At 64.8% G+C, this 111746-nt stretch carries 116 protein-coding genes and 1 tRNA gene (1 of these 117 cut by a window edge); 62 read left to right on the top strand and 55 right to left on the bottom strand.

The genetic code is table 11. The features are described from left to right. Positions 1-51: 51 nt before the first annotated feature. Positions 52-125: transfer RNA gene (locus ACFWCF_RS02330), tRNA-Gly, on the bottom strand. Between the two features lie 85 nt (positions 126-210). Further along, entirely contained in the window at positions 211-1032 is an 822-nt protein-coding gene (locus ACFWCF_RS02325) for an oxygenase MpaB family protein (RefSeq protein WP_378491088.1), read from the bottom strand. A gap of 88 nt (positions 1033-1120) precedes the next feature. Between ACFWCF_RS02325 and ACFWCF_RS02320 the strand changes: the two genes are divergently transcribed. From ACFWCF_RS02320 to ACFWCF_RS02310, 3 genes are read left to right on the top strand one after another with little or no spacing between them, the layout of a single operon-like run. Next, positions 1121-1744 (top strand): TetR/AcrR family transcriptional regulator, encoded by a 624-nt coding sequence (locus ACFWCF_RS02320; RefSeq protein WP_378491087.1) that lies wholly within the window; start codon positions 1121-1123, stop codon positions 1742-1744. 32 nt (positions 1745-1776) lie between these two features. Further along, positions 1777-2367: a dCTP deaminase gene (gene dcd, locus ACFWCF_RS02315; protein WP_378491086.1), complete on the top strand. Its 591-nt coding sequence runs from the start codon at positions 1777-1779 to the stop codon at positions 2365-2367. A 40-nt stretch (positions 2368-2407) separates the two neighbouring features. Then, positions 2408-3469, top strand: coding sequence for a beta-mannosidase (locus ACFWCF_RS02310; protein WP_378491085.1), 1062 nt, complete (start codon positions 2408-2410; stop codon positions 3467-3469). A 7-nt stretch (positions 3470-3476) separates the two neighbouring features. Here the strand turns inward: ACFWCF_RS02310 and ACFWCF_RS02305 are convergent, their stop codons facing one another. From ACFWCF_RS02305 to ACFWCF_RS02290, 4 genes are read right to left on the bottom strand one after another with little or no spacing between them, the layout of a single operon-like run. Then, positions 3477-5108: an ArnT family glycosyltransferase gene (locus tag ACFWCF_RS02305; protein WP_378491084.1), complete on the bottom strand. Its 1632-nt coding sequence runs from the start codon at positions 5106-5108 to the stop codon at positions 3477-3479. After that, positions 5105-6574, bottom strand: coding sequence for a glycosyltransferase (locus ACFWCF_RS02300; protein ID WP_378491083.1), 1470 nt, complete (start codon positions 6572-6574; stop codon positions 5105-5107). The genes ACFWCF_RS02305 and ACFWCF_RS02300 overlap by 4 nt, the downstream gene beginning before the upstream one ends. Continuing rightward, a complete protein-coding gene (locus ACFWCF_RS02295) occupies positions 6559-8037 on the bottom strand; it encodes an archaeosortase/exosortase family protein (RefSeq protein WP_378491082.1) in 1479 nt (492 codons plus the stop codon). The genes ACFWCF_RS02300 and ACFWCF_RS02295 overlap by 16 nt, the downstream gene beginning before the upstream one ends. Then, the gene (locus ACFWCF_RS02290; RefSeq protein ID WP_378491081.1) at positions 8034-9863 is read right to left on the bottom strand and encodes a hypothetical protein; all 1830 of its coding nucleotides are present in this window, start codon (positions 9861-9863) and stop codon (positions 8034-8036) included. The genes ACFWCF_RS02295 and ACFWCF_RS02290 overlap by 4 nt, the downstream gene beginning before the upstream one ends. 417 nt (positions 9864-10280) lie before the next feature. On the opposite strand from ACFWCF_RS02290, the gene ACFWCF_RS02285 reads away from it, so the two are divergent. The 13 genes from ACFWCF_RS02285 (at position 10281) to ACFWCF_RS02225 (ending at position 22535) form a co-directional block, all read left to right on the top strand. Beyond that, positions 10281-10565 (top strand): SelT/SelW/SelH family protein, encoded by a 285-nt coding sequence (locus tag ACFWCF_RS02285; protein WP_378491080.1) that lies wholly within the window; start codon positions 10281-10283, stop codon positions 10563-10565. A gap of 30 nt (positions 10566-10595) precedes the next feature. Beyond that, complete coding sequence (locus ACFWCF_RS02280) at positions 10596-10811, top strand: hypothetical protein (protein ID WP_378491079.1); 216 nt, start codon at positions 10596-10598, stop codon at positions 10809-10811. A gap of 421 nt (positions 10812-11232) precedes the next feature. Then, positions 11233-11976, top strand: coding sequence for a GntR family transcriptional regulator (locus ACFWCF_RS02275; protein ID WP_378491078.1), 744 nt, complete (start codon positions 11233-11235; stop codon positions 11974-11976). Further along, positions 11976-12413, top strand: a complete 438-nt coding sequence (locus tag ACFWCF_RS02270) for a phosphonate C-P lyase system protein PhnG (RefSeq protein WP_378491077.1) — start codon at positions 11976-11978, stop codon at positions 12411-12413. Before ACFWCF_RS02275 ends, ACFWCF_RS02270 begins: the two co-directional genes overlap by 1 nt. Next, on the top strand, positions 12410-12997 hold the full coding sequence (phnH, locus tag ACFWCF_RS02265) for a phosphonate C-P lyase system protein PhnH (protein WP_378491076.1): 588 nt from the start codon (positions 12410-12412) through the stop codon (positions 12995-12997). The genes ACFWCF_RS02270 and phnH overlap by 4 nt, the downstream gene beginning before the upstream one ends. A gap of 1 nt (position 12998) precedes the next feature. After that, on the top strand, positions 12999-14108 hold the full coding sequence (locus tag ACFWCF_RS02260) for a carbon-phosphorus lyase complex subunit PhnI (protein ID WP_378491075.1): 1110 nt from the start codon (positions 12999-13001) through the stop codon (positions 14106-14108). Further along, the gene (locus ACFWCF_RS02255) at positions 14108-15961 is read left to right on the top strand and encodes an alpha-D-ribose 1-methylphosphonate 5-phosphate C-P-lyase PhnJ (protein ID WP_378491074.1); all 1854 of its coding nucleotides are present in this window, start codon (positions 14108-14110) and stop codon (positions 15959-15961) included. The genes ACFWCF_RS02260 and ACFWCF_RS02255 overlap by 1 nt, the downstream gene beginning before the upstream one ends. Before the next feature lie 2 nt (positions 15962-15963). Next, positions 15964-16719, top strand: coding sequence for an ATP-binding cassette domain-containing protein (locus ACFWCF_RS02250; RefSeq protein WP_378491073.1), 756 nt, complete (start codon positions 15964-15966; stop codon positions 16717-16719). Continuing rightward, positions 16716-17957: an alpha-D-ribose 1-methylphosphonate 5-triphosphate diphosphatase gene (locus ACFWCF_RS02245; protein WP_378556622.1), complete on the top strand. Its 1242-nt coding sequence runs from the start codon at positions 16716-16718 to the stop codon at positions 17955-17957. Before ACFWCF_RS02250 ends, ACFWCF_RS02245 begins: the two co-directional genes overlap by 4 nt. A 211-nt stretch (positions 17958-18168) precedes the next feature. Then, positions 18169-19131, top strand: coding sequence for a phosphate/phosphite/phosphonate ABC transporter substrate-binding protein (locus ACFWCF_RS02240; RefSeq protein ID WP_378556619.1), 963 nt, complete (start codon positions 18169-18171; stop codon positions 19129-19131). 30 nt (positions 19132-19161) lie between these two features. Next, positions 19162-19992, top strand: coding sequence for a phosphonate ABC transporter ATP-binding protein (phnC, locus tag ACFWCF_RS02235; protein WP_378556616.1), 831 nt, complete (start codon positions 19162-19164; stop codon positions 19990-19992). Further along, the gene (gene phnE / locus ACFWCF_RS02230; protein WP_378556613.1) at positions 19989-21707 is read left to right on the top strand and encodes a phosphonate ABC transporter, permease protein PhnE; all 1719 of its coding nucleotides are present in this window, start codon (positions 19989-19991) and stop codon (positions 21705-21707) included. Before phnC ends, phnE begins: the two co-directional genes overlap by 4 nt. Before the next feature lie 33 nt (positions 21708-21740). After that, on the top strand, positions 21741-22535 hold the full coding sequence (locus ACFWCF_RS02225; protein WP_378556610.1) for an inositol monophosphatase family protein: 795 nt from the start codon (positions 21741-21743) through the stop codon (positions 22533-22535). A 3-nt stretch (positions 22536-22538) separates the two neighbouring features. Here the strand turns inward: ACFWCF_RS02225 and ACFWCF_RS02220 are convergent, their stop codons facing one another. Then, positions 22539-24632: a copper-transporting P-type ATPase gene (locus ACFWCF_RS02220; RefSeq protein ID WP_378556691.1), complete on the bottom strand. Its 2094-nt coding sequence runs from the start codon at positions 24630-24632 to the stop codon at positions 22539-22541. 333 nt (positions 24633-24965) lie between these two features. On the opposite strand from ACFWCF_RS02220, the gene ACFWCF_RS02215 reads away from it, so the two are divergent. Next, positions 24966-25619, top strand: coding sequence for a GAF and ANTAR domain-containing protein (locus ACFWCF_RS02215; protein WP_378556688.1), 654 nt, complete (start codon positions 24966-24968; stop codon positions 25617-25619). Between the two features lie 20 nt (positions 25620-25639). On the opposite strand, the gene ACFWCF_RS02210 is transcribed toward ACFWCF_RS02215, so the two are convergent. From ACFWCF_RS02210 to ACFWCF_RS02200, 3 genes are all read right to left on the bottom strand, one after another. Further along, complete coding sequence (locus ACFWCF_RS02210) at positions 25640-25993, bottom strand: PLDc N-terminal domain-containing protein (protein WP_378491067.1); 354 nt, start codon at positions 25991-25993, stop codon at positions 25640-25642. Between the two features lie 170 nt (positions 25994-26163). Continuing rightward, positions 26164-26562, bottom strand: coding sequence for a hypothetical protein (locus ACFWCF_RS02205; RefSeq protein WP_378491066.1), 399 nt, complete (start codon positions 26560-26562; stop codon positions 26164-26166). An 11-nt stretch (positions 26563-26573) separates the two neighbouring features. After that, positions 26574-27209 (bottom strand): NAD(P)-dependent oxidoreductase, encoded by a 636-nt coding sequence (locus ACFWCF_RS02200; RefSeq protein WP_378491065.1) that lies wholly within the window; start codon positions 27207-27209, stop codon positions 26574-26576. A gap of 120 nt (positions 27210-27329) precedes the next feature. Between ACFWCF_RS02200 and ACFWCF_RS02195 the strand changes: the two genes are divergently transcribed. Together ACFWCF_RS02195 and ACFWCF_RS02190 are read left to right on the top strand one after the other, a co-directional pair. After that, positions 27330-27893 (top strand): PadR family transcriptional regulator, encoded by a 564-nt coding sequence (locus ACFWCF_RS02195; protein WP_378556607.1) that lies wholly within the window; start codon positions 27330-27332, stop codon positions 27891-27893. Positions 27894-28038: 145 nt separating this feature from the next. Then, on the top strand, positions 28039-28785 hold the full coding sequence (locus tag ACFWCF_RS02190) for a class I SAM-dependent methyltransferase (RefSeq protein WP_378556604.1): 747 nt from the start codon (positions 28039-28041) through the stop codon (positions 28783-28785). 89 nt (positions 28786-28874) lie between these two features. Here the strand turns inward: ACFWCF_RS02190 and ACFWCF_RS02185 are convergent, their stop codons facing one another. Continuing rightward, on the bottom strand, positions 28875-30248 hold the full coding sequence (locus tag ACFWCF_RS02185) for a cytochrome P450 (protein WP_378491062.1): 1374 nt from the start codon (positions 30246-30248) through the stop codon (positions 28875-28877). 237 nt (positions 30249-30485) lie between these two features. Between ACFWCF_RS02185 and ACFWCF_RS02180 the strand changes: the two genes are divergently transcribed. Beyond that, a complete protein-coding gene (locus ACFWCF_RS02180) occupies positions 30486-31523 on the top strand; it encodes a beta-ketoacyl-ACP synthase III (protein ID WP_378491061.1) in 1038 nt (345 codons plus the stop codon). On the opposite strand, the gene ACFWCF_RS02175 is transcribed toward ACFWCF_RS02180, so the two are convergent. Continuing rightward, a complete protein-coding gene (locus tag ACFWCF_RS02175; protein WP_378491060.1) occupies positions 31455-32273 on the bottom strand; it encodes an MHYT domain-containing protein in 819 nt (272 codons plus the stop codon). The two genes, ACFWCF_RS02180 and ACFWCF_RS02175, sit on opposite strands and share 69 nt — an antisense overlap. 18 nt (positions 32274-32291) lie before the next feature. Further along, the gene (locus tag ACFWCF_RS02170) at positions 32292-32453 is read right to left on the bottom strand and encodes a hypothetical protein (RefSeq protein ID WP_378491059.1); all 162 of its coding nucleotides are present in this window, start codon (positions 32451-32453) and stop codon (positions 32292-32294) included. Between the two features lie 46 nt (positions 32454-32499). On the opposite strand from ACFWCF_RS02170, the gene ACFWCF_RS02165 reads away from it, so the two are divergent. Both ACFWCF_RS02165 and ACFWCF_RS02160 read left to right on the top strand, forming a co-directional pair. Further along, complete coding sequence (locus ACFWCF_RS02165) at positions 32500-32796, top strand: hypothetical protein (RefSeq protein ID WP_378556599.1); 297 nt, start codon at positions 32500-32502, stop codon at positions 32794-32796. 36 nt (positions 32797-32832) lie between these two features. After that, the gene (locus tag ACFWCF_RS02160; RefSeq protein ID WP_378491057.1) at positions 32833-33966 is read left to right on the top strand and encodes a Rieske 2Fe-2S domain-containing protein; all 1134 of its coding nucleotides are present in this window, start codon (positions 32833-32835) and stop codon (positions 33964-33966) included. A 40-nt stretch (positions 33967-34006) separates the two neighbouring features. On the opposite strand, the gene ACFWCF_RS02155 is transcribed toward ACFWCF_RS02160, so the two are convergent. Beyond that, entirely contained in the window at positions 34007-34594 is a 588-nt protein-coding gene (locus ACFWCF_RS02155; RefSeq protein ID WP_378491056.1) for a TetR/AcrR family transcriptional regulator, read from the bottom strand. A gap of 102 nt (positions 34595-34696) precedes the next feature. On the opposite strand from ACFWCF_RS02155, the gene ACFWCF_RS02150 reads away from it, so the two are divergent. Beyond that, positions 34697-35473 (top strand): SDR family NAD(P)-dependent oxidoreductase, encoded by a 777-nt coding sequence (locus tag ACFWCF_RS02150; protein ID WP_378556596.1) that lies wholly within the window; start codon positions 34697-34699, stop codon positions 35471-35473. Here the strand turns inward: ACFWCF_RS02150 and ACFWCF_RS02145 are convergent. From ACFWCF_RS02145 to ACFWCF_RS02130, 4 genes are all read right to left on the bottom strand, one after another. Beyond that, positions 35455-36216 (bottom strand): IclR family transcriptional regulator, encoded by a 762-nt coding sequence (locus ACFWCF_RS02145; protein WP_378491054.1) that lies wholly within the window; start codon positions 36214-36216, stop codon positions 35455-35457. The two genes, ACFWCF_RS02150 and ACFWCF_RS02145, sit on opposite strands and share 19 nt — an antisense overlap. 86 nt (positions 36217-36302) lie before the next feature. After that, positions 36303-36935, bottom strand: coding sequence for an IclR family transcriptional regulator (locus ACFWCF_RS02140; protein ID WP_378556592.1), 633 nt, complete (start codon positions 36933-36935; stop codon positions 36303-36305). Between the two features lie 183 nt (positions 36936-37118). Further along, positions 37119-38027 (bottom strand): biphenyl-2,3-diol 1,2-dioxygenase, encoded by a 909-nt coding sequence (gene bphC / locus ACFWCF_RS02135; RefSeq protein WP_378556589.1) that lies wholly within the window; start codon positions 38025-38027, stop codon positions 37119-37121. A gap of 28 nt (positions 38028-38055) precedes the next feature. Beyond that, the gene (locus ACFWCF_RS02130; RefSeq protein WP_378556586.1) at positions 38056-39228 is read right to left on the bottom strand and encodes an acyl-CoA dehydrogenase family protein; all 1173 of its coding nucleotides are present in this window, start codon (positions 39226-39228) and stop codon (positions 38056-38058) included. 207 nt (positions 39229-39435) lie between these two features. Between ACFWCF_RS02130 and ACFWCF_RS02125 the strand changes: the two genes are divergently transcribed. From ACFWCF_RS02125 to ACFWCF_RS02115, 3 genes are all read left to right on the top strand, one after another. After that, positions 39436-39921, top strand: coding sequence for a nuclear transport factor 2 family protein (locus tag ACFWCF_RS02125; protein WP_378556583.1), 486 nt, complete (start codon positions 39436-39438; stop codon positions 39919-39921). A 117-nt stretch (positions 39922-40038) separates the two neighbouring features. Next, the gene (locus ACFWCF_RS02120; RefSeq protein ID WP_378556580.1) at positions 40039-40890 is read left to right on the top strand and encodes an alpha/beta fold hydrolase; all 852 of its coding nucleotides are present in this window, start codon (positions 40039-40041) and stop codon (positions 40888-40890) included. A gap of 117 nt (positions 40891-41007) precedes the next feature. Continuing rightward, positions 41008-41154 (top strand): hypothetical protein, encoded by a 147-nt coding sequence (locus tag ACFWCF_RS02115; RefSeq protein WP_378556577.1) that lies wholly within the window; start codon positions 41008-41010, stop codon positions 41152-41154. A gap of 4 nt (positions 41155-41158) precedes the next feature. Here ACFWCF_RS02115 and ACFWCF_RS02110 read toward each other — a convergent pair whose 3' ends face one another. Together ACFWCF_RS02110 and ACFWCF_RS02105 are read right to left on the bottom strand one after the other, a co-directional pair. Next, positions 41159-42304, bottom strand: a complete 1146-nt coding sequence (locus ACFWCF_RS02110) for a sensor histidine kinase (protein WP_378556574.1) — start codon at positions 42302-42304, stop codon at positions 41159-41161. After that, the gene (locus tag ACFWCF_RS02105) at positions 42301-42978 is read right to left on the bottom strand and encodes a response regulator (protein WP_378556685.1); all 678 of its coding nucleotides are present in this window, start codon (positions 42976-42978) and stop codon (positions 42301-42303) included. Before ACFWCF_RS02105 ends, ACFWCF_RS02110 begins: the two co-directional genes overlap by 4 nt. A gap of 189 nt (positions 42979-43167) precedes the next feature. On the opposite strand from ACFWCF_RS02105, the gene ACFWCF_RS02100 reads away from it, so the two are divergent. After that, entirely contained in the window at positions 43168-43806 is a 639-nt protein-coding gene (locus ACFWCF_RS02100) for a DUF305 domain-containing protein (RefSeq protein ID WP_378556571.1), read from the top strand. Here the strand turns inward: ACFWCF_RS02100 and ACFWCF_RS02095 are convergent. Then, the gene (locus tag ACFWCF_RS02095; RefSeq protein ID WP_378556568.1) at positions 43758-44030 is read right to left on the bottom strand and encodes a hypothetical protein; all 273 of its coding nucleotides are present in this window, start codon (positions 44028-44030) and stop codon (positions 43758-43760) included. The two genes, ACFWCF_RS02100 and ACFWCF_RS02095, sit on opposite strands and share 49 nt — an antisense overlap. A gap of 244 nt (positions 44031-44274) precedes the next feature. Here ACFWCF_RS02095 and ACFWCF_RS02090 point away from each other — a divergent pair, with 244 nt between their 5' ends. Together ACFWCF_RS02090 and ACFWCF_RS02085 are read left to right on the top strand one after the other, a co-directional pair. Then, entirely contained in the window at positions 44275-44484 is a 210-nt protein-coding gene (locus ACFWCF_RS02090; protein WP_378491045.1) for a DUF2945 domain-containing protein, read from the top strand. A gap of 10 nt (positions 44485-44494) precedes the next feature. Continuing rightward, positions 44495-45019 (top strand): DUF488 family protein, encoded by a 525-nt coding sequence (locus ACFWCF_RS02085; RefSeq protein ID WP_378556565.1) that lies wholly within the window; start codon positions 44495-44497, stop codon positions 45017-45019. Between the two features lie 93 nt (positions 45020-45112). Here ACFWCF_RS02085 and ACFWCF_RS02080 read toward each other — a convergent pair whose 3' ends face one another. Continuing rightward, positions 45113-45835, bottom strand: a complete 723-nt coding sequence (locus ACFWCF_RS02080; RefSeq protein WP_378556562.1) for a lysophospholipid acyltransferase family protein — start codon at positions 45833-45835, stop codon at positions 45113-45115. Positions 45836-45872: 37 nt separating this feature from the next. Here ACFWCF_RS02080 and ACFWCF_RS02075 point away from each other — a divergent pair, with 37 nt between their 5' ends. Both ACFWCF_RS02075 and ACFWCF_RS02070 read left to right on the top strand, forming a co-directional pair. Then, positions 45873-46418 carry a TetR/AcrR family transcriptional regulator gene (locus ACFWCF_RS02075; protein WP_378556559.1) on the top strand — a complete coding sequence of 182 codons (546 nt, stop codon included), beginning with the start codon at positions 45873-45875 and terminating at the stop codon, positions 46416-46418. Between the two features lie 37 nt (positions 46419-46455). Continuing rightward, complete coding sequence (locus ACFWCF_RS02070) at positions 46456-46896, top strand: hypothetical protein (RefSeq protein WP_378556556.1); 441 nt, start codon at positions 46456-46458, stop codon at positions 46894-46896. Positions 46897-46994: 98 nt separating this feature from the next. Here the strand turns inward: ACFWCF_RS02070 and ACFWCF_RS02065 are convergent, their stop codons facing one another. Next, entirely contained in the window at positions 46995-48194 is a 1200-nt protein-coding gene (locus ACFWCF_RS02065; protein WP_378556553.1) for a flavin reductase family protein, read from the bottom strand. A 22-nt stretch (positions 48195-48216) separates the two neighbouring features. Next, on the bottom strand, positions 48217-49626 hold the full coding sequence (locus ACFWCF_RS02060) for an MFS transporter (protein WP_378556550.1): 1410 nt from the start codon (positions 49624-49626) through the stop codon (positions 48217-48219). A 198-nt stretch (positions 49627-49824) separates the two neighbouring features. Between ACFWCF_RS02060 and ACFWCF_RS02055 the strand changes: the two genes are divergently transcribed. The 3 genes from ACFWCF_RS02055 to ACFWCF_RS02045 all read left to right on the top strand — a co-directional run bounded on the left by ACFWCF_RS02055 (position 49825) and on the right by ACFWCF_RS02045 (position 52093). Continuing rightward, a complete protein-coding gene (locus ACFWCF_RS02055) occupies positions 49825-51117 on the top strand; it encodes an amidase (protein ID WP_378556547.1) in 1293 nt (430 codons plus the stop codon). A 71-nt stretch (positions 51118-51188) separates the two neighbouring features. After that, positions 51189-51443 carry a hypothetical protein gene (locus ACFWCF_RS02050; protein WP_378556682.1) on the top strand — a complete coding sequence of 85 codons (255 nt, stop codon included), beginning with the start codon at positions 51189-51191 and terminating at the stop codon, positions 51441-51443. Beyond that, positions 51440-52093: a response regulator transcription factor gene (locus tag ACFWCF_RS02045; protein WP_378556544.1), complete on the top strand. Its 654-nt coding sequence runs from the start codon at positions 51440-51442 to the stop codon at positions 52091-52093. The genes ACFWCF_RS02050 and ACFWCF_RS02045 overlap by 4 nt, the downstream gene beginning before the upstream one ends. Before the next feature lie 6 nt (positions 52094-52099). Here the strand turns inward: ACFWCF_RS02045 and ACFWCF_RS02040 are convergent, their stop codons facing one another. Genes ACFWCF_RS02040 through ACFWCF_RS02010 form a run of 7 tightly spaced genes read right to left on the bottom strand, consistent with a single transcriptional unit; the run spans position 52100 to position 57737 of the window. Next, on the bottom strand, positions 52100-53050 hold the full coding sequence (locus tag ACFWCF_RS02040) for a PDR/VanB family oxidoreductase (RefSeq protein ID WP_378556541.1): 951 nt from the start codon (positions 53048-53050) through the stop codon (positions 52100-52102). Between the two features lie 43 nt (positions 53051-53093). Continuing rightward, on the bottom strand, positions 53094-53849 hold the full coding sequence (locus tag ACFWCF_RS02035; protein WP_378556538.1) for an SDR family NAD(P)-dependent oxidoreductase: 756 nt from the start codon (positions 53847-53849) through the stop codon (positions 53094-53096). A 9-nt stretch (positions 53850-53858) separates the two neighbouring features. Beyond that, complete coding sequence (locus tag ACFWCF_RS02030) at positions 53859-54353, bottom strand: aromatic-ring-hydroxylating dioxygenase subunit beta (protein WP_378556535.1); 495 nt, start codon at positions 54351-54353, stop codon at positions 53859-53861. Continuing rightward, positions 54346-55626, bottom strand: a complete 1281-nt coding sequence (locus ACFWCF_RS02025; protein ID WP_378556531.1) for a Rieske 2Fe-2S domain-containing protein — start codon at positions 55624-55626, stop codon at positions 54346-54348. The genes ACFWCF_RS02030 and ACFWCF_RS02025 overlap by 8 nt, the downstream gene beginning before the upstream one ends. 43 nt (positions 55627-55669) lie before the next feature. Next, the gene (locus tag ACFWCF_RS02020; RefSeq protein ID WP_378556526.1) at positions 55670-56167 is read right to left on the bottom strand and encodes a nuclear transport factor 2 family protein; all 498 of its coding nucleotides are present in this window, start codon (positions 56165-56167) and stop codon (positions 55670-55672) included. Positions 56168-56171: 4 nt separating this feature from the next. Next, positions 56172-56531 carry a hypothetical protein gene (locus ACFWCF_RS02015; RefSeq protein ID WP_378556523.1) on the bottom strand — a complete coding sequence of 120 codons (360 nt, stop codon included), beginning with the start codon at positions 56529-56531 and terminating at the stop codon, positions 56172-56174. Between the two features lie 33 nt (positions 56532-56564). Beyond that, positions 56565-57737: an acyl-CoA dehydrogenase family protein gene (locus ACFWCF_RS02010; RefSeq protein ID WP_378556520.1), complete on the bottom strand. Its 1173-nt coding sequence runs from the start codon at positions 57735-57737 to the stop codon at positions 56565-56567. Between the two features lie 163 nt (positions 57738-57900). Here ACFWCF_RS02010 and ACFWCF_RS02005 point away from each other — a divergent pair, with 163 nt between their 5' ends. Next, on the top strand, positions 57901-59379 hold the full coding sequence (locus ACFWCF_RS02005) for an ATP-binding protein (RefSeq protein ID WP_378556517.1): 1479 nt from the start codon (positions 57901-57903) through the stop codon (positions 59377-59379). 42 nt (positions 59380-59421) lie between these two features. On the opposite strand, the gene ACFWCF_RS02000 is transcribed toward ACFWCF_RS02005, so the two are convergent. Continuing rightward, complete coding sequence (locus ACFWCF_RS02000) at positions 59422-59943, bottom strand: DUF421 domain-containing protein (protein ID WP_378556514.1); 522 nt, start codon at positions 59941-59943, stop codon at positions 59422-59424. A 283-nt stretch (positions 59944-60226) separates the two neighbouring features. Between ACFWCF_RS02000 and ACFWCF_RS01995 the strand changes: the two genes are divergently transcribed. The 6 genes from ACFWCF_RS01995 to ACFWCF_RS01970 all read left to right on the top strand — a co-directional run bounded on the left by ACFWCF_RS01995 (position 60227) and on the right by ACFWCF_RS01970 (position 66119). Next, positions 60227-60826, top strand: coding sequence for a hypothetical protein (locus tag ACFWCF_RS01995; RefSeq protein ID WP_378556511.1), 600 nt, complete (start codon positions 60227-60229; stop codon positions 60824-60826). 202 nt (positions 60827-61028) lie between these two features. After that, positions 61029-61265, top strand: a complete 237-nt coding sequence (locus ACFWCF_RS01990) for a zinc-binding dehydrogenase (protein ID WP_378556508.1) — start codon at positions 61029-61031, stop codon at positions 61263-61265. Positions 61266-61395: 130 nt separating this feature from the next. Beyond that, complete coding sequence (locus ACFWCF_RS01985; protein ID WP_378556505.1) at positions 61396-63315, top strand: S9 family peptidase; 1920 nt, start codon at positions 61396-61398, stop codon at positions 63313-63315. 56 nt (positions 63316-63371) lie between these two features. Beyond that, entirely contained in the window at positions 63372-64103 is a 732-nt protein-coding gene (locus ACFWCF_RS01980; RefSeq protein ID WP_378556502.1) for a MerR family transcriptional regulator, read from the top strand. A gap of 181 nt (positions 64104-64284) precedes the next feature. After that, positions 64285-65274: a 3-carboxyethylcatechol 2,3-dioxygenase gene (locus ACFWCF_RS01975; protein WP_378556499.1), complete on the top strand. Its 990-nt coding sequence runs from the start codon at positions 64285-64287 to the stop codon at positions 65272-65274. After that, a complete protein-coding gene (locus ACFWCF_RS01970) occupies positions 65271-66119 on the top strand; it encodes an alpha/beta fold hydrolase (protein WP_378556496.1) in 849 nt (282 codons plus the stop codon). Before ACFWCF_RS01975 ends, ACFWCF_RS01970 begins: the two co-directional genes overlap by 4 nt. A 4-nt stretch (positions 66120-66123) precedes the next feature. On the opposite strand, the gene ACFWCF_RS01965 is transcribed toward ACFWCF_RS01970, so the two are convergent. Beyond that, positions 66124-66825 (bottom strand): IclR family transcriptional regulator, encoded by a 702-nt coding sequence (locus tag ACFWCF_RS01965; RefSeq protein WP_378556493.1) that lies wholly within the window; start codon positions 66823-66825, stop codon positions 66124-66126. A gap of 162 nt (positions 66826-66987) precedes the next feature. On the opposite strand from ACFWCF_RS01965, the gene ACFWCF_RS01960 reads away from it, so the two are divergent. The 4 genes from ACFWCF_RS01960 to ACFWCF_RS01945 all read left to right on the top strand — a co-directional run bounded on the left by ACFWCF_RS01960 (position 66988) and on the right by ACFWCF_RS01945 (position 72754). Then, positions 66988-68637: a bifunctional 3-(3-hydroxy-phenyl)propionate/3-hydroxycinnamic acid hydroxylase gene (locus ACFWCF_RS01960; protein WP_378556490.1), complete on the top strand. Its 1650-nt coding sequence runs from the start codon at positions 66988-66990 to the stop codon at positions 68635-68637. Positions 68638-68763: 126 nt separating this feature from the next. Next, on the top strand, positions 68764-71172 hold the full coding sequence (locus ACFWCF_RS01955; RefSeq protein WP_378556487.1) for a CoA transferase: 2409 nt from the start codon (positions 68764-68766) through the stop codon (positions 71170-71172). Between the two features lie 27 nt (positions 71173-71199). Beyond that, positions 71200-72159 carry an enoyl-CoA hydratase/isomerase family protein gene (locus ACFWCF_RS01950; RefSeq protein ID WP_378556484.1) on the top strand — a complete coding sequence of 320 codons (960 nt, stop codon included), beginning with the start codon at positions 71200-71202 and terminating at the stop codon, positions 72157-72159. A gap of 16 nt (positions 72160-72175) precedes the next feature. After that, positions 72176-72754, top strand: a complete 579-nt coding sequence (locus ACFWCF_RS01945; protein WP_378556481.1) for a TetR/AcrR family transcriptional regulator — start codon at positions 72176-72178, stop codon at positions 72752-72754. Between the two features lie 2 nt (positions 72755-72756). On the opposite strand, the gene ACFWCF_RS01940 is transcribed toward ACFWCF_RS01945, so the two are convergent. After that, positions 72757-74148, bottom strand: a complete 1392-nt coding sequence (locus tag ACFWCF_RS01940; RefSeq protein ID WP_378556478.1) for an alpha/beta hydrolase — start codon at positions 74146-74148, stop codon at positions 72757-72759. A gap of 208 nt (positions 74149-74356) precedes the next feature. Here ACFWCF_RS01940 and ACFWCF_RS01935 point away from each other — a divergent pair, with 208 nt between their 5' ends. Further along, positions 74357-76171 (top strand): NAD(P)-binding domain-containing protein, encoded by a 1815-nt coding sequence (locus ACFWCF_RS01935; RefSeq protein ID WP_378556475.1) that lies wholly within the window; start codon positions 74357-74359, stop codon positions 76169-76171. A 67-nt stretch (positions 76172-76238) separates the two neighbouring features. On the opposite strand, the gene ACFWCF_RS01930 is transcribed toward ACFWCF_RS01935, so the two are convergent. Further along, complete coding sequence (locus ACFWCF_RS01930; protein WP_378556472.1) at positions 76239-77864, bottom strand: FAD-dependent oxidoreductase; 1626 nt, start codon at positions 77862-77864, stop codon at positions 76239-76241. 138 nt (positions 77865-78002) lie between these two features. On the opposite strand from ACFWCF_RS01930, the gene ACFWCF_RS01925 reads away from it, so the two are divergent. The 4 genes from ACFWCF_RS01925 (at position 78003) to ACFWCF_RS01910 (ending at position 84211) form a co-directional block, all read left to right on the top strand. Further along, on the top strand, positions 78003-79637 hold the full coding sequence (locus ACFWCF_RS01925; protein ID WP_378556469.1) for an FAD-dependent oxidoreductase: 1635 nt from the start codon (positions 78003-78005) through the stop codon (positions 79635-79637). Positions 79638-79771: 134 nt separating this feature from the next. Continuing rightward, positions 79772-81082: an NtaA/DmoA family FMN-dependent monooxygenase gene (locus tag ACFWCF_RS01920; protein WP_378556466.1), complete on the top strand. Its 1311-nt coding sequence runs from the start codon at positions 79772-79774 to the stop codon at positions 81080-81082. A 34-nt stretch (positions 81083-81116) separates the two neighbouring features. Beyond that, positions 81117-82976 carry a flavin-containing monooxygenase gene (locus ACFWCF_RS01915; RefSeq protein WP_378556463.1) on the top strand — a complete coding sequence of 620 codons (1860 nt, stop codon included), beginning with the start codon at positions 81117-81119 and terminating at the stop codon, positions 82974-82976. Further along, positions 82973-84211 (top strand): cytochrome P450, encoded by a 1239-nt coding sequence (locus ACFWCF_RS01910; protein ID WP_378556460.1) that lies wholly within the window; start codon positions 82973-82975, stop codon positions 84209-84211. Before ACFWCF_RS01915 ends, ACFWCF_RS01910 begins: the two co-directional genes overlap by 4 nt. Before the next feature lie 18 nt (positions 84212-84229). On the opposite strand, the gene ACFWCF_RS01905 is transcribed toward ACFWCF_RS01910, so the two are convergent. Then, entirely contained in the window at positions 84230-85039 is an 810-nt protein-coding gene (locus ACFWCF_RS01905) for an SDR family NAD(P)-dependent oxidoreductase (protein WP_378556456.1), read from the bottom strand. A 175-nt stretch (positions 85040-85214) separates the two neighbouring features. On the opposite strand from ACFWCF_RS01905, the gene ACFWCF_RS01900 reads away from it, so the two are divergent. Then, on the top strand, positions 85215-85715 hold the full coding sequence (locus ACFWCF_RS01900) for a polyketide cyclase (RefSeq protein WP_378556453.1): 501 nt from the start codon (positions 85215-85217) through the stop codon (positions 85713-85715). A 68-nt stretch (positions 85716-85783) separates the two neighbouring features. On the opposite strand, the gene ACFWCF_RS01895 is transcribed toward ACFWCF_RS01900, so the two are convergent. Beyond that, positions 85784-85948: a hypothetical protein gene (locus tag ACFWCF_RS01895; protein ID WP_378556450.1), complete on the bottom strand. Its 165-nt coding sequence runs from the start codon at positions 85946-85948 to the stop codon at positions 85784-85786. On the opposite strand from ACFWCF_RS01895, the gene ACFWCF_RS01890 reads away from it, so the two are divergent. Continuing rightward, positions 85904-86113, top strand: a complete 210-nt coding sequence (locus tag ACFWCF_RS01890) for a carboxymuconolactone decarboxylase family protein (protein ID WP_378556679.1) — start codon at positions 85904-85906, stop codon at positions 86111-86113. The genes ACFWCF_RS01895 and ACFWCF_RS01890 overlap by 45 nt on opposite strands. A gap of 10 nt (positions 86114-86123) precedes the next feature. Here the strand turns inward: ACFWCF_RS01890 and ACFWCF_RS01885 are convergent, their stop codons facing one another. Then, positions 86124-86960, bottom strand: a complete 837-nt coding sequence (locus tag ACFWCF_RS01885) for a class I SAM-dependent methyltransferase (RefSeq protein WP_378556447.1) — start codon at positions 86958-86960, stop codon at positions 86124-86126. Positions 86961-87254: 294 nt separating this feature from the next. Between ACFWCF_RS01885 and ACFWCF_RS01880 the strand changes: the two genes are divergently transcribed. From ACFWCF_RS01880 to ACFWCF_RS01870, 3 genes are all read left to right on the top strand, one after another. Continuing rightward, on the top strand, positions 87255-87524 hold the full coding sequence (locus ACFWCF_RS01880) for a TetR family transcriptional regulator C-terminal domain-containing protein (RefSeq protein WP_378556444.1): 270 nt from the start codon (positions 87255-87257) through the stop codon (positions 87522-87524). Between the two features lie 232 nt (positions 87525-87756). Beyond that, on the top strand, positions 87757-88002 hold the full coding sequence (locus ACFWCF_RS01875) for a hypothetical protein (RefSeq protein ID WP_378556441.1): 246 nt from the start codon (positions 87757-87759) through the stop codon (positions 88000-88002). Between the two features lie 125 nt (positions 88003-88127). Next, the gene (locus tag ACFWCF_RS01870; RefSeq protein WP_378556438.1) at positions 88128-88436 is read left to right on the top strand and encodes a monooxygenase; all 309 of its coding nucleotides are present in this window, start codon (positions 88128-88130) and stop codon (positions 88434-88436) included. Here ACFWCF_RS01870 and ACFWCF_RS01865 read toward each other — a convergent pair. Further along, positions 88402-88539, bottom strand: coding sequence for a hypothetical protein (locus tag ACFWCF_RS01865; protein ID WP_378556435.1), 138 nt, complete (start codon positions 88537-88539; stop codon positions 88402-88404). The genes ACFWCF_RS01870 and ACFWCF_RS01865 overlap by 35 nt on opposite strands. 87 nt (positions 88540-88626) lie before the next feature. On the opposite strand from ACFWCF_RS01865, the gene ACFWCF_RS01860 reads away from it, so the two are divergent. Both ACFWCF_RS01860 and fdxA read left to right on the top strand, forming a co-directional pair. Further along, positions 88627-89073 (top strand): LuxR family transcriptional regulator, encoded by a 447-nt coding sequence (locus tag ACFWCF_RS01860; RefSeq protein ID WP_378556432.1) that lies wholly within the window; start codon positions 88627-88629, stop codon positions 89071-89073. Between the two features lie 107 nt (positions 89074-89180). Further along, positions 89181-89501 (top strand): ferredoxin, encoded by a 321-nt coding sequence (fdxA, locus tag ACFWCF_RS01855; protein ID WP_378556429.1) that lies wholly within the window; start codon positions 89181-89183, stop codon positions 89499-89501. A 146-nt stretch (positions 89502-89647) separates the two neighbouring features. Here the strand turns inward: fdxA and narI are convergent, their stop codons facing one another. The 5 genes from narI to ACFWCF_RS01830 form a co-directional block, all read right to left on the bottom strand. Then, entirely contained in the window at positions 89648-90397 is a 750-nt protein-coding gene (narI, locus tag ACFWCF_RS01850) for a respiratory nitrate reductase subunit gamma (protein WP_378556676.1), read from the bottom strand. Next, positions 90397-91053 (bottom strand): nitrate reductase molybdenum cofactor assembly chaperone, encoded by a 657-nt coding sequence (narJ, locus tag ACFWCF_RS01845; RefSeq protein WP_378556426.1) that lies wholly within the window; start codon positions 91051-91053, stop codon positions 90397-90399. The genes narI and narJ overlap by 1 nt, the downstream gene beginning before the upstream one ends. Beyond that, the gene (narH, locus tag ACFWCF_RS01840; RefSeq protein WP_378556423.1) at positions 91050-92651 is read right to left on the bottom strand and encodes a nitrate reductase subunit beta; all 1602 of its coding nucleotides are present in this window, start codon (positions 92649-92651) and stop codon (positions 91050-91052) included. Before narH ends, narJ begins: the two co-directional genes overlap by 4 nt. Next, positions 92651-96355, bottom strand: coding sequence for a nitrate reductase subunit alpha (locus ACFWCF_RS01835; RefSeq protein ID WP_378556420.1), 3705 nt, complete (start codon positions 96353-96355; stop codon positions 92651-92653). Before ACFWCF_RS01835 ends, narH begins: the two co-directional genes overlap by 1 nt. Before the next feature lie 260 nt (positions 96356-96615). Continuing rightward, a complete protein-coding gene (locus ACFWCF_RS01830) occupies positions 96616-97383 on the bottom strand; it encodes a succinate dehydrogenase iron-sulfur subunit (protein ID WP_378556418.1) in 768 nt (255 codons plus the stop codon). Between the two features lie 344 nt (positions 97384-97727). On the opposite strand from ACFWCF_RS01830, the gene ACFWCF_RS01825 reads away from it, so the two are divergent. After that, the gene (locus ACFWCF_RS01825; protein WP_378556416.1) at positions 97728-99335 is read left to right on the top strand and encodes an AMP-binding protein; all 1608 of its coding nucleotides are present in this window, start codon (positions 97728-97730) and stop codon (positions 99333-99335) included. Positions 99336-99421: 86 nt separating this feature from the next. On the opposite strand, the gene ACFWCF_RS01820 is transcribed toward ACFWCF_RS01825, so the two are convergent. Continuing rightward, positions 99422-99748 (bottom strand): hypothetical protein, encoded by a 327-nt coding sequence (locus ACFWCF_RS01820; protein ID WP_378556414.1) that lies wholly within the window; start codon positions 99746-99748, stop codon positions 99422-99424. Between the two features lie 227 nt (positions 99749-99975). Here ACFWCF_RS01820 and ACFWCF_RS01815 point away from each other — a divergent pair, with 227 nt between their 5' ends. After that, positions 99976-101409 (top strand): MFS transporter, encoded by a 1434-nt coding sequence (locus ACFWCF_RS01815; protein ID WP_378556411.1) that lies wholly within the window; start codon positions 99976-99978, stop codon positions 101407-101409. 64 nt (positions 101410-101473) lie between these two features. Beyond that, complete coding sequence (locus tag ACFWCF_RS01810; protein ID WP_378556408.1) at positions 101474-102160, top strand: GntR family transcriptional regulator; 687 nt, start codon at positions 101474-101476, stop codon at positions 102158-102160. Here the strand turns inward: ACFWCF_RS01810 and ACFWCF_RS01805 are convergent. Further along, the gene (locus tag ACFWCF_RS01805; protein WP_378556405.1) at positions 102146-102559 is read right to left on the bottom strand and encodes a DUF2510 domain-containing protein; all 414 of its coding nucleotides are present in this window, start codon (positions 102557-102559) and stop codon (positions 102146-102148) included. The genes ACFWCF_RS01810 and ACFWCF_RS01805 overlap by 15 nt on opposite strands. Before the next feature lie 261 nt (positions 102560-102820). On the opposite strand from ACFWCF_RS01805, the gene ACFWCF_RS01800 reads away from it, so the two are divergent. Further along, on the top strand, positions 102821-103258 hold the full coding sequence (locus tag ACFWCF_RS01800) for a DUF4383 domain-containing protein (RefSeq protein ID WP_378556673.1): 438 nt from the start codon (positions 102821-102823) through the stop codon (positions 103256-103258). A 6-nt stretch (positions 103259-103264) separates the two neighbouring features. Here ACFWCF_RS01800 and ACFWCF_RS01795 read toward each other — a convergent pair whose 3' ends face one another. The 9 genes from ACFWCF_RS01795 to ACFWCF_RS01755 all read right to left on the bottom strand — a co-directional run bounded on the left by ACFWCF_RS01795 (position 103265) and on the right by ACFWCF_RS01755 (position 111340). Further along, positions 103265-104317 carry a glucose 1-dehydrogenase gene (locus ACFWCF_RS01795; protein ID WP_378556402.1) on the bottom strand — a complete coding sequence of 351 codons (1053 nt, stop codon included), beginning with the start codon at positions 104315-104317 and terminating at the stop codon, positions 103265-103267. A 202-nt stretch (positions 104318-104519) separates the two neighbouring features. Further along, a complete protein-coding gene (locus ACFWCF_RS01790) occupies positions 104520-104945 on the bottom strand; it encodes a RidA family protein (RefSeq protein WP_378556399.1) in 426 nt (141 codons plus the stop codon). After that, positions 104935-106524 carry a gamma-glutamyltransferase family protein gene (locus ACFWCF_RS01785; protein WP_378556396.1) on the bottom strand — a complete coding sequence of 530 codons (1590 nt, stop codon included), beginning with the start codon at positions 106522-106524 and terminating at the stop codon, positions 104935-104937. The genes ACFWCF_RS01790 and ACFWCF_RS01785 overlap by 11 nt, the downstream gene beginning before the upstream one ends. After that, positions 106521-106877 (bottom strand): Rieske (2Fe-2S) protein, encoded by a 357-nt coding sequence (locus ACFWCF_RS01780; RefSeq protein ID WP_378556393.1) that lies wholly within the window; start codon positions 106875-106877, stop codon positions 106521-106523. Before ACFWCF_RS01780 ends, ACFWCF_RS01785 begins: the two co-directional genes overlap by 4 nt. Positions 106878-106906: 29 nt before the next feature. Beyond that, a complete protein-coding gene (locus ACFWCF_RS01775) occupies positions 106907-108340 on the bottom strand; it encodes an aldehyde dehydrogenase family protein (RefSeq protein ID WP_378556390.1) in 1434 nt (477 codons plus the stop codon). Next, positions 108337-109563: an NAD(P)/FAD-dependent oxidoreductase gene (locus ACFWCF_RS01770; RefSeq protein ID WP_378556387.1), complete on the bottom strand. Its 1227-nt coding sequence runs from the start codon at positions 109561-109563 to the stop codon at positions 108337-108339. Before ACFWCF_RS01770 ends, ACFWCF_RS01775 begins: the two co-directional genes overlap by 4 nt. After that, entirely contained in the window at positions 109560-109907 is a 348-nt protein-coding gene (locus tag ACFWCF_RS01765; protein ID WP_378556384.1) for a Rieske (2Fe-2S) protein, read from the bottom strand. The genes ACFWCF_RS01770 and ACFWCF_RS01765 overlap by 4 nt, the downstream gene beginning before the upstream one ends. A 63-nt stretch (positions 109908-109970) precedes the next feature. After that, complete coding sequence (locus ACFWCF_RS01760) at positions 109971-110690, bottom strand: TenA family transcriptional regulator (protein WP_378556381.1); 720 nt, start codon at positions 110688-110690, stop codon at positions 109971-109973. A 200-nt stretch (positions 110691-110890) separates the two neighbouring features. Next, entirely contained in the window at positions 110891-111340 is a 450-nt protein-coding gene (locus ACFWCF_RS01755) for a heme-binding protein (protein ID WP_378556378.1), read from the bottom strand. A 253-nt stretch (positions 111341-111593) separates the two neighbouring features. On the opposite strand from ACFWCF_RS01755, the gene ACFWCF_RS01750 reads away from it, so the two are divergent. Continuing rightward, positions 111594-111746, top strand: partial view of a PucR family transcriptional regulator gene (locus ACFWCF_RS01750; RefSeq protein WP_378556670.1) — the start only. It continues 1449 nt past the right edge of the window; the window shows 153 of its 1602 coding nt (coding positions 1-153); the start codon lies at positions 111594-111596; its stop codon lies off the right edge, out of view.

Raw genomic sequence — 111746 nt, 5'->3', positions numbered from 1 at the left:
AGTAAAGGCCCTAGTCCGTCCGAATTCAATCGGTGACCAGGGCCTTTTGTGTGGAGCCGATGACGGGAATCGAACCCGCGTATTCAGCTTGGGAAGCTGATGTTCTACCATTGAACTACATCGGCACGCTGGGCTTTTGCCGATTCTCACCGGCTCCGGCCTACGCTCGGAGCAAACTTTAGCAGACTCTCCGATGACTATCGCAGACCCCTACACCAGTGTGCGTCCGGTCTTGATCCGCCACCGCATGTCGGCCAGGAGCAGTCGGTACGGCGCTTCGCGGACCGCGAGCGGAAGTCGCTTGTTGACCTTGCCGATGGCGCGCATGACGCGATCGAATCGACGTTGGTCGCGAGGCGTCCACGACAGCAGCATCTCGTCGCGGAACCGCTGCGGTAGGAAACCTGCGGTGAAGAACATGTTGATCGGGCCCGCCATCAGCGACACGGGCTTGGGTAGGAACTCCATCCGTGCGATGGAGAGCAGATGTTCGCGGATGACGTCGTCGATCCGAACCTTGTCGAGGCTCTCGTTCCAGTACTCCTCGAACAGTTCGCGGTCGGCAGGCCACATGTCGGGCTTGACCTGAAGTGTGGTGCCGAAGGTCGCGCCGCGCTGGTAGAAGTAGTCGACGGCGTGTTCGGGGATCGGCCCGTACAGCGCGCGGTGAACGTCCTCGAAGCCGCGGTAGATGCACGCGGCGACCCAGAGTTGGAGTTCGGGATCGAACGCGTTGTATTTGACGGGGCTTGCCCCTGTCGAGCGCACCTGTGCGTGCGCCTTGTTCACGCCGTTGCGGAAGAGTCGCTTCTCGTCGTCGGTGCCTTTCGCGGCGACGGCGAGGTAGCCGAGCGTGGTGCGGCTGCGTTTGTACGGGTGATCGAAGAGGCGGCCCGACTCGACGCGGCTTTCGTGGACTCCGTAGCCGACACCCGGCCACGACAATTGCATGATGATGTTCGCGGCGCCCGCGGCGAGACCGATGCCGTCCATCGCGTCGTCGAGACCTGCGGGTTTTTCGATCGTGGTCATCTCGGGTGCCCTCCCTGGCGCTAATTGATTACGACTGTACTCAGATGAAAGTCGGGCGTAAAGGACTGTTGCTGAGATGATGGGCAGCATGGCGACAGGACGGATCTACGGTGGACGCGCGGGCGACGAACGATTGGCCGATCGAAGGGCCAAGCTGATCGACGCCGGTCTGGACCTGCTCGGCGCCACCGACGGCGACCCGACTCTGTCTGTCCGCGGCGTCTGCAAACGCGCCGGCCTCGCGTCGCGCTACTTCTACGAGAGCTTCGCCGACCGCGACGAACTCACCGGCGCGGTGTACGACTACGTGGTCCAGCGCATCGCCGAGAGCACACTCGCGGCGATCGCCGAGGCGCCACGCGAAGATCGTGCGGTCGTCCGAGCATGCGTCGAGAACATCGTGCACGAGATCGCCGAGGATCCCCGACTCGGCCGCATGCTGTTCTCCGTGAGTCAGGCCAACCCTCAGCTCGCGAAGCGTCGACTCGACTCGACCCGCATGTTCGCGGGTCTGGTGATGGTGCAGGCAGAGGACTTCTACGAGGTCAAACCCAGCCCGCGCCTTGATCTCGCCGCCCACTACGTCGTCGGCGGTCTCGCGCAGGCGCTGACCTCGTGGCTCGACGAAACCGTACCGTTGAGCCAGGAGGAGGTCGTCGAGGAATGCACCGAACTGCTCGTCGCGATGGCCGCCCATCTGAACAGGAGCTGAGGCCGCACGAGCGAGGTTGTTAACCTCTATCCGTGCTGCTCTCCGATCGCGACATCCGCGCCCAGATCACCTCCGGACATCTGGGGATCGACCCTTACGACCCGGAGCTGGTGCAGCCGTCGAGCGTCGATGTGCGTCTGGACAGTTTGTTCCGTGTCTTCAACAACACCCGCTACACACACATCGATCCCGCGAAACAGCAGGACGAGCTGACCTCGCTGGTGGAGGTGCCTCGGAACGAGTCGTTCGTGCTGCATCCGGGGGAGTTCGTCCTCGGTTCGACGATGGAACGCTGCTCGCTGCCGTCCGACCTGGCGGGCAGGCTCGAGGGTAAGTCGTCGCTCGGACGTCTCGGTCTGCTCACGCACTCGACGGCCGGCTTCATCGACCCGGGCTTCGATGGGCACATCACCCTGGAGCTGTCGAACGTCGCGAACCTGCCGATCACGTTGTGGCCGGGGATGAAGATCGGTCAGCTGTGCCTGTTCCGGCTGACGAGCCCGGCCGAGCATCCGTACGGCAGCGCGAAGGTCGGATCGAAGTACCAGGGGCAGCGCGGACCGACGCCGTCGAAGGCGTACCTGAACTTCGTGCACGAACATCCTGACGCGCGTCCCAGCTGAATCGGGCAGCGACGCCGTTCCCGTCGGTTACCGTCGGTGAATGCGCCTCGCCGCCCTCGTCGCGTGCCTGCTGATCATGACGTCATGCGCGCAGGACACCTCCCCGCGACCGTCACCTCCGGAACAGCCGGGCCAGGTCTCGGTCGTCGGCGACCGACTCCTGCTCGATGGTCGAGAGTGGTGGCCGACGGGCATGAACGCCTATCAGCTGGCCACCGACTGGTCGCTCAACGTGGGATGTGGCGCGCAGGTCGACCTGGACGCCTTCTTCGGCTCGCTCCCGCCCAATTCGCTGACCCGTTTCGACGCGTTCCAATCGCACGCTATCCATCGCGACACGGGGACGGTCGACTTCACAGGGATCGACGCAGTGTTCGATGCGGCTGCGCGCCATGAACAGCTGGTCGTTCCGGTCCTCGCACCGCAGGACAGCGACTGCGACGCGGGCGGCTACAAGGAGCGCGGCTGGTATGTGGACGGCTGGCGACAGGTCCAGGACGGGCACTCGCTGAGTTACGAGGAGTGGGTGGCGAAGTCGGTCGAACGCTGGCGTGATTCACCGGCACTCGCGATGTGGGAGCTGCTCGGGGAACCGGAGGCGGCGACGTGCCCAGGTGGTGACTGCTCCCTCGAGCGTCGGCAGTGCCCGCCGGACGCGGCCATCGTTCTGAGGAAATGGACCGACGAGGCGGGGCGCATCGTGCGCGATCGCGACCGAGAGCACCCGATCACGTTGGGAACGATCGGGGGTGATCAATGTGGCACTGCAGGAGACGGATTCGTGATCGTGGTAGGTTCTCCATCCGTCGACGTCGCCCAGTACCACGACTACGACGACGGCCGGTTCCTCGCGCTACGCCTGGCCGAAACCGAGAAGCCACTCCTCGTCGGTGAGCTCGGAATCGAGGCAGGAAGCTGTCTCGCGCTGAACGAGCGCGCCGAGATCGTCGACGAAAGGCTCACTCACTACCGCGAACTCGGAGCTGCGGGGGCGCTCATGTGGGCGTCCGTACCCGACCCTCGTCACACCGACTGCAGTTACGATATCGGCCCGGGAGATCCGCTGCATTCGGTCCTCGCGCGACACATCACCGTCGGGTGAGCCACAGTCAGTTGTCGATCCGCCACAGACGCCACGTCGGCTGGTTGTCCCCGTCGTTGGGCACCTCGAGTTCGAGAGTGGAGATCTCGCTTCCGTTCTCGAAGATCGTCGGGTAGCGCCGGTTGACGGCGTCGGACGTTCCTCGCCCCTCGTTGGGCACCGTGAGGATGTACTGCACTCCGTACCGGTTGGGTGCGTTCAGTATCTCGGTGAAGTCGGTGTCGGACGGGACGACGTAGGTGTCCGGCCGGTCGGTCGCGGTGAGCACGGCGAATCCGTAGACGGTATCCATGAGTACCGAGCCAGGTGGCAGATTCTGTTCGTCGAGGTACTGCGCGAGACGCCGTTCGGTCGAGAACGACGCGATGATCCGCTCCTGCTGTTCCCTCAGGTCGGACGGGTCGTCGGGATCGGGGAACAGGACGGTGCGCAGTGCGTGCTGCTCCTGCGACAGTTCAGGATCGAGCATCGCGATGAAAGTGATCGGCAGGCCGCACGCGAGCAACAGTGCGCCGAGTGGAGCGAGACCACCGTGATCGGTGGGACGCGGAACCTCGTATGTGCCCGGTCTCCGCGACACGAACTGTCCGCGACGTGGCGCCAACTGGATCACCCACACTGTGAGCACGGGCACCGCGCACAGGTAGAAACGTAGGAAGGGGAACGTCGCGCCCCGCATGTACGACAGCATCGCGAAGCCGAGCACCGCACCGAACACAAGGAACGGGACGAGTGGTTCGAGGTCGCGGCGGCGCCATGCCACCACGATGATGACGGGAATCAACAGCGGAAGTGCCGGGCCCAGCACCACGATTTCCGCGACGGAGAACGCGAGCGCGGGCAGACCACCGGCAGAGCCGCCGCCGCTCTGCTCGATGATCGCCGCGTTGCCGTACGACGACGAGAACTGTGCGAACGCGTCGCCCGTGATCAGCCAGCTGATCGCAGCGAAGGCGCCGAACGACAACGCGATCGGCGACGCGAACAGGATGCCGTCGAGAATGGCGGGGTGCCAGGTGCGTGGCGTCGACCCGCGGGTCCGCCATCGCGCGAGGATGACGACGAACATGGTGGCAGCGCCGCCTGCCGCGAGCGCGTCGTACCGCGCCAGATAGGCGATGCCGAGCGCGACCCCGGCGATCCCGAGGTCGTGGATGTCGTCGGTACTGCACCAGCGGATCAGACGTCGGGTCGCCCAGCACAACAGCATCAGGAACGGCGCCTCGCTCATGCCGTTCGCGCCGTAGTAGACGATCATGGGGTTCAGTGCGAACAGCGCTGTCACCGTCCAGACGAGCCACGGTGCGCACCCGCGATCGCAGGCGATCTTGTGGATCTGAACGGCGGCGCCCGCCATGAACGGTGCGGACATCACGACGGCGGTGATCGCGAAGCGTGTGAGATCGGGAAACCAGCCCGACAGCGCGACCACGGGTAACTGCGCAATGGCCGTCAGGGGCGTGAACACGAATCCGATGGCGGCGAGGTGTGGGTCGCGGGAGAACAGCACCGTCCGGGCGGCTGATACTCGGCTGAGTGAATCACCCTGAAAATACTGGACGTCGAGAGCCAGCCACAGGCCGACGGCTACGTAGAGTGCGCACGTCGCCCAGAACACCCGAGATGAACGGTGCGTCATGAGTCTAGTCCGTGGAAGGTCTTCTCCCAGTAGGAGGGATTGCGGATGAGCTGATATGTGCCTTTGAGTGCGGCGATCGACATGAGCAACCAGTAGATCGGCACGGTGAGGCACGGCCACCACAGTGCCGAGTTCGACGTTTCCCGGCACGCCACCAGATTCATGTAGAGCACAGCAGAATTGCCGAACACCAGCGATATCAGGGCCGGAAAATACACGTACGCGGGGAAGATCTCTTCGATGACGTGCGGCTGTCCGAGGAGCCACATGATGGTAATCAGCCAGAACGCCATGTTCAAACACGCGATGATCGGTGTGCCGGCGAGCAGTGTGGTGAAGCGCCACATTCCGACGGTACCGATCGCCCGCCGAAGCTGCTGTGGTCGACGCATGTGCACGAGCCAGGTCTGGAGGTAGCCCTTGTACCAGCGGGAGCGTTGCCGAACCCAATTGATGGGATCGCTGTTGGCCTCTTCGAGGGTCGTCGAATCGAGAACGGCGGTGCGGTAGCCGGACTCTGCGATGCGCACACCCAGGTCGGCGTCCTCGGTGACGTTGTACGGATCCCACGCTCCGATGTCGTCGAACACGCTGCGCCGGATGTGATTGGATGTCCCGCCCAGCGGGATCGGCGAATTCGACGCCATGAGGCCCGGCAGGATGAAGTTGAACCACAGCGCGTAGTCGGCCGTGAACCATCCGGTGAGCATGTTCTGGGAACCGTTGTGGAAGGCCAGTTTTGCCTGTACGCACGCGACGTCGTCGCCCACGCGGTCGAACGCGACGATCACGCGCCGCAGCTGCAGTGGGTCCGGGCGATCTTCGGCATCGAAGATCGTGACGATCTCCCCGGTGCTGAAGTGCAGTCCGTAGTTGCACGCCTTGGGTTTGGTACGCGGATCTGCGGCGGGAACCTTCAGGATCTCGACGCTCACCCCGAGTCCGGCGGCTTCGGCCGCGTCGATCGTGACAGCGTCGTCTTCTTCGAGCAGCAAGAGCACCTGAAGCTTTGCGGCCGGGTAGTCGATCGCGTGCATCGCGGCCACGAGATCTCCGACGACTTCGGGTTCGTTGTACGCGGGCACCAGCACGGTGTAGGAGGGAAGCTGGTCGTCGGCCGGAGCGAGTGCCTCCTCGTCGCTGACGCGCACGATGGCGTCGCGGTTCAGACCACGCGAGAACAACAACAGTCGGTCGGCGAGCGTCGCGATGTAACCGAGCGTGCACATCGCGGTCAACGCGATCAGTGCCGGCTGTGTAACGACGACGAGGGCCACCACGAGGATGGCCAGCAACGACAGGGCGGTCCACTTCTGGATGGGTGTGAACGCAACCGACGCAGACGACACAGCACTGCGCTCACGTAACCCGAATACCGCGTCGTGCAGTGCCGCGCGTGTGTATTCGTCGTACGCCGTCGTGCCTTCCGGTGGTATGTCGGGTCTGGTGCTCAACTTTCTTGCCACTGTGCCTCCACGACTGCGCGCCCGACTTCGGTGAGCATCTCCCGGTCCTTGTATTCGGGATCGGTGTCGGACACCGATGCATTGCCGCGGAGAAGTATCTGAAGGAGGACTCTGATGTTGGCGACCGAGTTCGGTTCGGGTTGAGGGAATACGGCGTCGAACTCGTGGTTGTCGACGGTCAGCAGGGTGACGCGTTGGGCGTCGTCGCCGCGAGTCCAGATGAAGTTGAGCAGACTCCACGTGAGCAGCAGATCGTCGTCCACCACCGTGAAGTACTCGGCGGTGACGTCGTGTCCGAGATCGATATAGCTCTTCGGGCTGACCCGAGCTCCGCGAAGGTTGTACATCGATTCCGTGGGGTAGACCTCGAACGCGCCGACTCTGCGGATCTGCAGAGTCTGTACGGCTATCGTGCGTGGCCGCAGGAGTTGATCCCAGTCGGCGCGGGCCTCGTCTGCACGAATCATCTGGCGTCGGAGTGCCGAGGGGTCCCGGAAATAGCTGCGCGGCCAGTCGTAGTCGACAGAGCTGATCTGTTGCCAGCCCGCGGGGACCACCTGTGTGACCGTGCCGGCGGGAGGTGGCCCGGCCGCGACGGGAGTGAGCCGCTGGTCGGGGGGCGCGATGAAGGCCAGCACCACCGCGACCGGCACGATGTAGAGGGCGGTACGGCCGGCCTGGGAGGGAGTCACCGGGCTGGGCGGAAGCCTCCGAGGGGCAAGTCCGCGAAATCGGGCCAGATACGCACCGCCGCCGACAAGGAATGCTGCCACCGTGGGAATGTACTGGTACACACCGATCGCCGCGTCGGGCCACTGCACCGTGACCACTGCCAGAACACCGAGCCCGAGGACGAAGGTGATGGCGCCGACGGCCATCCCCCTGGAGTGTGAGGTGCGCGTCGCGATACCGACAGCCGCACACGCGAGAAACAGAGTCAGCACACCGGCGGCCACCTTCGTGCCACCCATCTGAACCAGGATCGCGCGGTACATGATCGGCGACGTGAGGAGCAACATCAGCCACGCAAACCAGTACCTCGAGGTGGCACGCAGCCCGAACATCGCCACGCACGCGCCGCACACGAATACCCACGCGGCCAGTACGTCTATGTGCATGAGCTGGTAGGTGGCCGCGTACCGGGGCATCAGAAGAGCCTTCAGCGCGACCGACACTGCCAGCAGTATGACGGCGACGATCGCATCGGTCTGCCGGTCGTGGATCGGCAACTCGTGTCTGCGCCGGTGGGTGATTCCGACGGCCACGAGCGCGGCCAGTGGGGGAATGATCAGCACGTAGCCACCTGTCGTGCCGGTGCGCACTTCGTCGAACAGTTCACTCCACGTGGAGTGGAACGCGACGAGCGTGGCCGCGACGATCACAGCCCACCGCACCCAGGTGTGTGCGAACGGATGTGGCGCCTTCTGCGCAGCCGTCGCTCGCGCGGTCGTCGAGATTGTCACCGCGGCCTCGGACGAGTGCGGCGTAGCGCCACGAGCACCACGGCCGCGACGATTCCGGCGGCGACGAGTGCACCGGTGCCGATCAGAATCCAGCGGACGGTGGTGGACACACCTTCTTCGGTCGGAACGAGGACATCGCCGCGTGGATCGACGAGCGCGACGGGATCACGCCCTTCCGCGGTGAACAGAACATGCCCGGCCAACTCCGGCCACCTGTCGGGCTCGGCTGCCAGCCAGCTCAAGGTTCGATCGAGTTCCGCGGGTGCGTCGGTGGATGTGGCAACGAGAAGGGTGCGGCCGTGGTCTCGGATCACCTGCAGTGACGCGTAGGTGACGTTGGTTCCGAAGGTCAGGCTCGTGGAGACGCCCCCGGCCCCGACCACCTCGAACCGTCGATCCTCGGTTTCGGTGAGCCGCAGCGGTAGGTCGTCGGGAAGGGATCCGTCTGCGGAGACGATCAGCGCGGGGGACGGCGATGCGAGCGCGTCGTCCACCGTCACCCATTCGGTGTCGAGCAGTATCGGCGTGAGCGACTGCAGCCCGGAGACGATATCGACGGCGCGCGCGGTATCGGCGATGCCAGTGCCCGTGGCGGCGATGTCGAACCGCGGCATGAGGGTCTGGGGAAGCGACGCGAACCCGTCCGGCACCGGCGGATCGGCGGTCGTACTGGAGATATGGGAATCACCGTCGATCATCACCGTCGCCGGTTGCGTGGTACCGCAGTATCGTTCACCGCCGGTGGCACGCAGCGTCACTGTCAGTTCGGTCGAGCGTTGCATTGCCTCCGCTGGGATGGTGATGGCACGGTCGATGATCCCGCTGGGCTCCGCAGCCCATGAGTCGAGGACGGTGTCGCCTGTCTCGATGGTGAGGAGCCCGCCCTCGGTGTCGGGCAGCGGTGTGTACGAGCCCTTCAGGTCGAGGTGGAGGTCGCCGACCGGTCGTCCGAAGCGTGCCTGATCGAGATACATCTCGACCTGGACGACGCCCACCGCCGTCGCGCTCTGGTCGCCGATACCGAGGTCGTTCAGCGTGGTGATATCGGGACTCTGCTGGGGCGGGATGATCCTCGGGTTGGCGTAGACCTCCGACGAGACCGCCAGCCCAGACCATGTCGAGGTCGCGATCCTGGCTTGGGTCGCGAGACTGTCGGTGTTGCCCTTCAGGTAGAGCGCCGGTGGCCCACCGGGTATCTGCGCAACTTCGGCACCGCTGTCGGCGCCGTCGGTCTCGGTCACGACGATCTGCCGCACGAACGGGCTTTCCGCAGCCGGTGGGATGCCGTTCGGAGGGGTTTCTCGGACGTCGACGGCCAGCGGTCGCCCCGTGTGGTACGTGGTGATGGCCGCGGCGAGACCGACCGCGGTGTCGGATTCGAGCGGACTCGGCTCAGCGGGCAGGTACACGTCGAGGCGCTCGAGGATGGGCGGCAGGAAATCGGCGACGACAGTGGGATTGGTGGCGGTACCTGTGTAGCGGACCACTCCGTCTCTCATCGCGATCGACCGAGTGGTCCAGTCCTCGGGGCAGATGTTGTCCCCTGCAAAGAGGTTCAGCCGGAGTGTGACGGCCGCCGCCTGGTTCTCGACGGTGGCTCCGGTCAGGGGGATGGAGAGGGGGACGGTAGCGCTGTCAGGTGGGAGATCCAGCCGCGACAGGAGACGGCCGTCGGACTCGACATCGATCGACCCCCGCGCAACGTTCGACGGCAGCTCCACGGTGGTGTCGAGCGCTTCCGGCGCCAGTCCGTCGGGGACGGGCACCGTGAGAGTGACGGAGTCCGAGTGCCCGCGGAAGTCGATGACCTCGCCGAAGCCGAGCATCTCGGTGTCGAAGCCGAGGGGCTGGGTGTCGTCGGGCGTAGGAGGCGCTGGATCCTGAGCGAACGCAACAGGGGTCGTAGCGCACAGGACTGTGACAGCTCCTACCGTTGCGAGTGCTGAGCGAAGAGTAAACCCGCTTCTCCGGTGCCGAATCACATGTGTCACGAAACCAGACTTGTCGTCGGTTTGCTCAGGAAGAGGATGATCTTGTCGCAGGACCTGACCAATCGGACAGTTTTTCGCCAATACTCGCGAGTAACAAAAAGCTGTGGATAGACTCGAAATGCGTCGTCCTCCTGTCCCCCCTGCGAGGACGACCGCGCGGGCCGGTACCCCCCATCTCCGGCCTGCGTCGAAGCCCCGCCGATCTCCACCACGATCGGCGGGGCTTCCTTCATTCGCGATAATCTCGTCCCCATGACAGCCACGGAACCCCGCGTCACCTTCGCCTACTGCACTCAATGTCAGTGGCTACTGCGAGCGGGGTGGATGGCGCAGGAACTGCTCAACACTTTCGGCACCGACCTCGCCGAGGTGGCTCTCGTACCCGGAACCGGTGGGATCTTCCGCGTCGCGGTGGGCGATGTCACGGTGTGGGATCGCAAGGTGGACGGCGGTTTTCCCGACATCGTCACCTTGAAGCGGCGCGTGCGCGACATCGTCGACCCCGCGCGCGACCTCGGGCACTCCGATCGTAAGTAGCGTTCCGGAGTTCGAACGTATGATCGAGTAGTGAAACTGTACCGAGTCGCGTCGGGATGGGCCGAGCCCGCGCCCTCGCATTGTCCGAACGGGCACCGGCTCGGCGCGAATCAGGTGCTCGTGGGTTCGCGGGTGTGCGACTGCGGCGACAGGCACCGCACGCACGCCTGCCGCGTGTGCGACGCCGTCGTCTATACCCCGCCGATGGGTCCGAAGTGTCGCCTCCGGGCATTCGACGAGCGGTGACGCAATTCAGTGCACGCGAGTGAGCAGATTGTTTTATGGTCGAACGGCAGCCGTTGCGCGAGGCCCGGTCGGAGTCGGGGAGGTTCTGGGCCGGGCCATCGTGCGGGTCTTCGGGGAGGCCGGACGGCTGGCAGGGGAGCCCCGCCGGCGAATCGAGGGGAGGAGCCGGCGGGGCCCTGAACTGCATCTCCTGTGTCGGGGAGGACTTCCAGGAAGAAGCGTCGCGTCAAGGCGACGGCCGCCACTGTATGGGAGCGTGGCCGACCCCGTCCACTCCCGATGCCGAAATGATATGTAGCACCAGAACTATTCGCGCCTGCATCATCGCCCCGAACAACTGACCCAGTCGTTCAGCTGCGTTTCCCTTCCGGTTACCTTCGGTGAAGTTGCCCGTACAACTCGGTGGACCATTGTCTACGGCGTGACGGAGCGCAACGGTTACCACAAGATCGCCGGCGAGCTGGCCGACGAGATCGCCCAGCTGGACCCGGGCACCAAACTCGCGAGCGAACACGAGCTGATGGCACGGTTCGGCGTGGGACGGGCAGCCGCCCGCTCCGCGGTGCAGGAACTCGAGCGTCGCGGACTCGTCCGCAGGCTCCGCGGCTCCGGTACCTATGTCAACCGTCGCATCGACTACATCGTCTCCAAGGAGAAGCGGCCGTCGTGGCATCGGACCGTCGAAGCGGCGGGCGCCGTTCCTCGTTCGTCCGTGTTGCTGTCCGAGGTCCGGCCGATTCCCGAAGGCAGTGCGCGCTATCTCGGACTCGAGCCCGGAACTCCCGCCCACTACATGCGAAGACTGCGCTACGTCGACGACCACGTGGCTGCGCTGGGTGAGGAATGGGTGCGGTGTGAGGCCGTCACCGAACTCGGCTCCGCCATGCGTGTCGAGGAGTCGCTCGACGAACTCCTGCGCCAGATGGGCAGATTCGACGTCGTGCGGTCGTGGTGCCGTACCTCGATGGAACTGCCTCCCGAAGAGGTCACCAACGCCCTCGAGATGACCTACGTCGCCCCCGTCTGGGTCATCGAAAGCATCAACCGTGACGCCGAAACCGGCGTCGTCGTCACTTACAGCACCTCCTGGACGCGCGCCGACATGATCCGCGTGGTCATGGAGATCGGCGACCAACCTCCCGTTTCGAACTGCGAAGGAAATTGATGACTCCCCACACCTACAGCCGGGAGCGGCTCGCCGAGCTGCTCGCCGTGGCGCCCGAACAGGATTTGGTGGGCGCAGCCGACGTATGCCTGTCCGACGGTGCGAATCTGACCGTCCTGACCACCCCGGAGATCGGGTGCATCGCGACCCAGGTTCGCGAACCCATCGGCCACGTCCGCTTCTTCCTCGGCAACGTCCTGGCCTGCCACGCGGAAGTCCGTCTCGACGGTACCCGCGGCTGGGCCATGCGGATGGGCGACGACCGCGCCGCGGTGCTCGCCGCCGCGGTGTGCGACGCCGAGGTCGCCGCGGGCCGTCCCAACGCCGGCCATGTGCTCGAGCTGTGTGCCCGCATGGAAGCCGAGCTCGGTCGTGCCGACGCCGAGGAATGGGCACAGATCGCCCCCACCATCGTTCAATTCGAGGAGCTGACGTGACGATCGCCGCCACCGACAAGGTCATGGGAGTCGGACTCGACCCCGTTGTTGCACAGCAGGTCTACCGCGCGATGCTGCATGCGTTCAGCCGCCCCGGCCTGCGGCAGACCCTGCCCTCGACGGACTTCCCTCCTGCACTGCTGCCCGCCCTCGCCCTCGCAGACCTCGAGACCTGCGTCGCCGTGCTCGAAGACGACTCCGACTGGAACGAGGTGCTCACCGTAGCGACGGGTGCCCCCGTCGCGGCGCTCGGCGAGGCGAAGTACGTCATCGCCCTTCGTCCCGTCACCGCCGACGAAATACTTTCTGCCGCACGCGGAACCGCACTGACGCCGGAGTCCGCCGCGACCGTGATCTGTTCGGTCCCGTCACTCGACGGCGGAACACCCGCCGAACTTACCGGGCCGGGCGTCGACGGGACCGAAACCATTGCACCGCAAGGATTCGACCACGTACTGCGTAATGCCCGCGATGAAGCCACCGCAGAGTTTCCCGGGGGCATCGACATCCTGCTCGTCGCCGACGACGGCACCGTGGTCGGACTGTCGCGCACCACGCGCATGAGTACCGCACAGGAGAACTGACATGGGATATTCCGGAGCCCGCGGCGGACTCGACGCGATCCTCGCCGCCGAAAGCCTCGTCCGCACCGCGCGTGAAGCCGACAACTCGCCGCGCTTGACCACCGAACAGATCACCGGCCGCATGCGCCTGGCCGTCGACCGCGTGATGGGGGAAGGGTCGCTCTACGACCCCGAGACCTCCGCCGATGCACTCCGCCAGGCGGAAGGCGACGTCATCGAGGCCACGCACCTCGTCCGCGCCCACCAGTCGACCCTGCCGCGACTGGCCGTCAGCGAGCCCGTAGACCCCGACGAGATGACCGTCCTACGCCGCATCGTGCCTGCGTGGCGCACCCCCGACGGTCCTCAATTGCTGGGCCGCACCAGCGACTACACCGGCCGCATGCTCGTCCGTGACGAAGAGCCCGTGCCGCCGACGATCATCGACGAGGCGCCGACTCCCGACCGCACCGAAGCCGAACGCCACCCCAAGCGCTTCTCGGACATGCTGCGCGAAATGGACCTGCTCGCAGACAGTCGACCGATCGACGGCTCCGACCCCGAACCGTTCGACATCTCCCGCCACCCGGCCGCGCCTCCAGCGCCGCGCTCGGCGGTACTTGCGTCGATGGCCCGCGCCGAGACCGGCTCGTTGATCGGCACGTGGTATCGCTCGATCCGCGGCACCGAAGGCAACCTGCACGAGGTCACGCTCGGCGAGGTGCGACACGGCCGTGTCCCGGTGCGCGTCCGGCACCCCCACACCGGAAATGCCTTTTCTGTCGGCGACATTCGAGTCACCGAGTGTGAGGCGATCGAAGATCTCAACGGACCCGACGAGGACCGCGGACGCTTCGACGTCGGCTACGGATTGTGCTTCGGTCACAACGAACGCAAAGCCATCGCGATGGCCAACCTCGACATCGCGTGCCGCCGTTTCGGCGACACCGGCGGTCTCGAGCAGACCCTGCTGCTCACCACCGACGGACTCGATTCCTGTGGTTTCCTCGAACACCTCAAGCTTCCGCACTACGTCACCTTCCGCTCGATGATCGACCGGAAGGTCGCCGTGCAGGCCGGCGCCGACGATGCCGCGGACCGCAACACCGAACCTCTCGGAAGGACCTGCTGATGACCGACCTGCTCACCACCCGCGACACCGGCTCGCGCGTCACCCATACCCTCGACGCGATCGACGCCGCCACCCGTGAACGTGGCATCCTCGACGAAGGATCCAAACGCGAGATCCGCCGCGCAACACTGACTGCCGTGTGCGTTCCCGGATACCTGACCCCGTTCGGATCCCGCGAGATGCCCGTCGCCCGCGGCTGGGGCTCCGGCGGCCTGCAGGTCACGCTCGGCCTCGTCGGCGGCACCGATGTCGTCAAGGTCATCGACCAGGGTGACGACGATGGCGTCAACGCCACGAACCTGCGACGCCTGATCGAGTCGAGCGAGAAGTGTGCCTCCACCAAGGACACCCGCGAGTCGACGATCATCCAGTCGCGGCACCGGATCCCCGAGGAGCCGATGACCGAGGGGCAGATCCTCGTCCTGCAGGTTCCCAACTCGGAACCTCTTCGAGCCGTGCAGAAGTCGGTCACCGAATGCGCCCGTATGCATGCCGAGGCCGACTACTCGATGATGTGGGTCAGCCTCTACGAGGACCTCGTCCGCAACGGCGTCATCACCAAGACCACCGGCTACCCGGTGCTCGTCGACGGCCGGTACGTGATGATCACGTCGCCGATCCCGCGATGGGACGTTCCGCGCCTGAACAATTCACCGCACCTGACCCTGCTCGGTGCCGGACGTGAGAAGCGCATCTTCGCGGTACCGCCCTACACCCCGGTGCAGCCGCTCACGTTCGACGATGTCCCGTTCGAGGTCGAGGGCAGCGACGAACAGATCTGCGTGCGCTGCGGCTCGTCCGACACGTTCCTCGTCGAGGCATCGCCCGGACGCATGATGTGCAGCGACGTCGAGTGGTGCACTCGCGTCGTCGACGCCGACATCGACGAGGCACTCCACGATGCGTATTCCCCCGTGCAGTTCCTGCCCGACCCGCAGCGCCGTGTCCGCGCCGCGAATGCGGTGACCCGCCGCGACCCGGCCGAACTCACCGACCGCCCCGTGCCCGCGCACCCCGACGGCTGGACCCTCGCTGTGCGGGATGTCGGAAAGGTGCACGGCCCCGGTGGCGCCGACGCCGTGCCCGGCACCGGCCCCGACACGGGTACCGCGATCAGCCCGGTCACCGGCGCCGTCGTCGCCGCGTGGGACGTGAGCTTCGACGTCGCCCCCGGCGAGGCCCTCGGCCTGATCGGCGAATCCGGCTCGGGCAAATCGACCGTGCTGCGCTGCTTGATCGGCGACGACAAGGCCACACATGGCTCGATGTTCCTCACCACCGTCGGAGGTGGCACCACCGACGTGTTCACCCTCGACGACACCGAGCGACGCGCGCTGCGCATCGACACCCTCGGACTCGTGCACCAGAACCCCGCCGACGGACTCACGATGACGGTCTCTGCAGGCGGCAACATCGCCGAGCGTCTCACCGCGGCAGGCTGGCGCAACTACTACGAGATCCGCGACCGCGCAGCGTATCTCCTGGAGAAGGTCGAAGTGCCCCTCGACCGCATGGACGACCCCGTCCACACCTTCTCCGGCGGCATGCGTCAACGAGTGCAGATCGCGAAGGCACTCGCGACCGATCCGCGTGTGCTGCTGCTCGACGAACCCACCACAGGCCTGGACGCGTCGGTCGCGGCGGGTGTCCTCGACCTGCTCCGCAACCTGCTCGCCGAGCGCGACACCGCCGCCGTGGTCGTGAGCCACGACTTCGCGGTCATCGAGGCGCTCACCGATCGCACGCTGGTGATGAATGTCGGACGCGTGGTCGAGACGGGCCTGACCGACCAGCTGTTCCAGGATCCCCACCACCCCTACACTCAGCGGCTCGTTGCAGCCGCCCGGAGGTGACCATGTCCGAGTCCACCACCACCGCAGATCCGGTCCTTACCGTCCGCGACCTGCACAAATCGTTCACCCTCCACACCATCGACGGCCGCACCGTCACGTCGCTGCACGGCGTCGACCTCGAGGTCGGCCGCGGTGAGCACGTGGCCCTCGCGGGACCGTCCGGTGCGGGCAAGTCGAGCTTCCTGCGCTGTGTGCACCGCAGTTACCTGCCCGACGCCGGCTCGGTCGTCCTGCACACCGACGGTGGACCCGTCGAACTCACCGAGCTGTCCGACCGGGAGATGGCCCGGCTGCGCGGACGCGAACTCGGCTACGTCTCGCAGTTCCTGTCGGCGCCGCCGCGCACCGCGCCCCTCGAGGTGGTCGCGGCGTCGGCTCGTCGTCGCGGAATGAACCGCGCCGACGCCCGCGACGCCGCTGCCGAAGCGCTGCAGCGACTCTCGCTCGACAAGGCGCTGTGGGACGTCGACTGCAGTGTGCTGTCCGGTGGTGAACGCCAGCGCGTGAACATCGCTGCCGGCACCGTCCACCCACCGCGGCTGCTGCTGCTCGACGAGCCGGTGTCGGCCCTCGACCCGGCCAACCGTGAACGGGCGCTCGAACTCATCGCGTCGCTGTCGGGTTCAGGTGTCGCGGTGCTCGCGGTGTTCCACGATCTCGACGCCATGCACCGTCTCGCGACCCGTGTCGTCCGGTTCTCGGACGGCCACATCGACCGAATCGGATCCGCTACGGACGTATTGGGAGCAGCCGCATGACCGGAACAGAAACCGTCCCGACCGCTGTATCGACCGGCATGTCGTGGACGCTGCAGGCGGCACCGCAGAACTATGTGGTCGGGCACGTCCGGGCGGTGCTGCCCGACCGCGTCCTCGACGACGCGCAGATCGTGGTGCGCGACGGACGGATCGAGGAGGTCGGACCGTCCACTCCCGGAGTGCGACCGGACGTCGACGGCGGTGGTCTGCTGTGTCTGCCGGGCCTGATCGACGTGCACTCCGACGGACTCGAGAAGGAGCGCCTTCCGAGGCCGGGGGTCGAGCTGCCGTGGGCGTTCTCGCTCATGTCGTTCGAAGGCAAGGTGCGTGCGGCCGGAGTGACGACAGTGTTCCACGGTGCGTCGTTCTCCGACCGCGCCACGGCGACCACGGGACGCAGCGTTCATGTGGCGCAGCAGATGTGCGAGTCGATCGAAGACTGGACCACCCGCGACACCGACGCGAAACTCGTCGACCACCGCGTCCTGCATCGCCTCGACGTGCGGTCGGCCGCCGGATTCGCGGCGATGCGTGACGAGTTCGAGCGCCTTGTCGCGGCAGGTGCCGTCACCACCGAAACGCCCGCGGTGATCTCCCACGAGGACCACACCCCGGGGATCGGCCAGTACGCCGACCGCACGTACTACGAGAACCACATCGCCGGGGTCCGCGGCATCTCCGCGGAGGACGCGCGCAAGGTGGTGGACGGTCTGGTGGCCGAACGTGACGCAAACGCCGGGATCCGTGACGAAACGATGGGCTGGCTGGCCGAGCAGTCCCGCAACGGTCTCGCTCGTGTCTTCGGACACGACCCCGAATCGGCCGTGGAGATCGCCGATCTCGCCGCGCGCGGCGGCAATGTCGCCGAGTTTCCCACGACCGTGGAGGCGGCGCGGGAAGCACGCAATCGAGGCATGTCCGTCGTGATGGGCGGACCGAACGTGCTGCGCGGACGCTCCCATTCGGGCAACGTGTCCGCCGGTGAACTCGCCGAGCTGGGTCTGGTGACGGCGCTGGCGTCGGACTACCTGCCGTCGTCGCTGCTCGGTGCGGCATTCGCGCTCGCCGACGGGTATATGACATTGCCTGCCGCCGTGTCGCTCGTCACGAGTGGTCCCGCAACGGCGGTCGGGCTCGCCGACCGGGGCGCACTGAGCACCGGGCAGCGCGCCGACCTCGTCCTCGTCTCGTTCGAACACGGTCACCCGGTGACCCGTTCGGTACTACGCGCATCCTGACATTCCGGCCCTGCACCGAATCGGTGTGGGGCCGGTCTCGTATCGGGCGGACAGGCCGCCGGGAACGTCTTCTGCTCGAGGTCGGGAGTTCATCTCGGGTTGGGGGATTCGATACACCGTACCGACAGTCTGGACTCCGACGATGCCGCCACGGTGTCGCCCCCCTCGTGTCCCGACTCGCTTCCGCGGGTTCGACAAGGAGCTTTTCTACATGCGTATCTCTCATTCCCGATCCCTCGTAGGGGTTGCCATGGCAGCTGCGGCGACGCTCGCCCTGTCCGCGTGCGGCTCGAGTGCCGACGAAGACAGCTCGGCGGGCGCGACCGGAAGCGAGGGCACCCCGGAGACATTGGTTCTCGCGTCCATCCCGAGTGAGGACAGCACGAGCCTGCAGCAGGAGTTCGCGCTCATCCAGCAGGTCATCGAGGACGAGACCGGCATCCCGGTCGAGTTCCAGAACGCCACCGACTACGCGGCCGTCATCGAGGCCCAGCGCGCAGGCAAAGTCCATATCGGTCACTACGGCCCGTTCTCCTACGCCACGGCGAAGGACAGCGGCGTGCCGGTGCAGCCATTGGGTGTGTTCGCCGACAGCCCCGATGAGGAGCCCGGCTACCGGTCGTATGCCCTCGTGCCCGCGGGATCCGATATCCGTTCGCTCGAGGACTTCCGGGGCAAGACGGTGTGTTTCGTCGACCCCACCTCCACTTCCGGGTATCTCTACCCGTCTGCGGGCCTGCTCGAGGCCGGCGTCGACCCCGAGGCGGACGTCACCCCGATCTTCGCGGGCGGGCACGATGCATCCGCGCTCGCAGTCAAGAGCGGTCAGTGCGACGCAGGCTTCGCCTTCGACACGATGGTGACCGAGACCCTCGTCGAGAAGGGTGATCTCGCTGAGGGCGACCTCGACGTGATCTGGGAGTCCGAGATGATCGCGGCCAGCCCGTCGGCCGTGCTGACCACGCTGCCGCAGGATCTCATCGACCAGCTCACCGACATCTACGCCACCAAGCTCACCCGCCCCGCGCTCGTCGAGGCAGGCTACTGCGCCGGCGAAGACGAGTGCGAGCTTCCCGAGGGCACCGAATACGGATTCATCCCCGTCACCGACGACTTCTACGACGGTGTCCGCAAGGTCTGCGAGATCACGCAGTCCTCTTCCTGCGCAAGCTGACCCGATCCCCTCGAAAACCTGGAGTCCGACATGACCGACCCCGACCATGCGCGCCTCGGCGCATCCATCGACAAGATCCTCCGGCCCACCATCGAACTCGATCACGTCAGCAAGGTGTTCGCACCGGATCTCCGGGCGCTCGACGACGTGTCGCTGACGGTCTATCCCGGTGAAGTGGTTGCGCTGCTGGGCCTGTCGGGGTCGGGTAAGTCGACTCTGCTGCGTCTGCTCGACGGCCTGCATCTGCCCACCTCGGGTGCTGTGCAGGTCCTCGGGCGTGATGTCGGCACTGCCCGCGGTCGTGAACTGCGGGACTTGCGACGCAAGGTGGGCTTCGTATTTCAGCAGTTCCACCTCGTCGGCAACATGTCGGTGCTGGAGAACGTGTGTTCCGGCGCCCTCGGATCGCTGCGCGGGCCGCGGTTCGGTCTCATGATGTATCCGAAGGCCGTGCGGCTGGCGGCCATGGAGCAGCTCGACCGTGTCGGTCTCGCCGACCGGCCGTTTCAGCGCGCCGATACCCTTTCCGGTGGTCAGCAGCAGCGTGTCGCGGTGGCGCGCGCACTCATTCAGAAGCCGAAGATCCTCCTCGCAGACGAGCCGGTCGCATCGCTCGATCCCGAATCGTCGGCACAGGTGATGGCGCTGATCTCGCAGATCGCGTCCGAAGACAACCTGACCGTGCTGTGCAGCCTGCACCAGGTCGATCTCGCACTGTCGTGGGGGCATCGCCTCGTCGGGCTGCGTGGCGGGCAGGTCGTGCTCGACAAGCCCGTGTCGACTATCGACCGGAACGAGACCATGAGCATCTACTCCGCCGTCGAACCGGTCGTGTCCGCGCAGGCCGCCGCGAACCGATGACGATCACCGCCCCACCGCCTGCCAGGACTCTCCCGCGCCCCACGTGGCAGACAATCAGTGTGCAGGTCATTCTGTTCGGGCTGTTCGCAGCAGCGCTCTGGTCGATCGCGTCACTGAAGATCAACGTCGCGACGATCATCGACAGTATCGGCAGCGCAGCCGATTTCCTGTCGCGGATCTTCCCGCTCGACTTCCCTCCCATCGGCGAGCTCGCCGCAATGACCGGGCAGACCCTGGGCATCGTGCTCCTCGCCACGGTGTTGGCTGTGGTGCTGAGCATTCCCGTCGCGCTGGGCGCCGCCCGCAATACGGCACCCCGCACCGTGCTGCGGATGCCCGCCCGCACCGTCATCGTCGTCACCCGCGCCATTCCCGAACTGGTGCTGGCGATCCTGTTCCTGCGCCTGTTCGGGCTCGGCGCCATCGGTGGCATCCTCGCCCTCGGTATCCACTCGATCGGCATGATCGGCAAGTTGTACGCCGATGCGATCGAAGACACCGACCCCGGCCCGCGCGACGCGCTGCGGGCCGCCGGCGCGACGTGGTGGCAGCAGATCACCGGTGGTGTGCTGCCGCAGGTGATGCCGGCGATCGTCGCCACGGCCCTGCACCGGTTCGACATCAACCTGCGCGCCTCGGTCATCCTCGGCTATGTCGGCGTGAGCGGTATCGGCCTCGAACTGTCGGCCGCACTGCGCACCATGAACTATCAGCGCGGCATGGCACTCGCACTGTTCATCGTGGCCTTGTGCGTCATCGTCGAACTGATTTCCGGTGCTCTCCGCCGAATGGTGCTCGGCGACAAGGCGCCTGCGCGCCGTGGCCTGTACACGCGTCTTCGGGATCGGGTGTCGAAGGCGCAGGGAGGCTGGGTCGATCGGAAGCCGGGCAGCGTGCAGGCACCGACTGCACTGCGTACCGTCGACGGTCGATACCGGATCAGTCCGCCGTGGACTGGCGAACGCATCGCTCGCACCGTGTACGCCGCGCTGTTCGTGCTGGCACTGCTGGTGTCGCTGTGGGCGGCCGAGATCGATTTCTCCCGCATGGCCGAAGGTTTCGGATCGATGTGGAACACTCTCGGGCTGTTCTTCCCGCCCGGGACGGGTGGCATCGGAGACGAGCTGTGGAAGCAACTGATCGTCACCTTGCAGATCGCGCTGGCCGCCACCTTGATCGGCCTGATCTTCGCGATCCCCGTGGGCCTGCTGGCGGCTCGCAACGTCGTCCCCACCCCGGGTATTGCGAAGGGGTTCCGCATGTTCATCGTGATCGTTCGCGGCATCCCGGATCTGATCCTCGCGATCATCGTCATCGTCGTCACCGGCCTCGGTGCCACCGCGGGCGCGATCGCCTTGTCCGTCGGCGCAATCGGGTTGCTCAGCAAGCTGATCGCCGACTCGGTCGAAGAGACCGACATCCGTGTGCAGCAGGCGGTGGTCGCCGGTGGCGCGACACGGATGCAGGTGCTCATCGCCGCGACTGTCCGGCAGTCGGGGCCTGCGATCATCGCGCACCTCTTCTATCAGCTCGACACCAACATCCGTGCCGCAACACTTCTCGGTGTCGTCGGTGCAGGGGGGCTGGGCTTCTACCTGATGAACGCGGCCCGCGTCATGCAGTTCGACGTGGTCACCATGATCGTGCTGATGATCTTCGCGGTGGTCCTGATCGTGGAGGGCCTCGCCATCTGGGTCCGCAAGGTCGTGTCCTGATTCCCCGCTATTTCCGACAACTGGAGAAAACGCATGACTCTCACCGACTCCGACCGCACCGCCGCCGGCCGCATGCTCACCGCCGCGTCCGACGCCGCCCTCACCGCCTACCGCGACGCCGTCGCGAAGTATTCGAGGGAGAAACTGAAGTCCATTGCGATGGACGGCGCCGACGGAACACCGACGATGTTCATCGACGTCCTCGTCGAAGACGCCATCATCTCCGCGGCGACGGCAGCGGGCGCGAACGTGCTGTCGGAGGAACGGGGGTGGATCGACGTCGGCTCGGCCATCACCCTCGTCGTCGATCCCGTCGACGGTTCCGCCAATGCTGCGGCGGGAATTCCGTTGGCGTGCTTCAGCGCAGCTGCGGTGATCGACGGTGAATTCACCGAGGCGACGACGAGCTGGCTGCACACCGGCGAGACCTGGTGGGCGTCGCGCAGCGAATCGGCGTTCCGGACGAGCGGATGCACGTCGTTGGCGTCGGCCGCGGTCTCGATGCTCCGTCCGCACGAACGCAACCGCGATGCCTGGTGGCGTGTCGCGGAGACTGCCACCCGCATTCGCATTCTCAGCTGCAGCACCCTCGAGTCGGTGTTCGTCGCGACCGGGTCGACCGACGCCTTCGTCGACGCGGGCAGCGACACCCACCGCCTGATGGACATCGCCGCGGCGGTCGTTCAGGTCGAGGCCTCCGGCGGTGCGGTGATCGACGCGTACGACCGCCCCATCGAGTTCGGTACGGATCTAACCAAGCGATGGAGCGGAATCGTCGCGGCTACAACGGATCTAGCGGACGAACTGCGTGCCGCCATCCAGGGGTAGTCGTCAGAATTTCTTTGCACGCAGGCGCAGCGCGTTCCCGATGACGCTGACCGACGACAGGGCCATCGCAGCGGCCGCGACAATGGGCGAGAGCAGGATCCCGAACGCCGGGTAGAGAACCCCGGCCGCGAGCGGAATGCCGGCCGCGTTGTATGCGAACGCGAACACGAGGTTCTGGCGGATGTTGCTCATCGTCGCCTCCGACAATGCGCGTGCCCGCGCGATGCCGGTGAGATCGCCGTGGAGCAGGGTGATTCCGGCGCTCTCGATCGCGACGTCGGTGCCGGTACCCATCGCGATGCCGACGTCGGCCGCGGCGAGGGCGGGTGCGTCGTTGACGCCGTCGCCGGCCATCGCGACCACCCGGCCTTCGTCGCGGAGTCGCTGCACCACGTCGCTCTTCCCGTCGGGCAGGACTTCGGCTTCGACGCGGTCGATGCCGAGCATGCGACCCACTGCTTCGGCAGTGGTGCGGTTGTCACCGGTGAGCATGACGACGGTGATGCCGTCGGCGCGCAGTTCCTCGAGCGCTGTCGCGGTGGTGTCCTTGATCGGGTCGGCAATGGCCAGCACCCCGGCAACCGTGCCGTCGACACCGACGTAGATCGCGGTGGCGCCGTCACGTCGCAGCTCGTCGGCGCGCTCGCGCAACGACTCCGTGTCGACACCCTCGTCCAGCAGGTACGACGCATTGCCGATGGTCACGCGCCGACCCTCGACCACGCCGACCACACCGCGACCGACGGGCGAATCGAAGTCGGCGACCTCGGGGATGGTGATGCCTGCGTGTTCGGCGGCGTCGACGATCGCGATCGCGAGGGGATGCTCGGAGCCGCGTTCGACGCCCGCGGCCAACCGCAGGACGTCATCGTCGGTGTGGCCGTCGGCGGCGACGATCTCGGTGACCGTGGGCCTGCCTTCGGTGAGGGTGCCGGTCTTGTCGACGACCAGGGTGTCGACCTTCTCCATGCGTTCGAGCGCTTCGGCGTTCTTGATGAGCACGCCGAGCCCGGCGCCGCGTCCGACACCGACCATGATCGACATCGGAGTGGCGAGCCCGAGAGCGCAGGGGCACGCGATGATCAGCACCGACACGGCAACCACCAGCGCGTAGGTGAGCGACGGCGACGGGCCGACGAGCGCCCACACGATGAACGCGACCACCGCGATCGCGATCACGGCGGGAACGAACCACGCTGCGACGACGTCGGCGAGCCGCTGGATCGGTGCGCGCGTGCGCTGCGCCTCGGCGACCATCGCGACGATCCGCGAAAGCACCGTGTCGCTGCCGACCTGCTCGGCGCGGAGGACGAGGCTGCCGGTGCCGTTGACCGTGCCACCGATGACGTTGTCGCCGGTCTGCTTGGTGATCGGCATGGATTCGCCCGTCACCAGTGCTTCGTCGACGGACGAGCGCCCGTCGACGACGACACCGTCGACCGGGACCTTCTCACCGGGCCGCACCCGCAGGCGATCTCCGATGTGGACGTGTTCGAGGGGGATGTCGTGTTCGGAGCCGTCGTCGTCGATCCGTCGGCCGGTCTTCGGCGTGAGATCGAGCAACGACTTGATTGCGCCGGACGTCTGCTCACGCGCACGCAGTTCGAGAACCTGGCCGAGCAGGACCAGCGTCGTGATCACCGCGGCGGCCTCGAAGTACACCGCGACGGAGCCGTCCATCTGACGGAACTCGCCGGGGAAGATACCGGGCGCGAGTGTCGCGACGACGCTGTACAGCCAGGCCACGCCGGTGCCCATCGCGATGAGCGTGAACATGTTGAGCGAACGCGCCCGGATCGAATTCCAGCCGCGGACGAAGAAGGGCCATCCTGCCCACAGCACGACCGGGGTGGCAAGGACGAACTGGATCCACGTCGACACCTTGGGTGGCACGACATCGTGGAGCGCGGGGAACAGATGTGCGCCCATCTCGAGGACGAACACCGGCAGGGACAGCGCAAGCGCGACCCAGAACCGTTTCGTCATGTCGGCGAGCTCGGGGCTCGGGCCGGTCTCGGCCGTCACCACCACGGGTTCGAGGGCCATGCCGCAGACCGGGCATGAGCCCGGCCCCTGCTGCCGGACCTCCGGGTGCATCGGACAGGTGTATTCCGCCGCATCGTCGGTGGCGAGGGCGCCACGGGGTTCGGTGTGGTGATGCTCCGCTTGGTTGTGCTCCGTGTGATGGTGCTCGTCCATGGCTTCCAAGTTATACCCCTCGGGGGTATATGTCACGGAAGGGTTCGTCGGGTATTCGGAGAGTTCTCCGCGGTAGTGATGCACGCTGTGTGGGGATCGTGGTGCGGTGCCGACCCCGACATCACTACCGTGTACTCCTTGGGGGACGAACGAAAGGACGCAACTGTGGACGAGTCTGCTGTCTCTCCGACAGCCCCGGACCCGGCGGGTGTGTTCGCCGATCTGGCAAAGATGTTGTACAGCGGGTCGGAAGCGTCGGACATCTACTCGGCGATCTGCGTCGCAGCGACCGTACTGGTGCCCGGCTGCGACCGGGCCAGCGTGATGCTGCGCCGCGGGGACAAGCACTCCACCGTGGCCGCAACGGACGACGTCGCCCAGCGCATCGACGAGTTCGAGCGCCGACTGGGGCAAGGACCGTGCGTGGACGCAATCGCCGATGCGCGGCCGCAGATCGATACGGACCTCCGGGGACACTCGACGTGGCCTGAGTTGGCCCGGGCAATTGTCGAGACCACCCCGGTGCGTGGTGTGATGGGTTTCCGTCTGCTGATCGACGAGCGCAAGGCCGGCGCGCTGAATCTGTTCAGCGACACACCAGGTGCATTCGATGCCGCGGCGGCCGGTGCCGCCAGTGTGCTGGCCTCGTTCACCTCGGTCACCATCACCGCGATCAGCAGGGGCGACGACGTCGAATCCCTGCGTAACGGATTGGCCAGCAACCGCGAAATCGGCCAGGCGATCGGACTGCTGATGGCAATGGAGAACATCTCATCTGATGAGGCGTTCGACGTGCTGCGTCGTACCTCTCAGGAGGTCAACCTCAAGATTGCAGATCTGGCCCGCGCTCTCGTCAGTAGTCACGCTTCCGGGAAGACCGAGTAGGTCTCGACGACCGACCCGGGTCAGGCCGTGCTGCTCTCGTTACCTTCGTCGCGCTGACGCTGTTCTTGTGCCGCCCGCCGCTGTTGTTCGACACGCGCGCGGAAGCGGCGTTGGAAGTCCTCGTCGTTCTCGGGATCCACGACGGGACGGGTGGGTCGCGGGTGCTGGGGAGCAGACTTCGACGCCAGCATCTCCGCCACGCCCTGGGGCCGGCCGAGCACCAGCCAGAGCACCGACCCGAACATCGGCAGGAGGAGCACGATCATCAGCCACAACAATTTGGGTAGGTGCCGGACCCGATCCTCGTCGGAACAGATCACATCGACGAGGCAGCCCAACCACAGCAGTGTCACGATCAATCCGAGGTATGGCACCCCCGCAAGCTAGCAGGCGTGGTGTAGGGCTCGTAGGCCTGGTGGTCGACGATCGCGGTGCGTACGGGTGGGTGACCGAACGTGTACGACACGGGGCCTTCATTGCAGTCGGTACCCGAAATGATGGTTGGTGTAACGAAATATGCTGCACGAACCATTATTTCGTGCGTCTACGTCGTACTACCGGCGCGATCCGCTCTTGCCGCGCCGATTGTGAACGCGATGGCGAGAACAGCAGACGCGATCGCTTGGTAGCCGAACCACAGCGCACCGCCGGATGACATCACCGCGACCACGATCACGGTGACGACAATCCAGCCGCTGTCGTAGCCGATGAGGTACTTGGTATGCGACGGGACGGCGCTGCGGAGGGCGAAGGTGATCTCCGCAGCGCCGCTCAGGAGCAGTAGGCCCGCGGTGGCGAAAATCAGCCAGGCGTCCACATCCAGTGCAGTGCTGATCGACGCCACCGCTGCGGAGTAGACGACGGCAAGGATCACCTTGAAAAGTCCGTCACCGAGGAATCCGATACGCAGCCACCGTGTCGTATCTATTGTTGCGACGCTCATGTTGCCAACTCCTACGCGAGTGGGGCGAGGCCATACGCGCGCCCGCCGGTGTTCGGGTTCTGCACGACCTCCAGTAGCGCACCGGCCAGATCTGCTCGGTGCACGCTGGAGATCGAATTCGCCTCGGGTATCAGGCGATGGCCGCGGGCCGGTTTGTCGACGAGATAGCCGGGACGCAGGATCGTCCAATCGCATGACGAACCTGCCGAGCGCAACACCTCTTCCATTGCTGCGAGGTCCGAGTAGATGTTCGGACCCTTCCGGCGGACCAGCGGACGGATCGTGTGGCGGAACCACCACGGTTCACCGGCGCCGGACCGCAATACGGGAGACGCAGACACAGCGACGATCCGATGGACGCCTTGCCGCTGCATCGCGGCCAGCAGATTCCCGGTGCCCGAGGTGCACACCGGCTCGGTGTCGTCGTACGACCTCTTTCCGAGTGTCGAGATGACGGCGTCGGTGTCGTGGGGGAGTGTGAGTTCTCGATCGGTGACGACCTGGGTTTCGAGTAGTTGCACGCCGGTCGGTGCGTCGAAGCTGCTTCCTGGCCGCACCAGAGCGGTGATCCTGTGCCCGACTGCCGTGGCCCGTTCGATGAGCAGCCGGCCTGTTGCGCCAGAGGCCCCGGCGATGACGAGATGCAAGTGAAGTCCTCCCGTGAGGAGCTAGTACAACTTGACTACTGCCCTTCGAGGGTAGAGCATCCTGGCGGCTAGTCAAGGTGTACTAGAGTCGTGGGAGCACACCTCGGACGGAAGGCCCAAGTGACTGCCACCAGACTTCTCCTCCTCGGAGCAGTTCGTGGGCGCACCACCGCGCACGGATACCAAGTGATGCGCGACCTCGAGAGCTGGAGCGTCGACCTGTGGGGCAGTCTCAAGCAGGGCTCGGTCTACCACGGTCTCAAGCGTCTCCGAGACCAGGGGCTTCTGCGGGAAGTGGCATCCGAATCTCCCGCTGCCGGCCCGGCTCGGACCGCCTACTCGATCACCGAGGAAGGCGAGAAGGAGTTCCGCGCGCTCCTCGAGGATGCGCTCGGTTCGGGGGAGGACCCCGCAGAGATCATCGCGGGCATCGGACTCATGACCGTGCTGCCGCGCGAGCGTGTGCTCAACCTGCTCCGCCTGCGACTCGACGCGTTGACGGTCAAGCGTCAGCGTGTCGTCGGCGAGTACGAGCGCAACCCCGACGCGGATTGGCAGCATCACATCGAGGCCATCCGGTACTGGGCCAAGACCACTGACAGTTCGATCGAGTGGACGCGAGAACTGGTCGAACGTCTCGAACGGGGCGAATACACGATGGCAGGCGAGGAACCCACTTCGTGATCTTTTCATCGGATCGCGCCGCAGAACAGCGCGAGGCGATCCAGGGCTGAGAAATCAGAACCGAATGTGCCTTGACCGGTGGTGAAGTCGGGTGTTGTGTTGAAGAATGCAATTCACCGCGCCGGCGGAACAGTACGACCGTTTCATGGGACGTTACGTGCCGTCGCTGGCGGCCGCACTCATCGATGCCGCCGAGGTGACATCCGGCCAGAGAGTCTGCGACGTCGGGTGCGGGCCGGGCGGCCTCACCCGCGAGTTGGTGGCGCGGGTCGGAGCCGTGAATGTCGCGGCGATCGATCCGGCGCCACAGTTCGCGGCAGCATGTCGTGAACGCAATCCGGGTGCCGACGTTCGTGAAGGTGTTGCCGAACAATTACCTTGGGCGGCAGGTGAATTCGACTCGACACTCTCGTCGCTCGTGATCGGTTTCATGCGCGACCCCGACCGGGGAGTGCGGGAGATGGCCCGGGTCACCCGTCCGGGTGGTGCCGTCGCTGCCTGCATGTGGGACATCGCCACCGGCGGTATGACGATGCTCCGGTTGTTCTGGTCTGCGGCGCGGCAGGTGGATCCCGGCGTGAAAGGTGAATCCGCGATGGCCGGCACCGCCGAAGGCGATATCGCCGAGCGGTTCCGTCGTTCAGGCCTGGTCGACGTGGTCGAGGGGGAATTCATGGCTCGCGCGGACTACAGCAGCTTCGACGACTTCTGGACGCCGTTCACGTACGCGGTCGGGCCCGCGGGCCAGTACCTGCAGTCCTTGTCGCCTGCGCAGCAGGAAGGTATGCGTGAGGCCTGCCGGTCGGCACTTCCGGCCGCTGGACCGTTCTCGCTCGACGCACGGGCCTGGTACGCGCGCGGTACGGTCCCCGCTGCGCAGGCGCGCACGTGATCATCCGACCGCTCCCGCGATGAGTTCGCGACCGTTCGAAGTCACGATAGTGACAGGCGAACGCTGAAGGAGAATTCGACGGTCGCCAACTATGCGGCGGTAGTCCTCGCGCACACGTGTGCCGGAACGGGGCCGCCGGCGACCATGGTGAACGGGGTCGCGAGAGGGAAGTCGTCGGAAAGCGATTCGATGCAGACAGAGCGGACGATGCCGGCGAGGGCCAGCGTGGCTTCGAGTATGGCGAAATGATCGCCGATGCAGGTGCGTGGGCCACCACCGAAGGGCAGGTACTGCCACCGGCTGCCGATCGTCGACCGCTCCCGATCGAACCGGTCCGGGTCGAACCGTTCAGGGCGGTCCCAGAGCGCGGGATCGTGGTGGAGCGCGTAGATTCCGACGACCGCGTTGGTGCCCGCCGGGATTCGGTAGCCATCGACCTCGACATCCCGCATGGCCATGCGCGCGACCGTCGCTGCCGGCGGACATACCCGCAGCGCCTCATGGATCACTTGGACGGTGTACGGCAGTTGTGCAAGGTCGGACGCGTGCAAGCGACGATCGCCGACCGCGGCGGCCTCCGATGCCACACGGTCCTGGACCTCGTGGTCGTGGCCGAGGGCCCACAGACTGTAGGCGAGAGTGGTCGCGGTGGTGTCGTGACCCGCGAAGAGGAATGCGAACAGCTCCTGGCGGATCGTCCGGTCGGTGAACTGTTGACCTGTCGCCGGGTCGGTGAGTTCGAAGAAGAGCCGGATCAGTTCCGCATCACCTCCGGCGTCGGTGCGCGCGACCGTCATGGCATCGTCGATCGCGTCGGTGACGACTGCCATTGCCGTACGGAAGCGGTGGCGGGCAGGTGTAGGCATCCAGGTCGGGGCACGCACAGGTTGCAGCGAGCGACGCGTGATGAACTGGACCGATCGAGTCAGCGGCGGGCCGAGAGCGTCGGCGTGGTCGCTGAGGTCGAGCCCGAACAGAGAATGTCCGAGTACCCGCAGGGTGAGCCGCCGGGTTTCCCGGCCGAGATCGGTCGCACCCGATGCGGCCCATTCGGCAGCCATGGACTGGGCGATGTCGGCCATGCGATCGGCGTACACGGCCACGTGCTTCTTGGTGAACAACGGCTGCAACGCACGTCGCTGGTCGAGCCACGGTTCGTGGGGGAGGTTGAACAGGTTGTCACCGGCCCATGTGCGCGTCTGAACGTGGACGATCATCTCTTTGTCGAACGCGCCGTCGGCGCCCGCGAGAACGTCGTGGGCACCTTGCGGCGAGGTGATGATCGCGAGGGTCGGAGCTACACGCTTCGGGCCGAGGTGCACGATGGCGACCGGTCCGCAGGCGTCACGGATCTCTTCGGGGCCGGTGTGGAGTCTGCGTACAGTCCGGATGCGTTTGATCAGCGACATCGGCACATCGGGCGCGATGGGGAAGTTCTGGGCCTGTTCGCTGGTCCTGGCCATTTTCTCAGTGTGGACCCATTTCGGTGGGTGCACCAGACCAGGGCACTCACCGGAACGGCAAGCGCTTCTCACGCGTGTCGTCGGAGCAAGCTGGACTCAAAGGTGACAACGTGAACCTTCCCGAAACAAGATGAGCGCTGGGCGCAGTCTGCTGGCATTGTCGGGGTGCCGGACGCTGCGCAGCTGGCCACAATTGAATACGAAGGTGAACCGTCAGGTTCATGTGGAGAGGAAGTCATGCCCGCTCAGATTGCCACCGCCGCACCCGTCACTCACGCAGCTCTGCTGGGGTTGGGGGCGTACCGACCTCGGCGCGTCGTGCCGAATTCCGAGATCGTCGACCAGATCGATTCGTCCGACGAGTGGATCAAGACAAGGTCGGGTATCTCTTCGCGGCGCTTCGCCGACGACGACGAAACGATCATCTCGATGAGTGTCGCCGCCTCTCGCGACGCGCTCGCCGCGGCCGGTCTGGAGGCCGATCAGATCGATGCGGTCGTGCTCGCCACGTCGTCGCAGATGGTGCTGGGACCGTCCGCGGGTGCTGTGGTGGCCACGGAGCTGGGTATGAAGGACACCGCCGCCTACGACGTATCGGCAGGCTGCGCGGGCTTCTGCTACGCCCTGGGCAATGCCGCGGCACTCGTTCGTGCGGGACAGGCCAGGAACGTATTGGTCATCGGAGTGGAACGGTTGTCCGATCTGCTCGACCCGGCCGACCGGACCTGCGCCTTCATCTTCGCGGACGGCGCAGGCGCGGCCGTGGTCGGTCCGTCCGAGTCCGAGGGGATCGGTCCGGTCGCCTGGGGTTCGGACGGAAGCCAGACCGACGCCATCAAGCAGGACAAAGACTTCATGACGTACTTCGACGAGGTCGAGGAAGCGGTACCGAGCGGTGTCCCCCCGGTGCGGCCGTACATCCGGATGAACGGGTCGGCGGTGTTCCGCTGGGTGGTGAGTTTCCTGGGGAAAGCATGTGCCGACGCGCTGGAGAAGGCCGGCGTACAGGCCGCAGACCTCGACGCCTTCGTCCCGCATCAGGCCAACAGCCGCATCACCGACGCGCTCATCAAGGGGCTGCACCTTCCCGAGAACGTCGCGATCGCGCGTGACATCGGAGAGACCGGCAACACCAGCGCCGCGTCGATCCCGATGGCCATGGAGCAGCTTCTCCGGTCCGGTGAATCCAAGCCGGGAGACACCGCGTTACTGGTCGGCTTCGGCGCGGGGCTCGCCTACGCCGGACAGGTCGTGCAGTTGCCCCCGATCGTCTAGTTCGCGGTCGCTTTCGGGGGTGAGCAGTAGTGCCACGATCGGCACCGCAATCACTACGATGCCGGTCACGAACGCCGGGAACAACAGCGACAGCGCCGTCATGCCCTCGGGTTCCGGCGCGTCGAGGTCGACGAGTGCACGCATCCCGACCATCCCGGTGTAATGCAACGCCACCACGCCGCTGGCCAGAAGCAGTACCGACGCCACCCGCACGTGGAGTTTCCCGGGAACGTCGGACAGCCACATCGCGGCCACTGACCCGGCGATGCCGGTTGCTGCAGACACGGCCACCATCTTCGGGTCGTGTTCGATGGTGCCCCGGATCTTGACCGCGGCCATGCCGGTGTAGTGCATGAGGACAATGGACGTCCCCATCACCGTCCCGCCGACGGTCAGCGATACAGGGCGAGGGAGTCGTCCGGCGGCGGAGAGGCGAACGTCCGAGATCAGCAGCCCGAACAGTGTCGCTCCGACGGCAAGCACCACAGAGAAGAGGGTGGCGGCGAGGTCGTAGCGGACGGCAGAGGTCGGCACGGAGAAACCCGACATGCCGATGAAGTGCATGAGCCAGATGCCTACTCCGCCGATCGACAGGGCTGCCATCACGAGCCAGCGCGCACCGGCAGCGGGCGTCAGACATTTCCGGGACTGCTGGACACAGGACAATCCGACGTAGCAACCGACCGCGGCGGTGACGAATGCCAGGTACGGCACCCACAACCCCATGGCGAAGTGGTGTTCGTGCGGCATGAGATCCCCCGTGTCCAGCTACTGCACCAGCGGCCCGACCATATCCCAGATGTCGGACTTGTCGAGTCTTCCCGCGCTCTCCCTGGTCATCCGCGCGCCCCATTGCTGGTGTGGGAAGTCGGCGGCCGCGCGGGCAAGGTCGACCATCCCGCTGGACTGAAACATTGTGGTTGCCGCCACATCCGCTTCCTAATCTCGGGGTCATCCGAGGAAGGGAACGGCCAGAATGCAGTCGCTCGATTGCCACACCTGTGGCACCCGCGTGCTCGTCGCGAAGTACAGCCCCGCGCATACGAGTATCCAGTGGTGCGGATCGGCCTCCGATGTATGTCGAGAGTTCGCCGCTGCCCGTGAGATCGATCCCCACGCGTATCTTCTGCGCTGCTCGGCGCTCGACTGCACGGTCGACGCGGCGGTCGCCGAGGGGGAGATTCTCCAGACCACGCGGGTCGAGCCACCCGTGAGGCCCCTCCCGCCCCAGGAATCTCCGGCTTCCGAGGAAGCCGTCACCGCCCCGCGGTGACCGCCGTTTTCAGCCACTTCAGCTCTGGAGGACTCCATGACAGTCGAACAGGATCGTATCGAGATCCGCACAATCGAAGCCGGCAACAATCCCACTCGGTTTGCTCGCGGGTGGCACTGCATCGGCCTTGCCGAGTCGTTTCGTGACGGGAAGCCACATCAGGTCGAGGTCTTCGGAACCGACCTCGTGGTCTTCTCCGACACGAAGGGCGAGCTCCACGTCCTCGACGCCTTCTGCAGGCACATGGGCGGCAACCTCGCCCGCGGCGAGATCAAGGGCGACACCATCGCGTGCCCGTTCCACGACTGGCGCTGGAACGGGCAGGGGCGCTGCGAGGAGATTCCTTACGCTCGTCGCACCCCGAAGCTCGCACGCACGAAGTCGTGGATCACGATGGAGCGCAACGGAGTTCTCTTCGTGTGGCACTGTCCCCAGGGCACGACTCCGCCGGAGGACGTGACCATCCCGGAGATCGAGGGATACGAGGACGGCGAGTGGAGCGAGTGGACGTGGACGACCATTCACGTCGAGGGGTCGCATTGCCGAGAGATCGTCGACAATGTGGTCGACATGGCGCACTTCTTCTACGTGCATTTCCAGATGCCCGAGTTCTTCAAGAACGTGTTCGAGGGGCATGTGGCGGGTCAGCACATGCGCTCGTATGGCCGTGACGACGTCAAGACCGGCGTGCAGATGGACCTCCCCGAGGCGCAGACGATTTCGGATGCCTTCTACTACGGTCCGTCCTTCATGCTCGATACGATCTACACCGTGTCGGAAGGCGCGACGATCGAGTCCAAGCTCATCAACTGCCATTACCCGGTCACGTCGAACTCGTTCGTGCTCCAGTTCGGCACGATCGTCAAGAAGGTCGAAGGCATGTCCGACGAGCAGGCCGCTGACATGGCGACCTTGTTCACCGATGGTCTCGAGGAGCAGTTCAAGCAGGACATCGCGATCTGGGAGCACAAGTCGCGTATCGAGAATCCGCTCCTCACGGAGGAGGACGGCCCGGTGTATCAGCTGCGTCGCTGGTACAGCCAGTTCTATGTCGACGTGGAAGAGGTCACGCCCGACATGACGCAGCGCTTCGAGTTCGAGGTCGACACCAGCCGCGCCCTCGAATCATGGCAGAAGGAGATCGACGAGAACCTCGCCTCGAAGGAGTGACGATCATGCCTGTCCTGCCCGGAAACCGTGCGGGACAGGCTCACTCGTCGCGCCGACGCATCCCTTCGACGAAGACGGCAATGATCGTGTGCGCGAGCTCGGCCATGGAGTCGCCGGGCTCCGGATGGTGCCAGCGCGTTGCGTGCCACAGGACGTCGTAGAGCAGTTCACGGAAGATCTCGGAGTCGATATCGGTGCGCAAGGTGCCGTCGGCGATACCGTCGGCGATGGTGCTGCGCCACGCCGCTTCCATCTCGTCGGCGGTCGTGGCCATGTCGGCTGCCACGACGCGTTCGCGCATGTACTCGCCTTCGCGTCGCCAGATCGATGTGGCCCCGTGGTACTGCACATTGGAGTCCAGCGCGATCTCGGCCAGAGCTTCGAGTCGTTCGAGGGGCGACAATGGCAGCGTCATCACCTCGCGGCAGCGACCCGAGATGTCATCGATGTACTCGCGGATGAGCTCCGTGACGATGGCTTCCTTCGACGGAAAGTAGTGGTACAGCGCCCCGGAATGGACGCCCACCGACTTCGCGATGTCGCGAATCGTCGTGGCGTTGATTCCTTTACGAGCAAAGATCTCGGCAGACCGATCGAGGATCTGCCTCCGGCGCTGCTGCGGGTCCATGGCAACCTTTCTGCTGAGCGAGGCACCGATACGGCCGGTGCATAGTGTGCCATAACCATTGATCGATTGATCAATGGAATTTCTCGAGTTCAGGAGTTGTGTGTGACCACGTTCCAAGCCGCCCCGGCCGTGCTGGCGGGCGAGACCGCGATTGTGACCGGTGCGGGTCAGGGTATCGGCAGGGGTATTGCGCTGGCGCTTGCGGCGGCCGGTGCGCAGGTCGCGGTGGTGGGCCGTACCTCGTCGACGATCGCAGTGGTCGCCGACGAGATTGTCGATCGGGGAGGCAGGGCCGAGGCCTTCGTCTGCGACGTGACGGACGGAATTGCTGTCGAGGGTCTGGTCTCGGCGGTGGTCGAGGAGTTCGGCGCGCTCACGGTGCTGGTGAACAACGCGATGAGTCCGGCGCACGGGCTTCTCCTGGAGGTCGACGAACAGGCGTACCGCGGGGCGATGGAATCGGGACCGACGGCAACGTGGCGGATGATGAGGGCCTCCCATCCGCACCTGCGCGGAGGCGGACGGATCGTCAATCTGGGTTCGGCGGCCGGGATTCGGTGGGATCCGTCGGGAACCGGGGCGTACGCCGCAGCGAAGGAAGCGGTGCGGGTGCTGACGCGTACCGCCGCGTGTGAATGGGCGAACGACGGTATTCGCGTCAATGCGATTCTGCCGCTCGCGAATTCCGACACCATGGAAGAGTGGTTCCGGGTCGAACCGGACGCCGCTGCGGGATACCTCGCGACCGTGCCGCTGGGCAGGCTGGGGGATCCCGAAGCCGACATCGGTCCGGCGGTGGTGTTCCTGTGCAGCGCCGCATCGCGGTATGTCACCGGGCATACGCTGGCCGTCGACGGAGGTCAGGCGCTGGTGCGCTGAAATCCTTTGCCTGCCCGGTCCTGGTGAGACAGGGAACGCCACACCGCGCGTGCTGCGATCCGGACCGGGGTGGCGAGGGAGACGACGTCCACGGTGTCGACGGCCCCGGTGACCGACAATGCGCCGACGCACGTGCGCCCGTCTCCGATCGGTGCGGCGACGCACGCGACACCTCGCATGGTTTCCTCGCGTTCCTGCGCGATGTGCCGTTCGCGGATCTGGGCGATCTCGCCGCGCAGCCGCGTGGAGTCGGTGCCGGGCTGTACGGGCAGTCGAACGGGGCCCGATGTGTCGAGTCTCGTGTGCGCGATCAATGCTTTGCCCAGGGCTGTGCGGTATGCGGGTTGGCGGCCGCCGACGCGTGAGGGGAGCGGAACCGATTCGCATCCCACCTTGTCGAGGTACCGCACATCGTGCCCGTCGAGCACGGCCAAGTGCGCGATCAGCCCTGTGGCCGAGTGAAGTTCGTGCAGGACGGTATGCGCGGCTCGGTGGAGTTCGTCGTGGTGTTGTGCGAGGGCGCCCCACTCGAACATGCTGCGCCCCAGTGCGTAGGTGCGACCCTCGCGACGAACCCAGCCCGCGTCGATGAGCTGGGTGAGGAGCCGGTGGACCGACGACCGCGGTACGCCGGTGCGCTCCGACAGTTCGGACAGGGTGAGACGCCCGCCGTCGTGAAATTCGTCGAGCAGGCCTGCGACGCGGCCGATGACTGCCGCGGGAGAGTCGAGCTCAGGCTTCACCGAATCCTCCGTTGATCAACCGATCAATCAATACGGCAGAACTGTAGCAGTCCGTTCTTCACGAGGGGAAGCACTCTTGCGAAATTTCAGTGCGCCGCGCGGGTTGCCACGGTGTCTGCAGCAGCACGCACCCGCCGACTCAGATCGTCCGGAACATGCTCGCGCGGACCGGCCACCGACAGTGCCGCGATCTCGCCATGGCCGGCATCGAATGCGGCTGCGATGCAACATATACGGTCGCCGACGCAGGTGGCTGCCTCGTCGGCCGCATCGCGGAAGGCGAGCATGGCCGCGCCTTCGACCGTCCCGCGCGCGGGGCGCCGCTCGCCCGCGCGGGTGCGCAGATCGGCGGACCAGCGGCCGCCGATCTTTTCGAGGTAGAGCAGGCTTTCGCCCTCGAGGACGGCGAGGTGCACGACGAGTCCGGTGTGGCGCCGGAGGTCGTACAGGGTGGGGAGCGAGACTTGATGGACGCGATCGTGCGTGCGCGCGAGTGCGCCGAGTTCGAGCAGTTTGGGGCCGAGGTGGTATGTCGTTCCGTCGCGGTGGACCAGGCCCACCTGCACCAGTTGGAGCAGCATCCGATGTGTCGACGAGCGGGGAAAACCCGTACGCCGTGCCAGTTCTGTGAGGGTGAGGCCTTCGGTGTCGCGGAAAGGCTGGAGCAGTGCGGTGACGCGGCCCATGACGGTGTTCGGGCTTTCGAAGGTGGCGGTCATGGAGATCTCCTCCGGGGCTGTTCGGGGGGAATTGATCGATTGATCAATAGAAAGACTCCGACGAATCTAGCGCTGTGGGAGGAGAATTGAAAGAGGTGAAAGAAAATTCGCAAGCGAAACGGGCAGGTACCACACCGTCGAGATGGTGTACCTGCCCGTTTCTGCCGCGGACGCGCCGAGGAATCAGCCCGCCGGAATGAACGCCTTCAACGGCTCCGACCCGGTCTGGTCGTGGCCCCAGTAGGCGTCGGCGGTGATCTCCTCCGACGTGTAGTGCCGTTCGTCGACGAGCATGCCCTCGGTACCGAACTCGAGATCCCAGCCGCCCGGTGCGCGGACGTAGAACGAGATCATCTTGTCGTTGGTATGCCGGCCCAACGTCGACGAAATCGAGAAGTCCATGCGATTGACACGATCGAGCGCCTGACCCACCGCATCGAGGGTGTCGACCTCGGTCATCAGGTGCACCAGGCCGGGCTCTTCCGTCGGCGGCGCCGGACACAGCGCGAGGGCGTGGTGCCGCTCGTTGATACCGAGGAACCGCACCCGGTTCACGCCCTCCGCGTCGAGCCGGATCGAGCCGCGCGGCAGGAAACCCAGCACCTGCGTGTAGAACTCGTACGTCTCGTCGAAGTTCGTGGCGGGCAGCACCACGTGGCCGAGGCCCAGCCCGCCCGTGACCCAGCGACCGGCGAACGGTGTCACGACGGGGCTGTGGTCGAGCACCGGGCCGTAGAACACCTCGAGCCGGGTCCCCGCGGGGTCCTCGAATGCGAGGGCGCCCTCCGCATCGAGGTAGGTCGCGTCCTTCCGCGACAACACCTCCACGGCGCGGCCGGACTTCTCGACGGTTTCCCGCACCCGCTGGAGTGCGAACTCGTCGCGCACCTCCCAGCCGACGGCGAGAGCCTTGTCTGAATCGCCGGGCAGCACCGCCAGACGGGCGCGGCGTTCGTCGACCCGCGCGTAGAGCGCGTCTGGCTCGGGGCCGGAACCGACCGCCATGCCCAGCCCGTCGATGAGCAGTTCGCGCCACCGCGGCACGTCCCGGGTCTGAATGCGGAGGTAGCCGAGGCCTCTCAGTTCGGTCATAGTCAACTCTCTCGAAAGTGTAGGGAGATCAGATCATTGCGCGGTATGCGCCCTGAGGGTCGCCGCCGAGCTGGGTGAGGGCGGCAGAGTGATAGATCATGCCGGGCACGTGGATGGCGTGGGTGAGGCCGACGTGCGCGTCGCGCCAGAAACGCTGCATCGGCGTCTTGCGGTGCACGGCCGCACCGCCGGCGCGGGCGAAGATCTCGTCCATCGCGCGCACGGCACGCCACGCCGAGGAGATCTGGGTGCGGCGGCCGATGGCACGCTCCTCGAAGCTGATCTCCTCGCCGCGATCCGTCTTGTCCCAGAACCGGTCGACGGTCTCGAGCAGCGTGATCCGAGCAGACTCGATCTCCGACGCGGCCTCACTGATCGCGTAGAGCACGTACGGATCTTCCTTGATCGGGACACCCGTGACCTGCACGCGTTGCTTCTGCGCTGCGATGTAGCAGGCCAGAGCGCCTTCGGTCATGCCGATCAGCGACGACGTGATACCCAGCGGGAAGATGTACGAGAACGGGAACTTGTACAGCGTCTCGTCGCGTCCGGCGTGCCGCCAGCCGTTGCCGCTGAGCACGATGTCGGCGTCGATCGTGCGGTACTCGGGGATGAACGCATCCTTGACGATCAGGTCCTTCGAGCCGGTGCCGCGCAGGCCGATGACGTCCCAGCTGTCGGGGTCGATGTCGTAGTCCGTGCGCGGGAGCAGCACGTGCAGCACCTTGTCGGTACGGTTGCCATCCTTGTCGCCGACGGCCGCGCCGATCATGATCCAGCCGCAGTGGTCGGTGCCCGACGAGAAAGCCCAACGACCGTTGAGCACGTAACCACCGTCGACCGGCACCGCGACACCCATCGGGGCGTACGGCGACGCCATCCACATGTCGGCGTCCTCGCCCCAGATCTCGTCCTGGGCCCGCTTGTCGAAGAACGTCAACTCCCACGGATGGACGCCGACGATGCCCGCGACCCAGCCGGTCGCGCCGTCGAGAGTGCCGATGGCCATCACGGTCTCGGCGAACTCACGCGGGTGCGCTTCCTGGCCGCCGTATTCCTTCGGCTGGAACATGCGGATGACACCGGATTCGCGCAAGCGCTTCGCGGAGGTGTCGGGCAGGCGCATGAGCGTGTCGCCCACTGCGCCCTCGGCGCGGATCTCGTCCGCATGCTGCATGATTCTGTCCAACGTGTGGCCCATGGGGAGACCTTCCTGGGAGCTCGAAGAGGTGGCTTACGCATCTGGCCGGATGTGCTGGCTCGAACAGTCCCAGGCGGTGCTGTGTCGCCGCTCCTGTTTTTCCGTTGAACGGGACGCACGCCACACCGCACGCCGACGGCGGGTAGAACGGGATCCGCCCTTCGCATCGCACAGTGCGATGCACCCGCACGGCCAGGACGGAGCGACATGACCGACACTGCAGAACTGGTGGCCTCGCTGCTCGAGCGCGTTCAGCTCCTCGAGGACAAAGCTGCGATCCAGGAAGTGCTGACGGCATACGGCCCCGCCGTGGACGCCGGCGACGCGGACGCCGTCGGTGAACTGTGGGCCGAGGACGCCGTCTACGACACCGACATCAGGGTGATGGAAGGCCGCGACGCGATCACCGAGATGGTCCGTACCCGCCCCCACCAGGACTACGTCAACGAAGGCTGCGGCCACCTCCTCGATCCTGTCCACATCCGGGTCGACGGCGACACCGCGGCCGCGACGTGCCACTCGCTGCTGCTCCGCCGCAACCTCGATTCCGATTCCTACCGGGTGTGGCGCGTGACCGCCAACCGCTTCGACCTCGCCCGCATCGACGGGAAATGGAAGATCAAGCGTCGCACCGCGCGCGTCCTCAACGGCAGCGAGGAATCCCGCGAGCTGTTGGCTCGCGCCTCCCGCTGACGTTCCCGCAACCATCCCGGCTTCCCGCGCGCGTCCGGACGTGCGCGGGAAGCCGACGGACGCGCGGGAAGGCCGGATCCCGCGCGGACCGGCGTCGAACCGCCTAAATTGATAGGCATGGCGATGTGCATGATCGGAATGGACGATGATGCCACGCTCCGCACCTGGTCCACGGGATCGCTCCGAACTGCCCCGCCGGTGGTTCTGCTACACGGCGGCCCGGGCATCCCCGACTACCTGCAGCCGGTCGCGCAGATGCTCGACGACGTCACCGTCGTCCATCGCTACGACCAGCGTGGCACCGGCAAGTCGTGCTGGGACGGCCCGCACACGATCGCCCGACACGTCCACGACCTGAAGTGCCTGATCGATGAATGGGGATACGACGAGGTCGTCCTCGTGGGCCATTCCTTCGGGACGGATCTGGCCAGCTACTTCACGCTCGCGCACCCCGATCGCGTCGCTCGCGTCGTCCACCTCGCCGGACCGTTCACGGGCGACTGGAGGGAACTGTGTCGAGCGGCGGAGATGTCGCGGCGCACCTACGTCCAGCAGTCGAGGTTCGACCAACTCGACGCCATGGAAGTTCGCTCGGACGCCGAGGAGGTCGAATTCCTCGCGCTGTCCTGGTTCACCGATCACGCCGACCGGCGACGCGCATGGAGGTGGGCGCTCGAGGCCGCCCGGACCCGCCGTCCGATCAACTACCGGATGAACCGCGAGCTGGCGGTCGAGAAGAGATCCGATCCGCTCGAGTCGCACGTCGATGCACTGCGAGAGCTGTTGCCTGCCGGGTCGGTGATCATCGGTGGTGCGGGCGATCCTCGGCCGGCCGACGCGTTGACCAGGCTGGGTGAGCGCCTCGACTGCACCGTCTCGATCCTGTCCGAGGCGGGGCATTTTCCGTGGCTGGAAGCGCCCTCCAGGTTCGGGTCGCTGCTGCGTTCGGCTGTTGCCATCCCGGGGTAGAAGCTCGGATCCCGCGCGGACCGCTGCCGAAGCACCGATGGCGCACGACGTCGACGGGAGAGCGCCTCGTATCGTGGAAGTACAGAACTTTCGCGAACGACGACGGACAGGTACACCATGGGAACGTTCAGCAAACTCCTCAAGAGCGGTGTCGCGATCAAGGCCGTTCAGGTCATCAAACGCGAGGCAGCCAAGCCCGAGAACCAGCGCAAGGCGCAAGAACTCTTCGCAAAGCTGAGCCAGAAACGTAGCGGCCCGCGCTGAGTGATCAAGCCCGGCCGACGGGGAGCTCGACGGTGAAGTGAGCTCCTCGGCCGGGCCCGTCGCTGTATGCCGAGATCCGGCCATCATGGGCGGTGACGAGTGCGCGGGCGATGGTCAGGCCGATACCGCTGCCGCCATGCCCGCGGTCGCGGGCGGTGTCCACTCGGTAGAAGCGGTCGAAGAGATGGTCGAGGTCGTGGCGCGCGATGCCGTCGCCGGTGTCGGTGATGATGATCTTCACGCGGCCATGTTCAGACGAGCCACTCGTGACCGTGACGGCGCCGCCCGGGGGAGTGTGACGCAGGGCGTTGTCGAGCAGATTTCCCAGTACCTGGCCGAGTCGGTCGGGGTCGACGGTCACGGGTACGGAGTCGCCGAGGCGAGCATTCAAGGTGACACCCTTGTTCTCGAACTGCTCGTGGGCGGCGTGGACAGCGCTGGTGACGAGTGCGCCGGTGGTGGTGGATGTCGGCCGGATGCGGGTGAGATGTTCCTCGGCGTGGGAGACCGCCGCGATGTCCTGGGCGAGCCGCTCGAGCCGGTGGGTGGCGTCGCGCAGGACTTGTCGCGTGTCGTCGTCGAAAGCGCGGACGCCGTCGTCGAGGGCTTCGAGGTAGGAGTCGAGTGTAGTTATGGGCGTGCGCATTTCGTGTCCCAGGTCGGCCAGCATCCGGCTGCGGGTGTTCTCGGTCGCTTCGAGCCGGCGAGCGAGTTCGTTGACGCTGACGGCGAGTTCGTCGAATTCGCGACCCAGACCGTGGCTGTGGACGCGGGTGTCGTAGTGTCCGTCGGCGATCTGCGCGGCAGACGTGATCACCGCGGTGATCGAGCGTTGGACACGTCGGGTGAGGTACCAACTCACGACCAGCGCCAGCAGCACCGCGATTGCGACTGCCAGACCCCACGCGAGGACGATTGCCCAGGTGAAGGCTTCTTCGACGTGAGCTGCTTCGTTCGAATCGTGATCGATACCGGCCTGGCCGAGATGATCATGGAAGATGCTCGGGGCGAGAGCGGAGGCGACGAGCCACGCGCTGACCGCACATCCGACCACCACGACGGACAGGGCGACGAGCAGCCGGGTGCTGAAACTGAAACCGGCCTTCCCCCGCTGTGGGCGCGAGTCATGCTCCGCTCGTGAGGTATTCATCGTCCGGTGCCCATCCGGTAGCCGACTCCACGGACGGTGCGCACATAGCGACCGCGGGTGGCGTCGTCGCCGAGTTTGCGACGCAGATGGCCGATGTGGACGTCGACGAGGTGCTCGTCGCCGACCCAATTCGGGCCCCAGACCGCGCCGATCAAGTGGGCACGGGTGATGACGACGCCCGGATCCTGCGACAAGGCGGCGAGGACGTCGAATTCGGTTCGAGTCAGAGACACCGGCACATCGTCGACGGTGACTTCCCGCCCCTCGACATCGATGGACAGGTCGCCGAATGTGCGGATCTGCCGGCTTCTGGCTGTGTCGGTGGTGCGTGGTCGTCGCATCATGGCTTGGATGCGGGCCATCAACTCGCGCGGACTGAAGGGCTTGGTCATGTAGTCGTCGGCGCCGACGGACAGCCCGATGAGAGTGTCGACCTCCTCGGTGCGGGCGGTGAGCATCACGACGTAGGCGTCGGAGAATGTTCGTAGTTGTCGGCATACCTCGACCCCGTCCAGGCTTGGCAAGCCCAGATCGAGAACGAGGACGTCGGGGTCGATCCGACGGGCGAGTGCGATGGCATCGGCGCCGTCGCCCGTGATAGTGGCCTCGAATCCGTCCCGTTCCAGATACGACCCGATCAGGTTCGCCAACGCCGCCTCGTCTTCGACGACCATGGCCCGCAGTCCCGCGGGTGGGCGACTCCCGGGAGAAGCGTCGCCGGTGGGCACGGACGTGTGGGACGTGAAAGCCATGATGTCCATCTTCGCCGCCTGGGCCGACGCAGACATGGCGGCCGGCGTTCTTGACCGAACCTTCATGGAAGCACCACAGGAATGCAGAGGTGGCTGCGCGAAAGTGGTGGCATGTTCGATAGAGGAACCATCACGACCAAGAAGAGCATCGCCGTCGGAGCTACCGCGTTGGCGGTGATCTTCGCTGCGGCGTGCGGCGAGTCCGACACCGGCACAAGCAGTGCGACGTCGAGCGTGACCTCGTCGGCCATCACCTCCGCAGAGGAGACCGCAGACCACAACGAGGCCGACGTGATGTTTGCCCAGATGATGCTCCCGCACCACGCGCAGGCGATCGAGATGAGCGACATGGTGCTGGGCAAAGAGGGCATCCCTGAGCCCGTGATCACCCTGGCCGAGCAGATCAAGGCAGCTCAGGGCCCGGAGATCGAACAGCTCGAATCGTGGCTCGCGCAGTGGGGGCAGCCGATGGAGGCGCCCGACGACATGCCGGGAATGGACCACGGCACGGAAGCGATGGAAGGGATGATGAGCGAGGAGGACATGCAGGCGCTGTCCGACGCCGAGGGCACCGAGGCCGCACGCTTGTTCCTGGCACAGATGATCGCGCACCACGAAGGTGCGGTCGACATGGCACAGACCGAGATCGAGGACGGACAATTCTCGGACGCGGTGGAAATGGCCCGCACCATCGTCGCTGCTCAGCAGCAGGAGATCGAGACCATGCGCCGGCTGCTGACCACCTTGTGACCACAATTCGACACACGCCGTGCGGTGATGCGCTGGGTGCGCATGTCGGCGGCGGTCAGGAGCGCGACGCCTGCCCCGACCAGTTCGCCGAGGCAGATGGCGTGGATCTCCACCCCCATGAGATCGAGGAAGTCGAGCAGCGTGAGCGTCACTTCGAGATCGGCGTCGACATCGCAAAACCACAGTTGCACGGGGTCGTCGCCGTCGGCGTCGAGGAGGGCCAACGCGCCCGCCGCGGCGTTGGCCTTTCACGCCGCGCTTTCACGAGTTCCTCGAGCAGCGCTCGCCGACGGTCTGCCAGCTCTTTGCAGGCCAGGAAATGCTGTCCGGACGGGACCGGTCATACCATCGGTGGTATCTCGAGAACGAGATAGCGGATGTCGGCGTGCGCTGGTCACGTTTACCTTTTCCGCATTCTGGATATCCACTGTGAAGGCCTGCAGACGTCGATGCATGGAGGGTGCAGTCATGGCGAACGAATTTTCCGTCGGCGACCACGTTCGGTGGAATTCCGAAGCAGGCCATGTCGAAGGCGTGATCACCAAGAAGCACACCCGAGATGTGGAGTACAAAGGGCACATGCGGCGGTGCAGTGAAGACGACCCGCAGTACGAGATAAAGAGCGACAAGACCGATCATGTTGCCATGCACAAAGGGGATGCGCTGAAGAAGGCGTAGGCGCAGCATCATGGGCACCGTGTGGACGGTCGGTCACTCGACACGCGAATTCGACGAACTCGTAGACATGCTCCGAGCCAATGACATCACCTATCTGGTGGACGTTCGATCATTCCCGTCGTCACGAAAGTTTCCGCAGTGGAACAAGTCTGCAATCGCCGAAGCATTGCCGTCCGATATCGGCTACCGATGGATCCGGACGTTGGGAGGTCGACGGCACACTCCGAAAGGCACGCCGACGCCCAACGGAGCGTGGCGCGTCAAGGCATTTCGTGATTACGCCGACTACATGCAGAGCAGCGAGTTCGAGGAAGGCCTGAGCGAGCTGATCGAACTGTCCGGCCACGAACGCCCTGCGATCATGTGCAGCGAGGCGGTGCCGTGGCGCTGTCATCGCAGACTGATCACCGACGCGCTGATCGTCGCGGGTCTCGACGTCGCACACATCATGTCGGCCACGTCGACGAAAGCGGCCTCATTGAACGAGCATGCACGGGTGCACGCCGGGAACCTGACGTACCCGCCGGAGGGGTGAGCCCACGCTGTGAAAAGTTTCCCCGCAGAACAAGGGTTTCCGTGGGTCGTGAGGCAACGGGAAGCCGGACAAGTGGAGGAAAGTTCTCCTGACTCAGTCCTGGCGACCACCACCGATGCCGGAAGCTGAACACTGAGGGCCGGTTGGGTTTTCCCGCGCTCGCGCGTATGTATCGACATACTCCTGCCCTGTTCGAACGGCGATGGCGAGCATCAATGTGTCGGTGGCTGCTCGGACACCTTGTGAACCGGCGTCGAGGAAGCTCTCCATGTCAAGTGGCTCGAGGATCTCCACCGTCACCTGGCGGCGCCACCATGAAATGGACCTGTCCGGTCGAGTTCCTGTAATCGCCACTGGCACAATAGGTACTCCGGTCTCGAGCGCGACGCGGACGGCGCCCGTCTTCCCTCGGTAGAGCCGCCCGTCGGGGGAGCGTGTGCCCTCCGGGTGGATGCCCCACGCCCCACCCTGCTCGATGATCCGCGTTGCGGCAGCGAGCGCGGGCGACGCATGGGATCCTCCTCGTCGATCGACGGGAATCTGACCCATGGCCGAGAAGAACGAGCGTTGGAACCCGCCGGCGATGCCGGCCTTGTCGAAATATTCGCCCTTCGCCAGAAAAGTGATCTGCCGTCGTGCCGCCAGCGTCAGATAGAACGAATCGAGGACGGCGAGGTGATTCGCTGCGATGATGACCGGTCCTCGTCGTGGAATGTGCTCACGTCCCGAAATCTTGGGGCGGCCGATCAGGTGTAGCGCCGGCCCGATCAGGGCGTACCTGCACAGCCTGTAGAAGCACGCGCTCCAAAAATTCATAGACAGTGTCTACACGAAAATGGGAGACACTGTCTACGTGAACACGGAAGACACGAGATCCGCGCTGGTAAGAGCAGGCATCGAACTGCTGGAGGAAACGGGGTCGGCGAACGTCGGCCTTCGAGAGATCGCGCGGCGAGCGGGAGTTTCCCACGGGGCGCCGCGCCGGTGGTTCCCCACGCACAAGAGTCTCCTCGCGGCGATCGCCGAAGTCGGATTGCAAGACCTCTCGGCGGCGATCGCCGCCGCAGTGGAACCGAACAACAACCTCTCGGCCTTGGCCGCCGCCTATGTCGACTTCGCCCGACGCCGACCGGCGATGTTCACGCTGATCTTCCGTCACGACCTGCTCGAAGGATCCGGAGCGCAACTGCGAAACGTGTCGCAACCGTTGTTCACCTCGCTGGTCACGATGGTCGAGCAGTCCGCAGGCGCCGACGATGCGCCGCAGCGGGCGGCTGTGTTGTGGACCGGTGTGCACGGGATCGCGGTGCTCTCGTCGACGGGGGCGCTGGGGTTGGCGGCGTCGGGAGTCGACGAAGGTGACTTGATCGACCGGGTGGTGCGGAACAGTCTCCGGTGACCTGACCCCATCGAAGGCACGGGTAGCGTTTGTCGCCATGAGCACCCTTCAGGAAGTCGGCGACCGCGAGTCGTGGCGATGCTGGCTATGTGACGAACCGGTGGACCCCGACATGTCGGTCAACGACTCGCGCGGCCCCAGCATCGACAGCATCAACATGGCAAAGAAGGGCAAGGGGAAGGGTGGGGTGGAGCGACTCGCACACCGTGCCTGCAACACCAAGAAGGGTGCCGTGAAGCCCGTCGTGCCGTGGCCCGACTCGCTGTTCGTCGTCGACCCGGCGCCCATCGTCGACACGGTCGAGCAGCTGAGACGTAAGGGTGGACGCGCCGCGGTGGCCCGCTGCCCTGCGAAGTCCGACGCCGAGGATGCCTCCGAGTGGCTGCTCGACAGGCTGTCACGGTTGGAGCCGGAGATACAGTTCACCACCCGGGTCGACGCCGGGGGCGGCGGGTTCCTGCTGGTGCTCGAGGCATAGTCCCAGCGGGTGTACTACGCGATCCGGCTGAGCCGTAAGCGCGCCGTGTGGTGGTAGGTGTAGGGAAATTCCGTACACCTACCACCACACCGGTACACCTACTGTCGACCCGATTGACCTTCCAGCACCGCGACCACCGACTTGGCTCCCGAAATCCATTCCGCCACTGTCGCTCCGGATGTGTTCGCCGGGAGCTGAGCAAGACGCAACGTCAAGGTGTGGTTACCATCCCGATCGCGCACGGGTAGCACGATGGAACCGACGCTGTAGCGACCGACAGGATCGAGTTCCCGCGGACGGTAGTCGACGGTCGATTCGACGATCGATGCGCGAATGCCACGCTCCTGCAACGGAGTCAAGCGTCCCGATTCGTATCGTCGGGTGGCCTCACACATCGTGTCGTATGCGGTGATGCCCTCTTGCGGGAGCAGCGACAGCACGTAACCGTGGGTGCGAAGGAACGTGATCCGTTGCCGGTAGTGCTCCTTCACAGAGTCGTCGACACCGTGAGCGTTGGCCAGCCACTGCTCCTGCTCATCGTCGGAAAGATCGAAGACCACACTGTCGCCGATGGGCGGAACGATCGGTATCCGCCGTGCAAGGCCGTTCTCCCGCTCGACGCCCGACCCGACCGCCGATAGGACCGTCGCCATCTCGTCCCTGCTGATCGCTGTGTAGAGGATGACCTCGCATCCGATGCTCTGGGCAAGTGCCTCGACGTCGGGACGCGCGGTCTCCGCGTCCTGAATCTCGTCCAGAATCGCGGGATCCATCCGGGCCATCAACGATGTACTGACGAAACTGCCGTAACCGCCCTGGAAATAGATCAGCGGTGCAACAGGATTGGTGACGGACATATCGATCACGTTGCAGAGGACGATCCAGTGGTCTCCGGCGTCGACGGTGTCCGTGATACGCGCATCGATCCACGCGACGGACCGTTCGAGCGCCGGGTGGCCGGACGGTGAGGTGAACCAGTCGATGCCGTCGAACTTGTTCTCCCAGCGTCGCGCGATCGTGGAGACCAGATCTTCCTGTTCGCCACCGAGGATGTTGATGCACACCGAAGTGCATCGGCGGAGCTTGTCGAAGGTCTTGGACGTCTTCATCGGCATGAAGGAGACGAGGGGCGGCTCGAGCGACACCGAGCTGAATGTCCCGACGACGAGGGCGAGCAGCTCGCCATCGTCCGCGCGTCCCGTGACGACCGCGACGCCGGTGGGGTAATGGCCCATCACCTCGCGGAACAGTCCCTTGTCGATGTCACTGTCGATTTCGATGGTGGTGTCGGTGGACATGTGTGCCCTCCTTGCTGGGGGTTTACTTGCTGTAGCCGGCCTGGAGCGTGCGTCCGAGGGCTTCGGGACGGAGGAATAGGATGCACAGCACGCCTCCTACCAGGAGAAGGATGCCGGTGATCGTGAATGCCTGGTGTACTCCGACGGCCATGTTGTTCGCCATTTCGGGAGTGAGTTCAGCTCCGGAGGGAGGTGAGACGTATCCGGCTCGGGTCATCAGCCATCCGACGAGGGTGGGCGAGATGATCGCTCCGACGGAGGCGACACCACCGAGTGTGGCCATCATGATGGGCCGTTGCTTCCTGCCCACGGAGAATGCCAGCGCTGACGCGGTCATGGGATAGGCGAGGCTGCACCCGGCCGCGAGGCAGAGCAGCGCGACAGCGAAGACACCAGAGGCTGCTTGCACGAAGATGAAGCAGACGCCGGCAACGAGCGCCGCGATACCGAAGGGGATCGCGATGGAGCGGTGCGAATTGAATCCCTTCTGCATCAGCCGGTGGCCGAGGAAGCCGAGGAGCAGCAGGACGACAGCTCCGAGGATCCACGGAATGGTGGTCACCGTCCCGACCTGCGGGAGGGAAAGCCCGACGACGGTTCCGAGGTATTGAGGAAGCCACGTCGTCACGAACCCCTGAACCCAGAAATTGGATCCGCCTCCGATGACAGCTGCGAGGAAGGTCAGGCTGGCGAACGCCCGCCAGAGTGCGATGGGTCTCTGCTTGTCGACATCATCGGCATCGGCGTCGGATTCGGCGGGCACGCCCTCGTCGCCCTGTTTTCCATGGCCCGAGTAGGGTCCGTCGCCGGCGAGCAACACCCACGCGATCACCCAGAGAAAGCCGACGATCCCGAGGACACCGAAGGCCCATCGCCAACCCCATTCACCGATGACCCATGCCAGCGCGGGTGCGGCGAGAACAGGGCCGAGTGTGGAACCCGCAGCCACGAGATTCGACGGCAGTGCACGGCGCCGCGGCTCGAACCACGAGTGGACCGAGGTCAGCGACATCGCGGTGGCAGGCCCCTCGGCGCCGCCGAGCACGATACGCGTCACCAGCAGGATCGCTGCACCGCCGCCGAGAAGCATGGGGAACTGCATGACCGCCCATACGACACCCATCGTGAGGATGATCCACCGCACCGAGAATTTGGCTGCGAGGAAGCCTGTTACGACGGAGACCACGGCGTACAGGAAGAAGAAGGCGCTGCCGATGAAGCCGAACTCGACGGCGGAGATACCCAGATCGGGAATCGCCTCGGACGCAACCAGACCGAGCACAGCTTTGTCGGCGAACGCGACGATCTGGAACAGGACGAGCAGTGCTGTGACGAGCCAGGCCTTGCGGTTCATTCTGCCGAAATCGATCTTCTTCGACGTCCCCGTTCGGGGAGAATCGATGATCTTGTCCGGCGCCACGGTCGAAGCCATGTGCAGCCGCCTTTCTTGTGGGCTGGGAATGGAGCGTGGTGCGTGGGGCGTGCAGGAAGTATTCGAGGAGCAAACGTCGGGCCGACGGTGGGGAAAACATATTTGGCCTTTCGTTGCTCGGGTAGGAGGGAAACCTTTACTGTCATCGGCCGCGCTCACTGGGCAGAATGGGGAGGTCAGCGAATGTAGGAGGAAGATGTGAACGCGCCCGCGGTCGGTTTCTCGGTGTCGGAACAGGTGCGATCGATCCGGGCGGGCTCGATGACGGCGACGGAGCTCGTCTCCCAGGCCAGAACTGCGATCGAGACACGCGAGCCGGAGCTCGCTGCATGGGTACAGCTGTCGCCGACGGTAGAGGCGGAGGCTGCGGACATCGACCGCGACCGGCGCGACCTCCCGCTACGCGGTGTTTCCGTCGGGGTGAAGGATCTCATCGATGTGGCGGGTATGCCCACTCGCGCCGGTTCGTCCGTCACTCCCACCTCTGCAGCCGCTTCAGATGCTCCCTGCGTCGCCCGACTGCGGTCGCTCGGGGCCGTCGTGCAGGGCAAGACCGTGACGACGGAGTTCGGTTACTTCCGGCCCGGACCCACCCGCAACCCCCGCGCGCTCGATCACACACCCGGCGGGTCGTCGAGCGGTTCCGCGGCGGCAGTCGGCGCGGGCACAGTGCCATTGGCGCTCGGGACGCAGACCGCTGGGTCCTTGACTCGTCCTGCGTCGTATTGCGGCGCGGCGGGAATGGTCCTCGCACACGGCAGTACCGACACATCGGGCATTGTCGGCCTGAGCGAATCCCTCGATTCCCTCGGGTTTCTCGCCCGAACTGTGGCCGACCTCCGCTACGTGCACGACGCATTCGTCGGCACACAGCCGAGCAGGTCGTCCGGCACGTTGGCACGCGTATTCGTTTGGGGCGGTAGCTACCTCGACTACCTGGACCCCTCGATGATCGCGCTGCTGGGGCGGATGCCTGCCCTCCTGCACGACCTGGGGTTCCGGTCGGAACCTCTCGACTGGGACGACCACGTGAAGACGCTGGCCGACGATCACCTCACCGTGATGGGTTACGAGGCTGCACGTGCGCGCGCCCGCGAGTTCGACGAGCATCACGACGACCTGAGCCCCCAGATTCGGGATCTGCTCCAGCAGGGGCGCGAGATTTCCGATTCCGCATACTCCGCGGCATTGATTCGGCGCGACCGGTCGTGTGAACTCCTGCGCGAGATTCTCGACGGCCCGTCCGTGATCGTCGGTCCTGCCGCGACCGGGCCGGCGCCGAGGGGGCTCTCTGCCACCGGTTCACCGATTCTGAGTCGTCCGTGGCAGTTGCTCGGCGCGCCGGTGGTGGTGGTACCGGGTGCCCGCACGACGTCGGGGCTTCCGTTGGGTCTGCAGGTCGTCGGATCGACAGGCGACGAAGCGCATCTGTTCGATGTAGGTGAGGCGCTCGAGGCCGCCCTACGCGAGCTTCCCGCAGTGGTTGGTTGACAATGGCTGCACCGCTGACGATTTCAGGAGATAAAGAGTTGCTGACACCCCGACCGGTCAAGCATCACCGGATGTTCCTCACCTGCTACGAGGACACTTTCAACTACGGGTGGCATCACGTCGACCTGTTCGTGCACGACGAGTACGGCCGAGAGGTCAACTGGGTGCACTGGACGGTGGAGGCAGACGGTCCGGAGGCCGCCGACGAGTCTGTGCGTGGTGAAGAGCCATTGCTTCGACGCACCACACCGTGGGAACCCAAGCTCAGCGCAGTGGGAGCACGGTATTGGACTGCGGAGGCAGGCTGGGGAGACAATACCCAATGACCTCCGCACGCGCGACCGATGACACCCCGGAGACGACGGTGTACGTCGTCGACGACGACCCCGCGCTCTGCGATTCTGTCGACTGGATTCTCGAGAGCATCGGCATCCGGCCGGTGATCTGCCACAGCGCCGATGCCTTCCTCGATGTGTACGACGGGTCGAAGCCGGCGTGCATCGTGCTCGACGTCCGGATGCCCGGAATGAGCGGCACTCGGCTGCAGGAGAAGATCAACGAATTCGCCCCGCACGTCGTGATCATCTTCGTCTCCGCTCACGGCGACATCAGGATGTCTGTTTCGACGCTGCAGAAGGGAGCGATGGATTTCCTCGAGAAGCCCTACGATCCGCAGCGACTACTCGACGCCGTACAGTCCGGTGCGGAACGAGCCAGAATTCGTTTCGCCGAACATGTTTCGAGAACAGTGGTTCAGGAGAAGCTCGAGTGCCTGACTCCGAGAGAACGGCAGATTCTCGCCCTGGTCGTCGAAGGATTACCCAGCCAGAACATTGCCCGCCGGCTGGGCATGAGCGTGAAGACCGTCGATGTCCATCGCGCCCGAATCAAGAGCAAGACCGATTCCGACAGCATCGGAACCTTCGTCCGGGACCTCCTCCGGTACGGAGTGGAGGTCCCGGACGCCGACCGATAGGACAGTTCAGTAGTAGTCGAGAACGAGCCGGCTGCTCGTCGTGCGCGACACGCACACCGCGATGGTCTCGCCTGATTCCTTCTCGGCTTTCGTGAGCACGTTGTCGCGGTGCTCGGGCGAGCCTTCCAGTACCTGCATGATGCAGGTGCCGCAGACGCCTTCCTGACAGGAGGTGTCGACGTCGCAGCCGTTCTCCTGGAGTACTTCGACGATGCTCCTGTCTGCGGGAATCTCGTAGGTCTCGCCTTCGAGTTCCACTTCGAAGGACGCGTTCTCGGACGCATCGGGCTGTTCGGCAGCGTGGAAGTTCTCGAGGTGCACGGCATCGGGCGACACGTGCCGGCCTGCGACCGCGACGACCTTGTCCATGAACCCATCCGGCCCGCACGTGTAGATATGCGAGCCCGCAGGCACACCGGCGAAGGCGTCGTCGAGCACCTGCTCTTGAGACTCGCGTGCAACCCCGATGTGCGCATGCAGTTTGTCTGGGCAGCGGTCGTTCAACAGTGGAAGGAACGCGGCTTCGCTTTCGGTGCGGGCGAAGTAGTGCAGTTCGAAACTGATGCCGTGGACGTCCATGTACCGCGCCATGCTCAGCATCGGCGTGATGCCGATACCTGCGGCCACGAGCACGTGGTGATGTACACCGGCTGCGATGCCGAGGAGGTTCCGGGGCTCGCTGATACGGAGTGTGTCGCCGACCGCGAGTTCGTGCAGTGCAGCAGACCCGCCCCGGGAGTTTGCTTCCCGCTTGACGGCGAAAGCGAACGAATCCGCGGCGTCGGGGGTGCTGCAGAGCGAGTACTGGCGGGTGATGGCCGTCGGCCCCTCCACGTCGATGTGTGCGCCGGGCAGGTAGGTGCCGAGCGGCGACCCGTCGGACTTCTCCAACCTGATCGACTTGATGGTCGGCGTTTCCTGAGTGATGTCGGAGACGATGACGTCGATGAGTGCCATGTCCGTTTCTCCTCGTGTAGCGACAGTGGAAGGGGAAGGGACGTCAGCGGACGTAGAGTCCGCCGTTGACGTCCCAGCAGGCGCCCGTGACGAAGAAGGCGTTGTCGGAGGCAAGCAAGGCGACTGTGTCGGCGATGAACGACGGGCTGCCGAGTCGTCCCACAGGGATGCTCGCGACGATGCCCTCGAGTTTGTCGGCAGGCACCGTCCTGCGCACCACGGGCAGATCATGGGGGCCGGGCGAGACGGCGTTGACCGTCACGCCCCGGCTCGCCAGCTCACGCGCGAACACCTTGGTGGTGGTGAGGATAGCTCCCTTGGATGCGGCGTAGTGGCCGCCGGTGGCGGTACCACCGTTCTGTCCCGCGAGTGAGGCCATGTTGACAATTCGTCCGAAACCCTTGTCGGCCATGGCCGCCCCGAACACCTGGCATCCGAAGAAGATGCTGTTGACGTTCGTGTTCAGGACGCTCGTGAAGTCGTCCTCCTCGAGCGTCATCAGGTCGGCGGCCTGCGTGACCGCAGCATTGTTGACGAGAATCGTGGGTGTGCCCCAGAGGTCCTCGCACACCGCGAGACTCTCCTCGAACCCGACCTTGTGGCCGACGTCCAGCTCGACGCCCCGAGCGGTGGATCCGTCGGCAGACAGCTCCGATGCAAGCGCATCGACCGCGGCGCCGTCGAGGTCGGCGAGGAGGACGCGTCGACCGTCGGTATGCAGTTTCCTGGCGATGACGGCACCCATTCCGCCTGCGGCGCCGGTGACGACCGCGATGCCGCGAGTGGCTGTGGTAGTCAATTCAGCTCCTTACAGCAGGTAACCGGAGGCGCTGACTGCGTCCTCGCTGTCGACGAGCCGGATTACTTTGAGCGAGATCCTGTCGCCGTCCTCGTCGTCGAGGACGACAGTGTGAGTCAGGTTCGCGCCCAAAGTCAGGAATTCGTTCCGTTTGAACGCGTTGAGGATTTGAGCCGATCGGATGGTGACGGAGCTGTCGGTGAGCTCGCGCACGGTGAAACGAGAGATCACCCGCACGGTGCGTGCCGCCGCCACCGCGGACGGCGAATAGCCCTGGAGCATGCGCTCGACGCGGAGTCGCCGCATGCGCTTGTCGTCGTACACCAGGTTGAGCGTCGATCCGAAGTCCTCGGTGTCCGGGTCGATCGGGACGACGTAGTGGCCGTCGTCGGTGTACATCTGCTCCCACGACCTGTAGTCCTTGTCGTCGAGCGCTTCGGCTTCCTTCCAGATGAGCTCGATGGCGCGCAGGACGCGGGGATCGGTAAAGGTGAGGTCAGTCATCGCTCATCAGCTTCTTCCACATCGCGTAGGCCTCACGCATTCCCGTCTCATCGGTGACGTGGGAGGTGGGCCAGCCTTCTTTCGTGAGGTATTCGCGGCCCTCGCCACGGTTGACGAGGATCGGCATGTCGGGGTTGCCGCCGGCACCGATCTGTACCCGCGTCCAGCCTTCGGCGTCGTCGGGGCTGCCGAAGCCGAACGGTCCCTGGAAGTGTTCGTGGATGCGCAGGCGCTCCCGGTTGACGTTCTCGGGTCCACCGTCCATGCCGATGGCCATGTGCCAGATCTCGGTTTCGTCGACGGAGATGGGGACGAGGACGCGGAAGAACGACGAGGACATAGCCACGTTCGGGAATGTGTTGAGATTGAATCCGCATCCGTGCATCGAGCGCATGTAGCGGCGAATCCGTTCGGGGCTTTCGCCCGCTTCGGTGAGTTCGTCGACCAGGTGCTGGAATCGGGGCTGAATCTCTTCGGCACCGTCGTCGATATCGAGATCCATGTGAGCGGCGGCCATGATGGCGACGCTGTGTCCGTTGCCGAGTGAGTGTGTCTCGGCCGTCGGATCGTCCATGAACGACATCATGTTCGCGGTTTCCGCATCGACGGACGCCATCCAGGACTTGTGAACCATCGGGAAGTGGTAGCCGTCGGTGGTGTTCTCGAGCTGGATCTTCCAGTTACCCTTGAACCGAAACTTGTGCACACCGATGACCTTTGTCGGTAAACCGTTGCTCTGCTTGAAGAATCGCTCCATCCAGAGCTTGGCGTCGCCCAGAAAGTCCTCGAGAGGTTCGGCGTCCTGGTTGAACGTCGCCCAGATCATCCCCATGTAGCTTTCGGTGCGCAGTGTCTGGAGCGGGTAGTCCTTCTTGTCGATGACACCCTCGTACCCGTCGGGGTAAGGGATGCCGCGCAGGCGACCGTCGAGTGCGTACGACCAGTTGTGGTACGGGCAGGTGAATCCGTTCGCCTTACCGCTGCGCTGATCGCAGACCGTTGCGCCGCGGTGACGGCAGCGGTTCAAGAGGGTGTTGAAAGTGCCCTTGCGGTCGCGGGTCACGATCACCGGCTGATCACCCACTTGCGTGGTCTTGAACGAGCCGGCCTCGGGGATCTCGCTCTCGTGTGCGACCCACACCCACGTGCGATAGAAGATCTTCTCCATCTCCACGCGAAAGATCTCCGGGTCGGTGTAAAGCCGGCCGGCGACGCGATCGGTGCCGACGAGATCGCCGTAGTTCTCCTGGATCGAATGCTCGACCGTTGTCATGGTGTGTTCTTCCTTCGGAATTCGTCACGTGTGGGCGTCCGCATCAGTGAAGGTGGCTCATCGCCTCGATGGGCAGCGGTGTTGCGAACAGTCGCTGCGTGCGGAAACGGTGCATGCGGGCTGTGGTGTGGGGGAGTCGTTCGATCTCGAAGTCGATCTCGAGCCGGGCGCATAATAATTCGGCTGTGCCGTTCGTGTAGAGCGAGAGTTGCTGCATGATCCAGCGGCCCCGTGCTGCGTTGCCCTCGAGGCGGATCTGTTCGCTGCCGAGCAGATGTGCGTTGCGCACGAAGTGGTCTGTCGGCGGAAGATACCGCGAGACCAGCGCGACCACCTCGTCTCGCCCCCGGGCGATGCCGAACTTGCCGGCGTACTCGGGGCCGACACCCTCCCAGGTCGCGTCCGCGGTGAACAGCAATCCGATCTGGGCGACGTCGTCCAGCGGTCCGGGCACGTCGCACAGGTCCATGTAGCGGGTCAAGCAGTCACGGACGGCGTCCTTGGCCTCGAGCGCAGCGAGACGCTTCTCCACGTCGCTCACCGGATCACAACTCCACGTCATCCCGGATGGTCAGCTCACGCCCCATCCGCGCCTCGATCTTGAAGTACTTCCACAGTGCGTACTCGCCGATCATGGTGGTGCGAAGCAGGTTACAAGCGCTCCTGACCGTTTCCTGATCTTTGACATCGGCAAGGACGTAGCAGGTCCACGGCCAGCCGTCGGATGGCCCGACCATGTGGGCATCGTCGTCGAACGTGCCGATGAGCTCGATGCCGTCCATGTTTTTCAGGTTCGAGAGCATGGTGGAAATGCCGACCCACACCGGGCCGATCTCCGTCTTGGGCAGATCGAAGAAGTTCTGGTTGTTGCCGATGCAGAACAGGGTGCGCAGCGGTTCGGCCATGACGGTGTCCTTTCGATTGGTGGGCGAGCGGGATCAGGGGAAGCTGGGGATTCCGGCGTCGAGGCCGAGGAGGATCGAACCGGCGGCCTCGAAGGTGTTGGTCTGGAGCATCGCGTGCTGGGCCGGAACGAGGGCGTCCTGCAGATACCGCTGTAGCGGATGGCTCTCGTAGATCGCGCCGGTGCCTGCGAGGTCGAACGCGGTGAGCACCACTGCGCGCCCCACATGCGCGGCCTGGGTGGCACCCAACCGGAGCAGTGTCTTGTGTTCGGTCGTGATCGGGTCGCCCGCGACCGCGCGCTTCCAGACCTCATCGGTGACCTCGTAGAAGAATGCCCGTGCCGAGCGGAGGTCGGCCTCGGCTTTCGCGAGTCCTGTCTTGTAGGCGGGCCGGTTTCCCTTGGCTGCGCCGCCGGTGATGCTCGAGCGGGCCGATCCGACCTCGCGCACGTAATCGAGGGCGCCGCGCGCGGCTCCGAGCGTCACCACCGCAAGCACCTGTGCGGCGTACGAAAGCATCGGGTAGCGGGTGATCGGTTCGTCGACCTGTGGCGCTCCGCCACGCACGAAGGTCATCTCCTCGGGTACGAAGAGGCGGTCTGCGCGGACCGCATGGGAGCCGGTGGCCTTCATGCCGGCCACATCCCAGTTCTCCACGATTTCCACGTCGGCCGGGTCCACGAGCGCGGTGAGCGGCATTCCGTTACTGTCCGGGCCACCTGCGAGACCGATGCCGAGAATGTCGGCACCACGGCATCCGCTGGCGAACTGCCAGAGCCCGCTGCACAGGTAGCCGCCATCCACCTTCTCGGCTTCCTGCATCGGGAACAGGCCCCCCGCGTAGGCGAGGTCGGGTCCGTCGGCGTAGATCTTCGCCTGCGTCGTGACCGGCAGAGCCGAAAAGTACACCAGTGATGATCCGAAGCTCGCGACCCAGCCTGTGGCCGGATCCACCGCGGAGATCCGCTCGACGAGCTTCATGAACGACGACGGATCCATTGGTTCGCCGCCGAACTGCGCCGGTGTCGACGCCCGATACATCCCGGCACGCTTGAGTAGCGCAATGTAGTCGGGAGGCACGAAGTGCTGCTGGTTGAACTCGTCGCGACGATCGCACAGCACTTCGAGCGCATCGTCGAATGCCTGGTCCCGCGCCGGACCCACTGGCTCGGCTGCGATCCGTTCGGTGGTGCTGGGGATCGTCATCTCGTCTCCGTTTCGATACGTGTTCGCGCTGATGAACACGCTATGGACGACGCGGCTACGGCGGTATCGGGGTTTTCTCTCGAGGCCATAAAGTAATTCCTTATGGCGGATGAGACGCATCGCATTCGATGATGGGCCGTCATGGTCTCGGAGGTGTTGATCGATGTTCCCGACCCGGCGCGACTTTCAGGCGATGGCAGAACGAACGCAGACGGGCATCCTCATCCACGAGGCCGCGTCGAAGAACATCCTGTGGGCGAATCCCGCTGCATGCCGGATGTTCGGGTTCACGCTCGAAGAGTTGCGCCCGCTCAAGGCGCACCACATGAGCAGCCAGGAACGCCAGTACCGTCGGGCGCTCGGTGTCGCATGGCTCCAATCCGCCGTGGTGCATGGGACGAGTCGCAGGCAGTGGAAATACCGGACCAAGGCAGGCGTCGATTTCCTCACCGATGCCACCGCGTCGCTCATGCAGTTCCAGGACGGCCCGGTGGTGATGGTCGAGTTCCGGAACATCTCGGAGGAGGTCGAGATCCAGCAGGAACTCAGCTGGGTCTCCCAGTCGCTTCAGCGGATCATGACCCACACGTCGGCCGGAATTCTGGTGCTCGACGATGACAATTGCATCGAAGACATCTCCCCCCTCGCCGCGCGGCTGTTCGATTCCACGCCCGACCGACTGATGGGTGTCCACCTCGAGGATCTGGGTCGGTGCGACCCGGTGCTGAACTCCGAGCAGGTGGTGGTCAAGCTGGCTTCCGGACACGGATCCGTCAAGATCACGCAGAAGATCACGAAGGCGGACGGGAGCACCACCTGGCTCGCCGGTGAACTCGAGGACGTGGTGCACGACGGCATCGTGTCGCGTGTGCTGGCCGTCCGAGACGTGACCGAACGTGTCGAACTGGAACAGCGGCACGAGTACCAGGAGGCCAATCTCCAGTATCTGAGTCGCTACAACGCGATGGGCGACATGGCGATGATCCTTGCCCACGAACTCGGACAACCCTTGGCGGCGTCGTCGAACTACCTGAGCGGGCTGAAGGCGCGTGTCGCGGGAGGCACTCTCGACCGGGAACAGCTCTCATACGGGCTGGACATGGCAGAGAAGCAACTGAGCCGCGCCGCCGATATCGTTGCGTCCGTCAAGCGGTATGTGCGCCGGATCGAATCGACCATGTCTGCAATGGATCTCAACGAGGTGGTCGAGGAGAGTCTGTACTTCGTCCGACTGCGTGCGGCCGAACGCGGGATTCGCGTCGATGTGCATCCGACGACCGAGTCCCTGCCCATTCAGGGCGAGAGCGTGCTGATCGGTCAGGTCATTATCAATCTGTGCTTCAACGCGATTGACGAGATCGTGCTGCCGACCACCGAAGTCAAGGAACTGACGGTGAGCACGTCGCGCGACGGTGAGTGGGCGTGTGTCTCGGTGTCCGATCAAGGGCGCGGGATGGAGCGTGCGCCCGAGAACCGCCTGGCGTCTGGGGCCTTCTCTGCAAAACAGGACGGCTCCGGCCTCGGCCTGATCCTGTCGGAGCACATCGTCGAACGACATGGCGGCGACATCCGGTTCCTTGCGAACGAACCGCGCGGCACCGAGGTGCGGTTGCGTCTGCCGATTGCGAGCGCCGGTCGGTAATGACCGGCCTCGTCGTAGCCTGCAGCGCCCGATTCGAGAAGTTCACATCGCCGGCTTCTCGGGTTGTTCGACCACGTGCTTGTTCTCGGCCGGAATCACACTCACCATGCCACTCGGTTCCAGGTACGCCCGATGCACGTCGGCGATGTCGGAAATGCCGTGCAACCGGAGTTGCGAGAGCACCTCGTCGTAGGTCATGAATTCTCGACGCATGGCTCTTCTGTTGAGCTGCCCCTCCGAGATCAACACGCGCGGGCGTGCCTTGATGAACCGGGAGAATCCCGACCACCGGTAGGACAGCGCGTCGAGCACGACACTCCAGAACAGCATTGTGCCCACCACGATGAATCCGTCGCCGATCGTGTCGGCATCACCCATCAGACCGACACTCGCAGCATCGGCGACAAGCACGACGACGAGCAGATCGGTCAATCCCAACCCACCCGCTTCGCGCTGCCCGACCAGCCGGAACACCATCATGAGCACCAGGTAGGTGACGGTGCCGCGCACCACGAGTTCGAGCACCGAGACACTCGGCGCGAATATTTCGTTCCAGTCGGGCATCGCCCCTCCTCATAGTTCGACCGCCATAGCTGAGGTATGCCCCATCGGTGACGAATCCACCCTGCTGTCCTGTCATATGTCCGGAATGCGTACGTTTGGGAGGGGAGAGCTGGGGGAATGCGGAGGTGCCGCGTCACAGCCCGGCGTGGTCGTACTCGATCCTTGTGAGGTGTCCATGTCGGCCGGTGCGCTCGTGGGAACGGTACGAACGACACTGACGGAGGCGTTATTCCGCGTCGGTGCGGTCTTGCGAGGCCGTGCCCGCGTCTTCCATCCGCGTGGTGTGACAGCCACCGGCCACATCGAATTCGACTCCCCGTGGTGGACACAGCAGACAGCGACGCCGGTCGACGTCGTGGCCCGGTTGTCCGGAGGTGTAGGAACGCCGACGGGTGTGCCCGACGTCCTGGGGCTCGCACTGAAGATTCCGCTCGAAGCGCCGGACGCACACTGGGATCTTCTGCTTGCCAGCTCCGGCACAGCGACAGTCACACGGCTCTTCCCGCTTCCTGTGCAGAACTGGCCCGACGCCCGCTACAGCACACTGATGCCCTACTCGTCGAAGGGTACGGAACTCAGATGGATCGTCGCCATTCCGGAAGGCGCGCATCCCAGGTCCACGACCCTGGAGGCGTTGCGCAGTGCACTCATCCACGCTCCATTGAGTTTCCGGCTCGAACTTGTCTCCTTCTCTGGCACGTCCGTGCCTGCCGGCCGGCTGACGCTGACGCAGGTGCTCGAGCTCCCGGACGATGAGCAACCGAGCTTCGATCCGGTACTGAATCGTGCGCCTGATGTGGTGCTGCGGCCCGAATGGCTGGCCGGTATCCGAGTGGGCGCCTATCGGGGAAGTCGACGCGGCCGTGGCGAGCCGCCCCGATAGGTCATCGAACCATTGTCGGAACGGACTGTGGTGCAAGGGTTTTCCTGTTCAGATGACCGTGGTGCGGATCAAGGCGCAGACGTGGCCGGTGTGATTGCGTCGGTCGGGCCGGGAGGAGATACGGGCATGGTCGGTCGGAGGGTGGTGGTCGACCCGGCGATCTACGACGCCGAGGGCCCGCGGACACGCCGTCGCGTTCGTCGTGCGCCGTCTCTATCTCCACAATGCCCGGATCATCGGCTCCAGCATGCACACTCCCACCCACCTCGCGATGCGGATGGACATCGCTCGCGAGGGTCACGTCCGTGCGGTGATCGCGAAGATATTCTCGTTGAACCAGGCGGCCCGAGCCCAGGAAGAGTTCGGTCGGCATCGGCATGTCGGCAAGCTTGTGATGTCTCCCCGGCCTGCCGACCAGACGACCCCATCGTTCCAGTGAGGTGAACTACATTCGCAGGGGCTTGACCCTGCCCTAGGGGCACGGTGTTTCGTCGTGGTGAGCGGTCGACCGATCTCGCCGCGATCCGGTCGCCCGGCCGCTCACGATTCTGCTACTGATCGGAGTCGGAATGACCATGGTGACGCACGGTTCCCTTCCCGGATTGATCGAGGTCGAGGACTTCTTCGCCGACCCGCAGTTCACCGGTGCATCGATCTCTCCGGACGGGAACCGACTGGCATATCTGGCGCCGAAGTACGGGCGGCGGAACGTATGGGTACGCGGCATTCACGACGACCATGACGACGCGGTGTGCGTCACTCACGACACTCGACGTGGAATCTCGACCTTCCACTGGACCGGCGATTCCCGCTGGCTGCTCTACCTGCAGGACACCGACGGTAACGAGGACTGGCATCTCTATCGGGTGGACCTGGATGCCCCGGACGTGCCTGCCGTCGATCTGACTCCGCTGCCACCTGGATCACGAGTGTTCAGTGTGGAGCCGCTACCCTCGTCGCCCGGCAGCGTGCTGGTGTGGATGAACCAGCGCCCGATGTTCATCGACGCGTTTCGGCTCGATGTCGCGGCCGGCGAGACGGTCGTGCACATGGAACAAACAGAACCGACTATCAGCGTGCTGCTCGACCGCAACGGAGGCCCAGCCTTCGAGACCCTCGAGGCCGAGGACGGCACTCTCGAGATCTCCGCGGTGGACCCTGCCACCGGCGACCGGCGCCTCCTGCATCGTCTGGGTGGCGCCGAGCATCCGCTCGGCGTCTACCCGCAGATCGTCACGCCAGACGGGAAAGGCCTCCTGGTCGGCAGTTACCAGGACTCGGACGATCTGCGGCTGATACGCATCGACCGAGACACCGGCGGGGAAACCGTCGTCTGCGCCGTGGAGGGGCACGATCTGTGCACTGTGGGCGTACACGCCCCCGGCGTGCTACCACCCACTGTCTTCACGAGCCGCCGCACCGGTGAGGTGATCGCTGCTCGGTTCGTCGGGGACAGACCTCGAATCGAGGTGGTGGATCCGCACTTCGCCGAAGTCCACGCGGAGCTGGAAAAGTTGTCCGACGGCGTGCTGGGCACGTTGTCGTCGGACGAGTCGGAGCAACGGTGGATCGCCACGTTCGTCCACGACCGCGACCCGGCGGTGGCCTGGTTCTACGATCACGCCACCGGCGAGAGCCGGCAGTTGTTCCGGCCGTATCCGCACCTGGACCCGCAGTCGCTGGCCCCGATGAAGGCGGTGAGCTTCCCGGCTCGGGATGGGCTGCCTCTGCATGCCTTCCTCACGCTCCCGGTCGGGGTCGAGCCGCGGAACCTGCCGCTGGTTCTCCTGGTCCACGGCGGTCCCTGGGCCCACGACACCTGGGGATACAGCCCGGAAGCGCAGCTGTTGGCGAACCGTGGTTATGCGGTGCTGCAGGCAAACTTTCGAGGATCGACGGGCTACGGCCGACGACACGTCACGGCCGCTATCGGCGAATTCGCGCTGGCGATGCACGACGACCTCATCGATGCCACGGACTGGGCTGTCGCCCAGGGGTATGCCGACCAGAACCGAATCGGCATCTTCGGCGGCTCCTACGGCGGCTACGCGGCACTCGTCGGTGTCACGGTCACACCCGACCATTTCGCTGCCGCGGTCGACTACGTGGGTATCTCCGACCTGGCGAATTTCCTGCGTTCGATGCCTCCGTTCGCGCGCGCCCATTTCACCAACAATTGGTACCGCTATGTGGGCAATCCTGATGTCCCCGCCGAGGCGGCCGATATGGCCATCCGGTCGCCGATCACCATGGTCGACCGGATCCGCACCCCTCTGTTGGTTGCCCAGGGCGCGAACGACGCCCGAGTCGTGCAGGCGGAATCCGACAACATCGTCCGATCCCTGCAGGATCGAGGCGTCCCGGTCGAATACCTCCTTGCCGACGACGAAGGCCACGGTTTCGCGAACCCCGAGAACCAGCTCCGGCTCTACCGCGCGGTCGAACAGCACTTCGCCGAACACCTCGGTGGGCGTCGCGGCGCCTCATGAAGGTCCGCCCGCACACTGGTGAAGTGATCGAGGACCTTCGAGAGCGGAGTGGGATTGTGGTGTGGAGTACGCGTCGGCTCGCCGAACTCGCAGGTACCACAGTGAAAACCGTGCGGTACTACCACGCCAGGGGCCTGCTCGATGAACCTGAGCGCGCGTCGAACGGCTACAAGCAGTACGGCGCGACGCACCTGGTCCAGCTCTTACGCGTCCAAAGACTGTCGGGTCTCGGACTGTCGCTCAATCAGATCGTCGATTTCGTCGACGGCGGTGAGGACTCCGGTACCGACCGGGTTCTCGGGGAGCTGGACGACGAATTGGCAGTGGCGATCAGCCGGTTGCAGCGGATGCGGGCAGAGTTGGCCAGGGTTCGGCATCGCGGCGGTTCGATCGATCTGCCCCGAGGTTTCGATTCCGGCGATGCAGGGCTCTCCGAGGCAGACAGGGCCCTGATCCTGATCTACTCCCGTGTCTACGACGAGTCCACAATGGCAGCATTGAGTGAGATGCTGCTCAGTGTCGAGCGAACTGCCGAGAGCGACGAATTCGACCGGCTGCACGCCGACGCCGACGGGCAGGCACGTCAGGACCTCGCTGAGCGGTACGCCCCTCAGATCGACAAGATCCGACGTGACCATCCTGGGTTGGAGAGCCCAGTGGCGCACTCGCGGCACGGCGTCGACGGAACCGACACTGTTCTGAGACAGGCGTTCGAAGAGCTCTACAACGGTGCGCAACTCGATGTGCTGGCCCGCGTGCAGAAGATTTTGCATCCCGAGCGTCGATAATGCGAAAGCCGTTGGCGCAAGTCTCGGTTCGCAGACGCGTCGATGTTCCTTTCGCTGGGATGGGGCACGCAACTCGTTGAACCTCCAGAGGGCGAGTGTTACTGTCTCGCGTGTAGATACCGAGATGTTGTGTGTATATAACGCACACATGCGGCTCGCTCGGCTGACGAACGGAGTGACCATGCCGCTTGCTCTCTGCGCTTCGTCGCACTCGCCGCTTATCGGCCTGCACGACCCGGCAGCAGACATCGCGGACGAGGTGCACGCACAGCTCGCCGGTGCACGCGCTTTCGTGGAGGAATTCGATCCCGAGCTCGTGCTCGTCTTCGCCCCCGACCACTACAACGGATTCCTGTACGAACTGATGCCCTCGTTCTGTGTGGGTGCGGCGGCGACGTCCGTGGGCGACTACGGGCTGCCGAAAGGTCCGCTACCCGTCGACCGCGATGCCGCGTACGCCCTCGCGCGACACGCGCTCGCGTCCGGCGTCGATGTTGCGCTGTCCGAGTCGATGCAGGTCGACCATGGGTTCGTTCAGCCGCTGCTCTTCCTGTTCGGTTCCGTGGAGCAGCTCCCACCGCTGGTTCCGGTGTTCATCAACTGCGTGGCCGAGCCGCTCGGGCCGGCAAGTCGAGCGCGTCTGCTGGGGGAGGCCGCGGGGCGGGCGCTCGCGGAGTCGGGGAAGCGTGTGCTGATCGTCGGGTCGGGTGGTCTCTCGCACGACCCGCCGGTTCCCCGCATGGAGAACGCGACGCGGGAGGTCGCGGAACGGATTACACACGGGCGCAACCCGACTGCGGAACAGCGTCGGGTCCGGGAATCTCGCACGGTCGCCGCAGCCGGCGCGTTCGCGGCGGGCTCCGCCGATTTCCACGACCTCAACCCCGAGTTCGACGCATTCGTGCTCGACGCATTCGAGTCGGGCGATGTCGCTGCGTTCGATGAGAAGGCGACCGACTGGTTCATCGAGGAGGGCGGCCATTCCGCCCACGAGATCCGTACCTGGATCGCTGCCTATGCGGCATTGTCCACTCAGGGTGAGTACGAGATGACCAGCCGCTACTACCGTCCGATCAAAGAGTGGTTCGCCGGGTTCGCCGTCACCACTGCAGTACCGAAGACCACGGCAGTGCCGAAGACTGCGATACCGAAGGAGATTGCTGCGCAATGACGATGTGGGACGACCTCGGTTCGGTGGCACACGCGATCGAGTACCGCGAGATCGACGGATGGCGAACCCGCGTGCTGCGCGCGGGCACCGGGCCCGCGCTGGTGCTCATGCACGGCACGGGCGGGCATGTGGAAGCGTTCTCGCGCAACATACCTGCGCTCGCTGAGCACTTCACCGTCATCGCCTACGACTTTCCCGGGCAGGGCTACACGACCCCGACCGAACGCGACCTCGAGATCGATGACTATGTCGACCACCTCATCGCGCTGCTGGACGATCTCGGTCTGGATCGTGTGCACCTGTCCGGCGAGTCGCTCGGTGGGTGGGTGGCAATCAAGTTCGCTGTCGCACATCCTCATCGACTGGACCGCGTCGTGCTCAATACGCCCGGGGGCACCATGGCGGCCCCGGAGGTGATGGCGCGGATCAGAGACCTGAGCCAGGCTGCTGCCGACGATCCTTCGGAGGAACGCATCCGGGCACGTCTCGAATGGCTGATGGCAGACGCCGCGAGTGTCACCGACGAACTCGTCGGGTGCCGCCGTGCGATCTATTCGCAGCCCGCGTTCGCCGAGTCGATGCGACATGTCCTGTGTCTGCAGGATCCCGAGGTGCGCCGGCGCAACATGGTGACCGACGACGACCTGGCGGCGGTGACGGCTCCGGCGCTGGTGATCTGGACCAGTGACGATCCGTCCGGGCCTGCCGGGGCCGGAATGGACATGGCAGACAAGATGCCGAACGGACAGTTCCTCTTCATCGACGGCGCCGGACACTGGCCCCAGTGGGAGCAGCAGGAGATCTGCGACAAGGCCGTGATCGGTTTTCTCTCCGGCACCGTATGAGTGTTCAGCTGTCGAGCACTGCCAGCGCGATCTCCTCTGCGGCCCGCACGACGTCGGGTGCAGTCGTGGCCGGCTGATTCTCGCGATGGCTCATGAGCGTCAGGCACGCCGCAGGGTGTGAGTTCGCGATCGGGGCCGCGACCGCGTAGGCGCCGGACTCGACCTCGCCCGAACTGGTGGCGTATCCACGTCGCCGTGCTTCGACGACGGCTTCCGGCTCTCCCGGAAGTGCCGGACCGGCTGCCAGCAGGGCGTAGCCGGCAGCGCCGCGATCGAGTGGCGTGCGCATCCCGGCTCGAAAGGCGATGTGCTGGAGCACGGTCACGGGCTCCACGACTTCGATCGACACGGCCTCTTCACCTTCGACGACGAACAGGTGCACGGTGCACCCGGCCTGGTCGGCGAGGCGTCGCATCACGGGGGTGGCGATCTCGCGTAGTGCAGGCAGATACGACGTCGAGAGGGCCGCCAGGAGCGCCCCGGGGCGGTAGCTGCCGTCCGCCCCGTGCGTCACGAACCCGAAGTCGCGCAGGGTCTGCAGGATTCGGTACGCGATCGAGCGGTGGACGTCGAGTTCCCCGGCGAGGCGCTGGACTGTCATGCCGTCGGGGGAGTCCACCACGGCGAGCAGTGCGGTGAGTCCGCGAGCCAGCGTGCGGCTTCCGACCTGGGGTGCAGGCTGCTGACGCCCGTTCGACGTCGTCATTCAGCACCCGTCCGTGAGCAAGAAATACAACATGGAACTCATTATATGCACTTCAGATGCGGTGCCGGTGTTGACACTGTAACCCCACATTCGACATAGTACGTGTGTATATAGAAGCTTGGTGTTCGATAATTACAACACACTGATGCAAGGGGAGTGCCTGTGATCGACGGTCGGGAACGATCCTCTTCGGAATTGGCTACCGTCGATGTGCTCATCGTGGGAGCGGGGCCCGTCGGCCTCACCTTGGCGAACATCTTGGGCGCCCGAGGGCTGAGGGTGCTCATCGCGGAGGAGCGCGACGTCCTCATCGACTACCCGCGCGGTGTGGGTCTGGACGACGAGTCCATGCGTGCATTCCAAGGCATCGGTCTGGCAGAACACGTTGAGCAGCACCTCATTCCGAATCAGATCCTGCGGTTCGTCAACGGCAGTGGTGAGCTTCTCGCGGAGATGGCACCGAGTCAGGCGCAGTTCGGCTGGCCGCGTCGCAACGGATTCGTCCAACCGCTCGTGGACGCCGAGCTCCTCGAAGGCCTCGGGCGCTTCGACAGTGTCGAGGTGTGTTGGTCGTCCCCGATGCAGTCGATGCGCGAAGACGGCGACGGTGTGATCGTCGAGCTCCTCGAGGGCGGCGTATCTCGTGAGGTACGTGCGCACTACGTGGTCGGGTGCGACGGAGGTCGGAGTCGAACCCGCCATATCCTCGGGACCGCGTTCGACGGTGTCACGTCGTCCACGCGCTGGCTCGTCGTGGATCTGGCCCACGATCCGCTGGGCACACCGAACAGCTACGTCGGTGCCGACCCCGTACGGCCGTACGCCTCCATCTCGATCGCGCACGGCATCCGGCGCTTCGAGTTCATGCTCATGGACGACGAGCATGACAGCGAGGTCGACGACATCGGGTTCGTGCGTGCCCTCCTCGGACTGCACATCCCGCGCCCGGAGGACGCCGAGATCATCGCCTATCGCATCTACACCCATCACTCGCGGATCGCGGACGAGTTCGGTCGCGGACGTATTTTCCTCGCGGGCGATGCCGCGCATCTCATGCCCGTCTGGCAAGGGCAGGGATACAACAGCGGCGTGCGCGACGCGGTGAACCTCGGCTGGAAGCTCGCCGCGGTGTGCTCCGGGCAGGCCGAACCCGATCTGCTGGCCACCTACGACGCGGAGCGGCGAGGGCATGCGCGCGCGATGATCGATCTGTCGACCATGGTCGGACGGGTGATCTCGGTGCGGGACAAGCGCCTTGCCTGGTTCCGTGACCGGGTGCTCCGCTCGGCGTCGGCACTTCCCACGCTGAAGCGATACATCCTCGAGATGCGGTTCAAGCCGATGCCGCGGTACGAGACCGGGGCTGTGGTGCCGCTTCCCGACAAGGACTCTCCGGTCGGCCGGATGTTCATCCAGCCGGAAGTCGTTACCGAGAGCGGCCGGTGTCTGCTCGACGAGGCGCTCGGAAGGTGGTTCGCGGTGCTCTGCTGGAACAACGACCCCACCGCGGTGCTCGACAAGCCCAGTGTGGAGGCGTGGCGCAAGATCGGTGCGCGCCTCGTCGCTGTCGTTCCGGCCGCGCAGGTCGGGCAGGCCTCGTACGGTGACGACGTGACCGTGGTCGGCGACCTGGGGCAGCTGAAGGGATGGTTCGACGTCCACCGTGAGTCCGTTCTGTTCCTGCGACCCGACCGATTTGTCGCGGCTGCCGGTATCGCTCAGGACGCGAGCCTGCTGTCGACGCAGCTGTTGAGCGCTCTGCACATGGAGAAGTACGTGGCCGACAGCCCCTCCGACGCGACCGCAGGCTGACGAGCTCCGTCAGAGTCCGACCATGTGCTTGACGATGGCACCTGCACTGAGGGACAGTGTCCAATGACAAGACACATCGTCTATCGAACTGGGTGCCGCTGATCCGACGGGCGTGAGGAATCTCCAATGAACAAGGGCCAGGACAGCTGGAGCGAGGGACTTCCGCTCGGGGGCTTCGTCGTCGTCGACCTGTCGGTGGGCGTTGCCGGAGGATACGGAACCAGGCTCCTGTCCGACGGTGGTGCCACGGTACTGAAGGTGGAAACCGAAACCGGCGACCCGTTGCGTCGCTGGTCCGGCTCGGGTGCGGAGATCGAACAGGGTAAGAGTGGCCCGTTCTTCCAGTTCCTGGCCGGCGGCAAGGAAAGCTTCGTAATCGATCCCGGCTCCCCGGACGCCGCGGAGCAGGTCGACCGGGTGCTGGCGAGCGCCGACGCAGTGATCTGGTCGGCCGACTCCCCGTTCGCGAACATCGCGGCACTGCATCCGACGAGACTGGAAGTCGACCACCCGCACCTGGTCATCGTGTCGATCAGCCCGTTCGGACTCGACGGTCCGTGGAGCGGCAGGGCTGCAACCGAATTCACACTGCAAGCGTGGGCGGGGGCGATCGTGGGTCTTGGTCGCGGGGCGCCGGATCGCGCGCCGGTGCAGGTGGGTGGCCGGGTGGGTCAGTTCGTGACCGGCACCTACACCGCCATCGGTGTGGTGACCGGACGCATGAACTCACGCCTGACGGGTCGCGGGTGCCTGATCGACCTGTCGATGCTCGAGGCCATCGTGCTGAGCCTGACGTACTACCCCGTCACCTACCACGATGTGATGGACCGGCCGTGGCGCACCGAACGTGCGTTGGTGCTTCCCGGGGTCCAGCAGGCTGCAGACGGACTCGTCGGAATGGCCTGCGGGACACTGCAGCAGCGCCAGGATCTCTACGTCATGATGGATCACGCCGAATGGATCGAGGACGACGCGATCATGTCCCGTCCGGCAGAGGTGGCACCCCTGATCGCAGAGTGGGTCGGAAAGCGCACGGTCGACGAGGTACGAGAACTGGCGATCGCCTTCCGGATCCCGAACGCTCCCGTCGCAGACCCGAGCAACATCGCCACCCTCGACCACTTCGAGGCGCGCAAGGTGTTCGTCGAGAACCCGTACGGGAAATTCCTTCAGCCCCGCCGACCCTTCCAGGTGTCGTCGTTCACCTGGGCGACACCGCAACCGTCTCCGGCGCTCGGTGAACATGACACCACGCTCGGGCCCGTGCGCGAACACAGCGACGATGACAGCGGCACATTGCCTTTCGCCGGATTGCGGGTGCTGGACATGACGGCCTTCTGGGCCGGCCCCACCTCGACCCACCTGCTCGCGCTGCTCGGTGCCGATGTCATCCACCTCGAGTCCGTCGTGCGCCCGGACGGAGGCCGTCTCGTCGGTGGAGTCTCGGGCGATGTCGACATGTGGTGGGAGCGTTCGCCCATCCACCTCGGCGGAAATGCAGGCAAGAAGAGCGTCACACTCGACTTCACCACCGACGAGGGACGAAAACTGCTCGAGCGTCTCATCGAAACATGCGACGTGCTCGTGGAGAACTTCACGCCGCGTGTGCTCGACCAGGCCGGCTTGAGCTACGAGCGGGTGCGGGAGATCAGACCCGACATCGTGATGGTGCGCATGCCGGGCTTCGGACTCGACGGCCCCTGGCGCGACATCGCGGCATTCGCCTACTCGATCGAAGACGCCGCCGGGCTGACCTGGATGACGGGCTATCCCGACCAGAACCCGCTCGAACCCTCCTGTATCGGCGACCCGAATGCCGGTATGCACGCCGTGTACGGCCTGCTGCTCGCGCTCGAACACCGCACGGCCACAGGCGAAGGAGCGCTCGTCGAGGCGTCCATGATCGATGCGGCATTGAGCATCACTGCCGAGCAGGTCATCGAATACACCGCGACCGGATCGATCCTGGCACGGCAGGGCAATCGAGGGCCGGACGCCGCCCCGCAAGGCCTGTACCGGACGAAGGAACTCGACGAGTTCGGCCGGCCCGACAGCTGGATTGCGCTCGCCGTCGAGAACGACACGCAGTGGTGCGCGCTCGTCGACACGTTGAGCGAGATACCGGAATTGCGGGATCCTCGTTTCGTCTCCGCAGCCGGGCGCCTGGAGCATCACGACGAGATCGACAAGCTCATGCAGGCCTGGTGCGACGGCCGGGATTCCGAGTATGTCGTCGACCTGTTGTGGAGCGCCGGCGTCCCCGTCGCCAAGATGATGCAGCCGCATCGTCAGGCCGAGATCGAGCAGCTGCTCGCACGAAAGTTCTTCGAGGACATGGAACATCCCGTCGCCGGACGCTATCGGCAGAGCACCCTGCCGTTCATCATGACCGGACTTCCCGAGCGTCTGACGCAGCGTCCGGCGCCGTTGCTCGGGCAACACAACGACGACGAACTGAGAGCACTGGGCGTCACCGACGGCGACCTGCGTGCACTGGAACAAAGCGGAGTGATCGGCCGGGCGCCCGCTCGATAACCACCCACTGAACTCGAGGAGCGGACAATGTCGAACAACGAATTGCCGTCGGCCGAGGAGATCATCCTCTACGAAAAGGATCGGGTTTCCAAGATCGCGACCATCACGTTCAACCGGCCCGACCGGCTGAACGCTCCCACGGTCGAAGCGCGGCTGCGCTACGCCGATCTTCTGCACCAGGCGAGCATCGACGACGACGTGAAAGTGCTGGTGGTGCGGGCGGAGGGCGACGACTTCGGGAGCGGGGTCGACCTACCGGACTTCATGGCCGGTATCGACCACGGAGACTCCGCCGAGCGACTCGAAGAGTTCCGGATCGACGACCCCGATGTCGTCTATCCACCGAAGGACTCCTACCGCAACATGGGCAACTACGGCTCGTGGTTCGCCGACGCCCGATCCGGTTGCCGGAGTCTGCAGGAGTTCAACAAGATCAGCATCGTCGAGGTCAAAGGCTACTGCTACGGCTGGCACTTCTACCAGGCTGCCGACGCCGACCTCGTGATCGCGTCCGACGACGCATTGTTCGGGCACGCCGCGTTCCGTTACGTCGGCTGGGGCCCGCGCATGTGGACGTGGGCGATGACGATGGGGATCCGGCGTTTCCAGGAGATGGTGTTCACCGGACGGCCGTTCACCGCCGACGAGATGTACGAGTGCGGCTTCCTCAACAAGGTCGTGCCCCGAGATGATCTCGAGGACGAAGTGCAGACCTACGCGAAGGCGTGCGCGCGCAACCGCCCGACCGACACGGTGGTCATCCAGAAGATGTTCTTCCGGATGATGAAGCAGCATCAGGGGGAGTACATGGGGAGTCTGCTCACCGGTATGGTCGAATCCATGGGGCGGCTCGTCCGCCCGGACGAGCATGAGTTCCATCTGAATGCCGAGATGATGGAGGCGGGACTGACCGATTCGGTGAAGGCGAACGACGAGAATTTTCCCCCCGAATTCCGGCTCAGCAAGGCTGCACGGAAGCGGCCCTAGTTAGGATCACCGACTCATGAGCACTACTCCACGACTGTCCATGCGCGAGCGTCAACGGAACCTGACCCGGCAGAGCATCCTCGATGCCTCCCTGGAAGCGTTCGCAGAGCGGGGCTACTTCGCCACCACCGTCGACGACATCGTGCAGCGGGCCGGTATCGGCCGGGCGACCTTCTACCTGCACTTCGACGGCAAGGCCACTGTCCTGCGCAACCTCCGCGACGCGCGGATGGTCGAGTGGCAAGCCCAGGACGGCTTCACATGGGGACATGACAAGGCAGCCTCCGTGCGGACATTCTTCGAGAGGATGGTCGATTTCTATCTCGAGGCGCCGATCCTCTACAAGACGCTGCACGAGGCGCGCGCGGCCGATCCGGAGTTCGCTGCCGAGCACATGCGCACGATGGAGGAGTTGGTCGTCGAATGGTCACGCACGAAGACGGCGGCGTCCACGGAGCAGCTGCGGCTCAGTGTCGCGATGCTCTATTCGATGCTCGACTACTTCATGCACCTCTGGCTGATCCAGGGATGGGACATCGAACGTGAACGCGCGATCGATGCGATGTCCGAGGCGCTGTTGGCCGCGATGCGCTGAGGTCAATCGCCGGTCTGGAACGTCCTGCGCAGTACTGCGTGGACGTCGTCGAGGAAACGCTGGGTCTGTCGTGTACGAGGGCGTGCGACGAATCCGCCGTGGATCACACCGGGGTAGACATGGAGTTCGACCGGAGTCCCGGCACGGGACAGCTGCGCGGCGTAGTGCAGGTTGGAGTCGAGCAGTGCGTCGACGTCGCCTATTCCGATGAATGCGGTTGCGGTGCCGCGCAGTTCGTCGAGTGTCGCGCGCCCCGGTGTGGCCGTTGCCGGCGGTGTTGCACCGTGAAGTTCACCGAGATATGCACGCCACGAGTGACGTTCGGCCTCCAGGCGCCACAAACCCCAATGCCCGGCACCACCCTCGAGTGCCTTCAGGGATCCGTGCTCACAGTCGTCGAGCATCGGATAGACCAGGAGTTGCAGCGCAGGCTGGGGCAGGCCCATCCGGGCGAGGCGGATGCACAGTGCTGCGGCGAGCCCGGCGCCGGCGCTCGCACCGCCGATGACGAGGCGGCTCGGGTCCACTCCGAGTGCATCTGCGTTGTCGAGGATGTGCTGCCATGCAGTCTCGGCATCGTCGAGGCCTGCAGGATAGGGATTTTCGGGTGCAAGACGATAGTCGACCGAGACGACGGCGCATCCGAGGTCGGCGGCGAGGAGATCGAGGCGATCGTCGTTCTCGTCGAGCCCGCCCATGATGTAGGCACCGCCGTGGAAGTAGACGATGGCAGGGAGGAGGCCTGCGGCGTCCCGAGGCCGGTACCACCGGACGGGTACGCCGGGGCGCCCTTCAGTGCCGGGGACGACGTCGTCGACCCGTTCGACTCGTTCGTTCACCGGAGTCGGAGGTGGAGTGACCTTGGCGTAGCTCGCGCGAATGGTGTCGATGCTCGTGGTGTCCCACCGGGTCAGGAGATCGAGCTGGTCGAGTGTCGCAGGCTCGACCCGGCGGTGCACCGCGACGGCGGGCTCTGCGGGGCCATCGAACCCCGGAAGTGCAGCGATGCGGGCGTGCAGAGCGGCATCGGCGGAGTGGAGTGTCTCGGCGAGGAGTTCGGGCTCTCGTCGTGCCCGTACGCGTTCCGCGAGTTCGGTAGCGAGAGGTTGCGTTCCCGGGCTGTCGAGCACCGCGATGCGGCTCGGATCGGCATCGAAGAGGTCGGTAGCCACCGAGCGGGCCCATTGCAAGGCGCGGTCGCTGTCGTCGAGCGCACTGCCGGAACGAACGGGCACCTCGACGACCACGAGTCCGTCTGCGACGAGTTCACGGCAGATGTTCGAGTTGTCGCGGGTCGGGACCAGCACCAGAAACCGGCTCGTGGCAGCGTGTGGCGATGCGAAGGTTCGGGCGATCAGCCCGGCCCCCACCTCATGCGAGTCGCTGCCCGCCATCCCGAACTCCTGTCTCGAATAGTGCACAGCCATGTGTAGAAAATGCACTTCGCACGGTAACTGATGGTGTTGGGCCCCACAAGGTTCCGCTCCGCGCTCTTGACGCAGAGCGGACCGCTCGACCAGTATGTGTGTATATAGAACCAATGTGTTCTTTAAATACACAAGCCTTCGGATCATGCATCAGACCGAGAAGGAGCCGCAACCCATGACGGAAGCTCGGCGCGACTCAGCCCATGAGGTCGACTCCAGCACTGAGATCGACGCTCCGAATGCGGCGCGGGTCTTCACTGCCTGGCTTGCAGAATTCTCCGCCGCGCTCGACAAAGGCTCAGAGGTCGAACTGGAGGCATGTCTGCATCCCGACGCCACCTGGCGCGACTTCATGGCGTTCCCGTGGGACTTCCACCACGCCGTCGGCGGCGAGCAGACGGCCGCGCGGCTGATCGAGCTCGCCAAAGAATGGAGCGCGTCCGGGTTCTCCGTGAGTTCCGAACAGGAGCCCTTCGTCTCCGGCGACGACATCATGGGGTTCTTCGACTTCACCACCAACGACCGCGTCGACCGCGGATTCGCGCGACTCGTACGCGACGGGTCGCGCTTCGTCGCGTTCACGCTGCAGACCCAGGTCGAAGCGCTCGAAGCCTTCCCCGAGGGCACCCGCCACCGTCGCCCCGAGGGCAAGGTCTACGGCGTCGTGCCGGGGCGCACGCGCTGGGCCGACGATCGGCACAAGGAGACGTCGTTCGAAGACCGTGACCCCACCGTCCTCGTACTCGGCGCCGGACACAACGGCCTGGCCCTTGCCGCGAGGTTGGGTGCCCTCGACGTCGACACTCTGGTGATCGACCGCGAGGCACGCATCGGCGACACGTGGCGCAAACGCTACGCATCGCTTGCGCTGCACAGCACCGTCTACGGCGACCATCTTCCCTATCTCCCGCTTCCCGCGACGTGGCCGGCGCACACTCCGAAGGACAAGTTCGCGAACTGGCTCGAAACATACGCCACCACACTCGATCTCAACGTGTGGACGAGCACGACGTTCCTCAGCGGCCACTACGACGAGGACATCGAGCGGTGGACCGTCCGCGTGCAGAGAGGCGACGGCTCGATCCACGACCTGCATCCGCGTCACTTCATCGTGGCGGGCGGCATGTTCGGCTCGCCGCGTATCCCCGAAATCAAAGGTCTCCAGGAATACCGTGGTGTCGCAGTGCATTCCGACGAGTTCCAGGACGGCACCCGCTACGCAGGCAAGAAGACGCTCGTCATCGGGTCGGGGGTCAGCGGTCACGAACTGGCGCACGACCTCTGGGAACACGACGCCGATGTCACGATGGTGCAGCGCACGTCGACCTACGTCGTCACCTACCAGAGTTATCACCGGTACTGGTCGACGCTGTTCACCGAAGACATGACGCTGACGCCGGACTTCGCCGACCAGATGACCTACGCCCTGCCCAACGAACGCGTCGACGAGTTCAACAAGGAACTGGTGCAGCTCGCGAAGGCGGCCGACAAGGAACTGCTCGACGCACTCGAATCCCAGGGGTTCAAGCTCAACTGGGGTCCCGACGGCACCGGGATCATCGGTGCGCACATGTCGGGCAAAGACAGCTACCAGATCGACATCGGCGCATCGCAGCTGATCGCCGACGGTCGGGTCCAACTGAAGCAGGGCGTCGAGGTCGCGGAGATCAAGGACGGCACGACGGTGGTGTTCACCGACGGGTCGGAGATGCGCGACGTCGAGCTGATCGTCTTCGCGACCGGCTACCACCAGTTCTGGGGCCATCTGAAGCCGGTCCTCGGCTCCGCAGCGGCGAAGATCGACAAGGCGTACGGTCGTGCCGCCGACGGTGAGTACGCGAACACCTGGCGCCGATCGGCGCAGCCCGGGCTCTGGTTCGGGACGGGCTTCATCCGGATGGCGCGCTTCTACACCCGCTTCACCGCCCTGCTGATCAAGGCGATCGAAGAGGGCATCGAGCCGATGGACCCGGAGACCCGCAAGCCGTAGAAGGGCTGCGCCCGTCCTGAACTTTGGTGTTCTCAACAGCGATATACGCCGTTGAGAACACCAAAGTTCATTGACGGGTATCGACCGCGTGCCGCCCGGCGATCCACGCGAATGTCATTCCCGGGCCGAGTGTTCCGCCGGGTCCCCCGTAGGAGGCGCCGGTCGGTGACGAGACGTTGCCCGCCGCATACAGTCCGGTGATCACGTTGCCGTCGAGGTCGATGACGCGGGCGTTCTCGTCGACTTTGGGTCCGCCCTTGGTGCCGATCACGCCGGCGGTCAGTTCCATGGCGTAGAACGGACCGTCGGTGATCGGTCCGAGGGTGCCGTCGATGCTGCCCTTCTTGTACGGGTCGCCCCACCAGCGGTCGTGGGCGCTTTCGCCGCGGCCGAAGTGCGGGTCTTTGCCCGCTGCGACGTTCGTGTTCCACTGCTCGACGGTGCGCTCGAGTTCGTCGCCGGGGACACCGAGCGTCAGAGCGAGGTCGCGGAGTGTGGGTGCCTCGACCAGCCACGGAGGTGTGGTGCCCGCGTAGGCGCGACCCGTCGATCCGTAGGTGGTGAGGTAGGTGTGGTCGAAGACCAGCCACGCGGGCAGGTTGGCGTACCGGAATGCGGTGACGTCCTCCTGGTGGAATGCGCCCACGACGGAGTTGTAGCTGACGGCCTCGTTGGTGAAGCGTCGGCCGGTGCGGTTCACCATGATGCTGCGTGGCCGGGTGCGGTCGCCGTTGATCATCTCGAGGTTCATCGAGTTGATGCCCTCGGGGAGTTCGGTGATGGGGATCCACCAGGCTTCGCGCATGTTCTGGAGTGCTGCGCCCGCGCGCATCGCCATGCGCAGGCCGTCGCCGGTGTTGGTGGGGATCGAGGCGGGTTTCGTGACGTGGCCGCGCAGGAATGCGGCGCGGTACTCCTCGTTCCACTCGAACCCGCCGGTTGCGAGGATGACGGCGCGCGTGGCGTGGAGGGTCTGTCGTCCCTCTGCGGTCTCGACGACAACACCGGTCGCCCGGCCGTCTTCGATGATCAGGTCGTGTGCCGCCGTGGACACCTCGATAGTGACGCCCGCCTGGAGGCAGGCGTTCAGGAGGGCGCCGACGAGGCCGCCGCCCATGCCGCGCAGGTCGTCGGCCTCGCGGTGTGCCTTCTCCTCCTCGGTGGGTGCCTTGGGGACTGCGCAGCCGATCGCGGTCTCGTCCATGCGCAGGTAGGGGGAGTAGTAGGGCGTCACCTCGACTTTGTCCTGCCACTCGCCGAGGGTGGGGAAGGGGAACAGTTCCTGCCCGAGTGTCCGGCCGCCCTCGGGTTTACCGCCGGGGTTCGACGGGTGGTAGTCGGGTAGGCCCGGCACGGCGAAGAACTTGACGCCGCCGTCGTCGGCGAGTGCGCGCACCATCTTCGGTCCGGCGTCCACGAAGGCACGGGCCAGGCGTTCGTCGAGGATGCCGCGGCCGAGTGACATCAGGTAGGTCATGGCGTCGTCGACGCTGTCCGTGGCGCCGATATCGGTCATGTACGGGTTGTTCGGGATCCAGACGTGACCTCCCGACCAGGCGGTCGTGCCGCCGATCCGGTGGTTCTTCTCCACGATGGTGACTCTGGCGCCTTCGTGTGCTGCGGTGAACGCGGCGGTGAGTCCGGCGGCGCCGCTGCCGAGGACGATGACGTCGTATGTTTCGGGTTCGGACACTCCGGCCTCCGGTTCGAGTGGGCTCTTGTGGCGTGTTGTGATCCTGATTACCATAGCGAAAGTGCATCAATAGAGACCAGCTGTTCAATATGTACAACATGCGGCGAAGAGATGGTGGGTCGAATACCTATGCAGGAGATGTACGACGTAGTCGTTCTCGGGTCGGGAGCTGCCGGCCTCACCGCCGCGCTCGCCGCCGCGCTGGAAGGCGCCGACGTGGCGGTGCTCGAGAAAGCCGAGCTGATCGGTGGCACGACCGCACTGTCCGGTGCGGGAATCTGGGTTCCGGGCAACCCGGTCGCGGCCGAGAACGGCGTCGACGACTCACTCGAGGAAGGCCTGGCCTACCTCTCGAGCCTGTCCAACGGGATGATCCTGCCCGATCTTGCCGAGGCGCTGATCTCCGGCGGCCCTGGGTTTGTCGACTTCCTGCGCGAGCACACCGACCTACGCCTCCAGCTCGTCGAGGGGTATCCCGACTACCACCCCGAGCATCCCGGTGGGAAGCCCCATGGTGGCCGGACTCTCGAGCCCGGGCTGTTCTCCTTCGCCGGGATCGAGGAGTGGATCGACCGCATCGCCGGCGATATCCAACGCATCGTGCTGGTCGAAATGCCACTCGGCGGCGGGACGGGGGTCGTCGCGCCGGAGGTTCTCGCTGCCCGCGCGGAAGCCAAGGAAGAAGGGCTGGGTCGCGCGCTGGTCGGTGGCCTCCTGAAGGCGTGCCTCCAGCACGGGGTCGACGTGCGGACCGGGGCCCGGGCGCTGCGGCTGTGCACCGACGACGACGTCGTCGACGGTGTCGAGGTCGAGACCGACGACGGCGTGAGGACGATCGGAGCCTCGGCGATTGTGCTCGCGACCGGAGGGTTCGAGTACGACCCGGATCTGGTGCGCGACTTCCTGCGCGGGCCGCTGACGCGCCCCATCGGTGCACCGACGAACACCGGAGACGGCCTGAAGATGGCCATGAGAGTCGGTGCCCGCCTGGGCAATATGCGTGAGGCGTGGTGGTCGCCGTCGGTGCCGTGTCCGGGCATCCGGCGCGACGGTGAGCCGATCGCGATGCTGTCGTCGCGCGAGCGGGCGCTTCCCGGCTCGATCATGGTCAACCGCTACGGTCGCCGCTTCGCCAACGAGGCGGCGAACTACAACGCGTTCGGTGGTGCCTTCCATCATCTCGACGAATCGCGACTCGACTACCCGAATCTCCCGGCGTACATGATCTTCGACCAGTCCACCGTCGACCGCTTCGGCGTATTCGGCGGTCGCCCGGGGGCTCCGGTGCCCGAGTGGGTCGTCCGGGCGTCGTCCATGTCGGAACTGGCTGCAGCACTGGATCTTCCGATCGACTCGGTGACGGACACCGTCGCACGGTTCAACGGCCATGCGGCGCAAGGCGTCGACCCGGATTTCTCGCGGGGCCGTAGTGCGTTCGATCGTTTCCCCGGTGGGAGGATGGGCGACCCGGATTCCCCCGGTGCAACGCTCGGCCCGGTCTGGACGGCGCCGTTCTATGCCGTCGAGGTGATCAGTTCGGCGCTCGGCACGAAGGGCGGCCCTCGCACCGACGTCGAGGGGCGGGTTCTCGACGTCGACGGCGATGCGATCGAAGGATTGTATGCGGCGGGCAACGTGATGGCCAACCCGAGCGGGATGGTCTACGGCGGCGCCGGTGCCACCCTCGCGGTCGCCGGGGTGTGGGGGATTGCAGCAGGTCGTGCTGCTGTCGCGGATCGCGTCCCGACACGTTCCGAAGCGATGAAGACATGAGCGAGCATGTAAGCAAGCCAATTCGTTCAAAAGATGGACGAACCGTCTATTGACTTGTCGAACCATCCATCTATAGCGTGTGACTGGGATTACAGGACGACTCTCGATGCCACCTCTGATCTGAAGGACGCCCCATGACGACTCGGCGTTATCTCCATCTGAACCTCGTCGGCAACGACATCAACCTCCACATGGGGGCTCCCTCGTACGAACAGCAGCACCACGCCGGTACGGCGCTCATAGACCCGTTCGAGCGGCTGATGACCTACGGCCACCTCGGCGATGAAGGGCTCTTCACCGCGATCTTCCTCGGCGACGTACCCGGCATGCCGAACTCACCCGCATTCGACGGAGGGCCGGCCGAGCCGATCACCGCGCTGACCGCGATGGCCCGCGAGACCAAGTACGTCGGTCTCATCGCCACCGCATCCACGACGTTCTACGACCCGTACACACTCGCACGCCTCATCGCCTCGCTCGACCAGGCATCCGACGGACGAGCCGGGCTCAACGCGGTCACCACCGTCGGCGACGCGCTTGCACTGAACTACAGCAAGACCAGCCACCCCGACCGCGAGACCCGATACCGGCGCGCCACGGAATTCCTCGACGTCACCGAAGCCCTCTGGGCCAATCGGGAGGTGCGCCGCGACCCCGATGGCGTCACGCGCTACTACGCCTCGCCGATCAACCACAAGGGCGAGTCCTTCAGCGTCATCGGCCCGCTCAACGTCGCGCCGAGCCGTCAGGGCCGACCATTGGTCGCGCAGGCGGGTGGATCCGGTCCTGGCATCAAGGTCGCCGCGCGGCACGCCGACATGGTGTTCACTGCAGCATCCAACCGGGAGCGCGCGGCCGCATACCGGGAGGATCTCGACAAGGCGCTCGCCGACGCAGGACGCCCCGTCGGGAGCGTCCCGGCAGTGCCCGGCCTCATTCCCTATGTCGCGCGCACTGCGAAGGAGGCCGAGGAGCAGATGCTCGCCCTGGACGAGTTCGTCCCGTGGGAACTCCTCGCGCCGAAAGTGCTGGTGCAGTTCGGGTTGGAGCCGATTTCGTTCGACAGTGTCGAAGACCGGTTCCCTTTCGAGAAGATGCCGAAGCCGGCCGATGTCGAGAAGACCATCAAGAGCACCTTCGGGAACTACGTCGGTCTCTACGACTGGATCGAGGCACATCCCGGCGCCACGGTCCGCCAGGTCACGGCCCAGTCGCTCGGTCGGGGCGGTGCCCAGCACCGTAAGTTCGTCGGGTCGTACGACGACATCGTCGACGATTTCGAGGCGTGGTACGACGACGGCAACGTCGGAGGGTTCAACCTCATGTTCCCTGTCGGCCCGGCATCGATCCGCGACTTCATCGACGAGGTGATTCCCCGCATGATCGATCGCGGGATCTACCGATCGACCCCCGACGACCGGCCGCTGCGCGAACGCTTCGCATGAGCAGCAACCTGCCGAGAAGCGAAAGGAACCGAGTATGCCGGAGACGTTGACGCCGCCGGGACCGAAACCCGAAGGCTTCGACCCGGATTGGGTGCGGGCCAAGCACGCTTACGAGCGTGACAAGCGGCTCCGACGCGACGGTGTCGAGCAGTTCGTCGAAGTCACTGCCGAATTCTCGCACTGGGAGGACGATCCCTACGCCGAACGTGTCGAGCGCGATCCGGTGACCGACGAGGTCGAGATCCTGATGATCGGCGCCGGACTCGGTAGCCTGATCGCCGCGGCACGGATGCGTGAGGCGGGCCTCGACGACATCAGGCTGCTCGACCGGGCCGGCGGTGTCGGCGGAACCTGGTACTGGAACCGCTATCCGGGCGTCCAATGCGACATCGAGTCGTACATCTACATGCCGCTCCTGGAAGAACTCGGCTACGTCCCCACCCAGAAGTACGCGTACGGCACCGAGATCCGTGAGCATCTGGAGGCGATCGCGCACAAGTACGACCTGGTGCGCGACGCGCTCTTCCACACCACCGTCACGGAGATGGTGTGGGACGAAGCGGACGAACGCTGGATCGTGGAGACCGATCGCGGCGACCACATCCGCGCCCGGATCGTGGTGGTCTCACCGGGTTCGCTTGTACGTCCGAAACTTCCTGGCATTCCCGGAATCAACGAGTTCGAAGGCCATACCTTCCACACCAGCCGCTGGGACTACGCGTACACCGGGGGAGGCGAGTCCGGTGAGCTGACCGGGCTGCAGGACAAGTCCGTGGGCGTCGTCGGCACGGGCGCCACCGGTCTGCAGGTGGTGCCCCATCTCGGTCGATGGGCCCAGCAGCTCTATGTCTTCCAGCGCACACCGAATGCCGTCGACGAACGGGGCAACAAACCCACCGACCCCGAGTGGGCCGCGAATCTCGAGCCCGGATGGCAACGCGAGCGGATGGAGAACTTCACCCGTTACACCGCGGGCATGGAAAGCCACACCGACCTCGTCGACGACGGCTGGACCCGCGTGGCATCCGAGGTCACCAAGACCGCGATCCAGCAGGAGAACGACCGCCGCGGCACACCGATGACCCCGGAGGAGATCGGCGAGTTCCTGTTCGAGTCCGACTACAAATCCATGGAGCGTGTGCGCACCAGAATCGACTCCATCGTCACCGACAAGGCCACCGCCGAGGCACTCAAGCCCTGGTACAAGAGGCTCTGCAAGCGCGTCGGGTTCCACGACGAATTCCTGCCCACGTTCAACCGTGACAACGTCGAACTCGTCGACACCGACGGGCGCGGAATCGAGCGACTGACCCGCGACGGTGTGGTCGTCGGCGGCAAGGAATACAAGGTCGACGCGCTGATCTTCGCAACGGGATACGACGTCAGCAGCAGCTACACCCGTCGCGCCGGGTTCGACATCATCGGCCGCGACGGCATCCACCTGAGCGACAAGTGGAAAAGCGGACCGCGCACCTTCCACGGCCTGCAGTCCAACGGATTCCCCAACTGCTTCTTCCTCGGATACACGCAGACCGGTATCGCGAACAACTACACGCACACCGCAGAGGAACGCGCCCGCCACCTCGTCTATCTGCTTCAGCAGCGCGTCGAGCGGGGCGCCACCACGATCGAGGCCGACCTCGAGGCGGAAGACGGTTGGGTCGCCACCATGAAGGACCTCTCCAAGCCGGGTCAGGCCTTCTACGCGGACTGCACCCCCAGCTACCTCGACAACGAGGGCGACAGCGGCAATCCCGACGGGCTCGTCGCAGCCAACTACGGGGGCGGTCCGATCCAGTTCTTCGACATGCTGGCCCGGTGGCGGGACAGCGGAGAGATGGACGGCGTCACGCTCTCGTTCCCCAATCATGGTTACGGAGAGAAAAATACATGACAGAGAATTCCACGACCGGCGTCGATGAGGCCGTGCTGAACTTCCCCGTCGAACGCGACGCGCGCTGCCCGTTCGACGTCCCGGCAGAACTCATCGACTCGGCGGCCAACCGGCCACTGAGGCGCGTCCGCATCTGGGATGGCAGCACGCCGTGGCTGGTCACCGGAAACGCCGAATTACGTGTGCTGGCACTGGATCCCCGCATCAGCACCGACGATCGCCTGACAGGTTTCCCGCACTGGAATGCGGGCAGGGCGGCGATCGCTCCGATGCGACCCGACAGCATCTTCAACACCGATGGGCCCGGGCACCTGAGACTCCGGCGCATGATGACACGTACCTTCTCGTACAAGCGTGTCGAAGCGCAGCGCGAAAAGATCCAGCAGGTCACCGACAAGCTCATCGACGACATGCTCGCCGGGCCGAATCCGGTCGACCTCGTACCGGCATTGGGTCTGCCGCTTCCGTCGTTCATGATCTGCGAGCTGCTCGGAGTTCCCTACGACAATCATGATTTTTTCCAGGAACACGCTTCGGCGGCGATGGATCGTTACGCCACGCCGGAGCTGCAGGAGCGACTGTTCACGGCGATGCGCGGTTACATGCGCGAGGTCATCGAAGAGCGACTTGCTTCCTCGGAGGAGTCGACGGGTGTGATTGCGGAGTTCGCCGACAACATTCGTGCGGGCGACATGACGATCGACGAGGGTGTCGCGCTTGCCAACGGACTGCTGTCGGCCGGGCACGAGACCAGCGCCGGCATCATCTCACTCGGAACGCTGGCGCTCCTCCAGAATCCCGAGCAGCTCGAGCTCCTGCGCAACAACGACGATCCCAAGGCCATCGCCACTGCAGTCGAAGAACTCCTGCGATACCTGAGCATCGTCCACAACGGGCAGCGTCGGATTGCTCTGGCAGACATCGAGATCGGTGACGTCGTGATTCGTGCCGGTGAGGGTGTTGTTCTCGACTATTCCGCGGGCAGCTGGGATGCGCGGACTTTCGACGAACCGCGCCGGCTCGACGTGGCTCGGGCGGGGAACAAGCATCTCGCCTTCGGATTCGGTCCGCACGGCTGCATCGGTCAGCAGCTCGCCCGCGTCGAACTTCAGGTCGCGTTCTCCACGCTCATACGCCGCATCCCGACCCTGAAGCTCGCCGTCCCCATCGAACAGATCGAGTTCAAGCACGATCGGCTCGCCTACGGTGTCTACTCCCTGCCCGTGAGTTGGTGATGGCAGGGAGTTCCGACTTCAGCTCTGACCCGGCGTCGTCATCGTGCTGCCCGCGGCTGTGCCGCCGTCGACACGCAGGACAGCGCCGGTGACGTAGGCGGCGCGGTCGCTGGCCAGATAGACGGCGGCCTCGGCCGCGTCGTCGACCGTGCCCTCGCGGTTGAGAGGCCGCTTCTTCGACTGCGTGGTGCGCACGCTCGCGATCATCGCCTCGCGCTCCTCGCCCTCGAGCTCGGTGGTCGAAGACGCCAGCAGTGTTGTCGGGATGCTCCCCGGTGCAAGGCAGTTCACGCGGATCCCGTGGACACCGAGGTCGATGGCCGCCGACTTCGTGAAGTGGATGACGGCGGCTTTGGACGCCCGGTACGTGATTACTCCTCGGCCGGCCATGATGCCGCCGATCGAGGACGTGTTGATGATCGATCCGCCACCGTTCGCCGCCATGTATTTGGCTGCTGCCTGCGTACCCACCATCACGGCGCGCAGGTTGATGGCGAAAATCTTGTCGAAGGCTTCGAGGTCGTCATCGAGGAAGCTGGCATGGATCGGGCCGGAAATACCGGCGTTGTTGACCAGTACGTCGAGACCCCCGAATGTCTGTACCGCGAAGTCAACCAGCGCTCGCACCTGGTCGATGTCGGAAACATCGGTTTCCCGGAACACCGCTGCGGGGGCGAGGGCGTCGGCCAGTGCCTTACCTTCGTCGCGATTCACATCGGCAATCACAACGCGAGCGCCTTCGCGGACGAAGTGTTCGACCGTCGCGCGACCGATTCCAGTGGCTCCACCTGTGACGATGGCTGTCTTGCCGGTGAGTTCTGAAGACATGTAGGCACTCTCGCATCTCGGACGGTTCGACGTTCACGGCATCCAACTACTGGACGCATTGTCTATGAAGAATCGTTCTCTGCCAAGGGCCGCTGTCGAGGGACGGTTGCAATGTCAGATGACGAGAGCACACTGGTAACCAACCGGCGCCGGAATGCCAACCAGGGGAGAGCACATGATCGGAGATAGGTGGGGCGTCACCGACGAGGAGATCGCCCGCCACTACCCGTGCGACGATATCGTCCCCTCGCCGAGTCTGGCGGCATGGCGAGGCATCAGCGTGAAGGCTCGACCTGAGGCGGTGTGGCCGTGGGTGACGCAGATCCAGTGGGCGCCGTATGCGTACGACTGGATCGACAACCTCGGTAAACGCTCACCGCAGCGGCTGCTGGGTTTCCCGCAACCGGTACCCGGCGACCACTTCACCAGCACGGCGGGTCGTCCGCAAGGGCGGGTGTTGTCGATCGAAACACAGGTGCATTACACGGGCCGCATCATGGGTGGTGTCCTGTCGTACGTTCTCGTACCAGCCGGCGACGACACCACTCGTTTGCTGATGAAGGTCGTCATGAGCGGGAACCGGTGGCTTGCTCCCGTGGTCTCCGTCGGCGACCTTGTGATGGCTCGACGGCAACTGCGTAACCTCAAGGCGCTTGCGGAGGCAGATCCGGCGTGATGCCGGTTCACGCCGGGCTCGAGGCCTTACGCTGAGATCAGCATGTACCGCTCGTCTCGGAAGGAACGTCATGGCGCATCCACGACACCGACGATCTGAAGTACCTCGCTGAACTCGGGAAAGAAGCCCCGGAAGAATTCGCGGCCTGGGCACGCCTCGACGGCGTCGTCGGTCGCGATGACGGTGAGATCCCCCGAGAATATCGAGAGCTGATCGCGCTTGCCTGCGCTCATGTCACGCAGTGCGTGTACTGCATCGACGTGCACGCGGGTACCGCGAAGAAAGCCGGTGCGACACGCGCAGAGGTAGCAGAGGCTGGACTCATCGCCGCGGCGCTAAGAGCCGGGGCGGGGGCCACGCACGCCGCACTTGCGCTGAAGCGGTTCGACGCGCACTGAGCGTCGCAGCTCAGGAACGCGAACGTCGCGCGACCACGGCGAAGGTCAGGGGAATCCGTGGTGACCCTTCGGGAAGTGTCCATCCCTGGTCGCACGGGATGAGTTCGGCGAATGCAGGCCAATCCATGTGGGGAAACTCGGCGAGGGTTTCGATCGTGAGTCCGGCGTCGAGCAGCGAACCGACGACTTCACTCAGGTCGTGACGCCACTCGTGGTTGGTGACGTGCTCGACTTCCCTCGGGCCGTCGGTGTATGTGCCGGCATCTTCGTAGGTGCGGGCACCTCCGCCGCTGAGATAGTCGTCCTTGATTTCCCAGGGTTCGAATGCCATTGCTCCGAGGATGGGGTGATCGTCGCGGATCATGAACACTCCGCCCGGTTCGAGGAGGTCGTGGATGGACTGTGCCCACGCGGCGAGGTCCGGGAGCCAGACTATCGTTCCTGTACTGGTCACGACGACGTCGAAGCAGCGGTCGATCAGCGTCGAGGCATGACGGGCGTCGCTCTCTACCCACGTGATGTTGTGGCCATCGGCGTCGGCGATCCGCCTTGCGTGGCGTAGCGAGTTGGGCGAGAAGTCGAGGCCGTGAACGTCGGCGGCGCCGAGTCGTGCCCACGAGATGGTGTCGATGCCGATGTGGCACTGCAAGTGCAGCAACGAGAGGTCGCTGACGCCGGGTTCCGGCAAGTGGGGTGCCAGCACTGCGAGGTCCTTGCGAACGACGCCGGAAATCCTCGTCGGATCGGTCAGGAAGCCCTCGACGTCGTACATCTCCGACCGAACATGGATGTCGGCACGATCGTCCCAGTTGGCCTGGTTGCTGGTGATGGCTTTCGCCTCGTTCATGACTGCCCCTTCGCAGTGTCGGACGACCACATCCTTGTATCACGCGTGTGATATTTCCGGCCAGGGATTCAGAGTGGGACGATACCTGTGCAGATCGATCCCGACGAGCGGCGCCGCGATATCACCGAAGCGGCCCTGCGTCTGGTTGTTTGCGGAAGGTATTGCAGCCGTGACTTTTCGGAAGGTAGTCGCGGAGTCCGGTTTGAACATCGGGTCTGTGCGTCACTACTTTGCTGATCACCGTCCCTGGTCGTTGCGACGGTGACTGCGGCGGGCGGGGGTCATCTGATTTCCGTGCTCGAGGAACTGGTTCCATTGGATGATGGGAGAAGCAGGGAAGCCGTCATCTTGATGGAGGTCATCACCGCCGCCCGGATCAACCCTGCATTCGCTCCGGTGACAAGTCGGATGGCGGCAGACCTCGACACCGTCCTTGTTGAAGCGCTGAATATGATGCGCGTCAAGCAGCCCGAGATGGAAGCGGCTCGCCTGGCCGCGCTCATTGCCGGTCTGTCTCTGAATGTCACCACTCCACACGGGAAGGTTGATCCGGAAACAATCTGATCCGTGCTCCGAGGGCACGTTGCGGAACTCTGCCATGAAAGCGGATCGCATCGCAGCGATTAATGGGAACGTACATTCGATTCTAGGTAGTGTGTGGGATGCGCGGGCCGGCGAGGCGTCATGTCTGGGAAGCATCGGCCCGCGTCCACCGGGGTAAGCGGCACCGTAACAATCAGAACAATGCCGACGATTTAGTGCCGACCGTGTAAACCGTGAGAAGGGCACTTGTTTCATGAAGCGTAGATTTGCTGCTGTCGTCATGGGTTGCGCTGCTGCCGCCCTGATTGTGCCGGGGGCGGCGAATGCGGTGCCGACGGGAAGTGCCGGTTCGGGCAGTGCTCAGATGGTGCCCATCTATCTCGACATACTGCCCCGCCTCGCGCAGGCTGCAGTCAATTGCCTCATCGACGGTACGCCGATGCAGCTGTGTGGCTATACCGGCATGGACTACGACTCGATGCCGGTTGTCGGGGGCTGACTTCCGGTCGCGCCACGCTCCATAGGCGGCCGAAATGATGGTTGGTGTACCGATATTTCGTGCACCAACTATCTATGCTGCACTTCGCGCCGACTCGCGTTGGCCGCCGACGAGGAGCCGCAGCCATGCCCTACCTACTGCAGATGGACTTTCCCACCGAAGGCCCGTTCGGGCCGGCGATGACCGAGGCGTTCACCGAACTGGCCGAGAGCATCAACGACGAACCCGGATTCCTCTGGAAGGTGTGGACGGAGAACTCCGATACAGGGGAGGCCGGTGGCGTCTACCTGTTCGAGTCGCGCGAAACTGCGCAACGCTACCTCGACAAGCACACCGGGCGATTGGGCGGCTTCGGTATCACGGCCAAGATCTTCGAGGTCAACGAAGCCTTGTCCGCGATCAACCACGCGCCGGTCGACCCAGCGCAACGCTGATGATCTCCGCGCTGGGGATGTGCAGCGTGCCGGCCGCGCGCGTGCCGGTTTCGGTGAGGTAGCGATCGACGAGGTGGTTACCCACCACATAACCACCTCCCATGGCCCCATCACCCTGGCAAGCGACACAGGGCCCCGAAGGATGGAATCGATTCGGCACCAATATTACCGCCGAGAATGGGGCATCAGCATGAACAAGACAGCGGTGGGTGCCGCGCTGCCGTCGGACGTGCAAGCCCCGCACCGCGGCATCCTGCAATACGTACTCTCGTCAGCTACCGGAAACAGCATAATGTGTCGTATGAACAAGATGTCTATTGAGGCCCTTTCACGAGAATTGCACGACAAGGCTGCAGCGACGGGCAAGAAGGTTGTGTCCTCGACCGTGTTCGGCGGAAATGAGAAAAGCCTTCGACAAACACTCGTCGTGCTGTGCGCAGGGGCACAGATGGGCGAGCACGATAGTCCCAAAGAGGCCACTATCTACGTGATCTCCGGGAGAATCCTGCTGGAAACGCCGCCGGGTTCGTGGCACGGACGCGCTGGTGCCCTGCTGATCATGTCGCCGGGAAGGAGCACGATCACTGCAACTGAGGATTCCGTCCTCCTGTTGTCCGTCGCCATGGCGTCCCGGTAGATGGTAGAGGGATTATCTGCGGTACGTGCTGTGGGTGACACGCACCCTGCGTCGAATGGGTAGAGGTCGGCCCTGTGGCGTACACGAAACAGTCGGAGGTTGAGAGAATGACATATGTGATCGCCGAACCGTGCGTAGATGTGTTGGACCGAGCATGTGTCGAAGAGTGCCCGGTCGATTGCATCTATGAGGGTACGCGGATGCTTTACATTCATCCCGATGAATGCGTCGACTGTGGGGCTTGTGAGCCGGTGTGCCCGGTCGAAGCGATTTTCTATGAAGACGATACCCCCGAAGTATGGGTCGGTTATATCGCGGCCAACGCCGATTTCTTCGGCGAACTCGGCTCGCCGGGTGGAGCGTCACGGGTCGGACCCACCGAACACGACCCGGAGTGGATCAAGACACTGCCGCCGAGCGGCGATTGACTCGCCCAGCGGCCGTACACCGATCTACCACGGAGGCGCTTCTCCCACAGTCCGATCCACATACACGCTTCGAACGTGTCGGACTGAAGGGCGGGCGGGAGTGAGATGGTCTCGACGAGACGAGGCACTTTCCGAACTGTGGGAGTTCACCTTCGCCGCGGGATCGTGTCCACCTTGTCCCAGCCCCGCCGCCGGGCCCGCGAGCCCTCATGGTCGTCGCGACTGCGATAGACGATCAGCGGCCGGAACAGATAATTCAGCGGGACCGTGAATGCGTGCACGAGGCGCGTGAAGGGCCACAGGGCGAACAACAGGATTCCGAGGACCGCATGGATTTGGAAGTTGATCGGGGCGCCGACCATGTAGGTCGGGTCGGGCGTGAACGCGAAGATGCTGCGGAACCACAGTGACACGCCTTCGCGGTAGTTGTAGCTGCCCTCGACCGCAGTCCCGGTGTTGACCAGCCCGGCCACGATCGTCACCACGAGCATGAGGTACATGAGCTTGTCCATGGGGGTGGTCGCACCGAGGACGGATTTGGTGAATCGGCGACGGTACAACAATCCCACCAGGCCGGCAAGCGTGAACACGCCCGCGATTATGCCCAGCAGGACCGCGAAGAAATGGTAGACACCCTCCGGGAGGCCGATGGCATCGGTCCATGTCTGCGGGATGCCGAGGCCCACCACGTGCCCCAGAACGACGGCCAGGATACCGAAGTGGAACATCGGGTTGGCCCAGCGAAGGATGCGGTTCTCGTACATCTGGCTCGAGCGGGACGTCCATCCGAACTTGTCGTACCGGTAGCGCCAGAGGTGGCCGAGTACGAATGTGGTCAGGCACACGTAGGGAAGGACCAGCCACAGGAAGACCTCCCATATCGAAACATCTGCCATCATCGGCCTCCGGGTATCGGCTGTAGTTCGGGGGCGCCGTACGGGTCCAACCCCACCTGCTCTTCCACCGGCCCCTCGGCGATGAGCTGCTCGACGGCCTTGTGGTCCCGCCCCTTGAGCGGAGGCAGCGTGCTGCACACCGTCTCCAGGGCGCCCCGCCAGGGCGACGAAATGTCCGTCAAATGCAGGCGCAGCAACTCCAGACCCGCACGGTTGTCCAAAATGATCTTCAGACCGGCCTTCTGGTCTGTGGTCGCGGCGAACTCCAGCACCACGCACAGATGGTCGGGGAGCTGCTCGTCGGTGAGTATCAGCCCTGCTCGCGTGTACACCTGCTTGATGCGTAGCAGAGCCAACCCTCGACTGCGGGTGTCACCGTTGGAGAAATAGGTGAGAAACAGGCACCCACGGCGACGCGTGTCGAAGGTGTCGACGTACTCACTCTGCAGTTCTCTCAGCGGACGCGCACGCAGGTACCCGAGGGTGTCGTGCAAGTCGCGTCCGAGCCTTCGCGGCAGACTTGCCGCCACCTGCTCGAACAGCTCGAGCCGAGCCCGCAGCCGTTCGTCGGGATAGTCCAGCAGTATCGAAGCCGATTGCCATGCTCGGGCGAGTTCGTCAGCGGAGTATTTGAGCTTCGGTACCCGCGGGGTCATGATGTCGGTCCGGGGAAAATGCCGTCGGGCGTACCCGCGCCGTCCCAATCGAGCAGGTTGATCCGTACCCCTTCCGGGCGGTCGATGCCGTGTGAGTCTTTACCGACGGTGGGTAATGTGCCGCCGGGCGGGCCGCCCATTCCGGGTCCGCCATCGACGTCGAGGGAACATTCGGTGGCGATGTTCTCCAGCTTGTGTGCGTCCTCGTAGTGCGCGGGCGGGATCACGTACCGCTCGTCGTACTTGGCAATCGCGAGCAGCCGGTACATATCCGTCATCTCCTGGCCGGTCAGGCCGACCGATTCCGGGATGGACTCCTGGGCAGGCGATCCCATGTTGATATCGCGCATGTACGAGCGCATCGCGGCCAGCTTGCGCAGCACACCGTCGACGACGCCGGTGTCCCCGGCTGTGAACAGCTCGGCGAGATACTCGCTGGGGATCCGTAGTGAGTCGATCGCGGCAAACAGGTTGTCCTTGCCCTCGGCATCCTCGCCTGTCTCGCCGACCGCATCGACGACCGGCGACAGCGGCGGTATGTACCAGACCATGGGCATGGTCCGGAATTCCGGGTGCAGTGGCAGCGCCACTTCGTACGTGTTGATCAGCGCCCAGATCGGGGAACGCTGTGCATACTCGATCCAATCGTCGGGGATGCCCGCCTCCTGCGCCTGCCGGACCACCTCAGGGTCGTGTGGGTCCAGGAAGACGCCACGCTGCGCCTCGTAGAGGCCCTGCTCTTCCCGGGTCGACGCGGCGTCGAGCACTTTGTCGGCGTCGTAGAGCATCAGCCCCAGATAGCGCAGGCGCCCCACACACGTCTCGGAGCAGATCGTGGGCTCGCCGATCTCGATGCGCGGATAGCAGAAGGTGCACTTCTCAACCTTGCCGGTCTTGTGGTTGAAATACATCTTCTTGTAGGGGCAGCCGCTGACGCACTGGCGCCAACCGCGGCACCGTTCCTGATCGACCAGGACGATGCCGTCCTCTTCACGCTTGTAGATCGCGCCGGTGGGGCACGAGGCCACGCACGACGGGTTCAGGCAGTGTTCGCAGATCCGCGGCAGGTAGAACATCACCGACTGCTCGTATTCCAGTTTGACCTTGTCGCCGATCTTCTCGAGGATCGGGTCGTTGCGGGTGTTCTCCACCGAACCCGCGAGGTTGTCGTCCCAGTTCGGTGACCATGTCACCTTCGTGTCCTCGCCGGTGAGAAGCGACTTGGGCCGCGCCACCGGCATATGCTGCTGGGCCGGGGCGGTGGTGAGATTCTCGTAGTCGTACGTCCACGGCTCGTAGTAATCCTGGAAGCCGGGGAGGGTGGGGTTGGAGAAGATGGTGAGAAGGTTCTTCAGCCGGCCCCCCGCCTTGAGCTTCAGCCGTCCGCGCTTGTCGAGTTTCCATCCGCCCTTCCAGCGTTCCTGATTCTCGTAGGTGCGCGGATACCCCTGGCCCGGGCGGGTCTCGACGTTGTTGAACCAGATGTGCTCAGCGCCGGAACGGTTCGTCCACACCTGCTTGCAGGTCACTGAACAGGTATGGCAACCGATGCACTTGTCCAGGTTCATCACCATCGCCATCTGCGCCATGATCCGCATCAGTACCTCACTTCCTGGCTGCGGCGGCGGATCACCGTGACCTCGTCACGCTGATTGCCGGTGGGGCCCATGTAGTTGAATGCGTAGGTCAGCTGCGCATAGCCGCCGATCATGTGCGTAGGCTTGATCATCAACCTGGTCAACGAATTGTGGTTTCCTCCTCGCTGTTCGGTCGTGTCTGATATCGGCATGTCGATCAACCGGTCCTGAGAGTGGTACATGTACACCGTCCCCTCCGGCATGCGGTGCGACACGATGGCGCGGGCGTTGACCACACCGTTGCGGTTGACCGCCTCGACCCATTCGTTGTCCCGGACGCCGATCTTCGCGGCGTCCTGCGGGCTCATCCAGATCCCTGGTCCACCCCGGAACAGCGAGAGCATCAGCAGGTTGTCCTGGTATTCGGAGTGGATCGACCACTTGTTGTGCGGGGTGAGGTACCGCACGGTGATGCCGTGTCCGGGGGTGTCGCCGATGGCGGGCTCGTCGAACAGCGCCGTCATGTCCAGGGGCGGGCGGAACGTAGGCAGGTTCTCCCCCAACTCCATGATCCAGTCGTGGTCGAGGTAGAAATGTTGGCGGCCGGTCAGCGTGTGCCACGGTTTGTGCCGTTCGACGTTGATGGTGAACGGCGAGTACCGTCGCCCCCCGGTCTCGGACCCGGACCATTCCGGCGACGTGATCACCGGCTGCGGGCCGTTCTGGGTGTCGGCGAAGGTGATCCGCTTGCCCTCGTGCTCGGCGGACAGGTCGTGCAGGTGCGTGCCGGTACGCTTCTCGAGGGTCTTGAATCCCTCGGTGGCGAGGCGACCGTTGGTGGTTCCGGACAGGGCCAGGACCATCTCGCAGGCCTGGTCGGCCTCGCGGATGTTCGGCCGGCCGTCCGCCGGGCCTCCGCGGACGACTCCGTTCTTCTGCTTGAGGTGCTCGATTTCTTTGCGCACGTCATAGGTGATGCCCTTGGTGGTGGCTCCCAGGGTGTCCATCAGGGGCCCGACCCCCCGCATCATCTGGCCGACGGCCGTGTAATCGCGTTCGACCTCGATGAGCTTGGGCATCGTGACCCCTGGCTCGGGGTCGCACTCACCGTACTTCCAGTCCCGCACGCGCCCGTGCGGGCAGGCCATGGCGTCCGGGGTGTCGTGGGTCAGGGGCGCGGCGACGAGGTCGGTCTGTGTGCCGAGATGCTTGACAGCGAGTGTGCTGAACACCTGTGAGATCTGTTGCCAGGTGTCCCAGTCCGTCCGGGACTGCCACGGAGGGGGGACGGCGGGATTGAACGAGTTGACGAACGGGTGCATGTCGGTGGTGGACAGATCATGTTTTTCATACCAGGTGGCCGCCGGCAGAATCACATCGGACAGCAGGGTGGAACTGGTCATACGGAAATCCAGCGTGACCATCAGGTCGAGCTTGCCGATCGGCGCTTCGTCCCGCCAGACGACTTCGGTGGGACGGAAACGTTCGGCGGTCTCCTCGGCACTGATCGTATGTGAGGTGCCCAGAAGGTGATTGAGGAAGTACTCGTTGCCCTTGGCGGAGGAGCCGAGCAGGTTGCTGCGCCACAGTGACAGCACCCGTGGGAAATTCTCGGGGGCGTCGGGATCCTCGGCGGCGAACTTCAACCGTCCCGCCACGAGTTCGTCCACCACGTATTGCGCCGTGGACTTGTCTTGCAGCCGGGCCTGAGGCGCGAGGATCAGCGGGTTGCGGTCGAACGTGGGGTACGACGGCATCCAACCCAAGCGTGCGGACTTCGCGATCACGTCCGCAGTGGTCATTCCGGCCAACTGTCCCTGCCCGGTCCGCGCGGACAAGGTGTCCGCGCCGAACTGGTCATATCGGAACTGGTCGGTGTGCAGATACCAGTAGGCGGTCTGCACCATGTTCCGCGGCGGTCGTAGCCAGTCCAACCCGTTTGCCAGCTGTGTGTATCCGGTGAGCGGCCGCACCTTCTCCTGCCCGACGTAGTGGGCCCACCCGCCGCCGTTGACGCCCTGGCAGCCGGTGATCGTCGTGAGGGTCAAGAACGTCCGATAGATGGTGTCCGAATGGAACCAGTGATTGGTGCCGGCCCCCATGAGGATCATCGAGCGCCCCCGGGATTCTGCTGCGTTCCGGGCGAACTCGCGGCCGATACGTTCGGCGGACTCCGCTTTGACACCGGTGATGCCCGCCTGCCATGCGGGCGTGTAAGGAGACTCGGCGTCGTCATAGCCGGTGGGCCACTGTCCGGGCAGTCCCGGGCGGCCGACACCATACTGGGCGAGTAGCAGGTCGAACACGGTGGTCACCAGCCGGCCGCCGATCCGCCGGACAGGAACCCCGCGTCGGATGACGCCCGGCTGTCCCTGCGCCGAATCGAAGCGCGGCATGTCGACGGTGACGGTCTGGTCGGCGCCGTCGAACACGGACAGCTGCGGATCGATATCGCCCAGCAGGAGGTTCCAGCGGCCCTCGTCGGACTCGCCGTAGCGGTGGCCGAGCGTCCCAGGCGGTACCGTCGGCCTTCCGGTGGCCGCATCGATCAGCACTGTCTTGAACTCGGCGTGCTCGCCGGCGTCGCCGATATCGTCGGGCAGATCCGAGGCCGTCAGGAACTTGCCGGCCGTGTGGGTCACGGCGCCGTCCGCGTCGCGGGCCTCATCGAGGGTCACCAGGAACGGCAGGTCCGTGTACGTCTTCACGTAGTCGGTGAAGTACGGGGTCTGCGTATCGACGAAGAACTCCTTGAGCACCACATGGCCCATCGCCATCGCCAGCGCGCCGTCCGTGCCCGGCTCAGCGGGCAGCCACTCGTCGGCGAACTTGGTGCTATCGGCGAAATCGGGGGAGACGACGACGACCTTCTGCCCGCGGTATCGGGCCTCGACCATCCAGTGCGCGTCGGGGGTGCGCGTGACCGGCACGTTGGTGCCCCAGATCATCAGGTAGGTCGAGTCCCACCAGTCGCCGGATTCGGGTACGTCGGTCTGGTCTCCGAACACCTGGGGGGATGCCACGGGCATGTCGGCGTACCAGTCGTAGAAGCTGAGCATCGACCCGCCGATCAGGTTGACGAAGCGGGCGCCGGAGGCTTGCGAGATCATCGACATTGCGGGGATCGGGGAAAAGCCCGCGATACGGTCGGGACCCCACTTGCGGATGGTGTGCACATGCGCGGCAGCGACGATCTCGATGGCCTCATCCCAGTGCGCGCGCACCAGGCCGCCCTTGCCGCGGGCGCGCTTGTACCGCCTGGCGCGATCCGGGTCCTCGGTGATGTCGGCCCAGGCAAGGACCGGGTCGCCCAGCCGCTCCCGGGCCTCGCGGTACATCTCGAGCAGCACGCCGCGGATGTAGGGGTAGCGAGTCCTGGTGGGCGAGTAGGTGTACCAGGAGAACGAGGCGCCGCGGGGGCAGCCGCGCGGCTCGTACTCGGGCTTGTCGGGACCAGTGGTGGGATAGTCGACGGCCTGAGTCTCCCAGGTGATCAGGCCGTCCTTGACATAAACGTTCCATGAGCACGAGCCGGTGCAGTTCACGCCATGAGTGGACCGGACCATCTTGTCGTGGCTCCAGCGGTCCCGGTAGAAGGCGTCACCCGAGCGCCCCCCGATCTTGGTCAGAGTGCGCTCGTCGGGTGAGACCAGCTCATTTTTTCTGAAGAAGTGCCGGGTCTTGATCAGTGCGGATGTCAGTTCGCTGTTGATGGAGTTGCTCATGACACTCCTTCTCCCCGGTACCGTCGGCCAACGCGAATAATGAGACACGGGTACCAAATTCGAAGGCCGGTCCGTATACGGACATTTCACCGAGAGTTGCCATGACGGACGCTAGCAGGTGACGACACTTTTCGAGTGCTGTTCCCGAAAGACGCATGGATCCAGAGATGAATAACGACTGTGTGCATGAAACCCGGAACTACAGTTCCGGTTTCAATCCCGATGAAACGTTGGGTCGATAGCCTGACCGATAATCGAGGTTAACGGACCACGGCCTTGCGGCTGAACAGCAGGGCGCGTTTGACTTCGGTGATTGCTCGGGTCACCGCGATGCCTCGCGGACACGCTTGCGTGCAGTTGAAGGTCATCCGGCAACGCCACACCCCATCGACACCGTTGAGGATCTCCATCCGTTCCCCGGCGCCTTCGTCTCGACTGTCGAAGATGAAGCGGTGCGCGTTGACGATGGCGGCCGGCCCGAAGTAGCTGCCATCCGCCCAATACACGGGGCAGGCACTCGTGCAGCAGGCGCACAGAATGCACTTGGTGGTGTCGTCGAATCGCGCGCGATCGGCTTGGGACTGGATTCGCTCACGCTCCGGTTCCCGGCCCGACGTCTTCAGGAACGGTTTGATCTGTCGGTATGCGTCGAAAAACGGCTCCATATCGACGATGAGGTCCTTCTCGACAGGTAGTCCTTTGATGGGCTCGATCGTGATGGTGGTGGGTTTGCCGTCCTTGGGCAGGATGTCTCGCATCAGGACCTTGCAGGCCAGTCGGTTGATGCCGTTGATCTGCATCGCATCCGAGCCGCACACTCCGTGTGCACATGAACGGCGGAAGGTCAGCGTTCCATCGATATAGCCCTTGGCGTACAGGAGAAGGTTGAGCACCCGGTCTGTCGGCAGAGCGGGGACCACGAAGTTCTCCCAGCCTGCTGCGTCCGGATTTTCGGGGTTGAACCGCCGAATTTTCAGCGTGACCATCACGGCGCCATCCGGCACAGGAAGATTATCCGATTCAGGCATGCCACCCGCTCCGTCGGTTTGGTGTATCCACGTGCTACCTGATAAAGGGTAGTGGTACTACATATGTCGGCGAATCAAAACCGTCATCTTTCGCGCGTGCCACGCTCCATAGGCGGCCGAAATGATGGTTGGTGTGCCGATATTTCGTGCACCAACCATTATTTGGTGCACTTCTACCGCGCCGACTCGCGTTGGCCGCCGACGACGACCGAGGCCGGATCCCACACGACCTCGGGTAATGGCCTTCCATGACGAATCCCCGCAAAGCCTTCCCCTCAGGTGAAACGTGTTCTAGATTCTGGGGCAGGGTTCACCGGAATGGATGGTTGCAGGAGGGATGCGCAGTGAAGTTCAACCTTGCTGATGTTTTCGAGACGACCGCGGCCGCGGTGCCGGATCGCATAGCGCTCACCTACGAGGACCTGAACCTCACGTACGCGGAACTGGACGCGGAGGCCAACCGCACCGGACAGCTCTTCGCGCAGGCGGGGATCGCCAAGGATGATCACGTCGCGGTGTTTCTCAAGAACAGCGTCGAGCACGTCACCAGCATCCTCGGTCTCATCAAGATCAGAGCTGTGCCGATCAACATCAACTACCGCTACACACCCACCGAGCTCGAATACATCTTCACCAACTCCGATTCGGTGGCGGTGGTCGTCGAACTTCCCGAACATCAGCAGGTTCTTGCGCCATTGCTCGAGAGCTGTCCGCTCATCCGCACGGTCTTCGTCGTCGGCGAGACCACCGACGAGCTGAAGCAGGCCGCCGAACAGCGCTCCGTCGCCGTGGTCTCTTTTGCCGACGCGCACGAGCTGCCGGCCACCGCAGAGTTTCCGGCGCGCTCGGGGGATGACCTGTACCTGCTCTACACGGGTGGAACCACCGGATACCCGAAGGGTGTCATCTGGCGGCACGACGACTTCTTCCGCAAACCGCTCTCCGGCGGCAACCCGTACGGCGATGAGCCGCGCAAGGACCTCGCCGAAGTGGCGGCGGGAGCGAAGGAATTCCCCGACCTCGCGTTCCTCATCGCTGCGCCCCTCATGCACGGCGCGGCACTGTACTCGCTGTTCACCTTCTTCACGCTCGGCGCACGAGTCGTCCTGAGACGCGAATTCGACCCGAAGAGGGTCGTCGAGGCCATCGAGAAGGACAAGGTGCAGGTGATCCTCATCGTCGGCGACGGCATGGGATTGCCACTGGTCGACGAGATGGAACGCAGGAAGGACGAGATCGACTTCAGCTCGCTGTTCTCCATCACCTCGGGCGGTGCCATCTGGTCGACGAGCGTGCGCGACCGCATGCTCGCGGTGAAGCCGGATCTGTTGCTACGCGACAACTTCGGCGCATCGGAAACGGGTAACGACGGCGCGTTCGACGTCGACGAAGACGGAAACCTGCGAATGCCGCCGACACCCAACATGATCCTCGTCGACGAACGGCTCGAGCCCATCCCGCCGGGCTCGGACGACGTCGGTTACATCGCCCGCATCGGCCACGTTCCGCTCGGCTACTACAAGGACGACGAGAAGACCGCCCAGACCTTCCCGGCACGCGCAGACGGCTCGCGCCTGTCGATCCTCGGCGACATGGGTCGAGTGGAGGCCGACGGCACCATCGTCTTCCTCGGTCGCGGCTCGCAGTGCATCAACACCGGTGGGGAAAAGGTTTTCGCCGAAGAGGTCGAGTCGGCGCTCCATGCGCATCCGTCGGTCGCCGACGCCCTCGTCGTACCCGTGCCGGATGAACGAATGGGACAGGCCGTTGCGGCGGTCGTCGCCATCTACCCGGATGTCGACGAGTTGACTCTGGAGGCTCTCCAGGAGCATTGCCGTAAGTCGTTGGCCGGATACAAGATCCCGCGATCGATCGTTGTGGTCGACGAAGTGAAGCGCACGCCGGCAGGCAAGGCGGACTACCGGTGGGCCACCGCTCAGGCAGCGAAGTAGGTCGTGCGGGTCTGATCGAAAAGTGTGGATCCGAGACCGGATTGCGGGCTCGGATCCACACTTTTTGTGCTGCAAGCAGATTGTGGTCAGAACTGAGAGCGACGGGCGCGACGCTCCGCTTCCGAGAGGGCTCGCCGGACAACGCCCGACAGTGCAACGAACGACTCCAACTGGCTGGATTCCGCAGGTTCGATGTTGTCCAATTCGGCCGAGATCGATTCGCTCTCGCTGCGGAGCTCGGTGGCGAGAGCGCACTGCTCGCTCAGCGACTTAAGCTTTGCCACAGGCCAACTCGCGTCGATGAGTCGGTAGTCGCCACGCTCCTGCAGTCGAACTCCTCGCTCTTCGAGGAAGAGCCGAAGTGCCTCGTTGACTTCGATGGAGCGATCAGTGACCTCGATCCACTTTTGCATAGAGTCGAGCTTCGAGCGCTCACTGCGGCGTTTTCCTGATCCGAACAATGACAACCTCATTCGCACATCCCCCCTTCAATTACAGTGATGATAGCGACAATATTGTGATCTTGTGCGTGGTTCGTTCGGCTCCTTTGTAAGACTGAATGTGCCGTTCGCTCAGGCACGTAGCCGCGCGGCACGACTTCGTGGCGGTTCAGATATCTCGTTGACCTCTTGTATCCAACATGTATTCTAGCGTCGCGATGCGTGTCCGGATGTGGATGTTCGCGCATCACGCGCACCCCACGACACACCTGTGCCGCCGCGGGATGGTCGAACTCGAAGGAAGGGGGGCAGCGTCGATGCCGTCGCCAGCGTTTACGCAAGCCAAGCTGATTACTGCCCAGTTGTTCTCCGGCGCCGGAATTGCCTCCGGATACGCGGTCGGCGGACTGCTCGCCGAACAGATCACCGGACGGACCGCGATGGCCGGATTCGCGCAGATGAGCGTGATCCTCGGTGCCGGCCTTGTCGCCTACCCGCTGGCAGCACTCGCGGCACGCACAGGGCGACGCAGGGCGCTGACCTTGGGATTTGGGGTCGGCACGCTCGGTGCCGCGGTGGTGCTCTTGGCGGTGGCGGTGGAGTTCCTCCCGTTGTTCATGCTCGGGATGATGATGTGCGGATCGGCCACGGCCGCCGGTCTGCAGGCTCGGTATGCCGCTGTCGACGCCGCCGGCCCTGCGGCGACCGGGCGCGCGATGTCCCTGGTGGTGTGGGCGACGACAATCGGGTCGGTGATGGGTCCGAACTTCACCGGACCCGGTGCTCACCTGGGCGAGGCGCTCGGTATGCACCCGCTGGCCGGCCCTTACCTGATCTCGATGGCCGCCTTCGCCCTGGCGGCCTTGGCCGCATCGACCCTGGCGAGTGGCGTCGGCGCGGCCGGGCCGGACGTGACCGTCACGGGCGCCGGCGACGATGCTGCGGCCACGAGTCAGGCCACCGACACGTCGGCACCGCTCGGCCTCGGAGCTGCACTGCGTTTCGTTGCGGCCCGTCCGGTTCCGTTGTTCGCAATCGTCACCATCGTCACCGGCCAGATGATGATGACGAACGTGATGGTGATGACTCCGGTGCACATGCATCATCAGGCGTTCGACCTCGGGGCCATCGGCATCGTGGTGAGCATCCACATCGCCGGGATGTATGCGCTCTCACCGATTTTCGGGTGGATGTCCGACCGCTGGGGCCCCGGCACCGTGATCGCGTCCGGTGTCGTCGTCTTCATCGCGACGATCACCCTCGGCGTCGTCGACGCTCTGGCACCGGTGTCGTCGATGCCGCTGTTGACCGCCGCGTTGCTGCTCCTCGGCGTGGGGTGGTCGATGTTCCTCATCGGCGGCTCAGCGCTGTTGACGGCCTCGGTGCCGCAGCATGCAAAGATCACGCTTCAAGGGGCCTCGGACTCGGCGATGAACCTGGGCGGGGCACTGATGGCAGCCATGGCCGGCACGGTGTTGGCAATGGGTGGCTTCCTGTGGATCAACCTGATGGCCACCGGCGTTCTGCTCATCACGCTGGCATTCGCCGTGAGAGCGGTGCCGTCGATGAAGTGGCCCGGCAGGCCGACGCCCTCCGTCGACGACGAACACCCCCGCGAACGGGTGCAGCCGTGAACCACCTCCGTGCCACGCCGAGTGGTATCCATACCGGACTCAGATCGAGGACGAGGAGCTCAGAGTGACGGCCGACCGAAGTGAGAGCATCAGCGCCTCCGAGCGTGCCTATCAGGTGATCCGCGATCGCATCCTCGACGGCACCCATGCCCCCGACACGATGCTCGGCGAAGCTTCGCTGGCGGCGGACCTCGGGGTCAGCCGCACACCTGTGCGTGTCGCCCTCGCTCGTCTTCAGGACGAGGGGTGGATCGTCATCTACCCCAAGCGCGGGGCGCTGGTCCAAGGGGTGAGCGAGCGGACCGTCGCGGAACTCGCCGACGCCCGGTTCGTGCTCGAGACGACGGCTGTGGACAGGGCCTCGGACGAACTGCGTCAGCGACTGGCGGAGCGTCTCGAACAGTCCATCGACGAGCAACGTGCCGCTTTCGCCGACGGTGACGTCCGTCGATTCATCGATCTCACGCTCCGATTCCATCGGGGTTTCGTGGAAGCAGGTGGCAACACGGTGCTGCTCGAGCTCTACGATCAACTTTCCGACCGGCACCGTTTCGTGCTGTTCGCTTCCGGCGACCGACTCCTCACCCGCTGCGCCGAGATCATCGCCGAGCATGAGCAGCTCACCGAACATCTCCGCGCAGGTAACGCGGCAGAGTTCGCGAGAACGCTACGTGGTCACATCGCGGAGAACGCCCCACCCTCGGCGGTCGGCAGGGAGATGACCGAAGTCGGCAGTTCACTCTGGGACTGACGGCAGATCGGCGGGTGATCCGGGCGCAGCCGGCATATGACCATCGGTGGAAGGCGCCGAAATCGAGCGCGAGTCGGACACGGGCGCAGCCTCGGCCGCCGTGTACCCCCACAGAGCGAACGCTGCTGCGGCGACCACGGTGATGATCACAGCGCGCTTGGCATCGGTGGAGAGCGACAGACGCGCACCGGACCCTGTGCGATGGCCACCGCGCGGTGTATTCGCTCCGCGAGGCCGTTCCGCTCGAGTCCAGTTGTGACCGTTCCACCACCGTTCGATCCGGCGGTAGGAGGGGTCGGGATACCACCCCGGCATCCACGGTCCGGCCGCAACTGCGACGCTGTGGGTCTTCGGAACAGACCAGGCGGCTCGTCGATCGTTCCCTGCGTCCTGTCGCATGAACATTCGCTCCTCGAGTCGCACCGGAATTACGTGCGCTGCCGAAATTCGTGGGCGAACGCTATAGGCAGAGCGACAATGCGTTGTGGAGGGCATGTACCGCAGCCGTCCAGAACATCGTGCCGCTGCTTCCTGCTGTTACATCGAGCAGGGGTTTGCACGTGTAGAACGGGGTTATCCCATCGTGAACAGCGCATCCTGCACCGTCTAGACGGAGGTCAAGCGATGACCACTCCACGCGCTCGCCCAGCGCGGACGTCGATGATTGCCACACCTGTACAGACGGCTTCTCTGGTCGTCGGTGTGGTCTTCCTTCTCGTGGGGATCCTCGGATTCATCCCGGGGATCACCACCGATTACGATCAACTTTCCGGCGCCGGCCATCATTCGGGGGCGATGCTGCTCGGTATCTTCCAGGTGTCGATTCTCCACAACATCGTGCACCTGCTCTTCGGTGTTGCTGGGATCGCTGCGTCGCGCGTCGCGTCGGCGGCTCGGATCTTCTTGCTGGCCGGCGGCATCATCTACCTGGTGTTGTGGATCTACGGGTTGATCATCGACGAGAACAGTTCCGCCAATTTCGTGCCCCTCAACACCGCCGACGACTGGCTGCACTTCGTCCTCGGCACAGGCATGATCGCGCTCGGTATTCTGCTCGTTCGCGAGAGGAGCACTGCTCCCGGTGCGACAGGGCCCTGATCGAAACTACTTCTCCAGATCGATTACTACCTTCACGTCGTCGTCGGCGGGCTCGAACGCCTCCAGCGCACGGCTCAGCGGCACCCGCCTGGTGATCATCGCCTCGAGCCACGCGGGGTCGGCGTCGACGAGCACGTCGGCCGCGGCGCGGTAGTGGCGCAGGTTGGCGTTCACCGATCCGACAACCACATCGTTCTCGAGCACCATGGAGCGGTTCAGCGAACCGGCGTCGATGTCGATCGTTCGTCCGGCTGTCGAGACGCCGGTGAGGCACGTGATGCCATAACGGCGGGTGCCCGCCATCGCGTCGATCACCACCGCACTCGCGCCGGTAGCCTCGACGACGACATCCGGTGTGCACTCGCCGACCACGTCGGTGATGTCTCCGTGGTGATAGGTGGCGCCGAGCCCGCGCACCAATTCGGGCTTCGGGCCGTCTGTCACTCGATCGAACACGTGCACCTCGAGCTTCTTCTGCACTGCGATCAGAGCAGCGAGCAACCCGATCGGGCCGGCACCGGTGATCAGAACCCGCTGAGGTTCGAACCAGCTGCGCCGGCCGATGTAGTCGATCTGTTCCCATGCTTTCGCCACCACGCTGGTGGGTTCGAGCAACATCCCGGTGTGTTCGAGCCGCGGATCGAGGTGCACCGCGTAGTCGGGTTCCACTGTCCACAGGGCGCTGCCGTATCCGTCGAGCTCCTTGATGCCGCGTTCCCGATAGCGACCGTTGCGGCACATGTCGAACTCGCCATGAGCGCAGGCGCCACACGGCTGCGGATCGGGACGGCGCACCACGCCGACCACCAGGTCGCCGTCGGCGAAACCGGACCCCTGCGGTGCCTGGACCACGCGGCCGAGAGATTCGTGTCCGAGGATCAACCGTTCCCGGCCAGGTGGGGCCCATCCGTAGTCGCCGCGGGCGATCTCCTTGTCGGTGCCGCACACTCCGAGTGTGATACCGTGCACGAGCAGCTCCCCGTCGCGGGGGACGGCGTCGGGCACCTGCTCGACCTGGAGTGAATCATTGCGTCCGGGAATGAGTGTCAACGCTCTCATCGGTCGCTCCTGATCTGCCATTCATTTGATTTCGTGCACCGCGACATCCGGATCGCCTCATCGCGGCTCCAGAGCTCATTTCAGATCCGGCCCGCGCCCGTGAGACTTCGTCATTCCGGAGAATTCCGTGGTCGCCGACGTTCTCCCGGCCGGTCGGTATCACGTTGATGTTCCCACGCGCTCAGCACTTTGGGGCACAGGTTCACACCACGACCGCTGTGAGCGCAACCTCCACGGGCGCCCCGCCTGGAAGCGTGTACACCCCGATCGCGCTGCGTGCGGGCAGGCTCTCGACACCGAGCTCCGCTGCGATCACCTCCGACGCCCCATCCGCAACCGTCGACAGCGAAGTGAATTCGGCAGCTGCCGCCACGTACACCACCATTTCGACGGGTCGAAAACTCATACCGGCGGGCAACACCGAGCGCACCGCAGCCAGTGCATTGCGCACAGACACGGCCGCTGCAGCCGAAGCCTCCTCGACGGTCACCTCTGCTCCCACTCGGCCGGTCACAGTGAGAATGCCGTCTACCCGCGACGTCATGCCTGCGGTGCGGACCGTATCGCCCGCGAACACCGCAGCGACGTATCGACCTTGCGGTACAGGAGCAGTAAAGCTACTCGACACCCAACACCACCCCCTCTTGTCGCGGGTCGCTGCCACCGCTCAGCACGCCCCGCTGCAGCGACACGATCTGCGCACTGCCCTCGGCGCCGAAGGGCTCGAGCACCTTCACCCGATGCCCCATGTCCGCCAGCGATCGCACTATTTCGTCGTCGACACGTCCTTCGATGCGCAGCTCCGGCGCGTCGCCGAGGGTATTGGCGTCGGACCCGGGGTATACCGTGAAGCGCGGTGCTTCCACTGCCGCTTGCGGATCGAGTCCATGGTCGAGGAGGTGCGACAGCAGTTGCATGTTCCACTGCACCTGGCCGTCGCCTCCCGGAGTGTTGCCGACGTGCATCAGTTCGCCGTCATTGCCGGTGACGATCCACGCGTTGAGGGTGTGCAGTGGCTTGCGTCGCGGCGACACTTCGTTCGGATGCCCGTCGATCAGGTATGCGCCGCGACCGAGACGGTTGTTGAGGACGATCCCGGTTCCGGGCACTGTGAACTTCGCGCCGAATGTGAATGCGAGTGAATGGATGAACGAGACCGCTCGTCCTTCGGAGTCGACGGCGACGAACGACGTCGTATCCCCGCCCGACACAGCGAACTCGCCCATGGGGTGGCGAGATGAGAGCCGAGCCAGCCCTGCCTCGATGTTCGACGCCGACAGGGCGCGCTCGAGGCCGTCGTTGTCCGAACTGCACCAGCGCAGTCGGTCTTCGAACGAAAGTGCTGCGGCGCGTGCCATCCGGTCGATGGCAGGCGCGCCGAGAAATGCGCTCGAGCCCAGTTCCCCGTCGCACAGTGCGGCTTGCTGCAACACCATCCAGCCCGGTGTCGGTAGCGGTGTCTGGTGGATGGTCGCTTCCGCATAACTTCCGGTCAGGGCTGCCTCGACAGGTACCGACCCGCAGGCATGCCATTCGTCGCCGCTGAAAGGTGCACCGAAATCCTGCAATGCCGCGACACATTGCTCGGCCACAACTCCGCTGTAGAACGACGAAGGATCCGATGCGAGTGCACGGATCGTGCGCGCCAGGTCGACTTGCGGGAGCCGATCACCCACGCGCGGAGCGTCTCCGGATGCCGTGTACACCGAGGCGAGACCGGCGTCGGCGCGAATGGCGTGGAGCGCTGCCTGCACGTCGGCGCGGGTTTTCACCGAGCACGGCAGTCCGCGTTCTGCGATACGGGCGGCAGGTTCCCACAGGTTGGCCAACGGCATGCTCGCCGCACGCCCGTGCAGGGCGGCGAGTGCGGCGGGCGCACCGGGTACGGCGACGGCGAGGGCGCCGTCCAATGGAATCGCAGCGAGGCCGTTGCCCCGATAGAAGTCGGGAGCACCGCCATCCGGTCCGTAGCCACTGCCGTTGACGGTCCACACGGAGCCGTCCGGGTCGCGCACCACGGCGAATGCGTCGCCGCCGATGCCGCATTGTCCGGGCAGGGTCAGCCACGTGATCGCTGCCATCGCGAGCGCTGCGTCGACTGCGTTGCCGCCGTCGGCGAGTACTCGCGCTCCTGCCTGGCTCGCGAGGGGGTGGCTCGACGCAACCATGCCACCGGTCGCCAGTGTGGAGGGCCGCCGCGCGCTCATGCCGACCGCATCCTGCGCCGGCGCGGACCTTCCGGAGGCTCGCTGGGATCGATGCCGACGAAGATCTCGCCGTCCCGTTCCTCACACGGGTAGGTCTTGATCGGCTCGGTCGCGGGCGGGCAGATCGGCTCGCCGGTCTCGAGGTCGAAAGCGCTTCCATGGCAGGAGCATCCGATGCCGTCCTGCACGAGTTTGCCGGACGAGAGCAGACAGTCGAGGTGAGAACAGTAGTTGGACGTCGCATATGCTTTGCCGTCCAATCGCGAGATCGCGAATTCGTAGTCCTCGGCGTAGAACCGGCGGACGATGCCTTCGGTTACCTGCCCGGAACGGGCCACTCGCTTGAACTCCATGGTCTTCCTCCAGGTAGGTATGAGAACGGTCAGGCCTCGGGCGACAGGTACACGGTCTTCTCGGATTGGTAGAACTGCATGAGGGACGGTCCGGCCTGTTCCTTGAACGTCTGGGTGCTCGACTGCTTGTAGCCGCCGAACGGTGCGTTCATGGCCATGCCGGTGGTGGGCTGGTTGACCTTCACCAGACCGGTCCTGGACCCCGCGATGAACCGATGTGCGTCCGACAGGTTCCTCGTCACGATCGAGGCACTCAGGCCGAATGCGGTGTCGTTTGCCAGGGTGAGGGCGTCGTCGAACGAGCCGGCGCGCTGGAAGGCGAGGACGGGACCGAAGATCTCGTCCGTCAGCAGCCGCATACCGGGGGTCGTGTCGGCGAACACGGTGGGACGCACGAACAACCCGTCGATGCGTACCCCTCCGCACACAAGTCGCGCGCCTGCGTCAAGGCCCAACGCGACGTATTCGAGGAACTTGTCGAGCTGCGCGGGGGAGGCGAGTGGCCCCATGGCCACGGCTTGATCACCGGGTCCGACGGTCAGCGCTTCGGTCCGCGCGACCACCTTGTCCAGGAGTGCGTCGTGGATTTCGTCGACCGCGATGACGCGGCTGGTGCCGGTGCAGGCCTGTCCCGACAATCCGAACGCTCCTTTGACGATGAGCGCCGCGGCGGCATCGAGGTCGGCATCGGCGAGCACGACGACGGGATTCTTTCCGCCCATTTCCAACTGCACGCGGCGTTCGGGGCCGATGCCACGGTGGATTGCCCTGCCGACCTCTGTGGACCCGGTGAATGTCACTGCCGCGACACGCTCGTCGCCGACCACTGCGGCGCCTGCCTTACCGTCTCCCTGGACGAGGGCGATCGCGCCGGGCGGTAGTCCTCCGGCGAGCAGCGCTTCGACAAGACGTTGTCCCATGAGCGGGGTGATCTCGGATGGCTTGAACAACACTGTGTTTCCGGCGGCGAGTGCTGGGCCGAGTTTGCGCGACGGTATGTTGAGCGGGAAGTTCCACGGAGTGATCGCACCGATGATCCCTATGGGTTCGCGCACCGTATACACCGTGGTCGGGCCGCCGCCGGGATAGGTGGCTCCTGCCGCGCGGTGAGCCTCGCCGGCATAGAACCGCAGGTTCATCGGCGTGCGGCTCACCTCCATCGACGCTTCGGCGCGGGTTTTACCCTCTTCGCGGATCAGCTCCTCGATGAGTGTGTCCGCGTGGGCTGCGAGGTGATCGGCGGCGGCCTCGAGGATGGCGGCGCGTCGTTCCGGTGGTGTCGCAGCCCACGCGGGTGCTGCCTTGTCGAGCGCATCGACGGCGTTCTGCACGTCGATGACATCCGAATCAGGGAAGGTGCCGACCAGGTCGGAATCGTCTGCGGGGTTGCGTCGTTCGAACACCTTCCCGGAGTTGGAAGGTATCCAGCTGCTGTCGATGAAGTTCGACCCGGTTATCGTCATGCTTGCTCCAACTCCTCGTACATTTCCCACAGATCTGCTTCCTTGTCGGCGAGCAATGCAGCATCGACACGCTTTCCGACCAGTTCGCGGGCGGCCATGATGTCCTCACCGCGATCCATCGCGAATGCGGCGGTGAGTGTCTCGCCCGCCAGGTAGAAGACGGAGAACTCGCCGGTGTCGATATCGCCGCGGACAACGAAGTCTGTGGCTCCCGCGGCTGTTCCCGCGAATTGGATGTTCGTGTCGTATTGATCGGACCAGAACCAGTGCGGATCGTCGGAGAGGGTGTCGCGTCCGACGAGCGCGTTTGCCACCACAACAGCCTGCCGGTTGGCGTTGTCGAAATGCTCGACGCGGATGTGTCGGCCTACGCGAGGGGAGTGACGGCTGGCGACGTCACCTGCGGCATACACGTTCGGCACCGCCGTGCGCCCCACGGCGTCGACCACGATCCCTCCGTCGACAGCCAATCCGCTGGCCGCGGCGACCTCGACGTTCGGGACGATACCGATGCCGACCACCACCGCATCCGCATCGACGACGTCCCCGGTGGTCGTCGTGATCCGGACTCCGCGGTCGGAGGTGTCCACCGAGGCAACGCCCGTGCCGGTGCGCAGATCGACGCCTCCGCGGCGATGCAGATCCGCGCAGTAACTGCCGACCTGCCGGCCGAGGACGTTGCCGAGCAGGTGCTCGGCCTGCTCGACCACCGTTACGTTCACCCCGAGGGAACGGGCGGTCGCGGCGATCTCGAGTCCGATGAATCCGCCGCCGACGATGGCGAGTGACGAGTCTGGGGTGAGTCGCGCGGCGAGCGCCTGCGCGTCGTCGAGGGTACGAAGGTAGTGGACCAGGTCGGGTCGAGTCCCCGTTGTAGAGAGAGCACGTGGGCGGCCTCCAGTCGCGAGGACGACGGCATCAGCGGCGATGCTTCCGCCGTCGAATTCGACGGTGCCTGAGGCGGTGTCGACGCGTCGGACCGAGACACCCGTACGTATGTCGATGTCGTTGGCCTCGAGCCATTTCGGAGTCAGAAGCGCCAGGGATTCCACCTCTTCACGTCCTGTGAGGAACTCCTTGGAGAGCGGCGGGCGCTGGTACGGTGCGTGCAGTTCGTCGCCGAGCAGGATGATCCTGCCGTCGAACCCGCGGCGGCGCAGGGTGCGGGCGGCGACGGCAGCGACCTGGCCGGCGCCGACCGTGACAACGGTGCGGATTGTCATGAAGCACACTCCCTTCCGGACACCTGGCGCGGTGTGGGGTCGATGTGGACGGTGTCGCCGTCGACATGCACGGCATACGTCGGCTGACAGAGGTCCTGGTCTTCCTCGTAGCCGGTGTCGAGGTCGAACCGCCATTGGTGGCCCGGGCAGATGACCCGCCCGTGCAGGAGTGTGCCCTTGGCAAGGGAACGATCCTGGTGGACACACAGGTCGGCGAAGGCGTAGATGTGGTCGTTCGCGTGGAACAGCGCGATCGCCACACCGTCTACTTCCACACGTAGTTTGCGGCGCCGAGCCACCTCTTTGACGGTGGCGACGGCAACCCACGTCTGTGAGTCGGGCATGAAACTCCTTCGCTCGTGTGCCGGGGGGCGGGAACCCGGGTGGGTTCCCGCCCACTCGTCGGATCAGGCCGACGCCAACTCCAGGTCGGGAGCGACGTAGCTGTCGTACAGGCCCTTGGTGTACGAGAAGCGCATCTCCGCACCCCAGCGCACCAACTGCAGGCAGCGCTGCTGCAATGCAGGGGTATCGGCGCAGTCCAGGACGATCTGGTAGCCGCGCTCGCCGTGAACGACGTCGGAGGTGATGTGCAGATCGAAGAACTCGATCTCGTCTTCGCTGAATCCGTACACCTCACGCAGCGGAACGATCTGCTTTTTGTAGATGCTCGGCACCTGGGACTCGAGACCTACGACCAGTGCGGCGGTGGCGACCACGAAATGCTCGCGCTGCGAGACCGCGTAGCACCAGGCCTGAAGGCCGCGGGTGACGGCATTCATGTTGTTCGGGTCTTCGATGCGTTCCTTGGTGGTGCCGCATGCCTCGGCGAACTTGATGAGGAGATCGGTGTGCCGGATGTCGGCGAGTTCCTCCTCGTACATGTTCTGAAGGGTGAAGTCTTTCGCGTCGGTGTAGTGGTCGGGGGTGTTGGCGTAGATGTTGGCGAGGTAGTCGGCGAACGGGCCGACGTAGTGGTAGTGGTTCTCGGCCCATCGGGCGAAGTGGTGCTTTTCGAGTTTGCCTTCGGCCCACGCCTTGCTGAACGACGCGTCCTTGGCTTCGCGGCCCTTGATGGCGTTTTCGAGTGCGGCGCGGAACTCGTCGCGTCCGAGCAATTCGGTCATGAGTGTGCCTTTCACGTGTGATCGTGCGGTCGATGCCGGGCTGGAATACGTCCGCGACGTTGCGGTCCGAAAAGTGCCTGATTGCAGCTTGTTTCGGTGCCATCGACCCTAAGTGCGGATGGGGCGTGCTGCCACGGTCACAATGACCGGAGGATGCGGCACGTCAGGGTCGATGTGCACGATTCAGTGGTGTGCAGGAGTCAGGGGGCGGGTGCCGAGACGAGTGCCTCGAACTCGGCGAGCATCGCTGCGCCGACGGCCTTGTCCTGCTCGCCGTTTCCACCGCTGATGCCCACGGCGCCGACGATCTGACCGTCATGGACGAGCGGGAATCCGCCGACGAAGATGGCGAACTTGCCGGGCAGCATGTGGCTGATCCCGAAGGCCTCGTTGCCGGGCAGTGCGGGGCCGTTGGGCGGTTCGTTGAACAGGTGGGTGGCGCGCTCGTGGCCGGCGGCGGTGAAGGCCTTTGCGATCGCGATGTCGACGCCGGTGAGTCGTGCGCCGGGAATCCTGTGCAGCGCGATGACATTCGCGCTCTCGTCGCACACACAGAGTGTCTGCTTGACGCCGAGCTCCTCGGCCTTGGCGCGCCCGGCGGCGAGCAGGGGAAGCGCGTCGTCGAGGTCGATCCGATGAATTCGATGCATTGGTTCCCACTTTCGAGGTCGGGTGTGGCTTATTTCTAACAGCGCGACGACACGATCGGGATAGATAAAGTAACCTCACTTGCTGATTTTTCGTGTACAAAGTGCACATGCATCTGGTACCTATGGCTCTGGTAACTGATGTAGGAAGTACAAGACGTTCCGTTCCCGCGTGGCGTCACTGCACCGAGGGAAGCAGGTTGCTGTGGAACCGAGTCCGCGCCTGACCGTCCGTGGTCTTCTCGACGAACAACTCATGGAAGGTGCTCGGGTCGCGCCCGCCGATGTTGATCTCGACCGCGCTCTCACATGGGTGCTGCCACTCGGCGAGGTCTTGGGCCGCTACGACGATCTGTCCGGCGTCGCCGTGTACACCCGACCGGAAGCGCTTACAGCCAATACGCAGGCC

The organism is Rhodococcus sp. NPDC060090 (assembly GCF_042729855.1).
GTDB lineage: Bacteria > Actinomycetota > Actinomycetes > Mycobacteriales > Mycobacteriaceae > Rhodococcus.
This window is presented reverse-complemented; position numbering and strand designations above follow the sequence as displayed.

Excerpts from the sequence above, each read along its gene's own strand:
- ACFWCF_RS02325 (WP_378491088.1), bottom strand. The coding sequence starts at position 1,032 with ATGACCACGATCGAAAAACCCGCAGGTCTCGACGACGCGATGGACGGC.
- ACFWCF_RS02320 (WP_378491087.1), top strand. The coding sequence starts at position 1,121 with ATGGCGACAGGACGGATCTACGGTGGACGCGCGGGCGACGAACGATTG.
- ACFWCF_RS02310 (WP_378491085.1), top strand. The coding sequence starts at position 2,408 with ATGCGCCTCGCCGCCCTCGTCGCGTGCCTGCTGATCATGACGTCATGC.
- ACFWCF_RS02305 (WP_378491084.1), bottom strand. The coding sequence starts at position 5,108 with ATGACGCACCGTTCATCTCGGGTGTTCTGGGCGACGTGCGCACTCTAC.
- ACFWCF_RS02290 (WP_378491081.1), bottom strand. The coding sequence starts at position 9,863 with ATGCTCGGCTTCGGCGAGGTCATCGACTTCCGCGGGCACTCGGACTCC.
- ACFWCF_RS02285 (WP_378491080.1), top strand. The coding sequence starts at position 10,281 with ATGACAGCCACGGAACCCCGCGTCACCTTCGCCTACTGCACTCAATGT.
- ACFWCF_RS02270 (WP_378491077.1), top strand. The coding sequence starts at position 11,976 with ATGACTCCCCACACCTACAGCCGGGAGCGGCTCGCCGAGCTGCTCGCC.
- ACFWCF_RS02260 (WP_378491075.1), top strand. The coding sequence starts at position 12,999 with ATGGGATATTCCGGAGCCCGCGGCGGACTCGACGCGATCCTCGCCGCC.
- ACFWCF_RS02255 (WP_378491074.1), top strand. The coding sequence starts at position 14,108 with ATGACCGACCTGCTCACCACCCGCGACACCGGCTCGCGCGTCACCCAT.
- ACFWCF_RS02250 (WP_378491073.1), top strand. The coding sequence starts at position 15,964 with ATGTCCGAGTCCACCACCACCGCAGATCCGGTCCTTACCGTCCGCGAC.
- ACFWCF_RS02245 (WP_378556622.1), top strand. The coding sequence starts at position 16,716 with ATGACCGGAACAGAAACCGTCCCGACCGCTGTATCGACCGGCATGTCG.
- ACFWCF_RS02240 (WP_378556619.1), top strand. The coding sequence starts at position 18,169 with ATGCGTATCTCTCATTCCCGATCCCTCGTAGGGGTTGCCATGGCAGCT.
- phnC (WP_378556616.1), top strand. The coding sequence starts at position 19,162 with ATGACCGACCCCGACCATGCGCGCCTCGGCGCATCCATCGACAAGATC.
- phnE (WP_378556613.1), top strand. The coding sequence starts at position 19,989 with ATGACGATCACCGCCCCACCGCCTGCCAGGACTCTCCCGCGCCCCACG.
- ACFWCF_RS02225 (WP_378556610.1), top strand. The coding sequence starts at position 21,741 with ATGACTCTCACCGACTCCGACCGCACCGCCGCCGGCCGCATGCTCACC.
- ACFWCF_RS02220 (WP_378556691.1), bottom strand. The coding sequence starts at position 24,632 with ATGCACCCGGAGGTCCGGCAGCAGGGGCCGGGCTCATGCCCGGTCTGC.
- ACFWCF_RS02215 (WP_378556688.1), top strand. The coding sequence starts at position 24,966 with ATGTTGTACAGCGGGTCGGAAGCGTCGGACATCTACTCGGCGATCTGC.
- ACFWCF_RS02205 (WP_378491066.1), bottom strand. The coding sequence starts at position 26,562 with ATGAGCGTCGCAACAATAGATACGACACGGTGGCTGCGTATCGGATTC.
- ACFWCF_RS02190 (WP_378556604.1), top strand. The coding sequence starts at position 28,039 with ATGGGACGTTACGTGCCGTCGCTGGCGGCCGCACTCATCGATGCCGCC.
- ACFWCF_RS02185 (WP_378491062.1), bottom strand. The coding sequence starts at position 30,248 with ATGGCCAGGACCAGCGAACAGGCCCAGAACTTCCCCATCGCGCCCGAT.
- ACFWCF_RS02180 (WP_378491061.1), top strand. The coding sequence starts at position 30,486 with ATGCCCGCTCAGATTGCCACCGCCGCACCCGTCACTCACGCAGCTCTG.
- ACFWCF_RS02175 (WP_378491060.1), bottom strand. The coding sequence starts at position 32,273 with ATGCCGCACGAACACCACTTCGCCATGGGGTTGTGGGTGCCGTACCTG.
- ACFWCF_RS02165 (WP_378556599.1), top strand. The coding sequence starts at position 32,500 with ATGCAGTCGCTCGATTGCCACACCTGTGGCACCCGCGTGCTCGTCGCG.
- ACFWCF_RS02160 (WP_378491057.1), top strand. The coding sequence starts at position 32,833 with ATGACAGTCGAACAGGATCGTATCGAGATCCGCACAATCGAAGCCGGC.
- ACFWCF_RS02155 (WP_378491056.1), bottom strand. The coding sequence starts at position 34,594 with ATGGACCCGCAGCAGCGCCGGAGGCAGATCCTCGATCGGTCTGCCGAG.
- ACFWCF_RS02140 (WP_378556592.1), bottom strand. The coding sequence starts at position 36,935 with ATGACCGCCACCTTCGAAAGCCCGAACACCGTCATGGGCCGCGTCACC.
- bphC (WP_378556589.1), bottom strand. The coding sequence starts at position 38,027 with ATGACCGAACTGAGAGGCCTCGGCTACCTCCGCATTCAGACCCGGGAC.
- ACFWCF_RS02130 (WP_378556586.1), bottom strand. The coding sequence starts at position 39,228 with ATGGGCCACACGTTGGACAGAATCATGCAGCATGCGGACGAGATCCGC.
- ACFWCF_RS02125 (WP_378556583.1), top strand. The coding sequence starts at position 39,436 with ATGACCGACACTGCAGAACTGGTGGCCTCGCTGCTCGAGCGCGTTCAG.
- ACFWCF_RS02120 (WP_378556580.1), top strand. The coding sequence starts at position 40,039 with ATGGCGATGTGCATGATCGGAATGGACGATGATGCCACGCTCCGCACC.
- ACFWCF_RS02115 (WP_378556577.1), top strand. The coding sequence starts at position 41,008 with ATGGGAACGTTCAGCAAACTCCTCAAGAGCGGTGTCGCGATCAAGGCC.
- ACFWCF_RS02110 (WP_378556574.1), bottom strand. The coding sequence starts at position 42,304 with ATGAATACCTCACGAGCGGAGCATGACTCGCGCCCACAGCGGGGGAAG.
- ACFWCF_RS02105 (WP_378556685.1), bottom strand. The coding sequence starts at position 42,978 with ATGGTCGTCGAAGACGAGGCGGCGTTGGCGAACCTGATCGGGTCGTAT.
- ACFWCF_RS02100 (WP_378556571.1), top strand. The coding sequence starts at position 43,168 with ATGTTCGATAGAGGAACCATCACGACCAAGAAGAGCATCGCCGTCGGA.
- ACFWCF_RS02090 (WP_378491045.1), top strand. The coding sequence starts at position 44,275 with ATGGCGAACGAATTTTCCGTCGGCGACCACGTTCGGTGGAATTCCGAA.
- ACFWCF_RS02085 (WP_378556565.1), top strand. The coding sequence starts at position 44,495 with ATGGGCACCGTGTGGACGGTCGGTCACTCGACACGCGAATTCGACGAA.
- ACFWCF_RS02080 (WP_378556562.1), bottom strand. The coding sequence starts at position 45,835 with ATGAATTTTTGGAGCGCGTGCTTCTACAGGCTGTGCAGGTACGCCCTG.
- ACFWCF_RS02070 (WP_378556556.1), top strand. The coding sequence starts at position 46,456 with ATGAGCACCCTTCAGGAAGTCGGCGACCGCGAGTCGTGGCGATGCTGG.
- ACFWCF_RS02065 (WP_378556553.1), bottom strand. The coding sequence starts at position 48,194 with ATGTCCACCGACACCACCATCGAAATCGACAGTGACATCGACAAGGGA.
- ACFWCF_RS02060 (WP_378556550.1), bottom strand. The coding sequence starts at position 49,626 with ATGGCTTCGACCGTGGCGCCGGACAAGATCATCGATTCTCCCCGAACG.
- ACFWCF_RS02050 (WP_378556682.1), top strand. The coding sequence starts at position 51,189 with ATGTTCCTCACCTGCTACGAGGACACTTTCAACTACGGGTGGCATCAC.
- ACFWCF_RS02045 (WP_378556544.1), top strand. The coding sequence starts at position 51,440 with ATGACCTCCGCACGCGCGACCGATGACACCCCGGAGACGACGGTGTAC.
- ACFWCF_RS02040 (WP_378556541.1), bottom strand. The coding sequence starts at position 53,050 with ATGGCACTCATCGACGTCATCGTCTCCGACATCACTCAGGAAACGCCG.
- ACFWCF_RS02030 (WP_378556535.1), bottom strand. The coding sequence starts at position 54,353 with ATGACTGACCTCACCTTTACCGATCCCCGCGTCCTGCGCGCCATCGAG.
- ACFWCF_RS02025 (WP_378556531.1), bottom strand. The coding sequence starts at position 55,626 with ATGACAACGGTCGAGCATTCGATCCAGGAGAACTACGGCGATCTCGTC.
- ACFWCF_RS02015 (WP_378556523.1), bottom strand. The coding sequence starts at position 56,531 with ATGGCCGAACCGCTGCGCACCCTGTTCTGCATCGGCAACAACCAGAAC.
- ACFWCF_RS02010 (WP_378556520.1), bottom strand. The coding sequence starts at position 57,737 with ATGACGATCCCCAGCACCACCGAACGGATCGCAGCCGAGCCAGTGGGT.
- ACFWCF_RS02005 (WP_378556517.1), top strand. The coding sequence starts at position 57,901 with ATGTTCCCGACCCGGCGCGACTTTCAGGCGATGGCAGAACGAACGCAG.
- ACFWCF_RS02000 (WP_378556514.1), bottom strand. The coding sequence starts at position 59,943 with ATGCCCGACTGGAACGAAATATTCGCGCCGAGTGTCTCGGTGCTCGAA.
- ACFWCF_RS01985 (WP_378556505.1), top strand. The coding sequence starts at position 61,396 with ATGACCATGGTGACGCACGGTTCCCTTCCCGGATTGATCGAGGTCGAG.
- ACFWCF_RS01975 (WP_378556499.1), top strand. The coding sequence starts at position 64,285 with ATGCCGCTTGCTCTCTGCGCTTCGTCGCACTCGCCGCTTATCGGCCTG.
- ACFWCF_RS01970 (WP_378556496.1), top strand. The coding sequence starts at position 65,271 with ATGACGATGTGGGACGACCTCGGTTCGGTGGCACACGCGATCGAGTAC.
- ACFWCF_RS01965 (WP_378556493.1), bottom strand. The coding sequence starts at position 66,825 with ATGACGACGTCGAACGGGCGTCAGCAGCCTGCACCCCAGGTCGGAAGC.
- ACFWCF_RS01955 (WP_378556487.1), top strand. The coding sequence starts at position 68,764 with ATGAACAAGGGCCAGGACAGCTGGAGCGAGGGACTTCCGCTCGGGGGC.
- ACFWCF_RS01950 (WP_378556484.1), top strand. The coding sequence starts at position 71,200 with ATGTCGAACAACGAATTGCCGTCGGCCGAGGAGATCATCCTCTACGAA.
- ACFWCF_RS01945 (WP_378556481.1), top strand. The coding sequence starts at position 72,176 with ATGAGCACTACTCCACGACTGTCCATGCGCGAGCGTCAACGGAACCTG.
- ACFWCF_RS01940 (WP_378556478.1), bottom strand. The coding sequence starts at position 74,148 with ATGGCGGGCAGCGACTCGCATGAGGTGGGGGCCGGGCTGATCGCCCGA.
- ACFWCF_RS01935 (WP_378556475.1), top strand. The coding sequence starts at position 74,357 with ATGACGGAAGCTCGGCGCGACTCAGCCCATGAGGTCGACTCCAGCACT.
- ACFWCF_RS01925 (WP_378556469.1), top strand. The coding sequence starts at position 78,003 with ATGTACGACGTAGTCGTTCTCGGGTCGGGAGCTGCCGGCCTCACCGCC.
- ACFWCF_RS01920 (WP_378556466.1), top strand. The coding sequence starts at position 79,772 with ATGACGACTCGGCGTTATCTCCATCTGAACCTCGTCGGCAACGACATC.
- ACFWCF_RS01915 (WP_378556463.1), top strand. The coding sequence starts at position 81,117 with ATGCCGGAGACGTTGACGCCGCCGGGACCGAAACCCGAAGGCTTCGAC.
- ACFWCF_RS01910 (WP_378556460.1), top strand. The coding sequence starts at position 82,973 with ATGACAGAGAATTCCACGACCGGCGTCGATGAGGCCGTGCTGAACTTC.
- ACFWCF_RS01905 (WP_378556456.1), bottom strand. The coding sequence starts at position 85,039 with ATGTCTTCAGAACTCACCGGCAAGACAGCCATCGTCACAGGTGGAGCC.
- ACFWCF_RS01900 (WP_378556453.1), top strand. The coding sequence starts at position 85,215 with ATGATCGGAGATAGGTGGGGCGTCACCGACGAGGAGATCGCCCGCCAC.
- ACFWCF_RS01895 (WP_378556450.1), bottom strand. The coding sequence starts at position 85,948 with ATGAGCGCAGGCAAGCGCGATCAGCTCTCGATATTCTCGGGGGATCTC.
- ACFWCF_RS01885 (WP_378556447.1), bottom strand. The coding sequence starts at position 86,960 with ATGAACGAGGCGAAAGCCATCACCAGCAACCAGGCCAACTGGGACGAT.
- ACFWCF_RS01875 (WP_378556441.1), top strand. The coding sequence starts at position 87,757 with ATGAAGCGTAGATTTGCTGCTGTCGTCATGGGTTGCGCTGCTGCCGCC.
- ACFWCF_RS01870 (WP_378556438.1), top strand. The coding sequence starts at position 88,128 with ATGCCCTACCTACTGCAGATGGACTTTCCCACCGAAGGCCCGTTCGGG.
- ACFWCF_RS01865 (WP_378556435.1), bottom strand. The coding sequence starts at position 88,539 with ATGGGAGGTGGTTATGTGGTGGGTAACCACCTCGTCGATCGCTACCTC.
- ACFWCF_RS01860 (WP_378556432.1), top strand. The coding sequence starts at position 88,627 with ATGAACAAGACAGCGGTGGGTGCCGCGCTGCCGTCGGACGTGCAAGCC.
- fdxA (WP_378556429.1), top strand. The coding sequence starts at position 89,181 with ATGACATATGTGATCGCCGAACCGTGCGTAGATGTGTTGGACCGAGCA.
- narI (WP_378556676.1), bottom strand. The coding sequence starts at position 90,397 with ATGGCAGATGTTTCGATATGGGAGGTCTTCCTGTGGCTGGTCCTTCCC.
- narJ (WP_378556426.1), bottom strand. The coding sequence starts at position 91,053 with ATGACCCCGCGGGTACCGAAGCTCAAATACTCCGCTGACGAACTCGCC.
- narH (WP_378556423.1), bottom strand. The coding sequence starts at position 92,651 with ATGCGGATCATGGCGCAGATGGCGATGGTGATGAACCTGGACAAGTGC.
- ACFWCF_RS01835 (WP_378556420.1), bottom strand. The coding sequence starts at position 96,355 with ATGAGCAACTCCATCAACAGCGAACTGACATCCGCACTGATCAAGACC.
- ACFWCF_RS01830 (WP_378556418.1), bottom strand. The coding sequence starts at position 97,383 with ATGCCTGAATCGGATAATCTTCCTGTGCCGGATGGCGCCGTGATGGTC.
- ACFWCF_RS01820 (WP_378556414.1), bottom strand. The coding sequence starts at position 99,748 with ATGCAAAAGTGGATCGAGGTCACTGATCGCTCCATCGAAGTCAACGAG.
- ACFWCF_RS01815 (WP_378556411.1), top strand. The coding sequence starts at position 99,976 with ATGTATTCTAGCGTCGCGATGCGTGTCCGGATGTGGATGTTCGCGCAT.
- ACFWCF_RS01805 (WP_378556405.1), bottom strand. The coding sequence starts at position 102,559 with ATGCGACAGGACGCAGGGAACGATCGACGAGCCGCCTGGTCTGTTCCG.
- ACFWCF_RS01800 (WP_378556673.1), top strand. The coding sequence starts at position 102,821 with ATGATTGCCACACCTGTACAGACGGCTTCTCTGGTCGTCGGTGTGGTC.
- ACFWCF_RS01795 (WP_378556402.1), bottom strand. The coding sequence starts at position 104,317 with ATGAGAGCGTTGACACTCATTCCCGGACGCAATGATTCACTCCAGGTC.
- ACFWCF_RS01785 (WP_378556396.1), bottom strand. The coding sequence starts at position 106,524 with ATGAGCGCGCGGCGGCCCTCCACACTGGCGACCGGTGGCATGGTTGCG.
- ACFWCF_RS01780 (WP_378556393.1), bottom strand. The coding sequence starts at position 106,877 with ATGGAGTTCAAGCGAGTGGCCCGTTCCGGGCAGGTAACCGAAGGCATC.
- ACFWCF_RS01775 (WP_378556390.1), bottom strand. The coding sequence starts at position 108,340 with ATGACGATAACCGGGTCGAACTTCATCGACAGCAGCTGGATACCTTCC.
- ACFWCF_RS01770 (WP_378556387.1), bottom strand. The coding sequence starts at position 109,563 with ATGACAATCCGCACCGTTGTCACGGTCGGCGCCGGCCAGGTCGCTGCC.
- ACFWCF_RS01765 (WP_378556384.1), bottom strand. The coding sequence starts at position 109,907 with ATGCCCGACTCACAGACGTGGGTTGCCGTCGCCACCGTCAAAGAGGTG.
- ACFWCF_RS01760 (WP_378556381.1), bottom strand. The coding sequence starts at position 110,690 with ATGACCGAATTGCTCGGACGCGACGAGTTCCGCGCCGCACTCGAAAAC.
- ACFWCF_RS01755 (WP_378556378.1), bottom strand. The coding sequence starts at position 111,340 with ATGCATCGAATTCATCGGATCGACCTCGACGACGCGCTTCCCCTGCTC.